This is a genomic window from Cytobacillus sp. BC1816 (assembly GCF_051353635.1).
In the GTDB taxonomy this organism is placed as follows: domain Bacteria; phylum Bacillota; class Bacilli; order Bacillales; family Cytobacillaceae; genus Cytobacillus; species Cytobacillus oceanisediminis_C.
In genome coordinates this window covers 392,249-475,000 of the sequence record NZ_CP195611.1, presented here as the reverse complement: position 1 = coordinate 475,000, position 82,752 = coordinate 392,249, and the positions used below count along the sequence as shown (strand labels likewise).

The 82,752-nt window shown below is 42.5% G+C and carries 80 protein-coding genes, 1 pseudogene and 3 riboswitches (1 of these 84 running past the window's edge); of the genes and pseudogenes, 29 read left to right on the top strand and 52 right to left on the bottom strand.

Translation table 11 applies throughout. From position 1 onward, the window contains the following. Nucleotides 1-653 carry the 5' portion of an alpha/beta hydrolase gene (locus ACR42H_RS02460; RefSeq protein ID WP_436374621.1) on the bottom strand. Its footprint begins 286 nt before the window's first position, so the window shows 653 of its 939 coding nt (coding positions 1-653); its start codon is at nucleotides 651-653; the stop codon falls past the left edge of the window. Between the two features lie 128 nt (nucleotides 654-781). Between ACR42H_RS02460 and ACR42H_RS02455 the strand changes: the two genes are divergently transcribed. Beyond that, nucleotides 782-1,108, top strand: coding sequence for a hypothetical protein (locus tag ACR42H_RS02455; RefSeq protein ID WP_113884849.1), 327 nt, complete (start codon nucleotides 782-784; stop codon nucleotides 1,106-1,108). A 53-nt stretch (nucleotides 1,109-1,161) separates the two neighbouring features. Here ACR42H_RS02455 and ACR42H_RS02450 read toward each other — a convergent pair whose 3' ends face one another. Then, entirely contained in the window at nucleotides 1,162-1,491 is a 330-nt protein-coding gene (locus ACR42H_RS02450) for a winged helix-turn-helix transcriptional regulator (RefSeq protein ID WP_113884850.1), read from the bottom strand. Nucleotides 1,492-1,780: 289 nt separating this feature from the next. On the opposite strand from ACR42H_RS02450, the gene ACR42H_RS02445 reads away from it, so the two are divergent. Continuing rightward, a complete protein-coding gene (locus tag ACR42H_RS02445; RefSeq protein WP_113884851.1) occupies nucleotides 1,781-2,989 on the top strand; it encodes an MFS transporter in 1,209 nt (402 codons plus the stop codon). A 12-nt stretch (nucleotides 2,990-3,001) separates the two neighbouring features. Next, nucleotides 3,002-3,835 (top strand): aldo/keto reductase, encoded by an 834-nt coding sequence (locus tag ACR42H_RS02440; protein ID WP_113884852.1) that lies wholly within the window; start codon nucleotides 3,002-3,004, stop codon nucleotides 3,833-3,835. A 46-nt stretch (nucleotides 3,836-3,881) separates the two neighbouring features. Here the strand turns inward: ACR42H_RS02440 and ACR42H_RS02435 are convergent, their stop codons facing one another. The 4 genes from ACR42H_RS02435 to ACR42H_RS02420 form a co-directional block, all read right to left on the bottom strand. Beyond that, complete coding sequence (locus ACR42H_RS02435) at nucleotides 3,882-5,513, bottom strand: ATP-binding protein (RefSeq protein WP_436374620.1); 1,632 nt, start codon at nucleotides 5,511-5,513, stop codon at nucleotides 3,882-3,884. A gap of 154 nt (nucleotides 5,514-5,667) precedes the next feature. Next, the gene (locus tag ACR42H_RS02430) at nucleotides 5,668-6,009 is read right to left on the bottom strand and encodes a zinc ribbon domain-containing protein YjdM (RefSeq protein WP_113884854.1); all 342 of its coding nucleotides are present in this window, start codon (nucleotides 6,007-6,009) and stop codon (nucleotides 5,668-5,670) included. Nucleotide 6,010: 1 nt separating this feature from the next. Next, nucleotides 6,011-6,784 carry a hypothetical protein gene (locus ACR42H_RS02425; RefSeq protein ID WP_436374619.1) on the bottom strand — a complete coding sequence of 258 codons (774 nt, stop codon included), beginning with the start codon at nucleotides 6,782-6,784 and terminating at the stop codon, nucleotides 6,011-6,013. 3 nt (nucleotides 6,785-6,787) lie between these two features. Further along, entirely contained in the window at nucleotides 6,788-7,117 is a 330-nt protein-coding gene (locus ACR42H_RS02420; RefSeq protein ID WP_113884856.1) for a PadR family transcriptional regulator, read from the bottom strand. Nucleotides 7,118-7,753: 636 nt separating this feature from the next. Between ACR42H_RS02420 and ahpC the strand changes: the two genes are divergently transcribed. Together ahpC and ahpF are read left to right on the top strand one after the other, a co-directional pair. Then, nucleotides 7,754-8,317 (top strand): alkyl hydroperoxide reductase subunit C, encoded by a 564-nt coding sequence (gene ahpC / locus ACR42H_RS02415; protein ID WP_009335870.1) that lies wholly within the window; start codon nucleotides 7,754-7,756, stop codon nucleotides 8,315-8,317. Nucleotides 8,318-8,331: 14 nt separating this feature from the next. Next, complete coding sequence (ahpF, locus tag ACR42H_RS02410; RefSeq protein WP_436374618.1) at nucleotides 8,332-9,861, top strand: alkyl hydroperoxide reductase subunit F; 1,530 nt, start codon at nucleotides 8,332-8,334, stop codon at nucleotides 9,859-9,861. A gap of 91 nt (nucleotides 9,862-9,952) precedes the next feature. Here ahpF and ACR42H_RS02405 read toward each other — a convergent pair whose 3' ends face one another. The 12 genes and pseudogenes from ACR42H_RS02405 to ACR42H_RS02350 form a co-directional block, all read right to left on the bottom strand. After that, on the bottom strand, nucleotides 9,953-10,105 hold the full coding sequence (locus ACR42H_RS02405) for a hypothetical protein (RefSeq protein ID WP_436374617.1): 153 nt from the start codon (nucleotides 10,103-10,105) through the stop codon (nucleotides 9,953-9,955). Nucleotides 10,106-10,126: 21 nt separating this feature from the next. Beyond that, nucleotides 10,127-10,285, bottom strand: a pseudogene (locus ACR42H_RS02400) (6-phospho-alpha-glucosidase); the annotation flags it as partial. A 15-nt stretch (nucleotides 10,286-10,300) separates the two neighbouring features. Beyond that, nucleotides 10,301-10,918, bottom strand: a complete 618-nt coding sequence (locus ACR42H_RS02395) for a DUF3298 and DUF4163 domain-containing protein (RefSeq protein WP_181782398.1) — start codon at nucleotides 10,916-10,918, stop codon at nucleotides 10,301-10,303. Nucleotides 10,919-11,086: 168 nt separating this feature from the next. Continuing rightward, nucleotides 11,087-12,244 carry a UxaA family hydrolase gene (locus tag ACR42H_RS02390; protein ID WP_436374616.1) on the bottom strand — a complete coding sequence of 386 codons (1,158 nt, stop codon included), beginning with the start codon at nucleotides 12,242-12,244 and terminating at the stop codon, nucleotides 11,087-11,089. Beyond that, on the bottom strand, nucleotides 12,241-12,558 hold the full coding sequence (locus ACR42H_RS02385; protein ID WP_436374615.1) for a UxaA family hydrolase: 318 nt from the start codon (nucleotides 12,556-12,558) through the stop codon (nucleotides 12,241-12,243). Before ACR42H_RS02385 ends, ACR42H_RS02390 begins: the two co-directional genes overlap by 4 nt. A 19-nt stretch (nucleotides 12,559-12,577) precedes the next feature. Beyond that, on the bottom strand, nucleotides 12,578-13,702 hold the full coding sequence (locus ACR42H_RS02380) for a UxaA family hydrolase (protein ID WP_436374614.1): 1,125 nt from the start codon (nucleotides 13,700-13,702) through the stop codon (nucleotides 12,578-12,580). A gap of 50 nt (nucleotides 13,703-13,752) precedes the next feature. After that, nucleotides 13,753-14,883: a 2-keto-3-deoxygluconate permease gene (locus ACR42H_RS02375; RefSeq protein ID WP_436374613.1), complete on the bottom strand. Its 1,131-nt coding sequence runs from the start codon at nucleotides 14,881-14,883 to the stop codon at nucleotides 13,753-13,755. 170 nt (nucleotides 14,884-15,053) lie between these two features. Beyond that, a complete protein-coding gene (locus ACR42H_RS02370) occupies nucleotides 15,054-16,004 on the bottom strand; it encodes a fumarylacetoacetate hydrolase family protein (protein ID WP_436374612.1) in 951 nt (316 codons plus the stop codon). A 20-nt stretch (nucleotides 16,005-16,024) separates the two neighbouring features. Continuing rightward, nucleotides 16,025-16,975, bottom strand: coding sequence for a U32 family peptidase (locus ACR42H_RS02365; protein WP_436374611.1), 951 nt, complete (start codon nucleotides 16,973-16,975; stop codon nucleotides 16,025-16,027). Next, on the bottom strand, nucleotides 16,962-17,882 hold the full coding sequence (locus tag ACR42H_RS02360) for a dihydrodipicolinate synthase family protein (RefSeq protein ID WP_436374610.1): 921 nt from the start codon (nucleotides 17,880-17,882) through the stop codon (nucleotides 16,962-16,964). Before ACR42H_RS02360 ends, ACR42H_RS02365 begins: the two co-directional genes overlap by 14 nt. Before the next feature lie 76 nt (nucleotides 17,883-17,958). Next, nucleotides 17,959-19,425, bottom strand: coding sequence for an alpha-ketoglutaric semialdehyde dehydrogenase GucD (gene gucD, locus ACR42H_RS02355; RefSeq protein WP_436374609.1), 1,467 nt, complete (start codon nucleotides 19,423-19,425; stop codon nucleotides 17,959-17,961). Between the two features lie 24 nt (nucleotides 19,426-19,449). Beyond that, entirely contained in the window at nucleotides 19,450-20,232 is a 783-nt protein-coding gene (locus ACR42H_RS02350; protein ID WP_436374608.1) for an IclR family transcriptional regulator, read from the bottom strand. A 256-nt stretch (nucleotides 20,233-20,488) separates the two neighbouring features. On the opposite strand from ACR42H_RS02350, the gene ACR42H_RS02345 reads away from it, so the two are divergent. Together ACR42H_RS02345 and ACR42H_RS02340 are read left to right on the top strand one after the other, a co-directional pair. Next, nucleotides 20,489-22,222, top strand: coding sequence for an ABC transporter ATP-binding protein (locus ACR42H_RS02345; RefSeq protein ID WP_436374607.1), 1,734 nt, complete (start codon nucleotides 20,489-20,491; stop codon nucleotides 22,220-22,222). A 177-nt stretch (nucleotides 22,223-22,399) separates the two neighbouring features. Continuing rightward, nucleotides 22,400-22,618 carry a hypothetical protein gene (locus ACR42H_RS02340; RefSeq protein WP_009335878.1) on the top strand — a complete coding sequence of 73 codons (219 nt, stop codon included), beginning with the start codon at nucleotides 22,400-22,402 and terminating at the stop codon, nucleotides 22,616-22,618. 115 nt (nucleotides 22,619-22,733) lie between these two features. Here ACR42H_RS02340 and ACR42H_RS02335 read toward each other — a convergent pair whose 3' ends face one another. Next, nucleotides 22,734-22,874 carry a hypothetical protein gene (locus ACR42H_RS02335; protein ID WP_436374606.1) on the bottom strand — a complete coding sequence of 47 codons (141 nt, stop codon included), beginning with the start codon at nucleotides 22,872-22,874 and terminating at the stop codon, nucleotides 22,734-22,736. Nucleotides 22,875-23,040: 166 nt separating this feature from the next. Then, nucleotides 23,041-23,376 carry an antibiotic biosynthesis monooxygenase family protein gene (locus ACR42H_RS02330; RefSeq protein ID WP_436374605.1) on the bottom strand — a complete coding sequence of 112 codons (336 nt, stop codon included), beginning with the start codon at nucleotides 23,374-23,376 and terminating at the stop codon, nucleotides 23,041-23,043. 141 nt (nucleotides 23,377-23,517) lie between these two features. Between ACR42H_RS02330 and ACR42H_RS02325 the strand changes: the two genes are divergently transcribed. Then, on the top strand, nucleotides 23,518-24,729 hold the full coding sequence (locus ACR42H_RS02325) for an MFS transporter (protein WP_436374604.1): 1,212 nt from the start codon (nucleotides 23,518-23,520) through the stop codon (nucleotides 24,727-24,729). Between the two features lie 176 nt (nucleotides 24,730-24,905). On the opposite strand, the gene ACR42H_RS02320 is transcribed toward ACR42H_RS02325, so the two are convergent. Beyond that, nucleotides 24,906-25,955: an NAD(P)/FAD-dependent oxidoreductase gene (locus tag ACR42H_RS02320; RefSeq protein ID WP_436374603.1), complete on the bottom strand. Its 1,050-nt coding sequence runs from the start codon at nucleotides 25,953-25,955 to the stop codon at nucleotides 24,906-24,908. Between the two features lie 211 nt (nucleotides 25,956-26,166). Between ACR42H_RS02320 and ACR42H_RS02315 the strand changes: the two genes are divergently transcribed. The 8 genes from ACR42H_RS02315 (at nucleotide 26,167) to ACR42H_RS02280 (ending at nucleotide 33,761) form a co-directional block, all read left to right on the top strand. Next, entirely contained in the window at nucleotides 26,167-27,012 is an 846-nt protein-coding gene (locus ACR42H_RS02315) for an ABC transporter ATP-binding protein (protein ID WP_113884862.1), read from the top strand. Then, nucleotides 26,963-27,889 carry an iron-hydroxamate ABC transporter substrate-binding protein gene (locus ACR42H_RS02310; protein ID WP_436374602.1) on the top strand — a complete coding sequence of 309 codons (927 nt, stop codon included), beginning with the start codon at nucleotides 26,963-26,965 and terminating at the stop codon, nucleotides 27,887-27,889. Before ACR42H_RS02315 ends, ACR42H_RS02310 begins: the two co-directional genes overlap by 50 nt. A gap of 175 nt (nucleotides 27,890-28,064) precedes the next feature. Further along, complete coding sequence (locus ACR42H_RS02305) at nucleotides 28,065-29,075, top strand: FecCD family ABC transporter permease (RefSeq protein ID WP_436374601.1); 1,011 nt, start codon at nucleotides 28,065-28,067, stop codon at nucleotides 29,073-29,075. Next, nucleotides 29,072-30,079 carry a FecCD family ABC transporter permease gene (locus ACR42H_RS02300; RefSeq protein ID WP_436374600.1) on the top strand — a complete coding sequence of 336 codons (1,008 nt, stop codon included), beginning with the start codon at nucleotides 29,072-29,074 and terminating at the stop codon, nucleotides 30,077-30,079. The genes ACR42H_RS02305 and ACR42H_RS02300 overlap by 4 nt, the downstream gene beginning before the upstream one ends. A gap of 148 nt (nucleotides 30,080-30,227) precedes the next feature. Then, nucleotides 30,228-31,049 (top strand): manganese catalase family protein, encoded by an 822-nt coding sequence (locus tag ACR42H_RS02295; RefSeq protein WP_113884866.1) that lies wholly within the window; start codon nucleotides 30,228-30,230, stop codon nucleotides 31,047-31,049. 258 nt (nucleotides 31,050-31,307) lie between these two features. Next, entirely contained in the window at nucleotides 31,308-32,015 is a 708-nt protein-coding gene (locus tag ACR42H_RS02290) for a polysaccharide deacetylase family protein (RefSeq protein WP_436374599.1), read from the top strand. Beyond that, nucleotides 32,012-32,599 carry a DedA family protein gene (locus ACR42H_RS02285; protein ID WP_113884868.1) on the top strand — a complete coding sequence of 196 codons (588 nt, stop codon included), beginning with the start codon at nucleotides 32,012-32,014 and terminating at the stop codon, nucleotides 32,597-32,599. Before ACR42H_RS02290 ends, ACR42H_RS02285 begins: the two co-directional genes overlap by 4 nt. Nucleotides 32,600-32,615: 16 nt before the next feature. Beyond that, nucleotides 32,616-33,761, top strand: a complete 1,146-nt coding sequence (locus ACR42H_RS02280; RefSeq protein WP_436374598.1) for an MGDG synthase family glycosyltransferase — start codon at nucleotides 32,616-32,618, stop codon at nucleotides 33,759-33,761. Nucleotides 33,762-33,840: 79 nt separating this feature from the next. Here ACR42H_RS02280 and ACR42H_RS02275 read toward each other — a convergent pair whose 3' ends face one another. Continuing rightward, the gene (locus tag ACR42H_RS02275; protein WP_436374597.1) at nucleotides 33,841-34,308 is read right to left on the bottom strand and encodes a DUF6843 domain-containing protein; all 468 of its coding nucleotides are present in this window, start codon (nucleotides 34,306-34,308) and stop codon (nucleotides 33,841-33,843) included. Nucleotides 34,309-34,820: 512 nt separating this feature from the next. After that, the gene (locus ACR42H_RS02270) at nucleotides 34,821-35,654 is read right to left on the bottom strand and encodes a TIM barrel protein (protein ID WP_436374596.1); all 834 of its coding nucleotides are present in this window, start codon (nucleotides 35,652-35,654) and stop codon (nucleotides 34,821-34,823) included. A 104-nt stretch (nucleotides 35,655-35,758) separates the two neighbouring features. On the opposite strand from ACR42H_RS02270, the gene ACR42H_RS02265 reads away from it, so the two are divergent. Beyond that, complete coding sequence (locus ACR42H_RS02265; protein WP_436374595.1) at nucleotides 35,759-36,466, top strand: DUF1287 domain-containing protein; 708 nt, start codon at nucleotides 35,759-35,761, stop codon at nucleotides 36,464-36,466. A 337-nt stretch (nucleotides 36,467-36,803) separates the two neighbouring features. Here the strand turns inward: ACR42H_RS02265 and tenA are convergent, their stop codons facing one another. The 3 genes from tenA to ACR42H_RS02250 form a co-directional block, all read right to left on the bottom strand. Further along, nucleotides 36,804-37,493, bottom strand: coding sequence for a thiaminase II (tenA, locus tag ACR42H_RS02260; RefSeq protein WP_113884873.1), 690 nt, complete (start codon nucleotides 37,491-37,493; stop codon nucleotides 36,804-36,806). A gap of 59 nt (nucleotides 37,494-37,552) precedes the next feature. Beyond that, a riboswitch (TPP riboswitch) is annotated at nucleotides 37,553-37,654 on the bottom strand. A gap of 556 nt (nucleotides 37,655-38,210) precedes the next feature. After that, nucleotides 38,211-38,699, bottom strand: a complete 489-nt coding sequence (thiW, locus tag ACR42H_RS02255; protein WP_436374594.1) for an energy coupling factor transporter S component ThiW — start codon at nucleotides 38,697-38,699, stop codon at nucleotides 38,211-38,213. A 112-nt stretch (nucleotides 38,700-38,811) separates the two neighbouring features. Further along, nucleotides 38,812-38,928, bottom strand: a riboswitch (TPP riboswitch). 124 nt (nucleotides 38,929-39,052) lie between these two features. Beyond that, complete coding sequence (locus ACR42H_RS02250) at nucleotides 39,053-40,162, bottom strand: alpha-hydroxy-acid oxidizing protein (protein WP_436374593.1); 1,110 nt, start codon at nucleotides 40,160-40,162, stop codon at nucleotides 39,053-39,055. Nucleotides 40,163-40,349: 187 nt separating this feature from the next. Here ACR42H_RS02250 and ACR42H_RS02245 point away from each other — a divergent pair, with 187 nt between their 5' ends. Continuing rightward, complete coding sequence (locus ACR42H_RS02245) at nucleotides 40,350-40,721, top strand: PaaI family thioesterase (protein WP_436374592.1); 372 nt, start codon at nucleotides 40,350-40,352, stop codon at nucleotides 40,719-40,721. 74 nt (nucleotides 40,722-40,795) lie between these two features. On the opposite strand, the gene ACR42H_RS02240 is transcribed toward ACR42H_RS02245, so the two are convergent. Further along, a complete protein-coding gene (locus ACR42H_RS02240; RefSeq protein ID WP_436374591.1) occupies nucleotides 40,796-41,629 on the bottom strand; it encodes a TVP38/TMEM64 family protein in 834 nt (277 codons plus the stop codon). 132 nt (nucleotides 41,630-41,761) lie between these two features. Further along, nucleotides 41,762-41,899, bottom strand: a complete 138-nt coding sequence (locus tag ACR42H_RS02235) for a hypothetical protein (RefSeq protein WP_163144854.1) — start codon at nucleotides 41,897-41,899, stop codon at nucleotides 41,762-41,764. Between the two features lie 326 nt (nucleotides 41,900-42,225). On the opposite strand from ACR42H_RS02235, the gene ACR42H_RS02230 reads away from it, so the two are divergent. Continuing rightward, on the top strand, nucleotides 42,226-42,774 hold the full coding sequence (locus ACR42H_RS02230) for a GNAT family N-acetyltransferase (protein ID WP_436374590.1): 549 nt from the start codon (nucleotides 42,226-42,228) through the stop codon (nucleotides 42,772-42,774). Nucleotides 42,775-42,825: 51 nt separating this feature from the next. Here ACR42H_RS02230 and ACR42H_RS02225 read toward each other — a convergent pair whose 3' ends face one another. The 5 genes from ACR42H_RS02225 to ACR42H_RS02205 all read right to left on the bottom strand — a co-directional run bounded on the left by ACR42H_RS02225 (nucleotide 42,826) and on the right by ACR42H_RS02205 (nucleotide 47,209). Next, on the bottom strand, nucleotides 42,826-43,608 hold the full coding sequence (locus ACR42H_RS02225; protein ID WP_436374589.1) for a TerC family protein: 783 nt from the start codon (nucleotides 43,606-43,608) through the stop codon (nucleotides 42,826-42,828). A gap of 14 nt (nucleotides 43,609-43,622) precedes the next feature. Continuing rightward, nucleotides 43,623-43,748 (bottom strand): FbpB family small basic protein, encoded by a 126-nt coding sequence (locus ACR42H_RS02220; protein WP_197204417.1) that lies wholly within the window; start codon nucleotides 43,746-43,748, stop codon nucleotides 43,623-43,625. Between the two features lie 318 nt (nucleotides 43,749-44,066). Further along, on the bottom strand, nucleotides 44,067-45,062 hold the full coding sequence (locus ACR42H_RS02215; protein WP_436374588.1) for a hypothetical protein: 996 nt from the start codon (nucleotides 45,060-45,062) through the stop codon (nucleotides 44,067-44,069). Between the two features lie 170 nt (nucleotides 45,063-45,232). Further along, nucleotides 45,233-45,439, bottom strand: coding sequence for a twin-arginine translocase TatA/TatE family subunit (locus ACR42H_RS02210; protein WP_436374587.1), 207 nt, complete (start codon nucleotides 45,437-45,439; stop codon nucleotides 45,233-45,235). A gap of 15 nt (nucleotides 45,440-45,454) precedes the next feature. After that, nucleotides 45,455-47,209 carry an alkaline phosphatase D family protein gene (locus ACR42H_RS02205; RefSeq protein ID WP_436374586.1) on the bottom strand — a complete coding sequence of 585 codons (1,755 nt, stop codon included), beginning with the start codon at nucleotides 47,207-47,209 and terminating at the stop codon, nucleotides 45,455-45,457. Nucleotides 47,210-47,523: 314 nt separating this feature from the next. On the opposite strand from ACR42H_RS02205, the gene ACR42H_RS02200 reads away from it, so the two are divergent. Next, entirely contained in the window at nucleotides 47,524-47,844 is a 321-nt protein-coding gene (locus ACR42H_RS02200; protein ID WP_113884883.1) for a hypothetical protein, read from the top strand. 545 nt (nucleotides 47,845-48,389) lie between these two features. Here the strand turns inward: ACR42H_RS02200 and ACR42H_RS02195 are convergent. The 5 genes from ACR42H_RS02195 to ACR42H_RS02175 form a co-directional block, all read right to left on the bottom strand. Next, nucleotides 48,390-48,515, bottom strand: coding sequence for an FbpB family small basic protein (locus ACR42H_RS02195; RefSeq protein WP_436374585.1), 126 nt, complete (start codon nucleotides 48,513-48,515; stop codon nucleotides 48,390-48,392). A gap of 84 nt (nucleotides 48,516-48,599) precedes the next feature. Then, complete coding sequence (gene purU / locus ACR42H_RS02190; protein WP_436374584.1) at nucleotides 48,600-49,466, bottom strand: formyltetrahydrofolate deformylase; 867 nt, start codon at nucleotides 49,464-49,466, stop codon at nucleotides 48,600-48,602. 148 nt (nucleotides 49,467-49,614) lie between these two features. After that, nucleotides 49,615-49,715: riboswitch (glycine riboswitch) on the bottom strand. A gap of 175 nt (nucleotides 49,716-49,890) precedes the next feature. Beyond that, a complete protein-coding gene (locus tag ACR42H_RS02185; RefSeq protein WP_113884885.1) occupies nucleotides 49,891-51,078 on the bottom strand; it encodes an MFS transporter in 1,188 nt (395 codons plus the stop codon). Between the two features lie 135 nt (nucleotides 51,079-51,213). Beyond that, nucleotides 51,214-51,852 carry a glycosyltransferase gene (locus tag ACR42H_RS02180; RefSeq protein ID WP_436374583.1) on the bottom strand — a complete coding sequence of 213 codons (639 nt, stop codon included), beginning with the start codon at nucleotides 51,850-51,852 and terminating at the stop codon, nucleotides 51,214-51,216. Nucleotides 51,853-52,106: 254 nt separating this feature from the next. Further along, on the bottom strand, nucleotides 52,107-53,471 hold the full coding sequence (locus tag ACR42H_RS02175) for an aspartate kinase (RefSeq protein ID WP_436374582.1): 1,365 nt from the start codon (nucleotides 53,469-53,471) through the stop codon (nucleotides 52,107-52,109). Between the two features lie 348 nt (nucleotides 53,472-53,819). Between ACR42H_RS02175 and ACR42H_RS02170 the strand changes: the two genes are divergently transcribed. Further along, complete coding sequence (locus ACR42H_RS02170) at nucleotides 53,820-54,962, top strand: SpoIIE family protein phosphatase (protein ID WP_436374581.1); 1,143 nt, start codon at nucleotides 53,820-53,822, stop codon at nucleotides 54,960-54,962. Between the two features lie 232 nt (nucleotides 54,963-55,194). Here ACR42H_RS02170 and ACR42H_RS02165 read toward each other — a convergent pair whose 3' ends face one another. The 5 genes from ACR42H_RS02165 to ACR42H_RS02145 all read right to left on the bottom strand — a co-directional run bounded on the left by ACR42H_RS02165 (nucleotide 55,195) and on the right by ACR42H_RS02145 (nucleotide 64,603). Next, the gene (locus ACR42H_RS02165; RefSeq protein WP_436374580.1) at nucleotides 55,195-56,010 is read right to left on the bottom strand and encodes a CheR family methyltransferase; all 816 of its coding nucleotides are present in this window, start codon (nucleotides 56,008-56,010) and stop codon (nucleotides 55,195-55,197) included. A gap of 97 nt (nucleotides 56,011-56,107) precedes the next feature. Then, nucleotides 56,108-58,903, bottom strand: a complete 2,796-nt coding sequence (locus ACR42H_RS02160) for a response regulator (protein ID WP_436374579.1) — start codon at nucleotides 58,901-58,903, stop codon at nucleotides 56,108-56,110. A gap of 179 nt (nucleotides 58,904-59,082) precedes the next feature. Next, nucleotides 59,083-61,833 carry a dynamin family protein gene (locus ACR42H_RS02155; RefSeq protein WP_436374578.1) on the bottom strand — a complete coding sequence of 917 codons (2,751 nt, stop codon included), beginning with the start codon at nucleotides 61,831-61,833 and terminating at the stop codon, nucleotides 59,083-59,085. 621 nt (nucleotides 61,834-62,454) lie between these two features. Continuing rightward, nucleotides 62,455-63,657 carry an MFS transporter gene (locus ACR42H_RS02150; RefSeq protein WP_436374577.1) on the bottom strand — a complete coding sequence of 401 codons (1,203 nt, stop codon included), beginning with the start codon at nucleotides 63,655-63,657 and terminating at the stop codon, nucleotides 62,455-62,457. Between the two features lie 181 nt (nucleotides 63,658-63,838). After that, a complete protein-coding gene (locus tag ACR42H_RS02145; RefSeq protein ID WP_436374576.1) occupies nucleotides 63,839-64,603 on the bottom strand; it encodes an alpha/beta hydrolase in 765 nt (254 codons plus the stop codon). A 300-nt stretch (nucleotides 64,604-64,903) separates the two neighbouring features. Here ACR42H_RS02145 and ACR42H_RS02140 point away from each other — a divergent pair, with 300 nt between their 5' ends. The 3 genes from ACR42H_RS02140 to ACR42H_RS02130 all read left to right on the top strand — a co-directional run bounded on the left by ACR42H_RS02140 (nucleotide 64,904) and on the right by ACR42H_RS02130 (nucleotide 67,525). Then, entirely contained in the window at nucleotides 64,904-66,595 is a 1,692-nt protein-coding gene (locus ACR42H_RS02140) for a glutamine--tRNA ligase/YqeY domain fusion protein (protein WP_436374575.1), read from the top strand. Nucleotides 66,596-66,724: 129 nt separating this feature from the next. After that, entirely contained in the window at nucleotides 66,725-67,075 is a 351-nt protein-coding gene (locus ACR42H_RS02135; RefSeq protein WP_113884895.1) for an ASCH domain-containing protein, read from the top strand. Between the two features lie 9 nt (nucleotides 67,076-67,084). Then, nucleotides 67,085-67,525, top strand: coding sequence for a hypothetical protein (locus ACR42H_RS02130; RefSeq protein ID WP_113884896.1), 441 nt, complete (start codon nucleotides 67,085-67,087; stop codon nucleotides 67,523-67,525). A gap of 167 nt (nucleotides 67,526-67,692) precedes the next feature. Here the strand turns inward: ACR42H_RS02130 and ACR42H_RS02125 are convergent, their stop codons facing one another. Next, entirely contained in the window at nucleotides 67,693-68,418 is a 726-nt protein-coding gene (locus ACR42H_RS02125) for a glycerophosphodiester phosphodiesterase (RefSeq protein WP_436374574.1), read from the bottom strand. Nucleotides 68,419-68,763: 345 nt separating this feature from the next. Between ACR42H_RS02125 and ACR42H_RS02120 the strand changes: the two genes are divergently transcribed. The 4 genes from ACR42H_RS02120 to ACR42H_RS02105 all read left to right on the top strand — a co-directional run bounded on the left by ACR42H_RS02120 (nucleotide 68,764) and on the right by ACR42H_RS02105 (nucleotide 72,867). Continuing rightward, on the top strand, nucleotides 68,764-70,230 hold the full coding sequence (locus tag ACR42H_RS02120) for a TerD family protein (protein WP_436374573.1): 1,467 nt from the start codon (nucleotides 68,764-68,766) through the stop codon (nucleotides 70,228-70,230). A 185-nt stretch (nucleotides 70,231-70,415) separates the two neighbouring features. Then, nucleotides 70,416-71,234 (top strand): MBL fold metallo-hydrolase, encoded by an 819-nt coding sequence (locus tag ACR42H_RS02115; protein WP_436376811.1) that lies wholly within the window; start codon nucleotides 70,416-70,418, stop codon nucleotides 71,232-71,234. 111 nt (nucleotides 71,235-71,345) lie between these two features. Beyond that, nucleotides 71,346-71,693, top strand: a complete 348-nt coding sequence (locus ACR42H_RS02110) for a hypothetical protein (RefSeq protein WP_113884900.1) — start codon at nucleotides 71,346-71,348, stop codon at nucleotides 71,691-71,693. Nucleotides 71,694-71,904: 211 nt separating this feature from the next. After that, the gene (locus ACR42H_RS02105; RefSeq protein ID WP_113884901.1) at nucleotides 71,905-72,867 is read left to right on the top strand and encodes a D-2-hydroxyacid dehydrogenase; all 963 of its coding nucleotides are present in this window, start codon (nucleotides 71,905-71,907) and stop codon (nucleotides 72,865-72,867) included. 41 nt (nucleotides 72,868-72,908) lie between these two features. Here ACR42H_RS02105 and ACR42H_RS02100 read toward each other — a convergent pair whose 3' ends face one another. From ACR42H_RS02100 to ACR42H_RS02080, 5 genes are all read right to left on the bottom strand, one after another. Next, on the bottom strand, nucleotides 72,909-73,586 hold the full coding sequence (locus tag ACR42H_RS02100; protein WP_436374572.1) for a DUF421 domain-containing protein: 678 nt from the start codon (nucleotides 73,584-73,586) through the stop codon (nucleotides 72,909-72,911). A gap of 113 nt (nucleotides 73,587-73,699) precedes the next feature. After that, nucleotides 73,700-74,656 (bottom strand): DMT family transporter, encoded by a 957-nt coding sequence (locus ACR42H_RS02095; RefSeq protein ID WP_436374571.1) that lies wholly within the window; start codon nucleotides 74,654-74,656, stop codon nucleotides 73,700-73,702. A gap of 213 nt (nucleotides 74,657-74,869) precedes the next feature. Beyond that, entirely contained in the window at nucleotides 74,870-76,270 is a 1,401-nt protein-coding gene (locus ACR42H_RS02090) for a M28 family peptidase (RefSeq protein WP_436374570.1), read from the bottom strand. 209 nt (nucleotides 76,271-76,479) lie between these two features. Then, complete coding sequence (locus ACR42H_RS02085; RefSeq protein WP_436374569.1) at nucleotides 76,480-77,040, bottom strand: FAD-dependent oxidoreductase; 561 nt, start codon at nucleotides 77,038-77,040, stop codon at nucleotides 76,480-76,482. A gap of 92 nt (nucleotides 77,041-77,132) precedes the next feature. Continuing rightward, the gene (locus tag ACR42H_RS02080; protein WP_436374568.1) at nucleotides 77,133-77,363 is read right to left on the bottom strand and encodes an excisionase family DNA-binding protein; all 231 of its coding nucleotides are present in this window, start codon (nucleotides 77,361-77,363) and stop codon (nucleotides 77,133-77,135) included. A gap of 206 nt (nucleotides 77,364-77,569) precedes the next feature. Here ACR42H_RS02080 and ACR42H_RS02075 point away from each other — a divergent pair, with 206 nt between their 5' ends. Beyond that, nucleotides 77,570-79,228, top strand: a complete 1,659-nt coding sequence (locus ACR42H_RS02075) for a PAS domain-containing sensor histidine kinase (RefSeq protein ID WP_113884907.1) — start codon at nucleotides 77,570-77,572, stop codon at nucleotides 79,226-79,228. Nucleotides 79,229-79,287: 59 nt separating this feature from the next. Here the strand turns inward: ACR42H_RS02075 and ACR42H_RS02070 are convergent, their stop codons facing one another. The 3 genes from ACR42H_RS02070 to ACR42H_RS02060 all read right to left on the bottom strand — a co-directional run bounded on the left by ACR42H_RS02070 (nucleotide 79,288) and on the right by ACR42H_RS02060 (nucleotide 82,594). Beyond that, the gene (locus tag ACR42H_RS02070; protein ID WP_113884908.1) at nucleotides 79,288-80,454 is read right to left on the bottom strand and encodes a toxic anion resistance protein; all 1,167 of its coding nucleotides are present in this window, start codon (nucleotides 80,452-80,454) and stop codon (nucleotides 79,288-79,290) included. Further along, nucleotides 80,451-81,107 carry a 5-bromo-4-chloroindolyl phosphate hydrolysis family protein gene (locus ACR42H_RS02065; RefSeq protein ID WP_113884909.1) on the bottom strand — a complete coding sequence of 219 codons (657 nt, stop codon included), beginning with the start codon at nucleotides 81,105-81,107 and terminating at the stop codon, nucleotides 80,451-80,453. Before ACR42H_RS02065 ends, ACR42H_RS02070 begins: the two co-directional genes overlap by 4 nt. Nucleotides 81,108-81,490: 383 nt before the next feature. Continuing rightward, nucleotides 81,491-82,594 carry an SH3 domain-containing protein gene (locus tag ACR42H_RS02060; RefSeq protein WP_113884910.1) on the bottom strand — a complete coding sequence of 368 codons (1,104 nt, stop codon included), beginning with the start codon at nucleotides 82,592-82,594 and terminating at the stop codon, nucleotides 81,491-81,493. Between the last annotated feature and the right edge of the window lie 158 nt (nucleotides 82,595-82,752).

Sequence of the window (82,752 nt, the reverse complement as noted above, 5' to 3'; positions counted from 1 at the left end):
TGAAAATGCTCTCGTGCCCACTTGGCATTAATCTTTGTAAATCCTTTTTTCATCACCGGCTCTTCCGATTCCATCACCTCATCAAACACCTTTCTTTGTTTGGAAGCAGCAGTTTTATGGACTTTTAAAAAACGAAGAAGAACACCATTAACCCCCTTCATCTCTTTAACTTCCTCTTCCAGCAATCTGGCTTGTAATTCAGAGGCCTTTCTTACATTATCCGCGTGACCGGCAAGCAGGATGATACCCGCAGCATCTGCCTGCCTATTAATAGGAGGAATTAAAGAGCACCCTTCGCTATGACCCAGCAGAAAAATTCTTTCAGGATTGATTTCCGGCAGCTCTTGCGCCTCCTTCACAGCGGCTATCCCATCATTAACTAAATCCCACATTCCTGTTTCATAAAAATTACCGCCGCTCATTCCTGCTCCCCGCTTATCATATCTGAGAACCGCCACCCCAATGGAGGAAAAAAACTCAGCAAGCATCTTATAAGCATTCATCTGCATAACCTTCGCATTGCCATCCCTGTCAACTGGACCTGAGCCATGAAATATAACAACAAGAGGAAGCTTTCCTTCTGACTCTTTCGGAAAGCTTACTGTTCCCTTTAGATTTACATCTGTATTAAAATCAATCTCACGTTCTTTCATTATTCAGCACCCCTTTGCAGCGACTTTACGTATAAGACGTTTACTAATAAATATCGTTCAGTTTTTTATTAAATTTTTTAAGGCAATACTAATTGCAAATCTTATTTGCAATAGAAAGAAGGGGTTTTATGCCTAAGAAAGCAGCCGCAGAAGGCAGGGATGATGCGAGCAAAAATGATATTTCAGAAAAAGCACCAAGTACAAATGAAAAAAGTGAAAATGAAGTCAGCAGGCTGAATCGGATGTTAGCTGCAGTTTTGAATTACCTATCGGATGATGAGGTGGAAGAAATCGATATCGAGTATTTGCTTGCAAATACGGAAGGCCTTCGGGAATGGTGGGATCGATATAGGGAAAATAACAAGAAACAAATCGAGGAAGAAATAAAGAAATCACTTGGCTCATTATCGCTTGAGGAGCTTGAGAGTATTCGAGAACAGATAAAGACTAAATAGCTCTGTCAAATAAAAAAGACTCGTTTGCCTTAAGCATACGAGTCTTTGTTTTTTTATTGTTCTAAAAGCTCTCCGCCTGTTAATTCAATATGTCCTTCCCCCCAATTGCACATTGCATCCAGAATTGGGCGGAGTGACCATCCGTAATCTGTTAATGAATAGACAACCTTAGGAGGAACTTGATCAAAAACAGCACGGTTTACAACGCCATCCGCTTCAAGCTCGCGCAGCTGCTGAGTCAGCATTTTTTGTGTAATCCCAGGCATTAGCCGCTTAAGCTCGCTAGTTCGCTTTTCACCTTTAATTAAATGACACATGATTACAACTTTCCACTTACCGCCAATCACATCTAATGTAGCTTCCACCGGAATATTGTAAGCCAAATTCCTTCCCCCCTCTGTTTGATAGGCACAAAAAAGTACCTACATTACTTTAAAGTACGTACTGTTCATTTTGAATTATGCCATCCATAATAGCATAAGGAAGCATAAAACAAAATGGTGAAATTGACCATAAGTTACTTTCTAGTGCCTGCATTACTTTAAAGTACGTACTATTCACCATGTTTGGAATGCTCCATAATATCTTTCATTAAGACTGAATGACCAAGGCGCCTGGCTATGATGTCTTTGCTCCACCCCATACTTTAAATATAAGGAGGATTCATTGCCAATGAGTTCTATTGCTATAAATGCACAAAAAGAAAAAGGCGGCACTCCTGCCCTGCTTGCACTCGCAATCAGCGCATTCGGAATTGGCACCACAGAGTTTGTGCCTGTTGGGCTGCTGTCGACCATTTCAGGTGATTTAGGAATTTCCATTACATTGGCCGGTTTATTGATTTCCGGCTATGCCATGGGAGTTGCCATTGGCGCACCTGTACTAACTGCTTTGACCAGTAAAATGAACAGAAAGTCTCTGCTCATGTCATTAATGATTTTGTTTATCATCGGAAATTCCGTTGCAGCCCTGTCCACCTCTTTTTCACTTTTGCTGGCTGCACGATTCATTACAGCTTTTTCACACGGCATCTTTTTCTCAATCGGCTCGACCATTGCCGCTGATTTAGTTCCTGAGAACAAACGCGCCAGCGCAATAGCCTTTATGTTCACTGGTTTGACTGTCGCAACCGTAACAGGTGTACCTCTCGGAACGTTTATCGGGCAGACATTTGGCTGGAGAGCCACATTCTCGGGAGTAGCGCTGCTTGGAGTAATTGGAATTATCGCCAGCGCCATTCTTGTTCCCAAAAACCTTAAACAAGCACCAGCTTCTAAGTTCAGTGAACAGCTGAAAATTCTAAGCAGCGGAAAACTGCTTTTAGCCTTTAGCATAACCGCATTGGGATATGGCGGAACGTTCGTTGCTTTTACCTACCTGACTCCGCTTCTCGAAGATGTAACAGGATTTAGTCCAAAATGGGTCAGCATCATTCTGCTTGCTTACGGAGTGGCCGTGGCAATAGGCAATGTCCTTGGCGGAAAGGCTTCTGACAAGGATCCATTAAATGCATTGTTTTGGATGTTCACTCTGCAAGCCATTATTCTTGGCGTGCTTACCTTTGCAGCACCTTTTAAAATTCTTGGTCTTGCTGCTATTTTCCTAATGGGCTTATTTGCTTTCATGAATGTGCCGGGCCTTCAAATTCTGGTGGTGAACCTGGCTGAGAAATATGTCCCTTCTGCTGTCAATGTTGCTTCAGCATTAAATATCGCGGCTTTTAACATCGGAATTGCTATCGGCTCATTTGTTGGCGGACTGATCGTCAACTCTATCGGCTTAATTCACACACCGTGGATTGGCGGAGTAATGGTGCTTGGGGCCGTATTTCTGACGGGATGGCTAAAAAAACTTGAGAAACAAAGCAAACAAACTAATTAAGGAGTGTCTTATATGAATAATCTATCTTTATCTAGTACTGCAGTACTTGCAAATGGAGTTAAAATGCCCAAGGTTGGACTTGGCGTATTTAAAGTGGAAAAGGAAGAAGAGCTAATAACCGCTGTTAAATCAGCAATTGAAATTGGATATAGAAGCATCGATACAGCTTCCATCTACGGCAACGAGGAATGGGTGGGAGAAGCCATCCGCCAGTCTGGCATTAATAGAGAAGAACTCTTTATCACTTCAAAAGTCTGGAATTCCGACCAGGGCTATGAAGCAGCACTCAAGGCGTTTAACACCTCATTGGAGAAAATGGGACTTGAATATCTTGACCTTTATTTGATCCATTGGCCTGTGGAGGGAAAATACACAGAAACCTGGAGAGCACTGGAAGACTTATATAAAGAAGGTAAAATCAAAACCATCGGCGTCAGCAACTTTCAAATCCGCCATTTAGAAAGTCTATTGAAAACAGCTGAGATCAAACCAATGATTAATCAAATTGAATTGCATCCTAAATTGGCCCAAACTGATCTCCGCGCCTTTGCAGCCAAATATGATATGCACATTGAAGCGTGGGCTCCACTAATGCAGGGCGGATTATTTGAAAATGAGATCCTGAAGAAACTGGCTGAAAAACATGGAAAATCCATTGCACAAATTGTCCTAAGGTGGCACCTGCAAAACAGTATTATTGTCATCCCTAAGTCAACAAAACCTCATCGCATCAAAGAAAATGCAGATTTATTTGATTTTGAACTATCTCAGCAGGACATGGAATTGATTGATTCCTTAGATGAACATTTACGCGTTGGACCAGATCCTGACAACTTTGATTTTTAAATAAAAGAGACGAGGAGCTGCAAGCTCCTCATCCCCTTTTATTTGTTTAACGAATTGTCTGCCTTAAAAGCGGCAATGTGATCTCTATTAAAGTACCTTCACCAATCTTGCTTTGATATACGATACTGCCATGATGCTGCTTAATGATCTTATGGCAAATCATAAGTCCCAGACCAGTCCCTTTTTCTTTTAATGTATAAAAAGGTTCTCCAAGTCTCGGCAGAAATTCGTCAGGTATTCCGCACCCCTGATCCTGAAAGGAGACAATGCATTCCCCTTCATTATTATCCTTGAGGGAAATCTCAATATCCCCTCCTTTTTCCATAGCCTCCATGGCGTTTTTTATGATATTCAAAAAAACCTGCTTGATTTGATTTTTTTCACATGATATCAAAAAATCACCATCTGCAAAATTCAGCTTGAACTGGATACCGTTCATATTTGCCTGCGGGGATAATAACTCGACTGTATTCTCTATAATTTCCGTTAACTTAGCCGTGTCCATTTGAATGGCCTGCGGTTTTCCAAGCGTAAGCATTTCAGTGGTAATATTTTCAATTCGCGCCAATTCACTAAGCAGCAATCCATTTATTTGGCTATTGCCGCTCTTATAAAGCTGCAGGAACCCTTTGATGGTTGTAAGCGGGTTTCTGATTTCATGAGCAACCCCGGCTGCGAGCTCCCCGACAATCGATAGTTTCTCAGACTGCAAAAGAAATTCCTCTGCTTTTTTCCGCTCAGAAATATCCCTGCTGATCATGACAACATGCTCGATTACACCATTTTCGCCCTCAACCGGCATACACCGTGACTCAAATTCAATCCAATGGCCTTCTCTGTGTTTTAGGCGAAACTCCATTGCCATTCGCTCATTATTTTCGAATATCCTTTGCATGCCTGCCTGAAAATTTTCCGCTTCATCTGGATGAATAACAAAATCCACTTCCATATTTTGCAGTTCCGCTGCTTCACATCCTAATACAAACTCATGAGACGGAGATAAATAACTCAAACTGCGATCCCTGTCCATCACCGCAATTAAGTCTGATGTATTTTCAGCGATCAGCCGGTATTTAGACTCACTTTCTTCCAGCGTCTTTTCCATCCGTTTTTTTTCTGTGATGATTCGTATCAATCGTTCATAGGATTCAATCAGCAAACTCCCAACAATGACACCAAGCCCCACAAACAGAATATATTGCAGATGAAAAATAGGGCTGTCCCTAAAAACGTTAAAAATGATCGGTACCGTTATAATATAAATGACACAATATACACCATATAATATGGCCGTTTTTCTAACCGCCTTAAGGTGGCGGCTATATCTATGTACGACTGTAAAAGCAATCAAAATAAGCGATAATCCTATTATGGCTGGCAGCCAATTCTCACTGATTACCAGCCTTGATACAAGGGCAATTATTCCGGTAATAAACCCTGCTCCTGGCCCCAAATAGGAAAATACCAAAATCAGAATGGCGTAACGAATATCATAGGAATAACCCTGCTCGTTAAAAGATAAACCCACAAGAATGGCAGAAATAATTCCTGCATACAGGCCGCCCAAAAGATGCAGGTCCTTAAGCGGTTTATGACTGATAAACGAGCGGAGAATTAAAGGCACACTGACCAATAATGAAAAAATGGAGAGATTAACAATGTAGTCTAATAGTATCAAGGAGGCTCCCACCTATATTGAGAAATTCTTAATATTCTTTCTTTATCATAAACCAGAGGTGGTGACCTTTCCACTACTATTTTAGGGCCCTCTAAAGGATATGCCAGAACTGATTTAAAAAGGGCCCATCCCTGGAAGGATAGGCCCTTTTTCGTTACACTTTCTTCACAAACTCCGACTTCAGCTTCATGGCGCCAAAGCCATCGATCTTACAGTCAATATCATGGTCCCCACCGACGAGGCGAATATTTTTCACCTTGGTTCCAATCTTAATAACAGAAGAAGTGCCTTTCACTTTAAGATCTTTAATGACTGATACTGTATCTCCATCAGTTAGTACATTTCCATTAGAATCCTTAATCACCTTTTCGTCTTCAAGACTGTTGGTTTCAGATTCAGCTGTCCACTCATATGCACACACAGGACATACAAAGAGCAGCCCGTCCTCGTACGTATACTCTGAACTGCATTTCGGGCAATTTGGCAAGCTAGACATTTCATTTTCCTCCATTGTTAAGCATTTTTTTCCGTTTAGCCATGAATACGAATATCATGACTGCCGCTATAATAACGAATGCTATAACAGTATATAAGATATATGTTGGATCTTCATTCACATCCTGTGGAATAAACCGATTGGCAATTGGTCCCACAGATATAAACAGAGGAATTATAACCGTAAACCATGTTTTTGTATAAATAGCAGAAACAATAAATATAACCGCACAAACTGCCACAATTACATTATTCTGAAATGGTGTTGCTGTAAAAACCGGTTCAAAACCCTGTTTCTGATTCCAAAGCAACAACATAACCATTAAGCCTGTTACAGCAACGCCAGCTCCTAAAAGAAGAACTGCACTCCACTTGGAATGAAGAAATTTAGGAAGCACTCTGAAAATCAGAACACCATAACCTCCGACTGCAATTACTCCTGCGGTGATAGCGATCCAAAGTGTTCCATTGGATAAAGAAAAGTTCCCTTCAATTGCAGGACCTATGCTGACATAAGCTCCAAGCAAAAGGATCATCAGCGGCACCAGCCCCGCCATCTGACGATAATCGGTACTCATTGATTCTCCGATGCTTTTCATATATTGCTTTGGGCTATCCCCGATAATATAAGACACATCCTTCCCATCGGCTTCAGCTTCCATTAAATGCACTTCAAGCTCTTCTGTTATTTCATTTATTTCATCATCATTTTTCCCTTTTGACATCAGGTAAAAACGAAGCTCTGTCAAAAACTGTTCAGACTCCTTTGAGACCATTCTTCATATCCCCCTTTTATTCAATACATTATCAACAGATGAACTTACCTGTTCCCAGCGCCCTATAAACAGCTTCAGCTCCCGCTCGCCTTTTTCAGTTAATGTGTAATATTTTCGTTTAGGTCCAGCTGTTGACTTTCGCAAAGTGGCACTGATCAGCCCTTCTTTTTGCATACGCAGAAGCAGCGGATAAATGGTGCCTTCGCTCAATGAGCGAAATCCATATGACTCCAATTTCGCCGCCAATTCATACCCATATATCTCCCCTTCTTTAATTATGGCTAATAAACAACCGTCCAGAATTCCTTTTAGCATTTGCGTGGTTTCTGACATTGACCTTACTCCCTCCACTATCTTGTATTACAAGATAATTACCTGCAGTTAAATACCTTGCAATACAAGATATATACTTACTATACCTATCACTATATTGTATTGCAAGGCATTTTTGTAAAAACCAGGTAATTTTTTTACATTATTTAATCAAACGTTTGATTGAACTCTTTTTACTGCCATATCGATTGTTTTTACCCAAAGAGGGAATAATAAGTTAATGTGGACCAGTGCCTGATCATTGGCCGCCGTTTTATCCAACGGCTTTATCTAAGACATATGCTTAAACACATTCTCAATTATAAACTTAAATCTCATATTAGTTGAGATTGATACAGGCAAAAAAAGGGTAATTAAAACAAGGAAGAGTTATACTGTTAGCAAGGAGCTCAAGCCTGTTTTGAAAGTTCCATTCCTTACTGATTTGACCCTAAGAAAAGCGTAATTAAACTTTGGTGTCTTATCCTGTCATTAAAGTTTCCGCCCTTCAACCGAAAAGGATCAAAATTTCACAGCTTTTCCCTTGACAAAAAATATATCGTATATGATAATTATTACCGAATTAGAATTATTATTAAATAGTTCGCTATTTAATTAATAATCATATCACTCAATCACTTAAGGAGGAATTTTATCATGGCATTAATCGGTTCAGAAGTACTACCATTCGCAGCAAAAGCTTACCATAACGGTGATTTCATCGATGTTACTGAAGAAAACTTCAAAGGAAAATGGAGCGTAGTATGCTTCTACCCAGCAGACTTCACATTCGTATGCCCTACTGAGCTAGAAGACCTTCAAAATGAATATGCAACTTTAAAAGATATGGGAGCAGAAGTTTATTCTGTATCAACTGATACTCACTTCACTCATAAAGCATGGCACGATAACTCTGAAACAATCAACAAGATTGAATACGTTATGATTGGTGACCCTAACCAGAGAATTTCCCGCAACTTCGAAGTTCTGAACGAAGAAGATGGACTGGCAGAACGCGGAACATTCATCATCGATCCAGATGGCATCATCCAAACTGTTGAAATCAACGCTGGCGGAATTGGCCGTGACGCAAGCCAGGTTGTAAGCAAGCTTAAAGCAGCTCAATATGTACGCAACAACCCAGGTGAAGTTTGCCCGGCTAAGTGGAAAGAAGGATCTGAAACACTTAAGCCAAGCCTTGATCTAGTAGGTAAAATCTAAGGAGCACGATAATCATGTTACTTGATGCAGATATAAAAGCACAATTAGCTCAATATCTTCAGATGATGGAGGGCGACATCCTTCTAAAAGTCAGCGCTGGATCAGATAAAGTATCCAGCGACATGCTGGCTTTGGTAGATGAGCTAGCCAATATGTCCTCCCACATTAAAGTTGAGCGCACTGAATTACAAAGGACGCCAAGCTTTAGTGTAAATCGTCCAGGTGAAGATACTGGCATTACCTTTGCCGGCATTCCTCTTGGACATGAATTTACTTCCTTAGTGCTTGCTCTGCTTCAAGTTAGCGGAAGGGCACCTAAGGTTGATCAGAAAGTCATCGACCAGGTGAAGAAAATTGAGGGCGAATATCGTTTTGAAACTTATGTCAGCTTAAGCTGCCACAACTGCCCTGATGTAGTACAGGCTCTTAACGTCATGAGTGTTCTTAACCCTAATATTTCACACACAATGATCGATGGTGCTGCTTACAAAGAAGAAGTAGATGCTAAAGAAATTATGGCAGTGCCGACAGTTCTTCTAAATGGCGAATCATTCGGCAGCGGCCGTATGTCCCTTGAAGAAATTCTGGCGAAAATGGGAACAGGCCCTGACGCATCAGAGTTTGCAGATAAGGATCCTTATGATGTGCTTGTCATTGGAGGCGGCCCTGCGGGATCAAGCGCGGCAATCTATGCTGCACGCAAAGGCATCCGCACCGGCATCGTTGCTGAACGCTTTGGCGGCCAGGTAATGGATACTTTAGGCATCGAAAACTTTATCAGTGTGAAGCATACAGAAGGCCCTAAGCTTGTTGCAAGCCTTGAAGAACACGTGAAAGATTATGGCATCGATGTCATGAATCTGCAGCGTGCAAAGAGACTTGAAAAGAAGGACCTTGTTGAAATTGAACTTGAAAACGGCGCTGTTCTGAAAAGTAAATCAGTCATCCTTTCAACTGGTGCACGCTGGAGAAATGTCAACGTGCCAGGTGAAGCAGAGTTCAAAAACAAAGGGGTTGCTTACTGCCCTCACTGTGATGGCCCATTATTTGAAGGCAAAGACGTAGCTGTTATCGGCGGAGGCAACTCCGGTATTGAAGCAGCCATTGACCTTGCAGGGATTGTTAATCATGTAACGGTTATCGAATTCAATCCTGAATTGAAAGCAGATGCCGTTCTGCAGGAACGTCTGAACAGCCTTCCAAACGTAACGGTTGTCACAAATGCTCAGACAACTGAAATTACCGGAACTGATAAAGTAAATGGTATTTCATACATGGATCGTGAGACAGAAAAACTACACCATGTTGAACTGCAGGGTGTATTCGTCCAAATCGGCCTGGTTCCTAACACAGATTGGTTAGGCGACCAGATCGAGCGTACTCGCTTCGGCGAAATCGTTGTGGACAAGCACGGTGCCACAAACATCCCTGGTGTATTTGCTGCAGGAGACTGTACAGACAGTGCCTACAAGCAAATCATTATCTCAATGGGATCTGGTGCGACGGCAGCTCTAGGTGCGTTTGACTATCTGATCCGTAATTAATTTTTAATCTAAAACCGCTTACTGCCTTTGGCAGGAGCGGTTTTTCTATTGGGCTATCCCATTTCTTCAAAGTCGGCCAATGTATTCTACTCTAAGTTGGAAGCTCAGACTTAATCCCTGCTTCTGCTGTCCGAATGGGATTAGGTTCAGTCTTTTTTGTTAAGTGCCCTGGTACAATCGGCAATTTGAAAGGCGACAGCTTCCAATCAAACGTTTGATCGAAATAGAAAAAGAGCACAGACATAGCCTGAGCCCTTCCATTCTATCAGTGTACCAATGAGCCTTCTTTATATTTCTTCTCAAGTGTCAGCCTATACTCCTTGTTGGCTTCAATTAGATTATCTAAAATCTTTTTAGCAACAATGGCAGATGGAATTGTCTTGTTAAGCTGTAATGCTTGTAATGCTTTTTCATAAGAACCTTCCCTTTCCTTTTGACTTTAATTCACCGCCATCCTCCCCAGCGGCCCATTTTCATCAATAATATCCTGCAGTGCATAAACGGATATCGGAAACATCGGGAATCCATAAGCATAAGGCGTTATTTCATAGAGCTGGAAATAGATGATCAGAGCTTTGTCTGCTATATAAAAGTCCTGGTCAGGCCTAATGCCTTTAAAGTCTACAAGCAGCGGAATGTCACGCTGTTTAATTTGAACTGAGATCAGCTCAGACAGGCGTTTTACATAATTACTGCCCGGCTTAAATAAATCCTTTAAGGAAACCTGCTTCCCCTTTTGCAGATCAAACGTCAGAGATTTTATAACTGTCATACCATGTGCCGCATGATAATGATACACGTAATTGGATAAAGACAAGCTCAGGACGTCTCGCTGATTACTTTTAATCTCATAGTATCCATACAAATCAACCACGGTTGTATCCATATTGCCTGTCTGCTCGTTAATGAGCTGCTGGTTTTCTCGGACAATGGTACTGTTGATAACATGCTGCAGCTGCTTATTTTGCATTCCTGTCACACGGGGATAATAAACGACTTTGGTGGGCCCGGTCCTGATTGTCATCGTTTTGATGCCTACCGGAAAGTTGATTGCCACGGCTATCCATCCTTTTTGGGTTTTTAACACATCCTATTCAAATTGAGGCAAATGGTCTCAAATCTTCTCCCCCAAAAAAACACACAAAAGCCAGCTCTTGCTGCAATAATAATTCTGCAGCAAAAACTGGCTATTTAAAAATAAATCTTTTACTTTTATTTGCGGTTACTAAATCGTTTCCGCCAATCTCCAAATCGCAAATTCCTGGTTTTTATGTTTTTCTGCTGCTGTGTGTATTCCATTTGCTGCTTCCATTACCTTTTGATAGATTTCTTCTCCGATTTCTTCAATAGTATTCAAACCATCAATGATTTTCCCTGCATTCACATCGATATGTTCAGACATGATATCGTACAGTTTTGGATTTGTTCCAATTTTCATCACCGGCACGATCGGCGAACCTGTTGGAGAGCCTTTTCCTGTGGAGAATAGCACAATTTGCGCTCCTCCTGCAGCAAGCCCTGCTACCGATTCCACATCATAGCCAGGTGTATCCATAAAGATAAAACCCTTTTGGGCGGGCCTTTGAGCATATGCTACTACTTCCATTAAAGGAGAATTTCCGCCTTTTTTAATACACCCCAATGATTTTTCTTCAAGAGTTGTTAAGCCGCCTGCCATATTTCCTGGGGTAGGATTTGCGGATCTGATATCTTCTCCTGTATCCCTGATTCTCATTTCATAGTCCTTTACGATTTTAAGGAATTTCTCTCCGACTCCTGAATTTATAGCGCGATTGGCTAATATATGCTCCGCTCCAATTGCTTCTGTAGTTTCCGCTAAAATACTAGTGCCTCCATCTCTAACAACCGCATCCGAGCAAACCCCGATTGCAGGGTTTGCAGTGATTCCGGACCAGGCATCAGATCCGCCGCATTCGAGGCCAATCGTTAATTCTGTTATATCAGCTGTTTCTTTTTGTTCATTCCTGCTTCTTCCCAATGCCATTTCAAGCCAAAGTTTGCCTTCCTTAAGGACATCCGATATTGACTGGCCCTTCTGAAAAGTAATCGCATGTACATAGTGGCCATCATTCTTCAGCGCTGAAACAATTTCTTCAGCAGGATCACCCTTACCCATCCCTAAAAAAAGTGCTGCGCTCACATTTGGATGGCCAGCTGTCCCTCTAAGAGTTCGGATCGTCTGTTCTAAATCCTCGGGATATTGGGCTTTACCCGCTTGATGCGCCACTGGTATGACTCCCGGCACAAGCTGGGCCATTCTCTTCGTAAGACCAGCCAATTCGCCAACCGTATTAATAACGATTACATGATTTCTTACGCCGATACTCCCGTTTGGCCGGCGATATCCTTCAAATGTTTTCATCGCTGATGCACCTCCATAAGAGCACTCAATCGTTCCTCTTCTTTTAATCCGCGGACATTGGAAACGTGAACATGGTAACCCGGATTAATTTCTTCCGTTGAGATTCCCATGCATTCCCCATATTTAATGATCTTGCTGTCTTTAGGGATATTTATGGCGGCAATCTTATGACCATACGGGATATTCTCTTTGATTTCGATTGCTTCATTTTCGCCCTGTACTGCCAGGAATTCGCCCGGCTTTATGCTTCTGAGTGCAACTGCTACATTGTCTTTTCTGTCCAGCTTGATCGCATTGTATTTTTGGCTCATCATGCTACCTCCATTCCTGGTATTAAAACGTTGTTCCTATATGAGGAATAGAGAATTCCCCTAACTCCATTTTTTCCAAGCTTGTTTGTTTTCCCGAGCAGATTTCCAGAAGCTCAGCTATAAGAGCGTCTGCATGATCGGAAACCTCTCTTTCGCTGACCCTATAATCAACGAGCTCGTCAAAATAATCATCTTGATTTTTAGGTGTTATCGTCATACATGGCAAAGCGGCTGAACCGGTAAGTACACCCCTGCTGCTGACAATCATGACTATATGGCATCCGCTTGATGCCATATTTGACAAAGCCTCAACAATATTTCCCGGAACAGTGATCAGATGCAAGCCACTTTCGGCAGGGATTTCACTATATCCAAGCAAACTCTTAATCGGGCTGGTGCCTGTCATCTCTGCTTCCAGGACTGCTTTTGACCTTTCCTTTTTAGAATATCCCTGATTAGCAGGGGATTCAGTGCTTATCTCTTTCCAGCGTTTCCGCTGTAGCCCTTCACCCATTATCCTCAGTCTATTTTTCACTTCTTCGCTTGCGGACCGTTCTGACAGAAGTCCCCCTGATGGCTCTAAAGTTTTAGAGAGGCCCATGATGACATTGGCCCCATTATGGACCAATCTGTCAACAGCTTCTCCTATTACTGGCGCAACCTTAAATAAAGAGTCTTCATCAAGGTCATCTGTTAAAATTCCCACAGTCAGTGAGGATAGCGGCATACGCTGACGCTCTTGGCCTGCAGCTTCTCTTGCCCATTGCTCAGCTATTTCCACACCTTTTTTAATTGTGTTTTCTCCTCCTGCCATCTGCTGAATTCCTATACCTTTTACAGGCTTCGTTTCCGGTATGCTTTCAAGCAGCCCGCTGATTTGATTTGTTTCACAGCCCAATCCGACAAGAAGGGCTGAGTGCAAATTCGGATTTGAGGAGATGCCAACGAGCATATTCTTAGTTACTTTAAAATCATCTCCAAGCTGCGCACAGCCATTGCCATGAACGAACGGAACCGTACCGGGAACCTTAACCGAGATTTCTTTGGCTACGACACTGGAACAAACAACCGAACAAATAATGCCAATGTGATTTCTAATTCCTACAGTTCCATCTTCTCTGATAAAACCTTCAAAAGAATATTCCAACTCCAAACTCCCCTTCCACTTACAATAATTAAATAAAAATTACAAAAATTTTAAACAGCAGCATCTTCAATTGCTGGATCTTGTTTTGCTTTTTGGTTCCCTTCAAATGATTCCACTTTTCCATCAATGCCTTTTTTCTTTTGATACTTATCTGCTAGAATTACAGCGATTGGAACAAGCAATGCCGTACTAATAGTCGCAATTGAAATTTGAGCAGAAGCAACAGCCACTAAATTCTGATATACCTGAGCCTCGGCTGCTGTCATTAAACCAGATCCAGCTGCAACCGATGCAGCAGCCGCAATGGCAGCTGGCGTTGCTACTGCATTGCCGGCAGTGGAAGCCTCAGCCCATGGAGCGATATAGCTTTTCTCCCGGAAAAGCTTGAATGTAAGTGCCATTACTCCCCCTGAAATGATTACTGTCATTAACGCCAGGACAATTCCAGCTCCTACAACTTCCGGGTTAAAGAAGCTTGCCAGATTCATGCCCGCACCTAATGCGAAGGCAAAGAAAGGAATAACAAGTGTTTCACCGGCTGCCAGGAAATTTCGGATCTCCTGGTCGAGGTTCCCTAAAATCATTCCAATTAAAATTGGCAGCAGAACTGCAATAAAGGCAATAAGCGGGAAGTTAGCTCCCATTAATCCTAAAGCCATTAATGTGAAAAACGGTCCATCGTTCAGAGAGAGAACGGCTGTCGCTCCTACATCCGAACGATTCCCATACTGCCCGGTCAACGCTGCAAACATCCCGCCATTGCCATTTGTCATCGCCGCGATGATCGCCATGGTTGATAAACCAAGGAACCCATTCACCGGATCTGACATTACCCCCCAAAGCATTCCGATGAAAAAACCAGCCAAATACTTCGATGTTGTTAAGAGAACACCCTTTTTTAAAGCTTTTCCTCCTACCCGGAGATTCATCTGGCTTCCTGCACAGAACAGGAATAAAGCACATAGGGTTAACGCACCATCTTTAAACAATGCCTGCGTGAAGCCCCCTATTTTCAAAAATTCATAGTTTCCGTCCGGAGTAGGTGCTACTCCTAAACCTTTGAGCAAATCCATAATAAAAGGAAGATGGAGCTGATCAATTGTATTTAATAAGGCTCCTAATAATAATGGCACAACCATCAGCCCGCCTGGAACTTTGTCAATTTTCTTCTTGATTTGCATCTTAACACTCTCCTTATTCATATTAAAAATGTGATTTCAATATTTGAAACCGTTTACAATATGTTTTAAAATAGTGATTCTAAAGTTGAGTGTGTTATGTTTCATGAAGTTTGAAGTGAACCTTTTTAAATATGATTGCTAAATGAATTCTGCAAACAAAGGTGAAAGAATTACTTAGAGGCTGGCTGTGGATTTTCGTAGTTGTTCTGTTTGTCAAAAGAGTTATGTTTTTCTATTATGTTAGATAAAGTTCCGATGTTCTCTATTGTAATGGATATCTGATCCCCATCTTTTAGCCACACTTTCGGATCTCTCCCCATTCCTACGCCTGGTGGTGTACCTGTTGCAATTAAATCCCCTGGCTTTAAGGTCATCGATTGAGAGAGAAAAGAGACAATATAAGGAATTTTAAAGATCAGATTTTTAGTATTGGAGTCTTGCATAATCTCATTATTCAAACGTAAAGAGATATCCAGATTATGAGGATCTCCTGCTTCATCTTTTGTTACAACAACAGGTCCTATCGGTGCAAATGTATCTGCCGATTTCCCCCGCGACCATTGGCCATCAGCAAATTGAAGATCCCTGGCACTCACATCATTCATAATGGTATAGCCAAAGATGTAATCCTCTGCCTCTTCTTCAGAAACACATTTTGCTTCCTTCCCAATAACGATTGCCAATTCCGCTTCAAAGTCCACCTGGCTGGAGTTGACAGGAAGTTCGATGGCATCCCCTTCCCCGATGATGGCATTTGCATATTTTGAAAAAATAACTGGTGATACTGGCGGTTCCAATCCTGTTTCTATGCAATGGTCAAGGTAGTTTAAACCGACACAAATGATTTTTTCGGGCTGTGTAATAGGAGCAAGTATTTCCACATCTGAAAGGGGCAATGATACATCCCTGTCATCCAGTCCCAGTTCATTTTGCTCAAGCAGTGCCTGGATAGAAGGAAGAATGCTATCGCTTTGTTCAATAATCTGCTTTAAATCCCTCGGAATTTTCAATCCTGAGGAACTATCAATCTTGGTTTCTAAGGCATTTAAATCTATTATATGGTTTTCTTTTAAAACACCAGTACGTGTCTCTGAGTTGATTCGAAAAGCGGCAAGTTTCATTTAAACCTTCACTCCTTCTTTTAATTTGCTGCAGCTGCAGTGATAATCTTTGCAATTCCCAGTCCTTCAGCGCCTAGTTTTGAAGTTTTGGCTTCAGGATAATAGCGTTCAATCATCTGAACACCGATAGCCGCCCGGCGTACCCGTTCTTGTACAAGAGAAATATTTGTAGCTTCCCACTGCTTACCGGAAGGATACACATCCGGGTGATTACGAAGACCAAATTTAATGTACACGGGTGCTAACACACGGATAATTTCCGGAATTTCATAGTATCGGAGAAAACCGCCAAAGTTGTCTGGAACCTCAACATATAAATCAATTGGAATATCAATTGCCTGGCGGATTGAGGCTAGTTTTGGCAGGGTCAGTGCTGTAGGAACGTTATAGGTTCCTGCCCCCAGGTCTTGCATAAGTTTAATGGAAACCGGGTTAGCTGAGCCCATTTGCACTGATACTTTCACGACAAAATTCTCAGGAAGCTGCCCTGCTTTTTTCATTTCTTTTGTCATTAACAGCAGGCCCTCATCCGCTACCAATGCACCTCTTAGTCCTAATCGGGCACCCCTTTTTAAGTCTTCCATTGCATAGACAAGCTGGTCCGCTCCTTCATGGCGCAAAGCTTGAGCCTTGCCGCCACTAGTTAATGGACCTGAACTGATATCCCAGGTTCCCCTCGGTCCGACAAATAAGCTGAGCTCTATTCCTCTTTCTGCAGTCAGGCTGCACATTTCCAGAATTTCTTCATCTGTTTGCAGCATGATTCCGCTACCTTGGGATATGCGGTGAACGGTCAGGCCATAACGATCAATTTCTTTTAACGTTTCTTTTAAGGCAGCCGGGCCTTCGACACTCGGCAGTTCAATTCTGTACTGTGCACCATCTGGAAATGTTTTGTTAGAACAAGGCAGTTCCGATAAGTCTGTAGATGGATAACCTAGTTTTTCAAGTAATTCTCTAGATTCTTTCATTATTTGACCCTACTTTCATTTCAATAGTTTGTATGAGTGCTGCTACCTTATCTGACAGTTCCTTAGGATATACATCAAACGGAGGGCGGTTGCCTGCATTAACATGAAACCACCTTTGGTGCACCGCTTCTTTCACTGCAATAAAAAATGATGGGCAGAGCGTGTAAATATCCATTAAATGTGATAATTTTCGGTGCTGCTGTACTGCCTTTGCCAGATTGCCATTCCGGTATTCTTCATATAAATTGACTGAAATTTCAGGAGCAAAGCTGGCTGTTCCATTTATGCTCCCTGCCGTTCCAATCATTTGGCCCGGCAATAAATGCTCATCAAATGCGGTAAAAACCATAAAGTCGCTTCGGACCTTTGTTACTTCCTTGATCATCTGGCGAATGTGCCCGAAGTCACTTATAGTTTCCTTAATCCCGCATATATTCTGGTAATCTATCGATAATTTTTTTACAAGGTCTGCCGAAAGCGATTGTCCGCTAAGAGAAGGGATATTATATAAAATGACTGGCAGGGATGTATTTTCAGCAATAGCTCCATAAAAACCATATAGCTGTTCTTCTGAAAGCGGCCAATAGTACGGGTTGACTGCAAGTACTGCATCGGCTCCCTGTTCCTCAGCAAAAGTGCACAAATTAAGCACTTCGCATAACGCCGTATGGCCTATTCCCACCAAAACAGGAACCCGCTGATTTATATACTTAGTCATTTCTTTTACATATAATTTCCGCTCCTCCATGGTTAACGAGGTAAATTCACCTGTGCTGCCCATTAATAAAATGCCATGCACACCCTCGTTAATTAACTCATCGAGATATCTTTTGTTTAAGTCCAAATCCAGGTTTCCTTCTTCATCGAATAATGTAACAACCGGTGGTATGATTCCATGAAACCGCATTCACTCTTCCCTCCAATCAACCCTTGTCATTTGAGATGGCAAAGCAGGGACAAAACCCCCCCTGGCTTTACCCGCATTATCCTTTTATAAATACGGTTTTAATAGCAGTAAAGAACTCCTTTGCTGCTTCTCCCTGTTCACGGGATCCTGTACTCGATGCTTTCATCCCTCCAAACGGGGCCTGAAGCTCTACTCCAGCACTTTCAGCATTGATGCGGACAAGGCCTGCTTCAATCTCATCAATAAATTCAAGGAATGAGCTAATATTGGAAGTAAAGATGGATGCACTTAAGCCATACTTTGTATCATTGGCAATTGCGATTGCTTCTTCTAAATTAATTGCTTTTATAAGAGCAATAACTGGACCAAAGATTTCTTCCTGTGCGATTGTCATCTCAGACTTTACATCTTCAAAAATAGCCGGAGAAATAAAATATCCTTTTTTAAGCTCTCCTCTGGTCAAAGCTTCTCCTCCGTATACTAGTGAAGCACCCTCACTCTTTGCCAGCTCAATATATTTCTTTACTGTATTAAACTGACTTTCGCTTGCACAAGGTCCCATCCAGATTCCCTCCTGCAAGCCATCGCCTACGGTTATCTTTTTTGTTTCTGCAACTAACTTTTCTTTAAAGTCATCGTATACATCCGATTCAACAATTACACGGCTGGAAGCTGTACATTTCTGACCAGTAGAACGAAATCCGCCGCTGATTACCGCTTCAACAGCTGCATCTAAATCAGCATCTTTTGCAACAATAACTGGGTTCTTCCCCCCCATTTCCAGCTGGAATTTGATTCCGCGGGCCGCTGCTGATTTAGCAACCCCTTCCCCTACGGATTCAGACCCTGTAAAGGAAATAGCATTTAGCAGTTTATGATCAATAAGAGCCTGACCAATAACAGAGCCTGACCCAGTAATAAAATTAAGAACTCCTGCCGGAAGCCCGGCTCTAGCAAAACACTCCACTACCTTCGCCGCAGTTACAGCCGCTTCGGAAGCAGGTTTGAACACAACTGTGTTTCCGTAAACTAAAGCAGGGGCTATTTTCCAAATAGGAATGGCTACAGGAAAATTCCAAGGAGTAATAATGCCTGTCACACCCAATGGCGCCCTTTTAGTGAACATGAGAGCATCTTTATCTGTTGATGGAATGACATCTCCTTCCTTTCTCATCCCTTCTCCTGCATAATAACGAAGGATTGCAATCCCTCTGGCAGTCTCCCCTTTGGCTTCAGGAAGCGTTTTACCCATTTCTCTTGTCAATGTTTCTGCTATATCATTCAAGTTTGCTTCCAATATGTTAGCTGCTTTGTATAAGAACTGCCCTCGTGCTGCCTGGCCAAGCCTTCGCCACGCTTTTTTCGCATTATGTGCTGCCTGAACTGCATGCTCGAGATCTTCACGGGAGGAATTCTGTACGATCCCTACTACCTCATCTTTATTTGCCGGATTAAAACTTTTGATCGATTCCTTCGTTCCTGACTCTACCCATTCTTTATTAATAAAATTTTGATAGACTTTCTCTTTGATTTCAATTTGCATCCTTTCTCCGCTCCTTTTTAAGATTTATTCAATAATCTGTTTCTGCTTGCCCGTATAACCGGCATATTGGGATAACCGGTTTGCGAGGTTTAATATTTCATCCTTCGCTGCATCCTTTTTCTGCTCCCAGCTATTCGTCATCATTGTAAAACTGACTCCTGCAATAATATTGTTTTCGTAGTTATAGACCGGCGCAGCCACACAATGAAACCCTAACGAGGCTTCCTGGTTCTCGATTGCATAACCATTCTTCTTTGCTGCATTGACGTTTTCATAGAGATCGTCGATATTGGAGATTGTAAAAGGTGTCTTCTTCTCAAATTTGCTGTTTGGAAATATCTCCTCTAGCTCATTTTTGTCATATTGAGTCAGCTGAATTTTACCGATCGCAGAGGCATATGCCGGGAAACGCATGCCGGGATCTGTTACAAGCCGGACTCTTGAATCCCCTTCCATTTTTCCTAAATAAACAACGTTTCCTTTCTCTAACATTCCCAGCTGGATATGCTCATTTATTTTTGAAACAGACACGCTAGCTTCCTTATAAAAGGACTGCAATATATTGAACTGCTTAAAGTACGCGGCACTTAGCGCACCCAATGCAGGTCCAAGTGAATATGTATCGCCTTCCTCCTTCACAATCCAACGCAGGGTATCTAATGTATTTAACAAGGAGAATAAAGAGCTCTTATTAATACCCAGCTGTTTGGATATGTCGATCAGGCGCAATTGATTGGGACGCTCGCCAATGAGAGCTAAAATGTTATTTGCCTTTTCTAACGCTGGAACCCAATATTTTTCTTTCATGAATATCTTCACCTCTAAATGGTTTATTATAATAAACCAGGTTTCAAATTTTAAACCTAAACCTAGTTTAGCATACTAATTTAAATTTTCAAACAATTTATATACTTTTTCTTTCTGGAGAAAGTTCGTTAAATTTTCCTTTTGCTCTGAAAGAATACATAATAAACTTTAGGGCGATAATGGAAAATTCACTTATAAATATTAGTCAGTATTTTTCGCCATTGATTTTTAATAATTGTAACAGGAGCCTCAAAACATGGAAAAACACCAAACCAGCCTTAAACCATTCATTTCACTCATACTATCAACAAAAATTCCAAAGACTGCCCTCATCATTGGTTTAACAGCCAGCATTTTAACCACCTTAACTGGCCTTCTCGTACCGCTGCTGACCAAAAATCTGGTGGACGGTTTTTCTGTTGAATCTTTAAGCGTTCCGCTCATAATCGGAATTGGGGCAGCCTTTATCGTCCAGGCCATCATCAGCGGAATCTCCATCTACCTGCTCAGCTATGTAGGCCAAAAAGTGGTGGCACGGCTTCGGGACCGGATGTGGATGAAGCTCATAAGGCTGCCGGTCAGTTATTTTGATAAGCAATCCAGCGGCCGGACAGTCAGCCGCGTAGTTAATGATACTAGCATTGTCAGGGAGCTGATTACCAATCACTTTCCACAATTTATTACCGGGATTATCAGTATTATCGGTGCAATTATTATCCTGCTTGTGATGGACTGGAAAATGACACTGCTCATGCTCACTTCTGTTCCTATTACACTGGCAATCATGATTCCACTCGGCCGAAAGATGGCAAAAATATCTCGGGGACTTCAAGATGAAACTGCCATCTTTACCGGAAACATTACCCAAACACTTGGTGAAATCCGCTTAATGAAGTCTTCTACCGCAGAACAAAATGAAGAAGAAAAAGGATTGGATGGCATCGACAAACTGCTTGGCTTCGGTTTGCGGGAAGCCCGCATTTTTGCAATGATTGGCCCGACTATGTACCTGATTATGATGGTTGTTATTGTCATGATCATCGCCTATGGAGGCATGCGTGTGGCCAGCGGAACGATGTCAACGGGTTCTCTTGTAGCCTTTTTGCTGTACTTATTCCAGATTATTATGCCAATCACCTCATTTGCGATGTTTTTTACTCAGCTGCAAAAAGCAAAAGGCGCCACAGAGCGGATCATAGAAATTTTGGAGGAGCCATTAGAAGATGGGCAAGACGGCATCGAATTGGATATCAGCAGCAAACCGATTTTAATCGATAACGTCTCATTCTCCTATAGCGCAGAAGAGAGTGTTCTGGAAAATATCTCACTGGAAGCCCAGCCAGGTCAGATGATTGCACTGGCAGGTCCAAGCGGAAGCGGAAAAACCACTCTGTTTGGTTTGCTTGAACGATTTTACGAGCCAACTAATGGTGAAATTAAAATTGGCGATACACCCATCCGGCAGATATCCCTTAAATCCTGGCGCAGCCAAATTGGCTATGTTTCACAGGAAAGTGCCATGATGGCAGGTACGATCCGTGAGAATTTATGCTATGGGCTGGAAAATTCCAAAAGCATTGCAGATGAGAAATTATGGGAAGTTGCGAAAATGGCATACGCTGACCAATTCATCGCTGATTTTCCGAAGGGGCTTGACACAGAAGTTGGTGAGCGGGGGGTGAAGCTTTCCGGAGGACAACGGCAGCGTATTGCTATAGCGCGGGCTTTCCTGCGCGACCCTAAAATATTGATGATGGACGAAGCTACCGCCAGCCTTGACAGCCAATCTGAAGGCATCGTCCAGCAGGCCCTTACCCGCCTAATGGAAGGCCGGACAACTTTCGTCATCGCCCACCGCCTTTCCACAATTGTTGACGCAGACCAAATTGTTTTCATTGAAAAAGGACAGGTCACAGGCATTGGCACACATTCCGAATTGACACAATCACATGATCTATATCGTGAATTTGCCGAGCAGCAGCTTGCATAAGAAGTGGCCAGTCTATCAAAGACTGGCCATTTTACTGCTGATCTTGATTCCAGCCCCTTTAAAACCGAATCTTATGATAAAATGTGACAAATTATCCATATAAACATGATGGTGGATTCCTTATAATGGAATTAAGATCTCAGTTAGTCATGCCAATCCAAAAGGAGGCTAAAGACTATGTCAATAGATCACACACTTAACATGCTTGAAACATTGAAATATTATTGTGACTCTGAAATCACTCAGACCTTTTCAAATGACAAACAGCAGGTTTTATCTGTATGTTACTTGAAAAACAATCATTCTTTTGAAATTACCTACACAGAAACAAATATAAAGAAAAATTTCCGCCACATAGAATCAGCAGCAGAAGCAATCGAAAAAGCCTTAAGGTGATTAAGACATCCTTAAAGCTTTTTTTGATTGTTCTCTTCCATGTAATTTACGAGATGCAGGATACTATCCCTGTGTCTTTTCATTTAAGGGGAAATCATACTGCAACCTAAATCAATCAAACGTTTGATTGACTTTTTTCTGTCTGGTATAAGGCTTTCTCAGACTCAAAAACTCTCATAATTTCATTGCTGTCCTTTGTCAGTATGTCTTTCACATTTGGTCCAAACCATTCCAGAGAAGCATCCATTTCCATCAAATTCGAAGTCTCTTAAGAACATCCTGTAATCTACCGCTCCTTCAAATAATGAAACCTATGCCCTCCCTGCTGCACCCGGAAAGGCACGGGACTGAAAGCTTAATAGATAGCAAACACATAAAAAAAATGCCCATTCAAAAATCCCTTTATGAATGGGCATCGCACTTTATTTAATTTCAGCTGGCTCACGGTATTGCTTCTGGCCCAATGAATGATAGACATCCTGACGGCTATCAATAATATATTCCGGCTTCGGCTTGCCGCGGTTTGCTTTGTGCCCAGCAATATGTACATCACTTGTTTCCCACGCCTTCCAGGCTTCTTCCGATTCCCAGCGAATCATGACGGCAACTTCTTCGTCCCCGCTGCGCTGTTTCTTCTTTAAAACATTCAAATCAATAAATCCGGGCTTCTCTTCGATTATTCCTTCCCCTGCAAAGCGCTCGATTAACTTATTTGAATGGCCTTCTTTCACCATAATTGTTTTTAATTGAATAAACATATCTGTTCCTCCCCTGCTTCTTTTCTGTTATTATAATTGATAACGATTTTCATTTTCAACTATCTTAAAAAATAGATTCATTATTTCCTTGGTTTATAGTATCTTTAGATTATCGAATTAATCAGAAAACGGGGCCTAAGTATGTGGAAAAATAAAAATGTATGGATTTTATTAACCGGGGAGTTTATAGCAGGGCTGGGCTTGTGGCTCGGTATAATAGGGAATCTAGAATTTATGCAGGAAAAGGTTCCCTCAGATTTTCTAAAGTCGCTTATTTTGGCTGGCGGATTGCTGGCAGGGATTGCTGTGGGACCCTGGGCAGGAAGAATAACTGACCAAATCAGCAAGAAAACGGTCATGCTGGCTTCTGGCTTCGCCCGGGCATTGAGCGTTGTTTTTATGTTAATTGCCATACAAATCGGGTCAGTCTGGTGGATGGTTATTTTTCTGGTATTCCTGCAAATCTCAGCAGCCTTCTATTTTCCAGCTCTGCAGGCTGCCATCCCGCTGGTTGTGGAAGATAAGGACCTGCTGCAGCTGAATGGAGTCCATATGAATGTGTCCACTCTTTCCAGAATATTAGGTACTGCTTTAGCTGGCGTTTTGTTAGTTATCTTGCCATTATCAATGCTTTACATCGCTTCGCTTGTCGCCTATCTGATTCTCTTTATAATCACCTTTTTTATGGATTTTGAAGAATCCTTCTCAAAGGAAAGCACAGGAAGAAAATCAGCGGGCGGCGGAGGATTCAAGGAAGTATTCCCAATTATTCAAGGTCTGCCCATTGTGTTTATGACATTGATCCTTACCTTGGTTCCGCTTCTGTTCCTTGGCGGATTTAACTTAATGGTCATTAATATCAGTGAGCTTCAAGACAGCTCATCCATTAAAGGCTTAATCTATACGGCAGAAGGACTCGGCTTCATGCTTGGCGCATTCATTGTCAAACAACTCAGCCAAAAACGTTCGCCTTATGCGATCCTGTTTTTCTTCTCCTTCATCATCGGACTATCACAGCTGCTTCTGTACTTTGCAGATGTGCCTGTTCTATCCATCTTGGCTTTCTTTATTTTTGGATTTGCGGTCGGCTGTTTCTTCCCGACTGCCGCCACCATTTTCCAAACAAGAGTGCCCAAGGAATTTCACGGAAGATTCTTCTCCTTCCGAAACATGCTTGACCGTGTAACTTTTCAGATTGTCCTGCTTCTGACTGGATTCCTGCTGGATGCAGTCGGCCTTCAGTTAATGGTCGTGATCTTTGGAATACTGTCGCTGATCATGACGGCAGCATTCTTTGCTAAATTCAGGCAAATTAGGACAGAAATTCAGGTAAAAGAAAAGATCAGTACGTAAAAAAAACCGGTCCACATCGTGTGGGCCGGTTTTTCGCTGATATTCCGCCTTAATTCCAGGCATTTTTTCAGTTTAAGTGCGGATAGACTTATTTTATGTCCGGATAAAATTTTTTCTGTGTGCATTACCCAGTTTTATGTGCGGATAAAAAAATTTATGTGCGCTTAGTTTTTACCCTAGTGCACAAGCTGCTTCACCAATTCCCGATTCCGTTTTTTAAAGACATCATTATGGGAAGAAACCATCGCAGCTGCGGCAGCATCCGGTTCAATATACTGCTTCGCTTTGTTTACTGCATTGGCAGCATCCTGGAATGCCCCGGCAATTAAGTGAAGTTTGCCGTCATGCTTAAGGATGTCCCCTGCAGCATATAGCCCTTCAACCGACGTTTCGCTGTTAGCATTGCCTGCAATATAGAAATCTTCGAGCATTTCAATATTCAGATTGCTATTTTTTAAGAGTTCCGTATCCTGTTCATAGCCATGATTAATTACTACTTCATCAATCTGCAGATAAGAAACTTCCCCTGTTTCATTATTCGTCAATTCCACCTGTTCAATTTCCTCATGATTTCCGCCGGCAATTAATTTTGTGATGGACGTATGGTTAATGCAGATAACCGAGCTATTCATAAGCTGTGAAACCTGTGCTTCATGCCCAGTCAAAGCATCTCTCCTGCATGTGATGTATACCTGCTTGGCAACGGCTTCCAATTCATTTGCCCAGTCTACTGCAGAATTTCCTCCGCCGGAAACAATTACAGTCTTATCTTTAAAATGTTTAAGCGATTTGACCGTATAATTCAGATTGGAAACTTCAAAACGCTCTGCCCCTTCTATCTTCAGTTTTTGCGGCTTTAAAATTCCGCTTCCAACAGCGACAATGACGGTTTTCGAATAGTGTTCTTCTCCAGAAGAGCCTTTTAAGACAAATAGACCATCTTCATTTTTGGCAATGGATTCTACCTTTTCATTAAGAACAACCGTTGGATTAAACGTTAGTCCCTGCTCCACCAGCTGTTCAATCAGTTTTGCCCCTGGTGTCGGGATCAGGCCGCCCACATCCCAGATCATTTTCTCCGGATATACATGAATTTTACCGCCAAGCATTGGCTGAAACTCAATCAGCTTTGTTTTCATTTTCCTTAATCCGCTGTAGAAAGTGGAATAAAGACCCGCAGGTCCGCCTCCAATAACCGTCACATCAAACACTTCAGCATTTTTCATTTTCCGTTCACTCCTATAACCAATTACTATTGATTATCATTCTCATTTCAACTATACGACCTTTCTACTCCTTTGACAATGAAATTTTTTCTGAATACTTTTCCTTTAAAATACTATTGACATAAAAATCAGATAGACTTATAGTAAAAAAGAACCGATACTGATAATCATTATCACTAAAATATATTCTCAACTAAACGGAGGTTACATAATGGTCCGCCTATATACAGATGGCTTGAACATTGGATATAGTGAACGCTTGATTGTAAAAGACCTAAGTGTCCAGATTCCCGATAAGAAGATCACGACAATCATCGGCCCGAATGGCTGCGGAAAATCAACCCTTTTAAAAGCGATTACACGAATCATTTCTCATCAATCAGGCACTGTCATTTTGGACGGCGAGAACATTTCTAAGGAAAATACAAAGATCCTCGCCAAGAAAATGGCGATTTTGCCGCAAACACCCGAAAGTGCAAGCGGTTTAACAGTGGGCGAACTGGTCTCATACGGTCGCTTTCCTTATCAGAAAGGATTTGGCAGATTAACGAAAAGGGACTATGAAGTCATTGATTGGGCTCTTGACGTTACTGGGATCAAGGATTTCAAATTTCGTCCGGTTGATGCCCTTTCCGGCGGCCAGCGACAGAGGGTCTGGATCGCAATGGCTCTTGCTCAGGAAACAGACATCATTTTCCTTGATGAACCAACCACTTACTTGGATATGGCCCATCAGCTTGAGGTTCTTGAGCTTCTCCAAAAGCTGAACCAGGAACAGGAACGCACCATTGTAATGGTCCTTCATGATTTAAACCAGGCAGCCCGTTTTGCTGACCATATCGTTGCATTAAAAGATGGTGAAATTGTTAAATCAGGAAGCTATGAGGAAGTCATTACACAAGATGTCTTAAGGAAAGTGTTCAATATTGATGCAGTCATCGGACGCGATCCCCGCACAAACAAGCCAATGTGTATTACTTATAATTTACTAAAAGGAGAAAATCAACATGAAGAAACTATTGATCCCGTTTATGATCTTGCTGCTTCTGCTTATTAGCGCCTGCGGCAATACAGAGCAAGGAGAATCAAAAGAAGCAGAACCAAAAGAAGATAAAAAATCAGGCACCTTTACTTATGAATCTGAAACCGGGCCGGTTGAAGTACCGGCTGATCCTAAGAGAGTCGTCCTCCTTTCCGGGTTTACAGGAAATGTAATGCAATTAGGTGTAAATATCGTCGGTGTGGACACATGGTCCAAGAATAACCCCCGTTTTGAAGAAGAATTGAAAGATGCTGAAGAAGTATCTGAAGATAACCTTGAAAAAATAATAGAATTAGAACCAGACCTGATCATTGCATTATCTACTGTAAAAAACTACGATAAACTTAAGGAAATTGCACCAACAGTAACTTATACATGGGGTAAATTAGATTATCTGTCACAGCATGAGGAAATCGGCAAGCTTCTTAATAAAGAAGAAGAAGCAAAGAAATGGGTAGCAGACTTTAAACAGCGTGCTGAAGCAGCTGGTGAAGACATCCGTGCGAAAATTGGCGAAGATGCAACCGTTTCTGTTTTTGAAATCTTTGATAAACAGCTTTATGTGTTTGGCGATAACTGGGCACGCGGAACTGAAATCCTGTACCAGGCAATGGACTTAAAAATGCCTGAAAAAGTGAAGGAAATGGCTCTTAAAGATGGTTATTACGCTATTTCCACAGAAGTTCTTCCTGAATATTCCGGAGATTACATTATTCTGAGCAAATACTCTGACGCTGACCATTCGTTCCAGGAAACGAATACGTACAAAAATATCCCTGCTGTAAAAAATAACCGCGTCTTTGAAATGGAAGGCAATGGTGCTTCCTTCAGTGATCCTATCACACTTGATGCACAGCTGGAGTTCTTTAAAGAATCATTTTTAGGAAAGTAATAATGCAGGAGGGATTCTTATTTTGAGGAATTCCTCTTTCCTATTTAGAAAAGCGGAAGCGCCTTATCAATTCTGTTATTATAAGAACAGCGCAAGGCTCCCGCCTGTCAGCTGGAACTAGACAGTTTTCGAAGTTTAAGGCAGTTCTGATTCCATAAAGAAAGATGAGAGTACAATGACAAAAGATGCTCAACCCTTCATTCCATTTATCTATAAACTCGCCGCAGGCTTTGTTATCTTTGCAGGCATGTTTGTGGCTGCGTGTGTGTTTGGAGCTGCGGATGTCACGGTCAGAGATGTTTGGCTGGCGCTTGCTTCCAATGCTTCTGGAGAAAAAATTTCGATTATTCGTGAAATCCGGCTGCCGCGTGAAATTGCTGCGGTCTTCGTTGGAGCTGCACTTAGCATTTCCGGGGCCATTATGCAGGGAATGACAAGAAACCCTCTTGCAGACCCAGGCTTACTCGGATTAACGGCTGGAGCAAATGCCGCACTTGCATTAACTCTTGTGCTCATTCCTTCAGCAAATTACATAGGGATTCTCTTCGCCTGTTTTATCGGTGCAGCGGTCGGAGCTGGGCTGGTTTTCGGCATTGGCGCCATGAAAAAAGGAGGGTTTTCTCCAATTCGTATCGTATTGGCCGGTGCCGCGGTTTCCGCCTTCCTTTTCGCAATAGCCGAAGGAGTCGGCATCTATTTTAAAATTTCAAAAGATGTCAGCATGTGGACGGCAGGCGGAATCATCGGCACATCCTGGAGCCAGCTGCAAGTAATTGTCCCGGTTATTTCCATTGGCATTCTTGTTTCGCTTTTTCTGTCCAAGCAGCTGACTATCTTAAGCTTAAATGAGGAAGTGGCAGTAGGCCTGGGGCAGAATACATCTCAAATTAAGACCATCCTATTCATCTTAGTGACCCTGCTTGCTGGCGCATCAGTGGCACTCGTTGGAAATATGGCTTTTATCGGGCTGATGGTGCCTCATATTGTCCGTGCTATTGTAGGTACAGATTACCGTTTTATTCTTCCTATGTCTGCCCTGACAGGAGCTGCTTTTATGCTTCTGGCCGATACACTCGGGAGAACCATCAATGCTCCTTACGAAACACCGGCAGCAGCTATTATCGCTGTTATGGGGCTTCCTTTCTTCCTGTTTATTGTTCATAGGGGAGGTAAGGCGTTCTCATGATGCAGCCAGAGTTAGTAAAAAAACAGCGAATTTTAATGGCTGTTTTATCAGCACTCATTATTGTTACCATTGTGATTGGAATGGGATTAGGCTACGCCTCCCTTTCATATGACCGATTGATCCCGACTATTATGGGACAGGGCACATTTAAAGAAGAATTTGTGTTATTCTCCATTCGGCTGCCGCGTGTATTTATCACTGTCTTGGCCGGCATGGCACTCGCATTATCCGGTGCTATTTTACAAGGGATTACACGCAATGACCTGGCAGATCCAGGCATCATTGGCATAAACTCCGGTGCCGGGGTTGCTATAGCGGTTTTCTTTCTGTTCTTTCCGATTGAAGCTGGGACTTTCATATACATGCTGCCTTTATGCGCATTTTTCGGCGCTTTACTTACTGCAATCCTCATCTATGCTTTTTCCTATAAAAAAAGCGAGGGGCTTCAGCCTGTAAAGATGGTGCTGGTCGGGGTGGGATTTTCCATGGCGCTTTCCGGTGTCATGATTGTCCTGATTTCTTCAGCAGAAAGAGAGAAAGTCGACTTTATAGCTAAATGGCTATCAGGGAATATCTGGGGAACAGATTGGCCGTTCATTTGGGCACTCCTCCCCTGGCTTCTTCTGCTGATTCCATTTACTTTATATAAAGCAAACCGTTTAAATCTATTAAGCTTAAGCGAGCCTGTCGCAATCGGGATAGGAGTATCCATTGAAAAAGAACGGATCATCCTCCTGCTTACAGCCGTTGCATTGGCCGCTTCAGCTGTGTCGGTGACCGGCGGAATCGCCTTTATCGGCTTAATTGCACCGCACATGGCTAAAGCGCTTGTTGGACCGCGGAACCAGCTTTTCATTCCGATTGCTATTCTTTTAGGAGGATGGCTTCTCTTATTCGCCGATACGCTTGGCCGGAACCTGGTTGATCCTGACGGCCTGCCAGCTGGCATTATGGTTGCGCTGATCGGTGCTCCTTATTTCATGTATTTACTGTTAAAAAAATAGCTGATTAAAAAGACGTGTTCGCACGTCTTTTTTTCTTTTTAAATGTAATAGTAATATATTAATTTCTTAAAACCATGTTTCTTCCTGCTTTTTTCAGGGCAATAGATACAGTGTATATTTGGAAATCTATAGCATAGGAGGAATTTAGATGTTTTTTCATGTAAAAGAATTGCAATTTGAAGCTAAGCCGGAACGTCCGGATCCCGTTTTTGCCAAAAAGCTTCAGGAATTGATCGGCGGCCAATATGGTGAAATGACGGTTGCCATGCAGTACATGTTTCAGGGCTGGGCAACTCGTGGAAATGAAAAGTATCGCGACCTTCTGCTGGATATTGGGACTGAAGAAATTGGACATGTGGAAATGCTCGCAACAATGGTTGCCAGACTAATGGACGACGCCCCTGTTAATCAGCAGGAAGAAGCAGCAAAGGATCCGGTGGTTGGAGCGATTATGGGCGGAATGAACCCGCAGCATGCCATTGTCTCCGGACTTGGTGCCCGTCCGACTGACAGTGTAGGGAACCCTTGGATGGGCACTTATATTACAGCCAGCGGAAATTTATTAGCAGACTTCCGTTCAAACTTGAATGCAGAGTCCCAGGGCCGTCTGCAGGCTGCACGTCTCTATGAAATGACTGATGATAAGGGCATTAAAGATCTGCTTTCAGTTCTGATTGCCAGAGACGCTTACCACCAAAACCAATGGGCTGCTGCGATTGCGGAGCTTGAAGAAAAAGAAGGCCTGCTCGTCCCCAGCACCTTCCCTCGTGAAAAAGAACGCACAGATATCTCTTACACACTCTACAACCTATCAGCAGGCGAAGAAAGCAGCACAGGCAGATGGGCACAGGGCCCTGCTCTGGATGGCCAGGGAGAATACAAATATGTAAGCAATCCAAAGCCTGAGGGGGACAAGCCTATGCTAAAGCCTGCACCACCAAACCTCCATAACACATTACCGATGGATTAATAATAGATTTAACAAAACAGGCTGAATCATCAGCTTGTTTTGTTAGTTCAATCAAACGTTTGATTGAATTGGACATTGCTTTCCTCTTTAATATCCGTCCTCTCCATTGACTTCCTTCAGATTTTTTATATGATAAAACCATCCTACCCTTAGACATGAATGGAATTTTCCTTACATTTACTCTGAACATTAAGGTTACCCTCACTATAAAAGGGGAATGAAAATAAGTGATACACCTCCGGAAAGGATCTAGTTTGCATGATTTATTTTTTTACCGCCGTACTGATTATATTTATTAGTTACGCAGTTTTGCCCACTGTACTCATACGATCGCTGAATTGGGGAATTGTAAAAGAAATATCCGAACCAAATTCCATTGCTTTAACCTTTGATGATGGCCCGGATCCACAATATACAGCGAGGCTTCTGGATGTCTTAAAAAAGCATGAAGCAAAGGCAGCCTTTTTCGTTGTCGGGGAAAATGCAGCAAAGCATCCATTGCTGCTTAAAAGAATGCAGGAGGATGGACATACAATTGGCATCCATCATTACCGGCATATCTCAAGCTGGTTCCTTTCACCGGGATGTTTAAAAAGACAACTGGAGCAAACAAAAAAAATTATTGAAGAAACGATTAATGAAGAGGTCTATTTCTATCGTCCGCCATGGGGACACTTCAATTTATTTACCCTCTGGATGGCTAGAAAGTATAAGATTATTATGTGGTCGGGCATTTTCAAGGATTGGAAAATTCGGCATATCAGGGACACCCTTTCAGAGTCGCTGGCAAATGAAACCGTGCCTGGCCGGATTTTTCTACTCCACGACAGTGGTGAAACTCTTGGCGCAGATCCCCATGCACCTGAATATATGATTGGCCATCTGGACCAGTATTTGCAGCAGGCAGCACTAAAAGGGATCCATTTTGTTTCTTTAAAAGAAGGATATCAGGGGCATCGCACATGAGTACTGAAACAATTATTGAATTTATTTCGTCCTACGGGTATTGGATTATCTTTTTATTTTTATTTTTCGGGATTGTCGGCATTCCTGCTCCGGAAGAATCGCTATTATTTCTTATTGGCGTGTTAATTGGAAATCACAAGTTAAGCTTTGCCGAATCTGCAGTCTGTGCAGAAGCAGGTGTGCTGCTTGGGATGCTTTCAGCGTATTGGATCGGTAAAAAAGCAGGTACACCTTTTCTCAAAAAATATGGCAGATATATTGGGATCACGGAAAAAAGATGGAATACCGCCCAGAAAAAATACTTGGAGAATCATCGTTTTATGATCTTTGCGGGTTTTTATATGCCGGGAATACGACAGATAAGTCCTTACTTTGCCGGCATATCCAAAGTTCCTTTTCATCAGTACCTTCTATATTCTGCAGCAGGCTCCCTTAGCTGGGTGCTCCCTATAATTGCCGCGGGATACTTTGCCGGAAGCTTATTTGATATAAATCCTGAATATGTGCCATATCTGGGGATTGTGTTATTATTTGTATTCGTAATCTACATGCTCTTTAAGTATGCAAAAAATAAATTCAAGTGATAGAAAGGAGGGTATTATGAAAGTTCTCCTGCTCCCTTTATTCCAATTCCCCACAGGACATTCCAAAGTTGCCAAAACACTTCAGGACAATATTCAAAGCCAATATCCTGATGCGGAAATCAAAGTAGTCGACTTTCTTGCCTATTGCAGTGACAAGCTTGAAAAGCTGGTCTCAGGTATATATTTAAAAGGGTTCCTGGGTGCCCCTTTCCTTTACAGGGCATTATATTACACCATTATGTATAAACAGCATCCTTTTAAATTGCAGCCTGATTTACAGGTTCTGTCCTATTACTTTGAAAGAAAGATGCAGAAGTTTCTTGATGAAGAAAATCCGGATTTAATATTTTGCACTCATTCCTTTCCATCTGGAATCATCAGTTCACTAAAGCAAAAGGGACGATACCGGGACGTCACTGTGGTCAATGTATACACGGACTTTTTTATTAATGATATATGGGGAAAACGCGGAATTGATTTTCATTTCGTTCCTCATCCTGAGGCGAAGGAAAAGCTTATCAGAAAGCACCACATTCCTGATGAGCAAATTTTTGTAACGGGCATTCCGGTTCATTCAGCCTATCACCTCCCGGTTCCATTTAAGAAAGATAACCGGATACGCCATATCCTGGTTGCAGGAGGAAACAGCGGCTTAGTAAACTGTGATTTTATAGACGCTATGCGGAAGGTTCCCCATATTCGATTTCTGATCCTTTGCGGAAATAATGACGAATTATATAGCTCACTCCAAGCACTTAATTCAAAGCAGATCGAGCCCATTGGATATATTGATGACCCTTTTGAAATGAACCAGCTATATAATAAAGCGGATGCTATTTTGACCAAACCGGGCGGAGTTACAATTAGTGAAGCACTGCAAAAGAAACTTCCGATTCTGGTCCATACCTCACTCCCCGGACAAGAGGAAATTAATTTGGACTATTTGCTTGAGAAAAATCTGGTGCTTGTCATTAATGACAAGCACATTGCTGAACAGCTTAATAATGAAGAAGCTATACTAAGTCTAAGAAAACACATTGAATCCTATCTGGCAAAAGTTTATTGCCCATTGGACTATGCCATCTTCATTTCAATTAAAAGCACCGGCAGAAAAACGCCTGAAACTGTACATTCCATAAGAGCTATCCCAACTTTAAAGTGAAACTTCAATCTGCTGGGCTTTAGAAGTAAGACTCCCGATAAATAAATTACAGCCTGGAATTTCCAGGCTGTTTTCCATTTCAATCAAACGTTTGATTGATCAAACCCTCTTCATAAAGAATATCCTCAATACCAGGGCCATTTCCTTGGTCATCCATGTCCTCACAGCCAACCGAAAAATAGGTATACGAATATTCATATCCATCTCCCTGTACACCGCCTGATCCGCCATGTGAAATACAGCTTTCTGATATCGCTTCACGCTTCCCCTTTTCATCCACATAATAGTACAAGTCATCAATATATCCTTCACTTTGCGGTAAAGAGGTAATGGCATATCCTCTATCATTCACCCGAACTACATCGTATTTCCCTTCTGTCTCAGGCTTAGGGGCATTACCTATTTCATGAACAATTCTTACCTGACCTGTATACCCTTTTGGAATCAGATAAAGATCATGAGTTTTTTCTTCCAGATCAGCCTGCTGAAGCATCCAAAAAGACCCCATTGGCAGGAGGCAAGCGATAAGAAAAGCTGCTGCGTTCAAGGCAACCCTCCTGCCGCCTGGCATCTCGCGGTTCCATTTCCGCCACTCGTCCACTAAAAAGAAAAGCACCGCAGCAAAAAATATGTAAAAAGCAAACCCTTCCATAATAAAATAAGTGAGCGAAGCCAAAAAGGTATGTATAAATGCCGCCGCGGGAAACCGCCATACTGCTAGATTTTTAGTAAAAAGCTCAGAAAGCAGCGACACTGGAACACCGTATATCACATTTCCGAAAAGGCAGTATAAAAAAATCATGATCAGGAAGAAAGAAAACAGTCCCCCTTCAGAAAAGAAAAAAAGAAGCCAAAAACAAAATGTAAAAAGAATAGAAGCCTGCAGGGCCGTTTTTAATTTTAATCCCAGCATAAGAATAAATTAACCTCCTCTTTTTTTGTGAATAACTTCACATATTAGTATACATACAAGGTATTTCCCATACTTACTATAATAAGTAATATCATTAACTTTTCATTTTCAACCTGCACAAAATTAATGCCAGGCGCCCTGCTTCCCTAACTAACAGATCCTTCCTCGATCACCTCTATTGCCCATCCGATTCCTTCTTCTACCATCTTTTCCGGAGGGTTCGTGTGTGGAGTGTATTCCATGACAAAAAATACATCCTTGCATTCTTTAGCTAAAAAATCTATCAGCTTCTTAATTTTATGATGACTGCTATCATTCTCATGAGATGGATGCACAGGCACCCAAATATATTTATCACCCTGGTATTCAACATTATGTAAATGAACCACTCTCACAAACTCGGACCATTTTTCTATATAATTTATGGCCTCCTCGCCTGCGGCCAATATATAATCCCCTATATCGACACAGAGGCTAAGTCCGTATTTCTTCCATGTCTCTACAGGAAAGTGGTCAAGATAATGAATCCCTGCTGGCGATTGCTTGAATCCCAATTTAGGTTCACACACAATCATAATCCCATATTTTCTTTGAAGCGCACTGAGTTTCTTGAGTCCCTCCTCAATGATCTCTGCCGGATTCCCACTGGTTTCCTTTTTAAAGTAAGGGAAGTGCACCAATATGTATTCAGCTCCAAGCCGGGAGATTCTTTCCACTTCCGTCTCAAATTGGACCCAGGCTTCCTCCGGATTCATACCGATCTTTTCCAGCAGATCGTATTTGCTTTGTCCCCGGAAAAGAGGCGAATGAAGACCAAAGCTTTTGTTTGTTTTGCCCAGCATTTCAATAAAACAACGGAAGGATTCCTCATCTTGAAATTCGCCTATCTCAATATGCGGCAAATGACGTTTAAAAAGTTCATGAAACAGCTTGCTGTCTGACAAGATGACACTTCCCGATATCCCTATATGATGAGCCATGATATCCCCTCTTTTATATATTCTTATATCAATCTTATCATACCCCCATGTAACATATTGGAAAATGGTACCGTCTAATCATTAAAATAAATGAGGAGGCCTCTATGATAAAAAGAGTGTTCGCTTCCATAATCGGAATACTGTTATTATTCATTCTTTTATTTCGAGGCGGAATCATTCTGGATTCCATCGGCATTCATTTTGAAAATCCTTTGGCTGCGAAAATGGCAGTGCCTGCTGATTATTCAAAAGCCGATTCAAATCAAAACGGCAGTGCCGATCCGCTTGATATGGTCCTGACAGCCAGAAAAGAAGTGGATCAGCGTACGCAATATAAAAGTGCCTACTATGCGGGGGGCTATCCGCCCGATGGCGAGGGTGTCTGTACAGATGTGATTTGGAGGGGATTCCAGGGGGCTGATGTTTCTATAAAGGATCTTATTGATCAGGATATTGCCGAGAATACGGACTTGTATTCAAGAGTGAAAGGCAGTCCGGATCCAAACATTGATTTCAGGAGGGTGCCAAATCAGAATGTCTTTTTTAGCCGCTTCGCAAAGTCATTAACAACAGAACTGATTCCAGGAGATGTTAAGAACCTTCAGAAATGGCAGCCGGGTGACATCGTGGTTTTCCTTTCTCCTAAATTCGACCATGTTGCAATCATTTCTGACAAACGGACAAAAGATGGCATTCCATACGTCATACATAACTCCACACCATTTGCAGCGGAAGTAAAACTCTCTTCTTTTAAGACTCCTATTACCGCTCATTACAGATGGGATTTTGAAAAAACGCCTGCACTGCCATAAAGCAGGTGCAGGCGTTATTCTTATTAAATAAGAAAGTATAAAATTTTGAACGTCGATAACTGTCTGGCTACCCCCTCAAGGTCACAAGCTTGTCTAGTTGCGGATCCTGAGCAGCCGCCTCCACATTTTGGGCAAGCCACCCAAAAGGCAAAGAACGCCTTTCCGGGAGGCTCGTCTTGTGCTTGAGGCCCACAGGACAAGGAAGGCTTCGACAGCTTAAACATCGCACGACCGAAAGCGACAGCTTTTTGGAGGATGTGGGTCATGCACAGACGTTGCCACAGGAGGTGGTGCTCTTAGTCTGCGTTCCTTTTTGAGCGAGGCGCTTGCGCTTTTCTTATCTTACTGCTGCAGGATTGCCCGCCGGCCACTCTTCGCAGGTATAAGCCATCTCCCAGAAGCCAAGCTCCAGCTGGCAGCTTTTTCGGAAAGCATCCTTCATTCGCTGCCTTTCTTCCGGTGATGCCGCATCAGCAAGCTCATCCAAACGGTTTCTCATATTCATGGTCACAGCTTCGACCCTTAAATTTGCATAAAATGAGATCCATGGATAAAACGGATGGTTCTCATCTGGCTCATATTGCTTCATGAGCTCAAGCCCAATCTCCCAATAAGTCCATGGACAAGGCAATAATGCAGCAAGGATTTCACCCATGCCGCCGGTGTGAGCATGATACATCATATGCTTAACATAATGATCAGCTGTTGGAGGGAGCGGATAACCCTGCAATGCTTCGTAACCCACGCCAATCTGCTGGCAAAAATTATGGTGGGGATGTACTTCGCTGTTCAATACGAATTCTATCTGCTGATTAAAATAAGCAATATCCTTACGCTCTGCTGACTTCGAAATGGCAATACCATAAATATGCATGAACGCATTCAAATACTCAAAGTCCGCTTTAATATAATGGGCCAGTGCCTCTTTCGGCACGTCCCCTCTCCCGATACCCTGGACAAATGGGTGCTCAAATATCAGCTGAAACAAATCTTCATTTTCCTTGCGCAGAATCTCTGAAAAAGTCATAAAAAATAGCCTCCTTATTAATTACAGAAGCTGCCGGGGAAAAAGCATGAGGATATATAACGAGGTCCTCACTGCTTCCCTGCGCTGGCATTATCCAGATCAGGTTCCAAGGGACAAAGGAAAAGCTCCTTATCTCAGCCGTAGCGCCCCTAGCAGTTTTCTTATTTTAAATTTTTTACCGATTTTCTAACTTGACGTTTTTCGCTCATAAGTTTTGGATTTCGCTTTTAACTGTTGAAAATCGCTCATAAATTTTGAATTTCGCCCATAACTCTTTGAAAATCGTTCATAAATTTTAAATTTCGCCCATAACTCTTGAAAATCGCTCATAAATTTTGAATTTCGCCCATAACTCTTGAAAATCGCTCATAAATTTTAAATTTCGCCCATAACTTTTGAAAATCGCTCATAAATTTTGAATTTCGCCCATAACTCTTGAAAATCGCTCATAAATTTTAAATTTCGCCCATAACTCTTGATAATCGCTCATAAATTTCGAATTTCGCCCATAACTCTTGAAAATCGCTCATAAATTTTGAATTTCGCCCATAACTCTTGAAAATCGCTCATAAATTTCGAAATTCGCCCATAACTCTTGAAAATCGCTCATAAATTTTAAATTTCGCTCATAACTCTTGAAAATCGCTCATAAGATCAGCTTGCTATGCTGATCTCCTCTTATCTGCTTACTCATCTAGCTTCTCAGGCCCAAAATCATCACATATTCTGAACCAAGTTCTTCTCTTTAACCTTCGCCAAAACCATCCAGCCTATGGCCGCACCGGTAACGCTGCTGACCAGGAATGGCGGCACAAAGAAGAATGCCCCAGCTGCGCTCCCCATGAGAACCTTTGCAAAAGGGACTGCAAACAATGCACCGATTATGCCGGTACCTACCACTTCTCCAACAGCAGCCCATATTTTCCGGCCGAACTTCAAATAAAGCACACCTGCCAAAAACGCACCGATCATGCCGCCTGGAAAGGCAAGCAGCGTCCCGAATCCAAGCAAATTACGAAGCAGGCCAATCATAAATGCCACAGCTGCTGCAGGCAGGGGTCCAAGCGTCACCGCTGCCAATACATTCACCGCATGCTGAACTGGATAGGCCTTGGCTATGCCTGCCGGAAACCAGAGCAAATGGGATCCCAGTGTCCCAATTGCCACAAATAAAGCCATCGTAGTTAACAATCGGGTTCTGTTCATTTAAACCTCCTTTCTAAATGGCCGCCTGATTGCTTATCAGGATGAGAAGTATGTATACAAAAAAGCCAGATTCCCATAAGGACCTGGCTTGGTTTAAGTATATGAATTGACATATAGTCAAATCCTACTTCCCTCCGCTGGCATTAACCAGATCAGGTCCATAAGAGTCAGAAAGCTATAACGCGCTTTCCTCTCAGCCCTCACATTCGGGGCACCCCTAGTAGTTGCATAGATATTTAGTTTGATAAGCTATCTCAAGCTTAACAAAATATTCAGTCGCTGTCATCATTCTTTTTGCTTAAATACATTTCTTGATGGAATGGAATAGGCGCTCTTCAATTTCTGCTGAGAAACTATCTAATTAGCTGCAGACCTGCCAGCTCCTTTAGACTCCCCACTCCTGCCAGAGAAAGCGACACTTTCGTTTCTTCAATAAAGTTGGCAAGCACATTTTCAACTCCAGCCTGCCCGCCAATCGCCAAACCGTACACATACGGCCGTCCCAGGCAAACTGCGTCGGCTCCTAATGCCAGTGCTTTGACCACATCGGAACCGCGGCGAATGCCGCTGTCAAACAATACTGGAATTCGTCCTTTGACTTCCTTCACGATCGGTCCAAGCGCATCAATCGCCGCAATCACTCCATCAAGCTGCCTGCCGCCATGATTGGAGACTATGATTCCCTCTATCCCCTTTTCAACGGCCAGCCTGGCATCTTCCGGATGGAGAATACCCTTTAATAGAATCGGCAGACTTGTTTTCTCTCTTAACCTTGCAATATGCTCCCAGCTCAATGTTGGATGATGGATATTATCAAGGATTCCCTGAACTACATCACCGTCATGGAGAGTGGCCATAAAGACTGGATCGCTCTCATAGTTTGCTTTTCCATAGCCGAGCTTTAAAGGTGAAAAATTGTTTCTTAGATCAGCTTCCCTCCACCCCATCATCACCGTATCTACTGTTAACACAATCGCTTCATAGCCTGATGCCTCCGCCCGGCGCACCATACTGAACGCAGCATCTTCATAATTGGACCAATATAATTGGAACCATTTTGGACTCGTGCCTGTTGCATCAGCTATTTCTTCAATGGAATAACTGGATACCGTGCTCTGGATAAAAGGAATTCCAAACGAAGCTGCTGCACGGGCAGATGCAAGCTCTCCCTCACTGTGTTCAAGGCGCTGCATTCCTATAGGTGCCAGGAAAACTGGATAAGGATATGTTTTTCCAAATAAATTCACACTTGTATCCGGTACTGATACATCTCTAAGCATTCTCGGCACAATTGAGTATTTTGCAAAGGATTCGATATTCTTTTTCAGCGTTTCTTCTCCCCCTGCTCCTGATTGGACATAGCCAAATCCGCCAGCTCCCATCACTTTCTCTGCTTCTTTTTCCAGTTCCTTAAATGAAATAGGAAAGTTTTCTGCGAAACTAATATTCTCTACTTTTGACATATTCCAGCCCTGCCTTTTTTTGAATTTATTGAAAATAATAACACTTTTTTGGATTTTAAGAAACCATGTAATAAAATCATAAATTCGCAGTAATGCAGCCTTTCCTATACAAATTAAGCTCAATAAGCAGGGATTTCACAAAAAATTGTGAATAAACATTTTAACTTAATGAATTGGAGTGTACAAAATGCAAATCAAACAGCCTTTTGATGATTTTCTGAAATTCCATTACGAAAGAGTCAGTGAAAGCAAAATGAAAGTTACTTTGCCAATCCAGCCGCTCTTTATTAACAGCGCAGGACTGGTTCATGGAGGCATCATTTCCACTCTTGCGGATGTAGCGATGGGGAATATTTTCGAGCCGGATGAAAACCAGATGCAATCCGTAGTGACAGCTGATTTAAAGGTCACTTTCCTAAAGGGTGCGACAGGTGAATTTCTTATCGCCAATGCTCACCTTGTGAAAAGAGGGCGCACCCTCAACCACACAGACTGCCTGATTTATAACAACCAGGATCAGCTGGTTGCCAAAGCATCGGGAATCTTCGCATCTATCTAGAGTGATCCTATCGATGCCTGAATAGTTTCGCTGACAGAGATAGGAGAAACAACCATTAAAGGTTACAGACAATCTTAATAGTTACTATTCTTCTTCTTTTTATACAAGTGAGATACACTGTAGAATACCCCTATCACAGCCGAAACGACTAATAAAAGCTGTGAGCCAGATAAAGATAAGGCATTGGCCCATGAAAGTGAGTAAGCCAGCAGCAAGGAAGTTGCCATTTTGGAAATAGACGCAATTCCCAGGAACTTTTTAAATGAAACACCACCTATACCTGCTCCAACACAAATGATCTCATCTGGCAATATCGGAATAACAAACAGCAGCATTAATATGGTGTTTTCATTTCTCTCCATGTATTTTTGGTATTTGATCAGATGCCGCTCATTAATAAACCGGGCTACAAGCTTTAATCCTCCTATCCTTGCAGTCAAGAACATAACAATAATCCCCGAAAGTGTACCTGTGAATCCAAGAAAGGCAGCAGCAGCGGGACCGAAAACGGCACTTCCGGCAGGCAGTGTTACGGCTTCAGGAATCGGCAAAAGAATGGGCTGTAAAAAGCAAACCAAGAAAAAGATGAGCTTGCCCTCCGCTTCATATTCCCTCAGCATTCTCTCAAACCCATAGGCATCAGTCAGAACAAGTATCTTTGTTAAATAAAAGGTCATAAAAACAATTAACAGCAGACTGAACATATAAATCAGTGCCAGTCTGCTGTATTTCAATCGGGATAACTTGCCTGCAGCAAAAAAGTAAAAGTCCATCACTAATATGACAGCCATGCCTGCAATCATAATCCATTTATAAACCGGCAAAAGTGTCGGCATATAATTAAACAATGTATACAATGCTATTAAAATGATAAGTCCATGAAAACTAACTTCAATTTTTCCATTCATACATTTTCCCCTTCTTGCTTTTCTTAACTATAGTTTAGAGGATAATACTAGGAGGATTAAGCTCCCTTAGCATTAAAATAATCTAAGGCCAGAGACTTAAATATAAAAAAAGCAGGACTTATCCTGCTTTTTTTAATACTCTATCTCATCATAATCCTTAGGCTGCGGAACCGGCTGATCCCCTTTATATTTTCCAAACTCATTGACAAGTTCCCTCTCTTCTTTTGGGCCTTGTGTCTGTTTCTTATTTTGCTCATCTTTTCTAGACAACTCATTCGCTCCTTCCTTATAGTTCTTTAAATTAATATGTACTCATTACTTTCATTTCACGCATAATTAGAAGGATTTTTCCTGCACTCTGTGCAATAGGTAAAAAACAGCAATAGAAAAGGAGGATCCAAATGTTTATTACAGGCGCATGTAACGTGCTGCATAGAGGTCAATAAAGAAAATAAACCTCAAGCCCTGCTGCTATTTACAGACCATGCCGATAGATACAGCCATTTCCCCATTTATAAAGTCATTTAACAACATGGGAAAAAGGTTGAAAAACTGAGATTAAAACCATTCAGATTAATAATAAGAAGGAGATTCCCATGATAAAATTAGAACCTTTTACAGAAAAAGATTTCAATTTGCTCATCAGCTGGATCAGCACACCAGAATTAATGGTTCAGTGGAGCGGTGCCCATTTCAAATTCCCCCTTAATCATGAGCAGCTTGCTAAGTATATAAGCTCTGCAAACCTGGAAACCAGCTCGGAATATATCTACAAAGTTATGGCAAACGATGAAATCTTCGGTCACATTTCCCTTGGCAGAGTTGACCGTATCAACGAAACTGCGAGGATCGGCAAGGTTTTCATCTGCCCCGCAGCACGGGGGAAAGGGTATGCTTCAGAAATGATTCATCAAATCCTGAACTTAGCGTTCCAAGAGCTGAAATTAAATAGAATCAGTCTCGGGGTTTTCGATTTTAATTTGCCTGCTATTAAGATTTACGAGCAGGCAGGGTTCCAAAAAGAAGGACTTCTTAGGCAGACCAATAAAGTTAGAAATATATATTGGAACTTGATAGAAATGAGCATCCTGAAAGCTGAATGGCAGGCAAGCCCCGGGCTCATGGGTATTCAATCAAACGTTTGATTGAATGATCATCTACATAAAAAAAGGCGGATATACTCCGCCCCGCTTGATTCAGCTTGCTTTTTCTTCAGCCGGCACTTCCTGTTTTTCCTTGGAAAGGAACCATCCAGCTAGTGCTATTCCAATTAAGACTACATAGAAAGTAACTTTCCATTCGGTCGACTTGGCAAATCCTTCAGGCAGGATCGCCAGCGCCGGATGGGACATGGTATAGACAGCCAATTTGACACCAACCCAGCCGACAATACCAAATGCTGCAACCTCAAGTCCAGGTCTCCTGTGAAGCAGATCCACAAAGAGGTTTGCAGCAAAACGCATAATGATCAATCCGATCATACCGCCTGCAAAGATGACAAAGAACTTTCCGCCGTCAAGTCCGCCTATATGGCCAAGTCCTGAATCCGGAAGAGCCACGGCGAGAGCTACCGCTGCCAGAATGGAATCTACAGCGAAAGCTATATCAGCCAGCTCAACTTTAAATACTGTCACCCAAAAACCAGATTGTTTCTTTTCTTTCGTTACTCCTGCTTCTTCCTCGCCTTTTTTCACAAGGAATTTTCTTAATATGTGATTAGCCGCGATAAACAGAAGGTATAGTGCTCCAATGGCTTGAACCTGCCATACATCTACTAAATATGAAATCGCAAATAACGATCCAAAGCGGAAAACAAACGCTCCAGCCAACCCGTAAAATAAAGCCTTCTTCCTCTGCTCCTCCGGAAGGTGCTTAACCATAATCGCCAGCACCAGCGCGTTATCAGCAGCTAATAAACCCTCCAGCGCCACAAGCAGCAGCAATACCCATCCATATTCAAGTATTAATGATAATTCCATCTAAACACCCTCCCTTATTTCACCTTTGTGTATTTTTCGTCTAAACGTTTTTCAATTTTAGCCAGCAATTCTTGATCTCTCAGCAGCTCTTCTTTGTTTTTCTTAATTAATTCTGCAAATGATACTTTAGCTTTTTTCATCTTGGTCTCCTTTCTTTCTATTTATTAAGTATTGAAAGCTTCGCACTGTTTCCCTGCAGTTATGTTGATTGAGGATTTCCATTGCCAAGCTATATCAGGCAATAAAAAAACCTCTACCAGCAAGCGGTAAAGGTTTAAAAAAACAAAAAGACCTTTACCCGAAACAGGCAAAGGTCTTGCTAACAACGTTAAGGTTGCCAACAAAGCCGGGAGCTCTTAACTCCGAAATGACGACTCTGCTGTAAAAGCTACTCCCCTTTAGGAGAAACTATTCAACTATACCTTAATCATATTCTATTTTTCTTAAGGTGTCAACTCTTATGCAAATCGGTAATAAACCAGAATGAAGGTCGCAAGGACGAAAATAAAGTTCAGGAAAACAAACACAAATTGATCAGCCTTGGTTTTATGAAGCTTAATAGGCGGGTTATAGAAAGACACTCCTTCAATGATGAAGATAATCAGCACAATATGGATCATAAAATGGCCGATTACTTCTGTCATTCCAAACAGCATCGTGGTTGTAATAAAAATAACCGTCACCACGAAGCCAACTACCCGATTAAGGATCCCTACCACTAGAAGATAACCGACAACAAACTCAATGAAGGCAGCCATAACAACGAATGCAGCCGGTGCAAAGCCGAATGTGGGAACTCCATGATTGGCTACAATATCGAGAGACATGCTTGGATATACCCATTTTTCAACAGCTACCCAGCATAAAGATAAACCTGTGCCTAAATACAGGAATGGAAATCCAACCTGCTCAAGCTTTGTGCTTCCGACCAGCAAGACTCCAATAATGGCAACATAATATCCATAATCAAGCATATGGAAAATGCCATTCTGTAGGGTAACGTACACAAATAGGCCAAATAAAATAACGGCTCCGGCCTTTGTAGAGATGTGATGCGGAATAAGCAGAAAGCCAATCGCTATCCAAGTTAGAATCATTGCAATCGTATTGGTTAAATGAAATTCAGGCGCAAATAATGTTCCATTCGTCGCCTGTATTATTAATGCCACGGCTGTACCATACTTAAGGATATGCCTGCTGTATTTGCGGAATCCCGAGAGCCAGTCATCCAGCTTTTTAACCTTGCCCCATTGCGCTGTCCTTGGGATAATCAATGTCAGCATCGCAAGTACAATAGCAGCTGTCAGTGCCAGTCCCATAAATAATGGTGATAATATATTTTCAATCGTTTCTTTTTGAGGCGTCACATTCGTGAACCATTTCACATGTGCGTTTGCAAAAAAAGGCGTCATGACCAACCCTGCTATTAATGAAAACTGGAATATTTTTTTCATGATGATCGGGCCTCCCTGATGGCATTTTAGATAAACAATATAAGTACAGTATTAATATATAATACCTTTCATTCCAGTGGATTATTCAAAAATGAACAATATGTGAAATCTTTCACATATTGTTCCCAATAAAAATACAGGCTCATTCGCTTCGCCTGTATTTTTATTCCCTACTTTTCTTTTTTTAGAGCTGAAAGTACCGGCTTTTTCTCTTCATTCTTTCCCACATCAGAAACTAAATCCTTTGCCGCGCTTTTAAACTCCGTTAAGGTCCGCCCAAATGCCCTCCCGATTTCGGGAAGCTTGGATGGCCCAAATATGATTAAGGCAATGACAAGAACCAGAATTAAGCCTGGAATGCCAATGTTGGATATCATCTTCTCACCGTCCCATTAATGTAATACCTTTTCTCGCTTTTTCTTAAGCTGCTTTTCATGCGCCCTTGAGTGAGCTTGATGGCGATCTTCTTCCACCTCAGAAGAGATTCCAGCTCCCTGAGGTACAGCAGATGCCGATACCTGCTTCAAGCCAGCCTGATCTTTTTCAAAAACAAATGATGCTCTTGTTGAAATATCAGCTCCAGGCTCTGTTACGAAAGGAAGAACCCGATAATCTGCACGCCATTGCTCTGGTGTTACCCGGCAGCGGACATAGCCTCTATAATTATTAAAGAACTTAATATGCGGATTTTCTGCAAGCGTCTTTTCCGTATCCGCTCTCACATCTGATCCGTTTCCTCCTGATGTGATAGAGGTTCCGACAAATTCGGCCCCAATTAGCTTTGCATTTGGATCATTATAGTCTGTTAGAATATTGGAAGCCCAGCTTGCATGAACATCCCCAGTCAGAACAATCAGGTTTCCGATATTGTTTGAAACAGCAAAATCAGCCAAACGCTTTCGGGCAGCAGGGTAACCATCCCATGCATCCATGCTGAACCTCGGCGAAGCAATTGTCCCGAAATTTCTCTGGGCAAAGAACACCTGCTGTGCAAGTACATTCCAATGCGCATTGGAGCTGGCTAGATTGCCTTCCACCCACTGTTCCTGTTGATTGCCAAGAAGAGTGCGGTTCGGATCAAGCGACTCCGGTGTATGAGGCTTGCTGCCATCCCCATTTGCCTGGTCATCCCGATATTGCCGGGAATCAAGCACAAGGAATGACGCTAGGCTGCCATAGCTGAAATCCCTATACAGCTGCATACCATCACCATTTGGCATGGAAGATAATCGGAGCGGCATGTGCTCATAGTAAGCCTGATAAGCAGCAGCACGGCGTTTAATGAACTCTTCAGCTGACTGGCCTTTCTCTGGAATCCCTGCTGCATAGTTATTTTCCACTTCATGATCATCCCATGTTACTACCCAAGGGAAAGCGGCATGCGCTTCTCTCAGATGCGGATCCGTTTTGTACTGGGCATAGCGATTCCGATAATCTTCGATAGAGATAATTTCCGGCCCGTTATGATGGCGGACGTTTCCTGTTGGTGAAATATATTCATTTGGTCCATATTCATATATGTAGTCGCCAAGGTGAATAACAAAATCCAGATTTTCCTTTGCCATATGCTGATAGGCTGTAAAAAATCCATGTTCATACTGCTGGCATGAAGCAAATGCAAATGATAGCCCTGAAACTTTGGCACCCGCAGCCGGAAGCGTCTTTGTTTTGCCGATTGGGCTTAATTCATTGCCGCTTTTAAAACGATAATAATAGACAGTGTCCGGCATTAAGCCTTCTGCCTCCACATGCACGGAATGCGCCAAATCCGGCACTGCCATTTCTGTCCCGCGCTTAACAACTGTGCGGAAGTATTCATCTGCAGCAAGCTCCCATTTGACTGGCACCGCATGATGAGGCATCCCGCCTCCATTAAGCGGATCTGGTGCAAGCCTTGTCCATAAAACCACACTGTCCGAAAGCGGATCTCCTGATGCCACACCGAGGGTAAAAGGATATTTGCTGAACTTAGGAGCAGCATCAACTGTTAGATTACCTGCCCCTAATGACTGCGCCAAAGCCAGTGCAAGCGAAAAACCGGCTATTTTTCCTGCACCAGATAGAAAGCTCCGGCGGTCAATATCCCTCTTCAAGTTCTCTTCATTAAACTTCCTGATTAAATCATCAATCGATCTCTCATGTCCCATTTTTCTTCACCTCTTAACTCAATCTGGATTCACAGTTGATTATAAGAGGCTATTTTTAAAGCAATATGAAGATATGTAAAGGAGAATGACAATACCTCTGCCTATTTCATCAGGACTTTGTAAGGATTTGGTTGTTCATTCAACCTATAATCCAGACTTGCAGCCAAAATGCCTTTGTGCCCCTGTATCATTTGTCCCAGCTATTTTTACAATATATACATAGAAGATTAACGAATCCTGTCAAAATCTTTTAGTTTACTAATCTATAAATAGTGTTTATGATGATAGTTATAATCTTGAAAAGGGGTGAGGGAATGAAAAAAATGAAGTTACTGCCACTTTTAATGCTGTCTGTATTTTTATCCTTCCTCATCACCCAATACCCTGGTGTCCATTTTAATGATATTCCTATGGACCAAAGCAAAGCAGTAACGGTTTCGGATTTTAACGAGAGCTTTCTATTAAAAGATGACCCTAAAAAATATATCTTCACACAGGGTTTGCTTTCTTTAGCCATCACAAACCTAACCATTATTCTTTTTGTATACAGTGCCCTGCACATCATCGCCCGCAGAAAAAAGATATTTTATACCCCCATCTTCTACGAGGCGAATTATGTAATCCACACTCCTTAATTGTCCAACAAAACAATTAAAGGAGGAAACGAATAATGTGGATTCGATTCTTAATGATTGGCTTATTTTCATTAACAGCTTCCAGTCTGTTCTTTTATCAGGGAATGGAAATGTATCATGCTTTCACAGATTTCTTTAGACAAAAATAAGAAGTTGGCGCCCAGGGACTCCCTGGGCGTTTTTAATTCTTTCGATCAAGAAGGATTAGTTTCCTTCGTCCCCTTTTCCTCTTCTTCCGGGCACACTATTTCATCCTTATTGGTTCCCTTCAATCCTCTTGCCTCCCCTCAAAGGCACTATTCATCCCTATTAGTTCCCTTCACTCCCCCTTGCCTCTTCTCAATGGCACTATTCATCCTTATTAGTTCCCTACACATCTTCTTGCCTCTCCTCCAATGCCCTTCATCCTCATTAGCTCCCTTCGTTCATTTCCTGCTTTTCCCGCAGGCATTTATCCTTAATACGTCTCGCGCCATTTTCACTTTTTAACTCAGCTTCATAAAAAAACACCCGGCCTGTTTTATTCCCAGGCCGGGTGTACATTCTTACTGTGCTTTTGCATATTTATCGTCTATTTTCTTTTCGATTTTTTCAAGCTCCTGGCTATCTTTTAAAAGTTCTTCTTTATTTGCCTTAATCATTTCAAGCATTGATAATTTCTTCTTTTTCATTTCTGTTCACCTTCTCTCATGATGTCTGTAATCTCCTTGATGCTGGATCTATTTTTTTGACAGAGTATGGTGTCTGTCTGTCACCTAAAAAACAATCGTCTTATTTCCATGCACAATGACTTTGTTTTCCACATGCCAGGCGACTGCCTGGGCGAGGACCTGTCTTTCCACATGTCGTCCTGCAATTTTGAGATCCTGTGCAGTGTGGCGGTGATTAACCCGCTGGACATCCTGCTCAATGATCGGGCCTTCATCCAAATCATTCGTTACATAATGAGCTGTTGCCCCAATCAGCTTGACTCCGCGGTTAAACGCCCGTGCATAAGGATTGGCTCCCACGAAGGCTGGCAGAAAGCTATGATGGATATTGATAATCCTGTTTGGAAATTTGGATATAAAGCTGGGCGAAAGGATCTGCATATATCTTGCGAGTACAATGAAATCCACTTTTCCATCCAGCAGCTCCACAGACTTTTGCTCAGCTTCAGCTTTAGTGTCAGGCGTAATCGGAACATGATGATAAGGTATTCCGAAACCTTCCACCACTTCCCTCATGTCGGGATGATTGCTGATCACCAGGGGAATATCCACTTCAAGCTCCTTCGATTTCCAGCGCCATAACAGCTCCAGCAGACAGTGATCCATCTTAGAGACAAAAATGGCCATCCGCTTGCGCTCGCCTTTGCCGCTCAGCTTCCACTCCATTGAGTATTCCCTGGCCATTTCAGGCAGATCCTCTTTCAGTTTTGAAAAGGACTCATCAAAATGGTTCATATCGAATTCAATCCGCATAAAGAAGATGCCTGCCAGAGGATCGGTTGTATGCTGGTCAAAATGGACAATATTTGCCTTATGCTCCAGCAGGAAATTGGAGACTGTGGAGATTATGCCTGGCCTCTCAGGACAGGATATCAGCAATGTCGCCCTGTTTGCATTGATATTTGTATTCATATAGATTCCTCCATCTGCATTTCCCGAAGCTGCCATCCATATAAAAAGGACAGAAAAAAGGCGGCTTCTTCATCCCCCTTCTCTGTCCTTTTACCTGAGAGTTTAACCCCTTTGGTGTCGCAGGTTTCCTGCGCGCTCTCCAGAGATGCGTCCGACTGCGGTTCTGTCTACCTGAGAGATTGGCTTCAAGGGTATTTTTGAAGCTTGCTCCTTCGGTGGCTACTGAATGCTCTCTCCCGCAGCCGTCATTCGCTCAATATTTTTGTTATTTTCAGAATAATACATTATTTAGACTATGTCAATCGAACTGCGTTTCTTTCACAAAATTGCCACAATTGTAATTTGACTATTTTTTTTCCATATCATTTGCATAGGATAAAGGGCAAATAAAAAAAACCTGAAGACAATGTCTCCAAGCCTTTTTCTATACAGCCGCTTTCGGTTTCGGCTCCTTTTTTTGCCAGGCAATCGTGATAAACAATGTAACGATCAATAGGGCGAGACCGAGCACAAACGGATAGGTTATCCGTACATCGTAAAGTACGCCGGCAATCGTTGGGCCAAGCACGTTTCCAATGCTCATATAAGCATTATTCATCCCCATCGCAAATCCCTGCTCATTGCCAGCCATTTTTGAGATAAGCGTGGTTAAAACCGGACGCAGAATGGAAGTGGCCAGGAAAATGATCAGCGAAATGACAAAGAAAAGTGCATAGCTTCCTGCAAACAGCGATACAAGGAAGCCTGACGCCGCAACAGCCAAAAAGATATTCAATACCTTTCCTTCTCCGAATTTATTAACCACCCGATCGACTACAAATAGCTGAACAATAACACTAATGACCCCCGTTGAAGTCACCATAATGGCAATTTCCTGCGGAGTAGCAGCAAACTCATTATCAAGGTACAGCCCCAGCACTGATTCATACGCCATTAAACCAAAACTCATCACCAATGTGATGACAAGCGGAATAAAATATGGCTTCTTAACAGACATTGCCAGCTTCTTGACCATTGGTTCCTCGTCAGGCATTTCTCCCGGCACCGTCTGCAATGTGCTGCTTTCTTCGAGGAGCACAATTGAAAAAATAACTGCCACTAGAGATACAAGCGCTGAAATCAGAAAAGGCATTTTCAATCCGAAGTCTGCCAAAAATCCGCCAATTCCAGGTCCAACCACAATTCCAAGTGACATCGCAGCTGAGACAAGGCCATTCCCTTTTGCACGCTGCTCCATAGTTGTAATATCCGCAATGTAAGCAAAAATAGCTGGAATCAGCAATGCTGCTCCAATGCCTCCGATTACGCGTGAAAAATAAAGCAGCCAAATGGAATCCACTGCATAAAAGACAAGCATGGATAATGTCAAACCAGCTAATCCGTAAATAATCATCTTTCTTCGGCCGTATTGGTCTGCCCATTTCCCTGCAATGGGTGAAAAAATCAGCTGGGCACCCGCAAAAATGGCAATCATCAAGCCAGCTGCCGTTCCACCCTGATTAATGGATTCCAAATAAGCCGGCAAAATCGGAATAATAATCCCAAAGCTTCCGATCGCAATAAACATATTGATCATTAAAATGACCATCTTTTTCTTTTGATCCCCAGACATAGCGGATACCCCTCCTTCTATATGTGAAAAATTTACATTAATTTATTTGGCACGCTAAATAGCTTATAATGAGACAGGCTGCTTTGTCAAAGGAAAAATAAGAGAAGCTCCAGCATATGCTGAAGCCTCTTGTATTCACCCTTTGAATTTGTCCGGGAATTGCTTCACAACTGCTTTTGAAATGGCATCTGCCATTATGATAATATGCGACAATCCATCATCAATTGAAACAATTCTTGCATCCCAATCCTTAACCAGGCTCGCTGTTAAATCATCTGTCACCAATTCGAGGTGCGTGTATAGCAATTTTTTTACATCTTCATTTTGCAAATTAGGATTGGCTCCGCTTAGAAAAGCAGCAATCTCATCTGCATTGCGATGCCATTTTTTGTTCAGCTGATTCACTTTGGCGCCTTGCCCGCTTTTGGCAGCTTCAACAATATCTCCGGCAATAACAATATGCTCCTTAAGCAGCTCTGTAAGCTTATTTCCTGCAGCATCTCCATAATAAGGCTTTATTGAATTCCCGATTTCCTCCTGATTTTTCAAAAGCCTTGCCAGAACCTGCTTCTGATCCTCCGCACCGGCTGTTGTGGCACTTGTAATATAATTGCTTGTCCATAATACATGGTTCATCCATAACCTGCGGAATTCATTTTCAAACTTAACCTCTGATTGTGTGATACACGGTTTCTGTGCAGCTGCATTGCCTGGAGCTGCCAGCGTATTCAGCGGCAGCAGCAGCATTATTCCCAATATCAGTAATTTCTTCATATCCTTTTCTCCTTCCAGATTGAAAAAGTTTCCTTCTTATTTTGATTATCTTAAGAGTTTTCATTCCAAAAAAATAAAGCTCGAGGCTAATGCCCCAAGCTTTTTCAATCAAACGTTTGATTTATTTGCCATAGCTTGCTGAATAGGAATTTTATTGCACTAATTTGCATATAGGCATATTTTACTTTCAGGTAAGTCATTATACTTTCGTATAAATAACCCCTCGGATAAACAAAATTACTATTGTACAGTTATCACACCACTGCTGCCGCAGCAAAGAACTCATTGTAAAGCGCCTGTACCGCGCGTTTTTCATCCACTGCCTGTACGCCAAACATCATGCTCACTTCAGATGAGCCCTGATTGATCATTTCCATATTTACTTTCGCTTTAGCGAGGGCCTTGGATGCCCGGGCCATTGTTCCGATGTTTTGGCGCATCCCCTCACCAACCACCATGATAAGCGACAGGCTATGCTGGATTTTCACCTCATCCGCGTGAAGTTCATGTTGAATGCGGCTCAGAATTTCTTCCTCCACACCATTAGTAAATTGGTTTTCCCGAAGAATAATGGAGATATCATCAATTCCTGAAGGTGTATGCTCATAGCTGAGTCCATACTCTTCCAAAATGGTCAGCAGCTTCCTCCCGAAGCCGACTTCCCTGTTCATTAAGTATTTGCCGACGTATATGCTGCAGAATCCCTGATCACTGGCAATCCCGATCACAGGTCCGTTTGTGTTATCGCGCTCGTTCACAACCCTCGTGCCAGGAGCAGATGGATTATTCGTATTTTTAATCTGCACAGGAATTCCAGCCCTGAATGCCGGCACTAGCGCTTCATCATGCAGGACAGTAAAACCTGCATAGGAAAGCTCCCGCATTTCGCGGTATGTCAGTTCTTTGATTTCTTTAGGACTTTCCACAATAAATGGATTTACCGAATAAACAGCATCCACATCTGTAAAATTTTCATACAAGTCCGCTTTGGCTGCTCCAGCCAAAATGGAACCTGTCACATCCGATCCGCTCCTTGAAAATGTGAAAACCTGCCCATCCCTGCTATACCCAAAGAAACCTGGAAAAATGATAATCCCGTCCTGTTCCCTTAGGGAATATAGATTCTCATATGCCTCGGGAAGAACCTGTGCATTTCCAGGCTCCGGGCTTACAAGCAATCCCGCTTCTTTCGGGTTCACATACCTTGCTTGCACTCCCTGCTGCTGAAAATAAGCTGCAACAAGCTTAGCGTTATTATCCTCTCCGCTCGCTTTGATTAGATCCATAAAAACTTCAGGATGATCTGTATCGCTGGAGAGCCTTGTAAAAAGATCCTCCCTAATCATATCTTTAATGTCCAGACCCAGCTCTAATTCATCAGCGATTTGGCTATATCGATCCAATACAGCTTCAGCCAAGTCATCTGCTGCTTCTCCCAGAATCCGTTTCTCTGCACATGCAATTAATAAATCAGTAACCTTATTATCTGCTGAAAATCGCTTTCCAGGAGCCGAGACGACTATTATCTTCCGCTCTGGATCAGCATTTACAATATTGAAAACCTTTTCGATTTGCTTTCCGGATGCTAAAGAAGATCCTCCGAACTTCACGACTTTCATCCTGACATCTCCTAATCTCTGAAAATTTAATCTTTATTTTACTCTTATCCGAATAGAAATCAAGAGAAATTCTATCCTGAAAATACATATGTTCACCATAAAAACACACAAAAATATATAAATATATTAAATATGATTAACTTGTGTGATTATATCGCTTTATAATATTATTTAAGAATAATAAAAGAAAACGCTTACAATAAACATTTTATTTTATCCCGTTCTGCCGAATTGCCCAAAGCAAAAAAACTATTAATCTTATGGTTTTTCCCTTTCCAAAACGGGGTATATGTTAAGGATATTTATATAAAGATTTAAATCGTAAAAACACGGGAAGGGAAAAAGTCTATGGGAATCCTAGTTGTGGACGATAATCAAGCCAATTTGTTTGTCATTCAGCATATATTAAAACGCGCCGGGTATAAAGACCATTTAACGTTTTCTTCTGCAAAGGATATGTTTCAGCATCTTCAGGGATATTCACCTTTCTCAGCTGATATAAAAGCAGACATTATCTTAATGGATATTATGATGCCGGAGATGGATGGAATTGAAGCATGCCGGCGGCTTCAGCAGATTCCACATTTAAAGGATATACCGGTGATTTTTGTAACTGCATTGGAAGATTCAAATAAGGTAGCAGAAGCTCTTGATGCGGGCGGAACTGATTATGTTATGAAGCCCATAAATAAAACGGAACTGCTTGCCCGGATTCGTGCTGCATTAAGACTTAAGTATGAAAAGGACTGGCATAAGGAGCAGGAAAATAAAATCAAGAATGAATTGGATTTATCCATGCAGGTGCAGACCAGCATGCTGAGCGAGCCGATTTATCATAAGCACACACTGTTAAAAGCTTCCTACCTCCCAGCCAACAAACTTGCAGGGGACATGTATTACTGGTACCAAATCGATGAACATCGCTTTGCTGCCATCCAGCTGGACATGATGGGCCACGGAATTTCAGCATCCCTTGTATGCATGTTTATCTCTTCTGTTCTAAGGGATGCCATCAGAACATGCAGCGATCCTGAATACGTCATGAAGGAACTAAATCGGTGGATGAATTCCCTTAATCAGCGCAATCAGCGGATTCCATATTATTTTACAGCCATTTACCTCGTCCTTAATAAAAAAGACAAAACCGTCGAGTATGTAAATGCCGGGCATCCAACCGGATACGCACTAACAGATAAGAAGGAAATGGTCAGCTTACCCAGCAATATGTGTGCAGTAGGCTTTTTTGAAGATATTACGATTCAAAAAGAAACAATTCCCTATATAGACTCCATCCAGCTGCTCCTGTTTACGGACGGAGTGGAAGAAGCAGTGGAGCAGAATAATCTTAACCCTTGTGAATACCTTCAGCGCTTCGCATCCTTCCATTGGAATGCAGCCAGAACTGCAGAACCAATCGATATGATTCTGACTAAACAGCAGCAGGCAAGCGCTGATGATGATATGTGTGTTGTTCTGGTTCAGGCAGATTAGGGTGTATACATAATATTTTTGCAAAAAAAACAGAGTACAGTCCCTCAAATAGGGTCCGCACTCTGTTTTTATATAAAGATAAAAATGTGATTATTTTTGAACCTTAAATATTGTTTAGCTCCATAAGGAACGCTTCGGCAGCTTTTGGGATGATGCGGATCATGCTGACGTTGCCACAGGACGTGGCGTTCATGATCTTCGTTCCTTTGCGGGCAAGGCGCTTCCGCTTTTCTTATGCTGGAGCAGTCTTCCTGAAAATCTTTTCCTGCAGGTTGATTTCTTCAAATACAGGCACTTCCATCCTCAGCGCTTCCTTGCTTCCAAGTCCCAGAACTCCCCCCATGCTGAGGCTTTCATTGAAAAGATTAAAAACATGGCTTTGCAGATCAGTATTAAAATATATCATGACATTGCGGCATATAATCACATGAAATTCATTAAAAGAACCATCGGTCACCAGATTATGCTGCGCAAAAACCATTCGATTAAGCAGAGATGATTTTAAATAAGCTGCTTCACAATCTGTAGTGTAGTATTCTGAAAATGATTTTTTTCCGCCTGCCATAATGTAATTCTTTGTGTAGAGCTGCATTTTTTGCAGAGGGATCATTCCGCTCTCTGCTTTTTCTAACACTTTTTCATTGATGTCTGTGGCATAAATTTTAGTTCGTTCTCCCAGACCTTCTTCTTCCATCAAAATAGACATGGAATAGGCTTCCTCTCCAGTCGAACAGCCTGCATGCCAAATTCTGATCTCAGGCAATTCTCTGAGCATCGGGACTACCTCATTTCGAAAAGCTTTAAAAAACGTAGGATCCCGGAACATTTCGGTAACATTGATTGAAAAATCGCTCAGGACCTTTTGCAGATACCCTTCTTCATGTATAACCTTCTCTGTGAGGCTTGTTATGCTGGGCAGCCGATCCCTGCTAATGCGATTTTGGATCCTCCTTGCAATAGAAGAGCGCATATATTGCCGGAAATCATACCCGGATAAACCGTAAATGGCCTTTAAAAGTAAATCTATCTCTAATTCTTCCTTTTTCAATTCTATTCATTCCTCAACTTTCGAGAATAAAATTATGGCTGCGGGGAAAGCTCCTCTTTCTGTCCGTACATTAGAAATGGCGCTCCTCCTGTTCCTTCTATGAAAGCCACACCCTCATAACGGACAGCAGCTGGTCCAGTTTTAATGGCTTGCTGATATAATCTGTTGCACCCGCTTCCATGCACTTTTCCCTATCGCCTTTCATTGCCTTGGCAGTAAGGGCAATGATTGGAACATCCTGATGCCTGTCCAGCCCGCGAAGCCTCTTCATGGTTTCATAACCATCCATAACCGGCATCATAATATCCATCAGCACAATATCAATCTTTTCTGTACCCATTAGTAAATCCAGACATTGCATCCCGTTTTCTGCTGTAAGGACATTCATGCCTTCTTTATTTAATGCATTTTTCAGCGCATATATATTTCTGTGATCATCATCTACGACAATGACTGTTTTATCTCTAAGCTCAGTACCTGTATGCTGATGCTCTGCTTCACTATTTCCTTCAGCAGCTAGGGGTTCTGCTGCCTCATACACTTCCTCCAGAGGTTCAGCGGTTACTGCAGCTTCTTCAAAAGCAAGCGTTCCTGCCTCAATTTCAGGCATACCGTTTGGCAAATTCGGAATGACCAGTGTAAAACGGCTTCCTTTTCCTTCTTCACTCTCCACTTTGCAAATGCCGCCGAGCAGCTGGGCAAATTCCTTGGAGATGGACAATCCCAGGCCCGTTCCGCCATATTTTCTCATCGTGGCTCCATCGGCCTGCTGGAAGGCTTCAAAAATCAGCTGCTGCTTTTCTGCTGGAATGCCAATGCCTGTATCCAGCACTGTTATTTTAAGCCAATCATCTGTATAGGTGGATAACGGCAAACCAAAGAAATCGCTCTGTGCGGCTTTTTCAAAAGTGACTGCTACTGAACCTTCTTCCGTAAATTTAAATGCATTTGACAGGAGATTTTTCACAATTTGCTGCAGCCGCTGCTCATCGGTATTGAATACAGGCGGCACTTCTTCTGAAGAGCTTACAGTAAACTCAAGGTTTTTATGCTTTGCCACTTGTGTAAAATGCTGCTTCATACGCTGCGACATTTCACCCATATTGACTTCCTCAAAACTGATCTCCAATTTTCCTACTTCTACTTTTGAAAGGTCCAGAATATCATTGATCAGGGTAAGCAAATCCTGTCCTGATGTATGAATAACTTTGGAAAACTCCCTCTGTTCCTCAGTGAGCATTTGATCCGGGTCTTCTGTCAGCATCTCTGATAAAAGCAATATGCTGTTAAGCGGCGTGCGCAGCTCATGAGACATATTTGCCAGGAATTCTGACTTGTATTTTGAGCTTAAACTCAGCTGCTTTGCTTTTTCCTCCAGCTCTTCCTTGGCAGCCTGAAGTTCTTCGGATTTCATTTCCGCATCTCTGGAGCGCTCTTCAAGCTGTTCATTAATCATACGCAGCTCTTCAGATTGACTTTGCATTTCTTCAGATTGCGCCTGCAGCTCCTCCGACTGGGACTGCAGCTCTTCAGCCTGTGCCTGCAGTTCCTCTGTCTGTGCCTGAGATTCTGCCAATAAGCGTTCGATCTCCATTCTTCCTGAAATATTCGTAATGGCTATCCCTAATGTTTCAATTACCTTTTCCAGGAGTTTGATCTGTGCATCAGTGAACTGCCTCAAACTTGCCAATTCTACAACTGCAACGACCTCGTCTTTGAGCATGACGGGTGCCATCATGATGCTTTTCGGCCTGACATCTCCCAAACCGGTTGATAGGACCTTGTAGTCCTCAGGAACATCATGAAGGAATATTGTTTTCTTATCCCTGACTGTTTGCCCTGCCATTCCTTCCCCAGCAAAGAAAAAGTCTCTTCCCGCATCTTCCGCCCCATCGGCATAAGCAGCTTGTTTTTTAAATACAGGTTTGCTTCCGCTGTCATCTTTTACGTAAAAGACTCCGAGATTGGCTCCGGCGGCAGGAGCAAGCCTGGAAATAAAATCATCTGCCAAATTTGCTATAGTCACATGCTGGCTATAAATGCTTACTAATGCAGCAGACTGGCTTTGAATCCAGTTCTGCTCACTGATTTCAGCCGAATAGCGCTGTTCTTTTACGTAATAGTTCTCGAGTGAATCAGCCATAGAGTTGAAGGCTATTGCGATTTCACCAATCTCATCTTTTGTTTCGATATTCAGCCTTGAAATGGAAGAAAGGTCTTGATAATCAATATCCTTAATCCCTTTTATAATTAAGCTGATGCTTCTGCCTGTACTTCTAATCACCCAAACTGTCACTCCGATGATTAAAATAATGGCTATTGCAACCGCAGCAACCAAAGTCGATAGTAACTGGCTATACGTTTCATTTGCACTTTCCAGGGAATCAGCCATGATGGATTCCTGATATTCTTTAAATTCAGCCAGCTTTACTAGAAGAGAGTTTCGGTTTTCCCTTTCATCCCTGTACAGATCTTCCAAGGAATCCAGATCTCCGCTTCCCATTAATCCAATGAAGCTGTTTTGCATTTGGGCATAAGATTCATATGCCTGTTCTACTTCCTTTAATAGCAGGCTGGATTTCTGTCTATTTAATTCATTTTCCAATTTAAAAATCCGGGTTTTTATCCCTTCATGGTTTGCCTCAATCAATTCAGCCGTCATGGCTGGATCTGCCGATTCTATGTCGGTGAGCACACTCAGCAGCTGCTGATCTGTCTGGTAAAAAAGCTGTCTGATCTCTGTAGCCTGGTTTACCTTATAATAGCGATCCTCCACAATTTCCAGCATATTTGCCTTCATTCCGTTCACCATAGACAGAATGACAAACATTAGAATAAACATAAAAAATACGGTTAGGCCCAAACCCATTATTTGCTTTCTCTTAAAGCTCACCTGTTCTCTCCTTCTTTCCCCCAATATTTCTTTATCTTTGTTTCCGTTCTCAAGTTCATGTTCACGTTTATGAGTTTAGGATTTTAATAGACTAGCTTCTTTACCCTTATCCGTTATAAATCAAACCTGCTTTTCTATTTTTTTCATAAAAAAAAGGAAGGAAAACTCCTTCCTGATGTTTAACGATATTCCTTAACTTTTTCCCCTGCTGAAGTTATCCATTCAAACTGGCGGAGCTTCAGGTCAAATAGTGTCAGGGGATCCTGGTAAATCTCAGGATTTTTGCGCATATCGCTTAAAGCTTCTTTATTTTCTGCAATGTCCTTGTAGGTCTCTTCAACCGTATGATTCAATACATCGAACGGATTTCTGAAAAACATTTTTATATCCCGTTCAAGCGATTTCTCGAAAAGCTCAAATTGCTGCATGAATTTATTGGTGATGGATTCTGCGATCTCGCTATAGTCTTCATGTTCAATGAACTGTTTATATTTATTATGGAGCATGGCTTTATTCTGCTGGATCGCACCAAGCAGCTTGCCTGCACTCTTCAGCAGGAACTGCGATGGAGAAAAGCGGTTTAGAATGTTTGCCTTATCCAGCTGAACACTTCCCCGCGTCATTCGATCCGCGTCGCGGCGCCAGTCATCCAGAATCCTGAAGTCACAGTCCAGCGAGATTTTCTCTTCGCCATCATATAGCTCATTGAAGCTTTCGCTCATTTCATCCAGATATGCCTGGCTGCTTCTGAACTCTCCTTCACTTTCAGCAATCCATTCCTGAATGGAAACATGGAAATCCGGCAAAACAGTCTCTTCAATATATTCATGTACCCGATTATTCATTTCGTCATTGAGTTCAGTATGGATTTTTCCAAAATCACTGTCCTCTGTCACCATTTCTGAACAATTCCGAAGCAGTTCCGGAATCCTTTTCTCAAGATCCTGTCTCATTTTATCTTTAATTTGGCTGTAGGACTTTTTAATTGTCCGGATCTTTTCTTCTTCCATATCACTCAGCTGATTGTTGGCACCCTTAAGTTTTGTTACCATTTCTTCGTTCCATTTAATAGTATCAATCAAGCTGTTTTCCATCTCAACGCGCTTTTCAAGAAGGAATTTGATCGATTTTTTAATATAGTAAAGAACCTTTGCTGTACGCTCTTCTTTCCGGTTCCGTCCATCCATCATCGACTTGATAAAGACTGCTAAATCATTCAGCTGGCTTTCGCTTTCATAATAGGCGGAGAAAGCAAACACCTTTGCTTTTGGAAAGTAGGTATGAACACGGGACTGAGTTTCATCAAGAAGATCCATAGCATCCTGGCTGTCTGGAATCCGGTCCATTTTACTGAGAAGGAAATGAATAGGCAATTCCGGAGCCTGTTCTCTCATTCTTACAGCAAGATCCAGCTCTTTATCTGTCAGAGGCGAATCTGCATTCAGGACAAACAGCATGCTGTCTGCGAAATGGAGATATTGGAACACACCATTTCTGAACTTGCTTTGCCCCGCAAGACCTGGCGTATCAATGACAGCAAGTCTATTATTCTGTAAAAAGGCGAATGGCATTCTGCAGCGGATAAGCGTCTGCTGGCTTTTTTCTGCGCTTTGCCTAAAGTCCTCCAGGTCAGAAATACTCCGCACTTCCTCGTCCGTAACGGCATGAATTTCCGCTTCATCACTATCCTTGAACAGCACTGAAGCAGAAGTGGAATCCCCCATCAGCTCTTCACCGAGAAGAGTGTTCACAAACGAGGATTTCCCATTTGAAGCCGCGCCGGCAATCAGCAAATGCCCTGCATCCAAATCAAGGAGTTCACGGACCATCCATTCAAAGCGTTCACCCATCAGAACGCCCTTTTCCTTCGCCCATTTCATGACATTTTCAAATAGCTTGAAGCTTTCCTCCAAGCCATCCTGATAGCGGACAGAGCGATTCACAAGGCCTTCTGCCTCGCTGACAGCTGAAGAATCAATATTAGACGGGAAAATTTCGCTCCAGGCCAGCACTGCTGAGGCCGAAACAAGGGAATGCGAAGGTGAAGCTATTTTCACCCAGTTAGTTATATGATTCGGTATCAGGTGTGATAAGTCCCTGATAAGATGCTTACCGCTGATTAGTTCAAAATAAGTATCCTTGTAAAGCTCGGAAAGCAGGCTCCATGTATGTGAGCGCCCTGGCTCCATATTAAGGAGAAGATGGTTATATTCTTTCAGCCATGAGAAATACAGATCTGATTTCTTGTAGCTATTCCACAGAGCGGCTGATAAACTCTCAAAATGAGCCTGGTCCACACGGTATAACACCGAAAGCGCCTCACTGAAATAGTTTGGCTCCATTTTAGCTGTCCGCCCCTGGTCCACATACGAATGAAGAACTTCAAACCAGGATAGGGATTCCGTCCTGATTGCTTCATTGACAGCCAGCTCCACCGCATTTCCCCAATCGCTGTGTTCTTCAAAGAATCCGCGTGCCAGATCAGTCACATCCGGATAATCCGGATTTAATCGGACCGCTTCCTTAATAGATTCAACAGCCATTTCAAGCTTGCCGCGCTGTATGTAAAGTGAAAACAGCTGAAGGAGCACCTCGGTTTTTAGCACTTCTGAATCTGTCTCAATAGATTTGTAAAAGTCCTCTGCATTTGAAAGCAAATCCAATTCAAAATAGGCATCAGCCATATTTTTCTGTGCCCATGGCCCCAATTCATTCGGAATGCTCTCCCATTTAAAAATGGCCGCTTCATAATCCTTGTTAAGGAAATACACCTCACCCTGGGCGAAACGGATATTGGTTAAATCGGGCACTTCGTTCTGCTGCTCAGCAACATAAAGTTCACCCAAAACCCTGATCGGATGCACATTTTCATTAGATTCCATGAAGGTCTCATAAAAGGTTTTGCTGATTAGCTGCTTCTCTAAAGTCATCTTGATCCCCCGCAGTGCTATTTTTAAAAGTACGCCTAAAGGCGCCGGCTTTTAAAAGAGTTTTATTGAATAGCCTGCTGATTCCCTAATTTCATAGGCTTTATCAGCATGCTTTATAAAAAAAGCGGAAGGCGCCCGCCTATCGGCGACAAGCATAAGACGAGCCGGCTGAAAGGTTGTTCTTTGACCTATTGGCCGGATTGAAAGAAATGTTGAGGCGACTGCCCAGGGACGACTAGCATAAGACGGTCCCTGTAAGAAGGTGTTTTTTCCTTCTGGAAGGGAGCGGCTTATGACCTCGAGTCCCTAGGAGCCGAAACAAGACAAGCTTATGACCTCGAGCCGATGGCGCCTGGAGCTAGACTGTTATCTAACTTCAGAATTTACCTTCTTATCTTTAAAAAAACGCATAATGCGCCAATTTTCATCCTTTATCCTTATATTGTAACAAAAATTTTTCTGCAAAAAATTTCATTTCTCTATCATTTTTGAAACATTGCTGTATTCCTGTGTAATATTCTTAATAGTTAGAACCAACTTCTATATATTAATACCACCTCAATCAAAATAAAAACTGGCAGACAGAAATATATATTCCTGCCTGCCAGTTTTTATTCTTCATCAAGAGGCTTGCTGCGGCCGGGCAACTGAGCGCCGTCTGCCATAGAGGATTGTAACAGCCATGCCAAGAATCAGGAACACACTTGATATTTGGAATAGTGCTGCCGTTTCCACAAACTGTGCAAGCACACCAAACACAAGGCCGCTTAGCCCAATGCCAAGGTCGATGGATGAGAAGAACATTCCGTTTGCCACACCCCTGCGGTTGGATGGTGTCATTGATAGCGTCCATGACTGCAGAGTAGGAATCAATGATCCAAAGCCAATTCCGAACAAAATTCCGCTTATGATAATAAACAAATTCGAGTGAGCCAAAGAAAGTACCCACATGCCGACAAAGGTCAGGAACGTGCAAAGCAGTACAAGTCCCCTTGGCCCCCGCTGGTCAAACCATTTTCCGGCAATCGGCCTCGAAAGCGATGCCATAATCGCATTGAACAGGTAGAAAAGGAAAATCTGATCAATACCGCGCTCTTCTCCAAAAATAACGATGAACGTTACGATGGAGCCATATCCAAATGTCACAATAATCGTAATAAAGGCAGGAAACCAGCTGGATTTTTCGATTAAAGAGCCTAAGTAAGAGAATTTCAGATCCTCTTTCCTTGTTTTCAGAACAGCTTCAGGTGTTTCGTAGCGAACAATAGATAGGAGCCCAATGGCAATTACGCCAAGTATACTCGAAATATAAATAAGATTGGTAAAAGAGGTAATCTGATAAAGATAGATACCAAGACTCGGAGCGATGATCATCCCGATCGTAACGCTGAGGCCATAGTAACCCATTCCCTCTCCAAGACGGGAATTAGGCACTACATCCACAGCTGCTGTCCCATTCACAGTAGTTGACCAGCCCCAAGCGAGTCCGTGGATGAACCGGAACAGCAGAAAAATCATCACCACGCTTGACAGCGGATAAATAACCGTTATGGCCAGAAGTGCCGCTGCCCCAATCAGCACCAGCTTCTTCCTTGCTCTATATTCAAGCATGAATCCGATGAAAGGCCTGCTCAGAACGGCTCCAATCGAAAACAGCGCTGTAACCAGCCCAATTTCAAGACCAGTTGCACCTATGGACTTTATATATGGAGGCAGTGTGGGAATCAGCATCTGAAACGACATAAAGACAAATAAATTCCCGACCATCAGCATAATGAAAGACTTTGTCCACAAAGTCTCTTTTACAGCCTTTACCATCTGCATCCCCCGCTTTCCTTTATCTAAAGAATAAATCAGTTAATTATTTCGGATCACTAAATACTACCATAACTGATTGGAAAAAGGAACGGGAATTTTGCATCACTTCAAGGGATAGAACTTTATTGAGACAATGAAAACCTTCAATTAAAGTCAATAAAAAAAGGAGCCAGATTAAGCTCCCCCATCACCCCTGCAGACTGCTTGTTTCCAGTACCCGCTGCAGAAAATGCAGTGTTCTTTCTATAATGATGTCCTGATCGTTATCCAATGTTGCCACATGATAGCTATTGTCCAGGGTGACCAATTCCTTTGCAGCTGATTTAATGCTGCTGTATATTTCCTGCGAATTGGAAGGCGGAACTACATGATCTTCTTTTGAGACAAAAATCAGCGCAGGACAATTCACTTTTCTTAAATCGGCTTTGACCTTCTTCATCAGTTCCGTTATTTCACCAAGCGATTTAACCGGTGTCTTTTCATAGGCAAGCTCTTTTATATCAGGGTTTTTAATGTCTGAACCAATTGCATCCAGGAAGCGGACATCCTCCAGGCTGGCTGCTGCCGCCATATCAGAAATCTCAATAGCTGCATTAATCGGGATAATCCCCTTAATCTCCGGATATTTCTCGGCCATATACAATGTCAGGGTGCCGCCCATCGACAGACCTGTAACGAATATCGTACTGCAGCGCTCTTTCAGCCACTGATAGCCCTCTTCAACAGAATGAATCCAATCCTGATAGGTCGTTGTTTCCATTTCTTCATAATGAGTGCCGTGTCCCATCAGCCTTGGACCGCAGACCGTATACCCTGCATTTGCATAAGCTTCCCCAAGCGGACGCATACTTTGAGTTGAACCGGTAAAACCATGCGAAACCAGAATCCCAATCTCATTTCCCTCAAAATAAAAAGGTTCCGCGCCTTCTAAAATCGGATACTTTTCAGACATGATCCTTCCTCCATTCAATAGATTAATTCCTATTAAAGATATTCTTTTCACATCCCTCTATCCCTTCTTATTTGAAAGCATTTAACATTTTTGTAAAACTTCGCATCCAGTCTTCATAAAAACTTTTTTTCCAGCATCGTCTTGTTTATAATAGATAGAATGAATAAAGAAAAAAGCAGCATTGCCCTATAAACAAAAAGCAAGCCTTAGGAGCGCAGCAACGGGAAGTTTCGCTTTATTTTCCTTCCCGATATTATTAAAATAAGTACTAACTACATAAACAGAAAGGCTGATACCGGTTTGGAAAACAATTCAAATTTTATACGAACGATTATTAAAGAGGATCTGGAGTCGGGAAAGCGCAAAGAGGTCATTACCCGTTTCCCGCCTGAGCCGAACGGTTATCTTCATATCGGACATGCCAAATCGATTGTCATCAACTTCGGCCTGGCAGATGATTTTAACGGCAGGACGAACCTCCGTTTTGATGATACGAATCCGCTAAAGGAAGATCAGGAATTTGTGGATGCCATTAAAGAAGATGTTAAATGGCTTGGCTACGACTGGGAGGAGCTTCACTTTGCTTCGAATTATTTCGGGGAAATGTATAACCGTGCAGTTCTTTTAATCAAGAAAGGAAAAGCATATGTGGATGACTTAAGCCAGGAAGAGATCCGCCAATACCGCGGAACCCTGACAGAGCCTGGAAAAGAAAGCCCATACCGCAGCCGTTCAGCTGAAGAGAATCTTGATTTATTTGAACGTATGCGGGATGGAGAATTTGAAAATGGAGCAAAAGTTCTCAGAGCAAAGATCGACATGTCATCACCGAACCTGAACTTGCGCGATCCGGTTATCTATCGTGTTTCACATGCAACTCACCACAATACGGGTGATACGTGGTGCATCTATCCGATGTATGCTTTTGCCCACCCGCTTGAGGATGCAATTGAAGGAGTTACCCATTCCTTATGTACAACCGAGTTTGAAGATCAGCGTCCGCTATATAACTGGGTTGTCTCAGAGTGTGAAATGGAAAGCACACCGCAGCAAATCGAGTTTGGCCGCCTGAATATTTCTAATACAGTTATGAGCAAAAGAAAACTGAAGCAGCTTGTGGAAGAGAATTATGTTGATGGCTGGGATGATCCGCGCATGCCTACGATTTCCGGTCTAAGACGCAAGGGCTATACTCCGGAAGCAATCCGCGAGTTCGTAAAAGAAACGGGTGTTTCAAAAGGTTCCGGTGTAGTGGATGAAGCTATGCTTGAGCATTATGTCCGCGAAGACCTGAAATTGAAAGCCCCTCGTACAATGGGCGTACTTCGTCCGTTAAAGGTTGTGATCACGAACTACCCGGAAGATCAGACTGAAATGCTTGATGCTGAAATCAATCCGGAAAATCCGGAAATGGGCATGCGTCAAATTCCTTTCTCGAGGGAGATTTTTGTAGAACAGGACGATTTCATGGAAGATCCGCCGAAAAAATATTTCCGCCTCTTCCCTGGCAATGAAGTACGCTTAAAGCATGCATACTTCATCAAGTGCAACGATGTCATCAAGGATGAGGATGGCAATGTTGTTGAGCTGCATTGCACATATGACCCTGAAACGAAGAGCGGAACAGGTTTTACAGGCCGAAAAGTGAAGGGCACGCTTCATTGGGTGGATGCAAAGAGTGCCATTCCGGCTGAATTTCGTTTATACGAGCCATTGATTCTGGACGAAGATGCCGATCGGAACGCTGAGGCAGACACAGATGATGCTGCTGAAAACGATGCTGAAGGAAAAACGTTCCTTGACTATGTGAACCCGAACTCACTTGAAATTGTTAATGGTTTCATTGAACCTAACATGAAGGATGTAAAAGCCCAGGATAAATTCCAATTTTTCCGTCATGGCTATTTCAATGTTGACCCGAAACACACAACAGCAGAAAAACCTGTTTTTAACAGGATTGTATCGCTGAAGAGTTCATTTAAGTTAAAGTAATTTCTAAGCTTGAGGAAGGGTTTCCTCAAGCTTTTTTTGTAAAAAACTGTTCTTAAACACAGCTACCTTCCGGTTTGAAAATATGGTAAGGTTTAAAAGGTAAGCATTTACATAAGGAGGAATAGCATAATGTCAAATCAGCATGATCCAAATACATTACCGCCAAAAACATGTTCCGTAGACCGAATGGTCACAGTTAAAGAGGACGTTGAGAAGGTTCTTGCAGGAAAAAAAACAGCCACACGCCGTAATGGCAGGTATGCTGATGTCGGGGAAATCATGACACTTGAAGGCCAGGACTTTGTTGTAGATAAAGTTTATTCCCAATCCCTTGGTGAGTTAACAGACGATCATGCCCGCCAGGAAGGCTTTGAAAGCTTAGAAGACTACAAACAATCAATCCTTTCGATGCATCCGGGAATGCCTTGGCTGCCGCAAATGCGTGTATGGGTTCATGAATTCAGCGCAGTGAAGAAGTAATCTGCCGGGATGGACATACTGTACCGAATACTGCTGTACATCCATGTCAGCAGTGCCATACTTTCTGTTGGCCCATTTTTTGTTCTGATTCCAATTGTCAATAAATTGGAAACGGCCGAGCCAGGGGTTCAGCAGGCTTACATAGGCATCTTCAGGACATCCGTGCGCCTTGTCAAGCATGCAGGACATGTACTTGTAGGCTCGGGTGTCCTTCTTATCGTGAACAGCCACTGGGACTGGACTACATCCTGGATCGTTGCGACCCTGGCGGTGATGGGAGGCTCAGTCTTTTTTCTTGCCCGTGCCTTCTCTCCTGTTCTGAAGAAATTTGATGAGCCTGGAGCAGATCAGCATTTTCTTGTCAGGAAGCTTACCCGCTCAGTCTGGATCTACCTTTTTCTATTAATGCTCATGCTCTGGTTCATGGTGGCTAAGCCTGTACTTTGGTAGAGTTAACTAAAAACAAGCGCTGAAGATCCGCGCTTGTTTTTTTGATGCCATTCTTCAGCATGGCATGAATCCTTGGTTATATCCGAATGTCCACTGATAAATCCAAATTTCCGCGAGTACATTGAATGTTTCGTGAATAAATGGAATTTACGCAGGCAATAAACTCTTTATTTCAAAAACCTTTCCGGAAAATCGGTCATGATTACTTCCACTCCCGCACTATTTAAAAATCTGCTGCGGGTTTCATCATTTACGGTATATACCCGCAGGGGAAACCCCGCATCTTTTGCATTCCTGCCAAATCCCGATAGAGCAAATCCCTCTTCACAATGAATGCTGTTTGCCCCGATTTTTTTCGCCATTTCGAGTGTGTTTTCAGGGATGCCTTCAATCAAGTAGCCCGTATGCAAAGTGGCATGCAATTCCCGGACTCTTTTCAGACTCTCTGCATTGAAAGATGATATTATGACACGCTGTTCCAATTTATATTTTAGGATAAGGTCAATAACCTTTTCTTCCATACCGGGATATTCAATCAAATCATTTTTTAATTCAATATTAATCAGGAGTTCGTTTCCTTCCCTAATTGCCCATTGTAAAAGCTGATCCAGATCCGGAATTGTTTCGCCCGTGTAAACATTCCCAAACCAGCTCCCTGCATCAAGCCGCAGGATTTCATCGAAGGTCATGTCTTTTATATAACCGGTGCCGCCTGTCGTTCTATCCACAGTTTCATCATGAATGATCACCAGCTTCCCATCCTTAGCCATCTGCACATCCAATTCAATTCCATCTGCCCCTGCCTCCAATGCACCCTGGAATGCGGCCATCGTGTTTTCTGGAAAATGTCCGCTGACGCCGCGGTGTGCAAAGACTTTTGCTCTTTTATTCAAATTATCTCCTCCTATGTCAATAACATCATGATTAATATTCTATTCTACGGTCTGCCCCAAAACCATTTTTTCATCCTAAGAATAGCCGCTCAAGTTTTACTTCGCTTCCAATTCCCTTATAATGAAAACTATGAAACTTCTTTCTACTCAGAACGTATAAAAAGAAAAGAGGAAACGCCTTGCCCCATCCACGACACCTCGAAGGGGTAGGCGCTCCTCCTAAAAGCCAGTGCTTTTAGTTGTGCGATGATTAAGCTGTCGAAGCGTTCCTTGTGGAGCTAGACAGTTCTCCGAAGTACATAGTTATTAAATTCTAAGTATAAAAACAAATTAGGAGTGAAATCTGTGGGAGTTCGATTGAGCAAGGGACAAAAAGTAGATTTGACCAAAACCAATCCTGGTTTGCAGGTTGTGGTGGCAGGATTGGGCTGGGATGTCAGTCATAATCAATCGCAATATGACCTGGACGCTTCAGCCTTTTTAACAGGTGCATCCGGCAAAGTTCAAAGTGATAGTGACTTTGTGTTTTATAATAATCCATCCGGTGGAAACGGTTCGATCCTATACAGCAGTGATAATAGAACTGGGGCAGGCGGCGGGGATGATGAGCAGATCCGCATCGAGTTAAATAAGGTGCCGCAGCATATCCATCGAATTGCTTTTACTATTACCATTCATGATGCCCAGATGAAAGGGCAGAACTTTGGGCAAGTTTCCAATGCTTATGTGAGAATTTTTAATGCTATGACAAATGAAGAGCTTCTCCGCTTCGACCTTGGGCGGGATTTTACTGTTGAAACAGCAATCGTCGCTGCAGAGCTTTACCGTCACAATGGCGAGTGGAAATTCAATGCCATTGCAAGCGGATTCCAGGGCGGATTAGCTGCCCTTTGCCGCAATTTCGGCGTTTCCGTAGATGATGAGCCTGCTCCAAGTCAGCAGCCCTCATTCAGCCAGGGTCAGTATCAGCAGCAATCCCATTTTGGCCAGCCAGCTCAAGGATTCAGCCCACAGCAAAACCAGCAGCAATATAGCCAGCAGGCACAACCAGGATACAGCCCATCGTCCTTTGGCCAGCCTGCCTACAATCAGACTTCTTACAACACGCCACCTTCTCAGCCAACTTCATTTGGCGGGCAGACAGGTATTGGGCAGCCGGTGCAGGCTCAATCCTATACAGATGGAAATATCGCCTGCACCCGCTGCGGATCTACTAACATCCGGACCGGCCAAAAAGGATTTGGCCTTGGAAAAGCGGCGATTGGAGGACTCATCCTGGGGCCTGTAGGACTTCTTGGCGGCTTTATCGGAAAAAACCAGCTGAAGCTTACCTGTAATTCCTGCGGCAATTCATGGTCACCTAATCAGACGGATTACGCACAGTGGGCCAATGACCAAAAGCGCCGTGCCCAGGAGCTGTTTACACGATTCAAAAGCCAGGATGTTCTGGACGCCGTTGTAGCTTCATGCGCCCTTGTCGGCATGGCAGATGGCAGGCTTGATCCAACTGAACGTCAAAAGATGGTCGAGTTTGTAAACAGCAGCCAGGAATTAAAAGTGTTTGATACACAAAAAGTGATACAGCAATTCAATATGTTCGTCCAGCGGATTGAGATGGACCCGATCATCGGCCGGGCCGAAGCCTTCAAAGCAGTTGGCCGGGTAAGAAATAAGCCTGAGATCGCCCGCCTCGTAGCCCGTTATTGCATCGCGATCGGTTATGCTGACGGGAACTTTGATCAAAATGAAAAACAGGCTGTTACAGAGATCTGCATGGAACTCGGATTAAATCCGCATGAATTTCTATCTTAATATGTGATACACCCAAGCTCTGCCGAATTTCAGGCAGAGCTTTTTTTGCATTTATTCCCTGCTCCTCCTGAATATGCCGCATACAAAGTTCACATGCGGGTATACTCAAAAAGATAAATGCCTTTATTTCTAAAATTACTAAGGAGGTAATATCCTTGAAGGAAAGTTCATCTACTGAACGCTATATGCCCATGACTTCCTCCACGAGTGGAATGATTGTTAATGAAGCAGATGGAGTCTACTGCCTGACAGTACAGATTGTGAATGTTTGTTTTGTGCGTATATCAGAAAAGCCTGGTGACTGGGTTCTCGTTGACGCAGGCATGCCAAAATCTGCAGAGAAAATCATGGATGCGGCGGAAGAACTATTTGGAGAGAACGCCAGACCGAAAGCCATTATACTTACACATGGCCACTTTGACCATGTTGGTGCAATTATTGATTTAGTTGAGCGCTGGCAGGTTCCTGTATACGCTCATACACTTGAAATGCCATTCTTAACGGGACAGCAGGATTATCCAAAACCTGACTCGAGTGTTGAAGGCGGACTTGTCGCAAAGATGTCCCCCACTTTTCCGCATGAAGGCATTGATCTTGGCACCCATATTCAGCCTTTGCCTGGAGACGGAAATGTTCCCCATATGGAAGGATGGAAGTGGATTCACACACCAGGTCATACTCCCGGCCACGTTTCCTTATTCAGGGAGTCTGATCGCGTGCTGATTGCAGGTGACGCTTTCGTAACAGTGAAGCAGGAGTCCTTATACAGTGTGCTCACCCAGGAACAGGAAATCAGCGGCCCGCCCCGCTACCTCACAACTGATTGGGATTCTGCCCGGACTTCCGTACAGAAACTTGAAGCCCTTCAGCCAGATGTCGCCATCACAGGTCATGGCATTCCAATGGCTGCTGCTGTATTAAGGGAAAGCCTCGCCAAACTCGTAAATGATTTTGATGAAATTGCCGTTCCTGACCACGGAAAATATGTAGACGGGGAAGGCTAAAAAAAAGCAAGGTTCACCAAATCGGGTGGATCTTGCTTTTTTGATGTTTAAAACAATCAAAAAAAGGAAGAGTATAATAAAACGAATTTTAATAGTTCAGGAGGTTCATGTATGCACCTTGAAAACTTTACAGGTCAAAAAATTCAAATAAAATTTAAGAACTTTCCAAATGATCTCGTCGGCTCCATCACAGGCATTTATCAGCCCGATGAATGGTACCTTGTTAAACTGATCAAGACTGAAAGCATGGGAATATGGGTTGAGAATCCTTGCTTCAAACGTACAATGGTCAAAGAGGAAGACGGTACTGACATCCCAGAAGAACAGCAAAAGGAAGAAGATTGCGTCACCCATTTTATGATCCGCTGGGATTATATCAGTTCTGTCATTACCTTCCCGGATAAACAGACACTCGGTGTTGATAAGAAAGCAAAATTAATAGGTTTTCAGCCCTCTTAACAGATAGTTAAGCCCCCGGTTCCAGCGCCAGGGGGCTCTTTTGTTTTCATATTACTCAACCTAAACTAACTTATTTAGCGCATGGTGTTTGATTGAAATCCCTCTGATTTCTATGCTATTTTTCATTTTATTAGAAAATTTCACTTTTATAGTTTTATAGACTATGATATATTTACCGACTTTTCAAAAAATAAAACTTGGAGGAACATACATGTCAAAAAGAACCTGTATCGTCACACATGATCTGGAACCCTCACAGATTGATAAAATTAAAGAGATCATTCCCGATTGGGAGCTCATTTCCGGAAAAGATTCAGCAAACTGGCACAACGAGCTGAAAAAAGCGGAAGTGATCGCCGGCTGGAAAAAGGAACTAAAAGAGATGGTCCTTGAGGGAAACAGCAACCTCCGCTGGTTCCAGTCCTGGAGTGCCGGGGTCGATTCCCTGCCCCTGGCAGAAATGGAGTCACAGGGCATCCAGATTACCAGCGCAAACGGAGTGCATGCTAACCCCATTTCAGAAACGATCTTCGCATTAATGCTTGGGCTCACCCGCAAAATCCATACATATGTAAAAAATCAGCAAGCTAAAGTATGGCACCATTCTGGAATGAAGCTTGAAATCCACAATAAAACCATCGGCATGATTGGCACAGGAGCCATCGGGAGGGAAACTGCCAAGATTGCCAAAGCATTCGGCATGAAGGTGATTGGAGTTCGGCACTCCGGAAAACCTGAAGAGCATATAGATGAAATGTATACTTCCAGCCAGCTGAACGATGTGCTTCCTCTATGTGACTATGTTGTCGTCACACTTCCGCTTACACAGGAAACACGGCAGCTATTCGGAGCCGAACAGTTTACCCGCATGAAGGATTCTGCTTTCTTCATCAATATCGGCCGGGGTGAAATTGTAAAAGAAACAGATTTGATTGCCGCACTTCAGAACGGACATATTGCCGGTGCAGGGCTGGATGTATTTGAAAAAGAACCGCTTTCTGAAGACAGCCCGCTATGGGAACATGATAATGTCATCATTACTCCGCATACTGCCGGATCGACGGAATACTACACTAAGCGTGTGATTGAAGATATTTTCATTCCTAATTTAAAGGAGTACATAAACAGCGGTACTCCCGGCATTAATCAAGTAGATTATATAAAGGGATATTAATAGGGATATTAATAAAGAGAGCCTTGCAGCATTCGCAAGGCTCATTTTTTATAAGATATGATATAAAACCCTTCTTCTTCCGACCACTCTGCACAGAAAATATCTTTGATATGATGGCAGCCTTCCGTTTTAATAGACTCCCTCAGCCACCCCCCATCTTTCCCCAGTAATTTAAGGCCGTCTTCCACTACTTCTCCTTCATCAATCAGTAAAGTGGAAGGATTCCTTTCCTTCACCTTAAGTTTCATCAATTCTGGAGTGACAGGCTCTTGTTTTTGGTATTTCATTACACTTAAGCCGCCATTGGTCTCAAGGTAAGCGTATTTAACTTCATTCATGCTGAATATTCCTTTTTGGCGCAGCATTGTTCTCAGCTGTTCCATTTCAAGATGGTTTTTTTTCATCTCCTTTACATTCAGCTTGCCATCCTTAACAAGGACCGACTCTCTTCCCTTTAAAATCGCCCTGAATATATTTTTCTTTTTTGCCAGAATTTCAATAATGTAAATAAATGCTCCCCATAATAAGGCTGAATAGATCACTTGCAGTGTTGTTACTTTATCATCATAAATGGTTTCCTCAATAATCCCTCCAAGGACAACCGCATAAACAAAATCAAACGGAGTTACCTGTGAAAGCTCCTTCTTTCCAAGAATACGGGTAACAGTTAACAAGGCAACTAGTCCAACAGCCATTTTTACTGTTATTGATAAATACATCAATGCTCCTCCTCTCTCTATATCCTCTCTATTCCCCTTACCAGACTTTGAATACTCCTTTTCCCCTATTCCACTTTTTGAAAAAAAAGTGATCTCTATGTCAAGAGACCACTTTACATATACTCGCTATTTTCTTTTCTCCGATTCCTGAATACTAAATCCTCCAATGCTCCAGATCCTGAAATGACACCTCCCACAATAAGAACCAGCCCAAGTATATGGTTTATAGTAATTACTTCACCAAGAATGAACGCAGAGCCTGCCAATGAGAAAAAGGTATTCAGGTTCAAAAAAATACTGGCTTCTGCAGGCCCGATATTACGGATGGCTGTGTTATACACCATATGGCCGATAGCTGTTGCCAATACGGCAGATGCGGCAAATGCAGCCCAAACATAGGCTGGGGCTTCTTTTACACCCTTAAGTCCGCCGGGTTCCATAATGCTGGCCATTACAAAAAGGATCACTCCTCCAAAAATCAGCATATAGCCTGTCAGCAATCGCGGATCAAGGGTTTTCGAAGCCTTGCTGATGACAATGAAGCTTAGGGCTTGTGAAAGAATGGACAAGAACACAAAGAAATCTCCCGGAGTTAAGCTCGATATCCCTTTATTCCCTGAAAGGACAATAAAAGTTACGCCTGCACCGCCAAGCAGAAAACCCAGAACCTGGATGCCTGTAGGCTTATTGCGCAGCAGAATGGAAGACAGTATGGCTGTCAAGAGCGGACCGGCACCTAGAATAAGCCCCCCATTCACCGCACTTGTTCCCGTTAGGCCTATAGCCAGAAATAGATGGTGGCTGACAACACTTAAAAGTCCGCCAAATACAATGTACGAGACTTCCCTCAAGCTCGGCTTTCTCACTTTCCCCATTATGCTTAATATTAAAAACACGGTTATACCCGCAGTCAGTATTCGCAAAGAAGTAATTGAAACCGGAGGAAAATAACTGACAAGAATTTTTATAATGCTCACATTCAATCCCCATAAAGCCATGATGGAAGTGAGGAGAATGTATGTTTTTATGTTTTTCACATCGATCCTTCTTTCCAGAAAATCCAAGTTCATAATTTGTATCATTTTATCATATTCAAATGGGAAAATGTCTTTTTAAAGCTTTAAAACATGAAAGTGATGGCATGAAAAACACCATTCCGGAACAGTTCCTGCTGACCTATTGGCTTACCAGGGTTTATCGGTGGGTGAGCAGCCTTGAAAACGCAAAGCAACTGTATAATAGCAAAAGCAGCCTCCCATCAAAAGGAACGGCTGCTCTTCTGCTTATTTTACATCCAACTCGTGAACCATTTCAGGGGCTGCTTTCATTTTATGCTGCTTTTTCGGTTTAGGGCCCATGTTATCAAAACGTGCCTTATCATAAATGGCGGCACCCACAACCTCTGCTACATCCTGAAGCTTATCTTTGCTGATTTTATCAATCGTGTCTTCTGGAGAGTGGTACCATGGTTCAGTTGGGCTGTGAATAAATAACGCGGCTGCAATGCCTGCTTCAGCAAAAGGCACATGGTCACTTCTGCCGCCCTGATATACTGGGGTCGGCTCACCGTTCAGCCTTTCACTGGATGCTTGAGAAAGTTCTGTTACAAGATTTTCTTCTCCGTCCAAAGTCATCATTACTAAATCACCCGCATCTTTGCTTCCCACCATATCAAGATTAAAGTTCGCAATGGTTCTGCTGATCTCGTCGTCAGAAAGACTGTCAACATAATGGTAAGATCCAATCAATCCCAGCTCTTCTGCTCCGAATGTTGCAAAGCGAATCTCTGTATCTGTCGGAATATCCTTGAATACGCGTGCCAGCTCTAATGTCATCGCTGTTCCGGAAGCATCATCATTCGCTCCAGGAGCCCCTGCTACAGAATCATGGTGTGAGCCAACCACAATAATGTCGTCGTTTGCTTTCTTCTTGTTGGTTGGTTTCTTTGTGGCAATCACGTTGTGGGAAACTTTTTCTCCTGCATCCGCACCTTCAATGGATAGGGAAGCTGTTAAAGTTTCACCGCTCTCCAGCAATGCAAGAATTGCCTCACCTTCTGCTTTTGACAGGGCTAATGCCGGAACATATTCTTCATTATGACCCCCAAGCGTGCCGCTTAATGGACCCTCTGCATTATTAAAAATAATTACTCCTGCAGCCCCTTTTTCTGCTGCATTTAAAACTTTCTCGGCAAAAGAAATGGAACCGCGCTGGATAAGAGCAATTTTACCTGAGAGATCAATACCTTCCAGTTCTTCCGGTGTGCCCAGCCCAGCAAATGCCAGCTCCCCGCTCACATCGCCATTGACTGAATAGGTAAAGGATCTTGGCTGCAGTTCCCCTCCATAGCCCTCAATGGTCACTTCCATACTGCTCGGAGGAGTATATCCATAAAACGTGAATGGCTGAATCTCTGTTTCATAGCCATAGGATTCGAATTGGCTTTTAATATACTGAACAGCGTTATACTCCGATTCCGTACCGGCTACACGCGGGGTTTGTGAAAGATAATCAATATTATTATAGATATTTTTTGCATTAATTTTATTGACTACCTTCTTGTCGAATACATTTACCGGCTGAACCTGTTTAACGTCTGCCGGATGTGCAAAAACTGCCTGTGTCCCAATAGCTCCAAAAATAAGAGTCGAAGCTAATGCCACTTTTAACATTGGTTTTGTCATCTAGTACCTCCAATAGAATAATAGATTCCGCTCATTAAATTTTATAATGTTTCGAAAACTCTTATAAGGGTACAAGATACTAGTGTATAGTAGGTAAAAACATCTATATTTTGGTTATTTTGTTAATATTAGTAAATAACTAATAGGAAAAATAGACAAAAAAAAAGAAGGCAGCCCCAGGTAAGCCTTCTTTCCCTTTTATTTCATTTTTATTTCATTATATCATGGTCCACATAGCGCTCGCCGTTCAATTCACTGATTACGTTTATTGCAACTTTTGCACCGTCTCCAGCTGTAATGATTGTATGGACGCTAACTCCTGCAATGGTTCCGGCTGCCCAAATGCCATCGACATTCGTCTTGCCATCAGCATCCACTTCCAGAACCGTTTTAATGCGCGGCTCGGTGCCTGCTTTAGTCTTCAAACCGGCTTTTTCTGCTAAATCGGTAGATACGCCAGCTGCTAAAATCACATGCTTAGCTGAATACGATTTTTCTCCTGCTGTAATGGTAAAGCTTCCATCAGCTTTTTCAATGTTATCAACAGTTCCTTCTGCGATCTCTGCCCCAAACTTAGCTGCTTGTTTTTTGCCTGTTTCGATCAGTTCAGGTCCAGTGATTTCCATAACGCCATAATGATTTTCTACCCAGGCACGTTTAGTCATGCTTTTATCATTGTCCACAACCACTACCTTCTTGCCCGCTTTTGCAGCAAATAGCGCAGCACTTGCACCAGCAGGGCCTGCACCTACAATTAAGATATCAAACATCCATACTTCCTCCTTTAACACATTATTTACTTATATGTTATCTAATTTAATAATAATTGTAAAATAATGTGATTACAGGGAAATTGTCCAATTCAATCTTCATCTTTGATATCCCGATCCTCTGGTATCGGCTCATTTAGTATTTCTTCCACCAGCTCCCTGTATTTTTCCATCTGCTTTATATGGGCATTAAATTGTTCCTTATATATTAAATACTGTTTTCCATCATAAATGGCGCGTATTTTTTTTTGCTGAATCAAGCTTTCTACATATGACTCAGGGTAAGATAAATATTCTGCGGTTTCTTTAATGGTAAGATACATGCTTGTTCTTCCCTTTCTAATTCCTTATAATATGGTTTTACTAATTTCTAGGCACTAGAAGACTCTACTAAAATCATATAGAATAGAAACTGTAAATAATTTGTATATGCAACTTATATTCTTTTATTATACAGCGAAAAAAATACTATTTGACTGAATTCCAGCTCTTTTTTCAGCCAGATAGAGAACAGGAGAAATATAAGCTAATGAATAAAAAATGGTTATTGGGCTTATATGTGATCATCAGCCTTATTTGGGTATTCGGAACGAACTACCTTTTGCATATGCTTGAGCCCTCTTCTCTTGTCAGTTTTCTTTTTAGAGCAAAAGAGTTTCTGTACATTATCGTTACAGGCTGGCTGCTCTATTACTTTATTGGCAAAAGAGATGAGCTTATTGCTTCGAGGGAAGATGAAAAACGTCTTTCCACTTTAATCAACTCCATGGTTGACTTTGTTAATTTTAAAGACGGACAGGGCCGCTGGATTGAGTCTAATGAATTTGGGCTTAAGTTGTTTAATCTCGAAAAAGTCGATTATAAAGGCAAGAAGGACTCTGAACTGGCCGAGTACACTGACTTTTATGCAGACGCACTTCGCTACTGTGAAACTTCAGATGAAGAAACCTGGATAAATGGTAAAATTACCCGTATCGAAGAAGTCATTCCTTTGCCTGACGGAACAGAAAAAACGTTTGATACGATTAAAGTGCCGCTCTTTCATGCCGATGGAAGCCGAAAAGGGCTGGTCATTATCGGCCGGGATATTACAGAAAGAAAGCATGTGGAGAAGCTTCTTGCCGAAAGCCAGCAGCAATATAAATCCTTGTTTGAATATAATACTGAAATTGTCTTTATGACAGACCTTCATGGCACCATCACAAAAGTAAATCCCCAATTCAAAGCGGTGACAGGCTACAGTCCTGATGAGACATTGGGAAAGAGCATCAATGAAATCATACCAGCTCCTTATAAAATGAAGGCCATTGAAGACTTTACAGGCATCCTTGAGGATAAACAGCCAAAAACCTGTGAATTTGAATTCAATCATAAAAATGGCAGCAAGCTCACTATTCAATGCACTGCGCTTCCGCTCATTGTGAACGGTCAAATTGCCGGAATCATCGGCTATGGAAAAGATGTGACGAAGCTTCGGCAAGCTGAAGAAAGATTGCGCCGCACCGAAAAGCTTTCTGTGGTTGGCGAGCTGTCTGCCAGTGTGGCGCACGAGATCAGAAATCCGCTGACATCACTAAAAGGCTTCGTGCAGCTCATGCAGCTGGAAGATGAAAAGCATCAATTTTATTATCAGATCATGCAGGAGGAGCTGGACCGGATTAACCATATTGTCGGTGAGCTGCTGCTCCTTGCCAAGCCTCAGGACATTTGTTTTACAAAAGCGGATGTTCAAAATATCCTTTTTAATGTCATTTCGCTTTTAAAAACAGAAGCCAGCATGCATAATGTCCAGATCGAATTTTTATTAAAATCGGATGTGTATATGATAGAATGTGAACCAAATCAGCTCAAGCAGCTTTTTATTAATATAATAAAAAATGCCATTGAAGCGTCAAGAGATGGCGGTAAAGTAACGGTTACACTGCAGGCGGAAGAACGGCAGCTGACTATCCTGGTAAAGGATAATGGCTGCGGCATGTCGGAAGAACGCCTTAACAGGATCGGTGAACCTTTCTATTCTTCCAAGGAGAAAGGAACTGGCCTCGGACTTACAGTCAGCTTCAAAATTGTCCAGTCCCATAATGGTTCCATTTATTTCAATAGTAAAAAAGGAAAAGGAACAGAAGCTGTCATCAAGCTGCCAGTAAGAAAACACACACCTGCCCCTGAGGCTGGATTAACAGTTTAAACAGCAAAGAGCGATGTTCAATCAAACGTTTGATTGAACATCGCTCTTTTTTAATCCTGCTAATTCCCCTTAATCTCCAGCAGCTTCTGCCTCAAATCATTTTCCATATTGGCCAGGTCGTGTTCTGCCTGCCGGCGTTTATGGCGGCCCTCCTCCTGGATCCTTAGGGTTTCTTCAAGAGTGGAAATCAGGTTCTCCTGTGTTTTCTTTAACGTTTCAATGTCGACAAGGCCCCGCTCATTCTCACGTGCCGTTTCAATTGTATTCACTTTCAGCATTTCTGCATTTTTCAAAAGAAGATCATTAGTTGTTTTCGAGACCTTCTTCTGGGCTTCGACGGCATGGCGCTGGCGAAGCAGTGTCAAGGCGATGGCCACCTGGTTTTTCCAAAGCGGGATGGCCGTCATGATGGATGACTGAATTTTTTCAACCAATGCCTGATTCGTATTCTGTATCAGGCGGATCTGCGGTGCGCTTTGAATCGTTATTTCACGGCTCAGCTTCAAGTCATAAAGGCGTTTATCCAGACGGTCGGCAAACTGCATCATATCGTTCACTTCCTGGAACTTCATCTGGTCATTCGACTCTTCTGCCTTCTTCTTCAGTTCGGGAATCGTCTTTTCATGAAGCTCTTCAAGCTTCAGTTCACCTGCTGCAATATATACATTTAAAGCATGAAAATACTCTTTATTATTTTCGTATAGCTTATCTAACATGACAATGTCGGAAAGAAGCGCATTCTTGCTCCTTTCCAGTTTGACGCTGATGCGGTCGATCTGAGCACCTGTTTTTTGGTATTTCGATAAGACCTCCTGAACAGAACCGGATATCTTTCCAAACATACGCGCAAAAAAGGTTGATTTCTCCGGCTTCAGCTCATCCGGATTCACATCATTGAATTTCTTCATCAGATCATTGATGATTGTTCCCACTTCACCAACGTCCTTTTTCTGAACATGCTCGAGCATTGTATGAGAAAACGTCAGCAGCTTTGATTGAGCTGGTGTTCCGTATGAGATCATCGCCTGGTGATTGGCAGGATCGATTTGTTTTGCAAGCTGATAGGCTTTTTCCCGGTTTTCTTCCGGAATCACATCGATCAGCCTTGTCCGCTTTTCCGATTGCAATGGCGAGGGAGCAGCCTCCTGCTTTTCCCCAAAAGGATCTGACATCAGATCATCCAATAAATTAGTGTTTTTTAACAGGGACGGTTTTTCTTCGGTCATTTTAATCTCCTGCTTTCATCATGAATTCTTGAATCTTTTATCTTCTCAATCGAATTCTTGGCAACATCAATTTCAAGATGAAGCTGATCAATATCTTCAGCTATAACTCTGTGAAGATCTTCCTCCACATGATGGGTAAGTGCATCAAGTGTACGTCTGGTCTCCTGGAGGGACTGATCCAGTTCACGCGATTTTCTCGGCTGAGAAGACAGAAAGACATACTTTTCCGCCAGCTCCACCGCGGAATCCAAATGAGAAAAATAAAACTGCTCGGCCTGGTAAAAACGTTTCGGCTCACTCCTGGTCAGTCTGTAAATCCTTCTCGTCACCCTCATGAACTCCATGCGCTGCTTAAGCGTCGGGAAATGCCGAATCGAAAACATCGCTTTGTGCAAACGGGTTATCTTGCGGCGCGCCTCATCAAGATTTCGCTTAATGTATTGGTATTCCCTTTTCGTCAATCCATGCTTTTTCAAAAAGCGGCGGCGCTGAATCAATCCCCCGGCCCAATAAGTAAGAAGCCCGGCTCCAGCTCCATATATACCTGACAAAATGAAAGTTTGCCCGAATGCAAAGTAACTTGCCAGCCAAACGCTGACAGACAAAGGAACAGCCGTCAGCAAACGAAAAGCAAATGCTAAAAAGGAATTCATATTTATCGACTCCTACTCATATTCCTACTTATTTATACGTTATTTATAAACCTAAAGTTTCATCCACAGACATATTTCAGCAAGAAAAGCGTAAGCACCTTCAGAACAAGCCAAACCGCCTGTTCCTGCGAAGATATCCAAGGAGGCTTCTGCTTGATGCTCACCCCCGACACCTAAGGGGGAAAGTGCAGGAGTTATACAGCAAAAAAGGATTGCATCCTTAAATCTATTAAAACACTTTTAAAAAACTTCTCAAGTTATACGATACAAAAAAACACGATTACCCGCCATAGACCACAAAAGTAATCCTTGCTAAGACCTGAGACGTATATTTCCCTGCAAAAAAAAAGCACCTGCGGAAATTTGCCGCAGATGCTTTCTGGCTATTTTACAGCCAATGCACGCTTGCCCATGGCTTCGTAGATCTTGATGAACTTCTCCTTAGGCATTTTCACATCTTTCTGAACTGCTTCACTGTCATTAAAGTAAACATAATCTGCATCCACACCGGTTACGACAATGCAGTGCAATGGTGTTGGTGCGCTGATCGTTTTGCCGGCAGGCGTTTTCCAGCTTCTATTATTCGGCATTTCATGGCTGATTGTAAACCATGCCAAAACAGGGTTACCCTCTGAAACAGCCTTTTCTATTTCTGAAAAATCTTTTCCGGTCAAATTTACACCGCCTGGCCGATACTGATCAAGCAGCTTTTTCAGCGGTCCCGGGTTTATCGTATGGCCGTTGCCAAAAGGTGTTCCGACAAACCCGACATCAGGATCTCCCCAGGTTTTAATAGAACCATCTGCATTTCTTACCAGCTTGGTTGAATCATATGGCATTCCCTTTGCAAGTGTTGTTTTGCTGACATTTACACCATAAAATTTCAGTGCCATGGCAAGAGAAGTCACTTCGCATCCGCTTGGCAGCTCCGGCCGCTGGGCAATGAGCGGTACATTGATCCTTGCCTGACGGGAGTCACCAGCGGTCACATAATCACCGCTTACATACCCGGTGCTTCCGTTGTAGGAAATTTTATACCAGCCGTTGCTTTCCTTATGTATGACACTTAATACTGTTCCGTTTTTTAAAAGGCCGACACTGCTGTAATTTAATCCCGGACCTTTTCGGACATTTAATGATGTGGCGTCCACCCGGTAAAGTTTTTCATTTGTTTTGACGTATTGGCCGCTGACATAGCCTGTTTTTCCATTATAGTTAATTTTGTACCAGCCGCTGGCAAGGCGTTCGATTGCCTGTATACTGCTGCCTTGGGGCAGGCTGCCGATCCGATCATAATTTGTTCCGGGGCCAGAACGGACATTCAGACTGGTCGCATCCACTGTGTAAGTATAGGAAGACGCTTCTGCCACTGCCTCGTTTGAAAAGCCCGGAATTGATGGTGAAATGATTCCTCCTGCAAAAATAGCTGCAGCAGCAGTCCCTTTTAATAAAGCTCTGGTTCCATACGAACTTTTTAAAATTGCCATATACTTTCCTCCATATCCCTAATTTATTTCTGTCGAATTTTGCAGACTACTCTAAAAATATCGATTCAAAAACTCCCAGTCTACCTTTTTGGGACTGGAAAAATATTATTGATTCTATTGAATCAGCTTATATGGAGGAGTCAGTATATTTGGCATCT

Bases quoted from the DNA above. Each gene is read 5' to 3' on its own strand.
- ACR42H_RS02455 (WP_113884849.1), top strand. From the start codon at position 782: ATGCCTAAGAAAGCAGCCGCAGAAGGCAGGGATGATGCGAGCAAAAAT.
- ACR42H_RS02445 (WP_113884851.1), top strand. From the start codon at position 1,781: ATGAGTTCTATTGCTATAAATGCACAAAAAGAAAAAGGCGGCACTCCT.
- ACR42H_RS02440 (WP_113884852.1), top strand. From the start codon at position 3,002: ATGAATAATCTATCTTTATCTAGTACTGCAGTACTTGCAAATGGAGTT.
- ACR42H_RS02430 (WP_113884854.1), bottom strand. From the start codon at position 6,009: ATGTCTAGCTTGCCAAATTGCCCGAAATGCAGTTCAGAGTATACGTAC.
- ACR42H_RS02425 (WP_436374619.1), bottom strand. From the start codon at position 6,784: ATGGTCTCAAAGGAGTCTGAACAGTTTTTGACAGAGCTTCGTTTTTAC.
- ACR42H_RS02420 (WP_113884856.1), bottom strand. From the start codon at position 7,117: ATGTCAGAAACCACGCAAATGCTAAAAGGAATTCTGGACGGTTGTTTA.
- ahpC (WP_009335870.1), top strand. From the start codon at position 7,754: ATGGCATTAATCGGTTCAGAAGTACTACCATTCGCAGCAAAAGCTTAC.
- ahpF (WP_436374618.1), top strand. From the start codon at position 8,332: ATGTTACTTGATGCAGATATAAAAGCACAATTAGCTCAATATCTTCAG.
- ACR42H_RS02405 (WP_436374617.1), bottom strand. From the start codon at position 10,105: ATGTCTGTGCTCTTTTTCTATTTCGATCAAACGTTTGATTGGAAGCTG.
- ACR42H_RS02390 (WP_436374616.1), bottom strand. From the start codon at position 12,244: ATGAAAACATTTGAAGGATATCGCCGGCCAAACGGGAGTATCGGCGTA.
- ACR42H_RS02385 (WP_436374615.1), bottom strand. From the start codon at position 12,558: ATGATGAGCCAAAAATACAATGCGATCAAGCTGGACAGAAAAGACAAT.
- ACR42H_RS02375 (WP_436374613.1), bottom strand. From the start codon at position 14,883: ATGCAAATCAAGAAGAAAATTGACAAAGTTCCAGGCGGGCTGATGGTT.
- ACR42H_RS02370 (WP_436374612.1), bottom strand. From the start codon at position 16,004: ATGAAACTTGCCGCTTTTCGAATCAACTCAGAGACACGTACTGGTGTT.
- ACR42H_RS02365 (WP_436374611.1), bottom strand. From the start codon at position 16,975: ATGAAAGAATCTAGAGAATTACTTGAAAAACTAGGTTATCCATCTACA.
- ACR42H_RS02360 (WP_436374610.1), bottom strand. From the start codon at position 17,882: ATGCGGTTTCATGGAATCATACCACCGGTTGTTACATTATTCGATGAA.
- gucD (WP_436374609.1), bottom strand. From the start codon at position 19,425: ATGCAAATTGAAATCAAAGAGAAAGTCTATCAAAATTTTATTAATAAA.
- ACR42H_RS02350 (WP_436374608.1), bottom strand. From the start codon at position 20,232: ATGAAAGAAAAATATTGGGTTCCAGCGTTAGAAAAGGCAAATAACATT.
- ACR42H_RS02345 (WP_436374607.1), top strand. From the start codon at position 20,489: ATGGAAAAACACCAAACCAGCCTTAAACCATTCATTTCACTCATACTA.
- ACR42H_RS02340 (WP_009335878.1), top strand. From the start codon at position 22,400: ATGTCAATAGATCACACACTTAACATGCTTGAAACATTGAAATATTAT.
- ACR42H_RS02330 (WP_436374605.1), bottom strand. From the start codon at position 23,376: ATGTTTATTCAATTAAAAACAATTATGGTGAAAGAAGGCCATTCAAAT.
- ACR42H_RS02325 (WP_436374604.1), top strand. From the start codon at position 23,518: ATGTGGAAAAATAAAAATGTATGGATTTTATTAACCGGGGAGTTTATA.
- ACR42H_RS02320 (WP_436374603.1), bottom strand. From the start codon at position 25,955: ATGAAAAATGCTGAAGTGTTTGATGTGACGGTTATTGGAGGCGGACCT.
- ACR42H_RS02315 (WP_113884862.1), top strand. From the start codon at position 26,167: ATGGTCCGCCTATATACAGATGGCTTGAACATTGGATATAGTGAACGC.
- ACR42H_RS02310 (WP_436374602.1), top strand. From the start codon at position 26,963: ATGAAGAAACTATTGATCCCGTTTATGATCTTGCTGCTTCTGCTTATT.
- ACR42H_RS02305 (WP_436374601.1), top strand. From the start codon at position 28,065: ATGACAAAAGATGCTCAACCCTTCATTCCATTTATCTATAAACTCGCC.
- ACR42H_RS02300 (WP_436374600.1), top strand. From the start codon at position 29,072: ATGATGCAGCCAGAGTTAGTAAAAAAACAGCGAATTTTAATGGCTGTT.
- ACR42H_RS02295 (WP_113884866.1), top strand. From the start codon at position 30,228: ATGTTTTTTCATGTAAAAGAATTGCAATTTGAAGCTAAGCCGGAACGT.
- ACR42H_RS02290 (WP_436374599.1), top strand. From the start codon at position 31,308: ATGATTTATTTTTTTACCGCCGTACTGATTATATTTATTAGTTACGCA.
- ACR42H_RS02285 (WP_113884868.1), top strand. From the start codon at position 32,012: ATGAGTACTGAAACAATTATTGAATTTATTTCGTCCTACGGGTATTGG.
- ACR42H_RS02280 (WP_436374598.1), top strand. From the start codon at position 32,616: ATGAAAGTTCTCCTGCTCCCTTTATTCCAATTCCCCACAGGACATTCC.
- ACR42H_RS02270 (WP_436374596.1), bottom strand. From the start codon at position 35,654: ATGGCTCATCATATAGGGATATCGGGAAGTGTCATCTTGTCAGACAGC.
- ACR42H_RS02265 (WP_436374595.1), top strand. From the start codon at position 35,759: ATGATAAAAAGAGTGTTCGCTTCCATAATCGGAATACTGTTATTATTC.
- tenA (WP_113884873.1), bottom strand. From the start codon at position 37,493: ATGACTTTTTCAGAGATTCTGCGCAAGGAAAATGAAGATTTGTTTCAG.
- thiW (WP_436374594.1), bottom strand. From the start codon at position 38,699: ATGAACAGAACCCGATTGTTAACTACGATGGCTTTATTTGTGGCAATT.
- ACR42H_RS02250 (WP_436374593.1), bottom strand. From the start codon at position 40,162: ATGTCAAAAGTAGAGAATATTAGTTTCGCAGAAAACTTTCCTATTTCA.
- ACR42H_RS02245 (WP_436374592.1), top strand. From the start codon at position 40,350: ATGCAAATCAAACAGCCTTTTGATGATTTTCTGAAATTCCATTACGAA.
- ACR42H_RS02240 (WP_436374591.1), bottom strand. From the start codon at position 41,629: ATGAATGGAAAAATTGAAGTTAGTTTTCATGGACTTATCATTTTAATA.
- ACR42H_RS02230 (WP_436374590.1), top strand. From the start codon at position 42,226: ATGATAAAATTAGAACCTTTTACAGAAAAAGATTTCAATTTGCTCATC.
- ACR42H_RS02225 (WP_436374589.1), bottom strand. From the start codon at position 43,608: ATGGAATTATCATTAATACTTGAATATGGATGGGTATTGCTGCTGCTT.
- ACR42H_RS02220 (WP_197204417.1), bottom strand. From the start codon at position 43,748: ATGAAAAAAGCTAAAGTATCATTTGCAGAATTAATTAAGAAAAACAAA.
- ACR42H_RS02215 (WP_436374588.1), bottom strand. From the start codon at position 45,062: ATGAAAAAAATATTCCAGTTTTCATTAATAGCAGGGTTGGTCATGACG.
- ACR42H_RS02210 (WP_436374587.1), bottom strand. From the start codon at position 45,439: ATGATATCCAACATTGGCATTCCAGGCTTAATTCTGGTTCTTGTCATT.
- ACR42H_RS02205 (WP_436374586.1), bottom strand. From the start codon at position 47,209: ATGGGACATGAGAGATCGATTGATGATTTAATCAGGAAGTTTAATGAA.
- ACR42H_RS02200 (WP_113884883.1), top strand. From the start codon at position 47,524: ATGAAAAAAATGAAGTTACTGCCACTTTTAATGCTGTCTGTATTTTTA.
- ACR42H_RS02195 (WP_436374585.1), bottom strand. From the start codon at position 48,515: ATGAAAAAGAAGAAATTATCAATGCTTGAAATGATTAAGGCAAATAAA.
- purU (WP_436374584.1), bottom strand. From the start codon at position 49,466: ATGAATACAAATATCAATGCAAACAGGGCGACATTGCTGATATCCTGT.
- ACR42H_RS02185 (WP_113884885.1), bottom strand. From the start codon at position 51,078: ATGTCTGGGGATCAAAAGAAAAAGATGGTCATTTTAATGATCAATATG.
- ACR42H_RS02180 (WP_436374583.1), bottom strand. From the start codon at position 51,852: ATGAAGAAATTACTGATATTGGGAATAATGCTGCTGCTGCCGCTGAAT.
- ACR42H_RS02175 (WP_436374582.1), bottom strand. From the start codon at position 53,471: ATGAAAGTCGTGAAGTTCGGAGGATCTTCTTTAGCATCCGGAAAGCAA.
- ACR42H_RS02170 (WP_436374581.1), top strand. From the start codon at position 53,820: ATGGGAATCCTAGTTGTGGACGATAATCAAGCCAATTTGTTTGTCATT.
- ACR42H_RS02155 (WP_436374578.1), bottom strand. From the start codon at position 61,833: ATGACTTTAGAGAAGCAGCTAATCAGCAAAACCTTTTATGAGACCTTC.
- ACR42H_RS02150 (WP_436374577.1), bottom strand. From the start codon at position 63,657: ATGCAGATGGTAAAGGCTGTAAAAGAGACTTTGTGGACAAAGTCTTTC.
- ACR42H_RS02145 (WP_436374576.1), bottom strand. From the start codon at position 64,603: ATGTCTGAAAAGTATCCGATTTTAGAAGGCGCGGAACCTTTTTATTTT.
- ACR42H_RS02135 (WP_113884895.1), top strand. From the start codon at position 66,725: ATGTCAAATCAGCATGATCCAAATACATTACCGCCAAAAACATGTTCC.
- ACR42H_RS02130 (WP_113884896.1), top strand. From the start codon at position 67,085: ATGGACATACTGTACCGAATACTGCTGTACATCCATGTCAGCAGTGCC.
- ACR42H_RS02115 (WP_436376811.1), top strand. From the start codon at position 70,416: ATGCCCATGACTTCCTCCACGAGTGGAATGATTGTTAATGAAGCAGAT.
- ACR42H_RS02110 (WP_113884900.1), top strand. From the start codon at position 71,346: ATGCACCTTGAAAACTTTACAGGTCAAAAAATTCAAATAAAATTTAAG.
- ACR42H_RS02105 (WP_113884901.1), top strand. From the start codon at position 71,905: ATGTCAAAAAGAACCTGTATCGTCACACATGATCTGGAACCCTCACAG.
- ACR42H_RS02100 (WP_436374572.1), bottom strand. From the start codon at position 73,586: ATGTATTTATCAATAACAGTAAAAATGGCTGTTGGACTAGTTGCCTTG.
- ACR42H_RS02095 (WP_436374571.1), bottom strand. From the start codon at position 74,656: ATGAACTTGGATTTTCTGGAAAGAAGGATCGATGTGAAAAACATAAAA.
- ACR42H_RS02090 (WP_436374570.1), bottom strand. From the start codon at position 76,270: ATGACAAAACCAATGTTAAAAGTGGCATTAGCTTCGACTCTTATTTTT.
- ACR42H_RS02085 (WP_436374569.1), bottom strand. From the start codon at position 77,040: ATGTTTGATATCTTAATTGTAGGTGCAGGCCCTGCTGGTGCAAGTGCT.
- ACR42H_RS02080 (WP_436374568.1), bottom strand. From the start codon at position 77,363: ATGTATCTTACCATTAAAGAAACCGCAGAATATTTATCTTACCCTGAG.
- ACR42H_RS02075 (WP_113884907.1), top strand. From the start codon at position 77,570: ATGAATAAAAAATGGTTATTGGGCTTATATGTGATCATCAGCCTTATT.
- ACR42H_RS02070 (WP_113884908.1), bottom strand. From the start codon at position 80,454: ATGACCGAAGAAAAACCGTCCCTGTTAAAAAACACTAATTTATTGGAT.
- ACR42H_RS02065 (WP_113884909.1), bottom strand. From the start codon at position 81,107: ATGAATTCCTTTTTAGCATTTGCTTTTCGTTTGCTGACGGCTGTTCCT.
- ACR42H_RS02060 (WP_113884910.1), bottom strand. From the start codon at position 82,594: ATGGCAATTTTAAAAAGTTCGTATGGAACCAGAGCTTTATTAAAAGGG.